The 115,077-nt window shown below is 72.5% G+C and carries 97 protein-coding genes and 4 pseudogenes (1 of these 101 only partly in view); 47 read left to right on the forward strand and 54 right to left on the reverse strand.

Annotation, left to right across the window (positions count from 1 at the left end):
- Window positions 1–38: 38 nt before the first annotated feature.
- From ACL06G_RS07500 to ACL06G_RS07515, 4 genes are all read right to left on the reverse strand, one after another.
- Window positions 39–1,439, reverse strand: coding sequence for a dipeptidase (locus ACL06G_RS07500; protein ID WP_412835612.1), 1,401 nt, complete (start codon window positions 1,437–1,439; stop codon window positions 39–41).
- A gap of 83 nt (window positions 1,440–1,522) precedes the next feature.
- Window positions 1,523–4,792, reverse strand: coding sequence for an ATP-dependent helicase (locus tag ACL06G_RS07505; protein WP_412835613.1), 3,270 nt, complete (start codon window positions 4,790–4,792; stop codon window positions 1,523–1,525).
- Window positions 4,793–4,862: 70 nt separating this feature from the next.
- Window positions 4,863–8,150 (reverse strand): ATP-dependent helicase, encoded by a 3,288-nt coding sequence (locus tag ACL06G_RS07510; protein ID WP_412784512.1) that lies wholly within the window; start codon window positions 8,148–8,150, stop codon window positions 4,863–4,865.
- A gap of 99 nt (window positions 8,151–8,249) precedes the next feature.
- Complete coding sequence (locus ACL06G_RS07515; RefSeq protein WP_412784661.1) at window positions 8,250–8,627, reverse strand: MGMT family protein; 378 nt, start codon at window positions 8,625–8,627, stop codon at window positions 8,250–8,252.
- A gap of 167 nt (window positions 8,628–8,794) precedes the next feature.
- Between ACL06G_RS07515 and ACL06G_RS07520 the strand changes: the two genes are divergently transcribed.
- From ACL06G_RS07520 to ACL06G_RS07545, 6 genes and pseudogenes are all read left to right on the forward strand, one after another.
- Complete coding sequence (locus tag ACL06G_RS07520; protein WP_412784662.1) at window positions 8,795–11,509, forward strand: flippase-like domain-containing protein; 2,715 nt, start codon at window positions 8,795–8,797, stop codon at window positions 11,507–11,509.
- A 172-nt stretch (window positions 11,510–11,681) separates the two neighbouring features.
- Window positions 11,682–12,599, forward strand: a complete 918-nt coding sequence (gene htpX, locus ACL06G_RS07525; protein WP_412784513.1) for a zinc metalloprotease HtpX — start codon at window positions 11,682–11,684, stop codon at window positions 12,597–12,599.
- Window positions 12,600–12,629: 30 nt separating this feature from the next.
- Complete coding sequence (pspAB, locus tag ACL06G_RS07530; RefSeq protein ID WP_412784514.1) at window positions 12,630–13,226, forward strand: PspA-associated protein PspAB; 597 nt, start codon at window positions 12,630–12,632, stop codon at window positions 13,224–13,226.
- 109 nt (window positions 13,227–13,335) lie between these two features.
- Complete coding sequence (locus ACL06G_RS07535; protein ID WP_412784515.1) at window positions 13,336–13,731, forward strand: TOBE domain-containing protein; 396 nt, start codon at window positions 13,336–13,338, stop codon at window positions 13,729–13,731.
- A gap of 7 nt (window positions 13,732–13,738) precedes the next feature.
- Complete coding sequence (gene modA / locus ACL06G_RS07540; RefSeq protein WP_412835614.1) at window positions 13,739–14,512, forward strand: molybdate ABC transporter substrate-binding protein; 774 nt, start codon at window positions 13,739–13,741, stop codon at window positions 14,510–14,512.
- A pseudogene (locus ACL06G_RS07545) lies at window positions 14,509–15,318 on the forward strand (ABC transporter permease); the annotation flags it as partial. The gene modA and the pseudogene ACL06G_RS07545, both read left to right, overlap by 4 nt.
- Window positions 15,319–15,385: 67 nt before the next feature.
- Here the strand turns inward: ACL06G_RS07545 and moeZ are convergent.
- The 8 genes from moeZ to ACL06G_RS07585 form a co-directional block, all read right to left on the reverse strand.
- Window positions 15,386–16,564, reverse strand: coding sequence for an adenylyltransferase/sulfurtransferase MoeZ (gene moeZ / locus ACL06G_RS07550; protein ID WP_412784517.1), 1,179 nt, complete (start codon window positions 16,562–16,564; stop codon window positions 15,386–15,388).
- Window positions 16,565–16,656: 92 nt separating this feature from the next.
- Window positions 16,657–17,409, reverse strand: coding sequence for a spherulation-specific family 4 protein (locus tag ACL06G_RS07555; protein WP_412784518.1), 753 nt, complete (start codon window positions 17,407–17,409; stop codon window positions 16,657–16,659).
- A complete protein-coding gene (locus tag ACL06G_RS07560; RefSeq protein WP_412784519.1) occupies window positions 17,397–18,320 on the reverse strand; it encodes an NAD-dependent epimerase/dehydratase family protein in 924 nt (307 codons plus the stop codon). The genes ACL06G_RS07555 and ACL06G_RS07560 overlap by 13 nt, the downstream gene beginning before the upstream one ends.
- Window positions 18,321–18,486: 166 nt before the next feature.
- Window positions 18,487–20,259, reverse strand: a complete 1,773-nt coding sequence (locus ACL06G_RS07565) for a hypothetical protein (protein WP_412835615.1) — start codon at window positions 20,257–20,259, stop codon at window positions 18,487–18,489.
- The gene (locus ACL06G_RS07570) at window positions 20,259–22,139 is read right to left on the reverse strand and encodes a DUF3492 domain-containing protein (RefSeq protein WP_412835616.1); all 1,881 of its coding nucleotides are present in this window, start codon (window positions 22,137–22,139) and stop codon (window positions 20,259–20,261) included. Before ACL06G_RS07570 ends, ACL06G_RS07565 begins: the two co-directional genes overlap by 1 nt.
- Before the next feature lie 199 nt (window positions 22,140–22,338).
- Window positions 22,339–23,424, reverse strand: a complete 1,086-nt coding sequence (locus ACL06G_RS07575) for a DUF3152 domain-containing protein (protein WP_412835617.1) — start codon at window positions 23,422–23,424, stop codon at window positions 22,339–22,341.
- 377 nt (window positions 23,425–23,801) lie between these two features.
- Complete coding sequence (locus tag ACL06G_RS07580) at window positions 23,802–23,939, reverse strand: hypothetical protein (protein WP_412784523.1); 138 nt, start codon at window positions 23,937–23,939, stop codon at window positions 23,802–23,804.
- Window positions 23,932–24,927: an alpha/beta fold hydrolase gene (locus tag ACL06G_RS07585; RefSeq protein ID WP_412784524.1), complete on the reverse strand. Its 996-nt coding sequence runs from the start codon at window positions 24,925–24,927 to the stop codon at window positions 23,932–23,934. The genes ACL06G_RS07580 and ACL06G_RS07585 overlap by 8 nt, the downstream gene beginning before the upstream one ends.
- Before the next feature lie 155 nt (window positions 24,928–25,082).
- On the opposite strand from ACL06G_RS07585, the gene ACL06G_RS07590 reads away from it, so the two are divergent.
- The 4 genes from ACL06G_RS07590 to ACL06G_RS07605 all read left to right on the forward strand — a co-directional run bounded on the left by ACL06G_RS07590 (window position 25,083) and on the right by ACL06G_RS07605 (window position 26,991).
- Entirely contained in the window at window positions 25,083–25,304 is a 222-nt protein-coding gene (locus ACL06G_RS07590; protein ID WP_412784525.1) for a hypothetical protein, read from the forward strand.
- A 187-nt stretch (window positions 25,305–25,491) separates the two neighbouring features.
- Window positions 25,492–26,112, forward strand: a complete 621-nt coding sequence (locus ACL06G_RS07595; protein ID WP_412784663.1) for a TetR/AcrR family transcriptional regulator — start codon at window positions 25,492–25,494, stop codon at window positions 26,110–26,112.
- Window positions 26,113–26,248: 136 nt separating this feature from the next.
- Window positions 26,249–26,476, forward strand: coding sequence for a DUF3107 domain-containing protein (locus tag ACL06G_RS07600; RefSeq protein ID WP_412784664.1), 228 nt, complete (start codon window positions 26,249–26,251; stop codon window positions 26,474–26,476).
- A gap of 200 nt (window positions 26,477–26,676) precedes the next feature.
- Window positions 26,677–26,991: a hypothetical protein gene (locus ACL06G_RS07605; RefSeq protein ID WP_412784526.1), complete on the forward strand. Its 315-nt coding sequence runs from the start codon at window positions 26,677–26,679 to the stop codon at window positions 26,989–26,991.
- Between the two features lie 14 nt (window positions 26,992–27,005).
- Here the strand turns inward: ACL06G_RS07605 and ACL06G_RS07610 are convergent, their stop codons facing one another.
- The gene (locus ACL06G_RS07610; RefSeq protein ID WP_412835618.1) at window positions 27,006–27,794 is read right to left on the reverse strand and encodes a ferritin-like fold-containing protein; all 789 of its coding nucleotides are present in this window, start codon (window positions 27,792–27,794) and stop codon (window positions 27,006–27,008) included.
- Window positions 27,795–28,180: 386 nt separating this feature from the next.
- Between ACL06G_RS07610 and ACL06G_RS07615 the strand changes: the two are divergent.
- Both ACL06G_RS07615 and ACL06G_RS07620 read left to right on the forward strand, forming a co-directional pair.
- Window positions 28,181–29,901 (forward strand): annotated as a pseudogene (locus ACL06G_RS07615) (DEAD/DEAH box helicase).
- A gap of 139 nt (window positions 29,902–30,040) precedes the next feature.
- Entirely contained in the window at window positions 30,041–30,907 is an 867-nt protein-coding gene (locus ACL06G_RS07620; RefSeq protein WP_412835619.1) for an alpha/beta fold hydrolase, read from the forward strand.
- A gap of 4 nt (window positions 30,908–30,911) precedes the next feature.
- On the opposite strand, the gene ACL06G_RS07625 is transcribed toward ACL06G_RS07620, so the two are convergent.
- The 4 genes from ACL06G_RS07625 to ACL06G_RS07640 all read right to left on the reverse strand — a co-directional run bounded on the left by ACL06G_RS07625 (window position 30,912) and on the right by ACL06G_RS07640 (window position 34,125).
- A complete protein-coding gene (locus ACL06G_RS07625) occupies window positions 30,912–31,511 on the reverse strand; it encodes a MarC family protein (RefSeq protein ID WP_412784529.1) in 600 nt (199 codons plus the stop codon).
- Window positions 31,512–31,785: 274 nt separating this feature from the next.
- Window positions 31,786–32,631: a PHP domain-containing protein gene (locus tag ACL06G_RS07630; RefSeq protein ID WP_412784530.1), complete on the reverse strand. Its 846-nt coding sequence runs from the start codon at window positions 32,629–32,631 to the stop codon at window positions 31,786–31,788.
- Window positions 32,632–32,710: 79 nt separating this feature from the next.
- A complete protein-coding gene (locus ACL06G_RS07635; RefSeq protein ID WP_412784531.1) occupies window positions 32,711–33,373 on the reverse strand; it encodes a DUF6758 family protein in 663 nt (220 codons plus the stop codon).
- Window positions 33,374–33,516: 143 nt separating this feature from the next.
- Window positions 33,517–34,125 carry a suppressor of fused domain protein gene (locus tag ACL06G_RS07640; RefSeq protein WP_412784532.1) on the reverse strand — a complete coding sequence of 203 codons (609 nt, stop codon included), beginning with the start codon at window positions 34,123–34,125 and terminating at the stop codon, window positions 33,517–33,519.
- A gap of 479 nt (window positions 34,126–34,604) precedes the next feature.
- Here ACL06G_RS07640 and ACL06G_RS07645 point away from each other — a divergent pair, with 479 nt between their 5' ends.
- Both ACL06G_RS07645 and ACL06G_RS07650 read left to right on the forward strand, forming a co-directional pair.
- Window positions 34,605–35,729: a magnesium and cobalt transport protein CorA gene (locus ACL06G_RS07645; RefSeq protein ID WP_412784533.1), complete on the forward strand. Its 1,125-nt coding sequence runs from the start codon at window positions 34,605–34,607 to the stop codon at window positions 35,727–35,729.
- Between the two features lie 9 nt (window positions 35,730–35,738).
- Window positions 35,739–36,332: a hypothetical protein gene (locus ACL06G_RS07650; protein ID WP_412784534.1), complete on the forward strand. Its 594-nt coding sequence runs from the start codon at window positions 35,739–35,741 to the stop codon at window positions 36,330–36,332.
- 9 nt (window positions 36,333–36,341) lie between these two features.
- Here ACL06G_RS07650 and ACL06G_RS07655 read toward each other — a convergent pair whose 3' ends face one another.
- Together ACL06G_RS07655 and ACL06G_RS07660 are read right to left on the reverse strand one after the other, a co-directional pair.
- A complete protein-coding gene (locus ACL06G_RS07655) occupies window positions 36,342–37,154 on the reverse strand; it encodes an ANTAR domain-containing protein (protein WP_412835620.1) in 813 nt (270 codons plus the stop codon).
- Between the two features lie 299 nt (window positions 37,155–37,453).
- Window positions 37,454–38,224, reverse strand: coding sequence for a hypothetical protein (locus tag ACL06G_RS07660; RefSeq protein ID WP_412784536.1), 771 nt, complete (start codon window positions 38,222–38,224; stop codon window positions 37,454–37,456).
- Window positions 38,225–38,412: 188 nt separating this feature from the next.
- Between ACL06G_RS07660 and ACL06G_RS07665 the strand changes: the two genes are divergently transcribed.
- The 3 genes from ACL06G_RS07665 to ACL06G_RS07675 are packed head-to-tail and all read left to right on the forward strand — an operon-like array spanning window position 38,413 to window position 41,512.
- Complete coding sequence (locus ACL06G_RS07665; RefSeq protein ID WP_412835621.1) at window positions 38,413–39,732, forward strand: magnesium transporter MgtE N-terminal domain-containing protein; 1,320 nt, start codon at window positions 38,413–38,415, stop codon at window positions 39,730–39,732.
- Window positions 39,725–40,306 (forward strand): DUF1003 domain-containing protein, encoded by a 582-nt coding sequence (locus ACL06G_RS07670; RefSeq protein WP_412784538.1) that lies wholly within the window; start codon window positions 39,725–39,727, stop codon window positions 40,304–40,306. Before ACL06G_RS07665 ends, ACL06G_RS07670 begins: the two co-directional genes overlap by 8 nt.
- Window positions 40,307–40,351: 45 nt before the next feature.
- Window positions 40,352–41,512, forward strand: coding sequence for an Mrp/NBP35 family ATP-binding protein (locus ACL06G_RS07675; protein WP_412784539.1), 1,161 nt, complete (start codon window positions 40,352–40,354; stop codon window positions 41,510–41,512).
- A gap of 85 nt (window positions 41,513–41,597) precedes the next feature.
- Here the strand turns inward: ACL06G_RS07675 and ACL06G_RS07680 are convergent, their stop codons facing one another.
- The 5 genes from ACL06G_RS07680 to sigE all read right to left on the reverse strand — a co-directional run bounded on the left by ACL06G_RS07680 (window position 41,598) and on the right by sigE (window position 46,432).
- Complete coding sequence (locus ACL06G_RS07680) at window positions 41,598–42,281, reverse strand: hypothetical protein (protein ID WP_412784540.1); 684 nt, start codon at window positions 42,279–42,281, stop codon at window positions 41,598–41,600.
- 296 nt (window positions 42,282–42,577) lie between these two features.
- A complete protein-coding gene (locus ACL06G_RS07685; protein ID WP_412784541.1) occupies window positions 42,578–43,054 on the reverse strand; it encodes a sec-independent translocase in 477 nt (158 codons plus the stop codon).
- 132 nt (window positions 43,055–43,186) lie between these two features.
- Window positions 43,187–44,638 carry a S1C family serine protease gene (locus ACL06G_RS07690; RefSeq protein ID WP_412784542.1) on the reverse strand — a complete coding sequence of 484 codons (1,452 nt, stop codon included), beginning with the start codon at window positions 44,636–44,638 and terminating at the stop codon, window positions 43,187–43,189.
- Window positions 44,639–44,781: 143 nt separating this feature from the next.
- A complete protein-coding gene (locus ACL06G_RS07695) occupies window positions 44,782–45,687 on the reverse strand; it encodes a zf-HC2 domain-containing protein (RefSeq protein WP_412784543.1) in 906 nt (301 codons plus the stop codon).
- Entirely contained in the window at window positions 45,674–46,432 is a 759-nt protein-coding gene (gene sigE / locus ACL06G_RS07700; RefSeq protein ID WP_412784544.1) for an RNA polymerase sigma factor SigE, read from the reverse strand. Before sigE ends, ACL06G_RS07695 begins: the two co-directional genes overlap by 14 nt.
- Window positions 46,433–46,788: 356 nt before the next feature.
- On the opposite strand from sigE, the gene ACL06G_RS07705 reads away from it, so the two are divergent.
- Complete coding sequence (locus ACL06G_RS07705; RefSeq protein WP_412784545.1) at window positions 46,789–47,331, forward strand: O-methyltransferase; 543 nt, start codon at window positions 46,789–46,791, stop codon at window positions 47,329–47,331.
- 83 nt (window positions 47,332–47,414) lie between these two features.
- Here the strand turns inward: ACL06G_RS07705 and ACL06G_RS07710 are convergent, their stop codons facing one another.
- Window positions 47,415–47,582 carry a DUF3117 domain-containing protein gene (locus ACL06G_RS07710; RefSeq protein WP_412784546.1) on the reverse strand — a complete coding sequence of 56 codons (168 nt, stop codon included), beginning with the start codon at window positions 47,580–47,582 and terminating at the stop codon, window positions 47,415–47,417.
- Window positions 47,583–47,914: 332 nt separating this feature from the next.
- Between ACL06G_RS07710 and ACL06G_RS07715 the strand changes: the two genes are divergently transcribed.
- Window positions 47,915–48,703 carry an enoyl-CoA hydratase/isomerase family protein gene (locus ACL06G_RS07715; protein WP_412784547.1) on the forward strand — a complete coding sequence of 263 codons (789 nt, stop codon included), beginning with the start codon at window positions 47,915–47,917 and terminating at the stop codon, window positions 48,701–48,703.
- Window positions 48,704–48,757: 54 nt separating this feature from the next.
- Here ACL06G_RS07715 and ACL06G_RS07720 read toward each other — a convergent pair whose 3' ends face one another.
- Together ACL06G_RS07720 and ACL06G_RS07725 are read right to left on the reverse strand one after the other, a co-directional pair.
- On the reverse strand, window positions 48,758–49,348 hold the full coding sequence (locus ACL06G_RS07720) for a DNA-3-methyladenine glycosylase I (protein WP_412784548.1): 591 nt from the start codon (window positions 49,346–49,348) through the stop codon (window positions 48,758–48,760).
- Entirely contained in the window at window positions 49,338–49,709 is a 372-nt protein-coding gene (locus tag ACL06G_RS07725; protein ID WP_412835622.1) for a DivIVA domain-containing protein, read from the reverse strand. Before ACL06G_RS07725 ends, ACL06G_RS07720 begins: the two co-directional genes overlap by 11 nt.
- A 141-nt stretch (window positions 49,710–49,850) precedes the next feature.
- Here ACL06G_RS07725 and folP point away from each other — a divergent pair, with 141 nt between their 5' ends.
- On the forward strand, window positions 49,851–50,717 hold the full coding sequence (gene folP / locus ACL06G_RS07730) for a dihydropteroate synthase (RefSeq protein WP_412835623.1): 867 nt from the start codon (window positions 49,851–49,853) through the stop codon (window positions 50,715–50,717).
- 24 nt (window positions 50,718–50,741) lie between these two features.
- On the opposite strand, the gene ACL06G_RS07735 is transcribed toward folP, so the two are convergent.
- Window positions 50,742–51,491 carry an LOG family protein gene (locus ACL06G_RS07735; RefSeq protein ID WP_412784550.1) on the reverse strand — a complete coding sequence of 250 codons (750 nt, stop codon included), beginning with the start codon at window positions 51,489–51,491 and terminating at the stop codon, window positions 50,742–50,744.
- A 104-nt stretch (window positions 51,492–51,595) separates the two neighbouring features.
- On the reverse strand, window positions 51,596–52,675 hold the full coding sequence (gene dapE / locus ACL06G_RS07740) for a succinyl-diaminopimelate desuccinylase (RefSeq protein WP_412784551.1): 1,080 nt from the start codon (window positions 52,673–52,675) through the stop codon (window positions 51,596–51,598).
- 33 nt (window positions 52,676–52,708) lie between these two features.
- Between dapE and ACL06G_RS07745 the strand changes: the two genes are divergently transcribed.
- Window positions 52,709–53,734, forward strand: coding sequence for a VldE C-terminal domain-containing protein (locus ACL06G_RS07745; RefSeq protein WP_412784552.1), 1,026 nt, complete (start codon window positions 52,709–52,711; stop codon window positions 53,732–53,734).
- A gap of 383 nt (window positions 53,735–54,117) precedes the next feature.
- Entirely contained in the window at window positions 54,118–54,582 is a 465-nt protein-coding gene (locus ACL06G_RS07750; RefSeq protein WP_412784553.1) for an ATP-binding protein, read from the forward strand.
- Window positions 54,583–54,684: 102 nt separating this feature from the next.
- Here ACL06G_RS07750 and dapC read toward each other — a convergent pair whose 3' ends face one another.
- Together dapC and fdxA are read right to left on the reverse strand one after the other, a co-directional pair.
- Window positions 54,685–55,821, reverse strand: coding sequence for a succinyldiaminopimelate transaminase (dapC, locus tag ACL06G_RS07755; RefSeq protein WP_412784554.1), 1,137 nt, complete (start codon window positions 55,819–55,821; stop codon window positions 54,685–54,687).
- A 108-nt stretch (window positions 55,822–55,929) separates the two neighbouring features.
- Window positions 55,930–56,256: a ferredoxin gene (fdxA, locus tag ACL06G_RS07760; protein ID WP_027764481.1), complete on the reverse strand. Its 327-nt coding sequence runs from the start codon at window positions 56,254–56,256 to the stop codon at window positions 55,930–55,932.
- Window positions 56,257–56,395: 139 nt separating this feature from the next.
- On the opposite strand from fdxA, the gene ACL06G_RS07765 reads away from it, so the two are divergent.
- From ACL06G_RS07765 to ACL06G_RS07775, 3 genes are all read left to right on the forward strand, one after another.
- Window positions 56,396–57,415, forward strand: a complete 1,020-nt coding sequence (locus tag ACL06G_RS07765; RefSeq protein ID WP_412784555.1) for a GNAT family N-acetyltransferase — start codon at window positions 56,396–56,398, stop codon at window positions 57,413–57,415.
- Window positions 57,412–58,266 carry a transglutaminase-like domain-containing protein gene (locus tag ACL06G_RS07770; RefSeq protein ID WP_412784556.1) on the forward strand — a complete coding sequence of 285 codons (855 nt, stop codon included), beginning with the start codon at window positions 57,412–57,414 and terminating at the stop codon, window positions 58,264–58,266. Before ACL06G_RS07765 ends, ACL06G_RS07770 begins: the two co-directional genes overlap by 4 nt.
- A 166-nt stretch (window positions 58,267–58,432) precedes the next feature.
- On the forward strand, window positions 58,433–59,263 hold the full coding sequence (locus ACL06G_RS07775; RefSeq protein ID WP_412835624.1) for a hypothetical protein: 831 nt from the start codon (window positions 58,433–58,435) through the stop codon (window positions 59,261–59,263).
- Between the two features lie 43 nt (window positions 59,264–59,306).
- On the opposite strand, the gene ACL06G_RS07780 is transcribed toward ACL06G_RS07775, so the two are convergent.
- From ACL06G_RS07780 to ACL06G_RS07830, 11 genes are all read right to left on the reverse strand, one after another.
- On the reverse strand, window positions 59,307–61,280 hold the full coding sequence (locus ACL06G_RS07780) for a peptidoglycan binding domain-containing protein (RefSeq protein WP_412784558.1): 1,974 nt from the start codon (window positions 61,278–61,280) through the stop codon (window positions 59,307–59,309).
- 139 nt (window positions 61,281–61,419) lie between these two features.
- Window positions 61,420–61,827: a DUF6113 family protein gene (locus tag ACL06G_RS07785; protein ID WP_412784559.1), complete on the reverse strand. Its 408-nt coding sequence runs from the start codon at window positions 61,825–61,827 to the stop codon at window positions 61,420–61,422.
- On the reverse strand, window positions 61,824–62,711 hold the full coding sequence (gene mshB / locus ACL06G_RS07790; protein WP_412784560.1) for an N-acetyl-1-D-myo-inositol-2-amino-2-deoxy-alpha-D-glucopyranoside deacetylase: 888 nt from the start codon (window positions 62,709–62,711) through the stop codon (window positions 61,824–61,826). The genes ACL06G_RS07785 and mshB overlap by 4 nt, the downstream gene beginning before the upstream one ends.
- An 85-nt stretch (window positions 62,712–62,796) precedes the next feature.
- Window positions 62,797–62,991, reverse strand: a complete 195-nt coding sequence (locus ACL06G_RS07795; protein WP_412784561.1) for a hypothetical protein — start codon at window positions 62,989–62,991, stop codon at window positions 62,797–62,799.
- Window positions 62,992–63,464: 473 nt separating this feature from the next.
- The gene (locus ACL06G_RS07800; RefSeq protein WP_412784562.1) at window positions 63,465–64,649 is read right to left on the reverse strand and encodes an ABC transporter ATP-binding protein; all 1,185 of its coding nucleotides are present in this window, start codon (window positions 64,647–64,649) and stop codon (window positions 63,465–63,467) included.
- A 12-nt stretch (window positions 64,650–64,661) separates the two neighbouring features.
- Complete coding sequence (locus ACL06G_RS07805; protein ID WP_412784563.1) at window positions 64,662–65,723, reverse strand: ABC transporter ATP-binding protein; 1,062 nt, start codon at window positions 65,721–65,723, stop codon at window positions 64,662–64,664.
- A gap of 11 nt (window positions 65,724–65,734) precedes the next feature.
- Entirely contained in the window at window positions 65,735–66,712 is a 978-nt protein-coding gene (locus ACL06G_RS07810; RefSeq protein WP_412784564.1) for an ABC transporter permease, read from the reverse strand.
- A gap of 110 nt (window positions 66,713–66,822) precedes the next feature.
- Entirely contained in the window at window positions 66,823–68,610 is a 1,788-nt protein-coding gene (locus ACL06G_RS07815; protein WP_412784565.1) for an ABC transporter substrate-binding protein, read from the reverse strand.
- A gap of 100 nt (window positions 68,611–68,710) precedes the next feature.
- A complete protein-coding gene (locus tag ACL06G_RS07820; protein WP_412784566.1) occupies window positions 68,711–69,742 on the reverse strand; it encodes an ABC transporter permease in 1,032 nt (343 codons plus the stop codon).
- Between the two features lie 521 nt (window positions 69,743–70,263).
- Window positions 70,264–72,135, reverse strand: a complete 1,872-nt coding sequence (gene typA / locus ACL06G_RS07825; RefSeq protein ID WP_412784567.1) for a translational GTPase TypA — start codon at window positions 72,133–72,135, stop codon at window positions 70,264–70,266.
- Between the two features lie 209 nt (window positions 72,136–72,344).
- Complete coding sequence (locus tag ACL06G_RS07830; RefSeq protein ID WP_412784568.1) at window positions 72,345–74,243, reverse strand: ABC transporter family substrate-binding protein; 1,899 nt, start codon at window positions 74,241–74,243, stop codon at window positions 72,345–72,347.
- A 307-nt stretch (window positions 74,244–74,550) separates the two neighbouring features.
- Here ACL06G_RS07830 and ACL06G_RS07835 point away from each other — a divergent pair, with 307 nt between their 5' ends.
- From ACL06G_RS07835 to ACL06G_RS07910, 16 genes are all read left to right on the forward strand, one after another.
- A complete protein-coding gene (locus tag ACL06G_RS07835; protein WP_412784569.1) occupies window positions 74,551–74,982 on the forward strand; it encodes a GNAT family N-acetyltransferase in 432 nt (143 codons plus the stop codon).
- Between the two features lie 228 nt (window positions 74,983–75,210).
- A complete protein-coding gene (locus ACL06G_RS07840) occupies window positions 75,211–75,738 on the forward strand; it encodes a hypothetical protein (protein ID WP_412784570.1) in 528 nt (175 codons plus the stop codon).
- A gap of 196 nt (window positions 75,739–75,934) precedes the next feature.
- On the forward strand, window positions 75,935–76,222 hold the full coding sequence (locus tag ACL06G_RS07845; protein ID WP_412784571.1) for an Rv0250c family protein: 288 nt from the start codon (window positions 75,935–75,937) through the stop codon (window positions 76,220–76,222).
- A 138-nt stretch (window positions 76,223–76,360) separates the two neighbouring features.
- Window positions 76,361–77,218 carry a succinate dehydrogenase subunit SdhC gene (gene sdhC, locus ACL06G_RS07850; protein ID WP_412784572.1) on the forward strand — a complete coding sequence of 286 codons (858 nt, stop codon included), beginning with the start codon at window positions 76,361–76,363 and terminating at the stop codon, window positions 77,216–77,218.
- Between the two features lie 64 nt (window positions 77,219–77,282).
- Complete coding sequence (locus ACL06G_RS07855) at window positions 77,283–79,205, forward strand: fumarate reductase/succinate dehydrogenase flavoprotein subunit (protein WP_412835625.1); 1,923 nt, start codon at window positions 77,283–77,285, stop codon at window positions 79,203–79,205.
- A 110-nt stretch (window positions 79,206–79,315) separates the two neighbouring features.
- On the forward strand, window positions 79,316–80,140 hold the full coding sequence (locus tag ACL06G_RS07860; protein WP_412784666.1) for a succinate dehydrogenase/fumarate reductase iron-sulfur subunit: 825 nt from the start codon (window positions 79,316–79,318) through the stop codon (window positions 80,138–80,140).
- Between the two features lie 166 nt (window positions 80,141–80,306).
- The gene (locus tag ACL06G_RS07865) at window positions 80,307–81,410 is read left to right on the forward strand and encodes a LacI family DNA-binding transcriptional regulator (protein WP_412784574.1); all 1,104 of its coding nucleotides are present in this window, start codon (window positions 80,307–80,309) and stop codon (window positions 81,408–81,410) included.
- Window positions 81,411–81,537: 127 nt separating this feature from the next.
- Window positions 81,538–82,788, forward strand: a complete 1,251-nt coding sequence (locus ACL06G_RS07870) for a sugar ABC transporter substrate-binding protein (protein WP_412784575.1) — start codon at window positions 81,538–81,540, stop codon at window positions 82,786–82,788.
- 4 nt (window positions 82,789–82,792) lie between these two features.
- Window positions 82,793–83,860 carry a carbohydrate ABC transporter permease gene (locus tag ACL06G_RS07875; protein WP_412835626.1) on the forward strand — a complete coding sequence of 356 codons (1,068 nt, stop codon included), beginning with the start codon at window positions 82,793–82,795 and terminating at the stop codon, window positions 83,858–83,860.
- A complete protein-coding gene (locus ACL06G_RS07880) occupies window positions 83,857–84,738 on the forward strand; it encodes a carbohydrate ABC transporter permease (protein ID WP_412784577.1) in 882 nt (293 codons plus the stop codon). Before ACL06G_RS07875 ends, ACL06G_RS07880 begins: the two co-directional genes overlap by 4 nt.
- A gap of 123 nt (window positions 84,739–84,861) precedes the next feature.
- Window positions 84,862–86,709: a GH39 family glycosyl hydrolase gene (locus ACL06G_RS07885; protein ID WP_412835627.1), complete on the forward strand. Its 1,848-nt coding sequence runs from the start codon at window positions 84,862–84,864 to the stop codon at window positions 86,707–86,709.
- A gap of 144 nt (window positions 86,710–86,853) precedes the next feature.
- The gene (locus ACL06G_RS07890; protein ID WP_412784579.1) at window positions 86,854–88,326 is read left to right on the forward strand and encodes a glucoamylase family protein; all 1,473 of its coding nucleotides are present in this window, start codon (window positions 86,854–86,856) and stop codon (window positions 88,324–88,326) included.
- A 76-nt stretch (window positions 88,327–88,402) separates the two neighbouring features.
- Window positions 88,403–89,827, forward strand: coding sequence for a sulfatase family protein (locus ACL06G_RS07895; RefSeq protein ID WP_412784580.1), 1,425 nt, complete (start codon window positions 88,403–88,405; stop codon window positions 89,825–89,827).
- 125 nt (window positions 89,828–89,952) lie between these two features.
- Window positions 89,953–90,906 carry a formylglycine-generating enzyme family protein gene (locus ACL06G_RS07900; RefSeq protein ID WP_412784581.1) on the forward strand — a complete coding sequence of 318 codons (954 nt, stop codon included), beginning with the start codon at window positions 89,953–89,955 and terminating at the stop codon, window positions 90,904–90,906.
- A gap of 162 nt (window positions 90,907–91,068) precedes the next feature.
- Window positions 91,069–93,621, forward strand: coding sequence for a beta-galactosidase (locus ACL06G_RS07905; RefSeq protein WP_412784582.1), 2,553 nt, complete (start codon window positions 91,069–91,071; stop codon window positions 93,619–93,621).
- A gap of 121 nt (window positions 93,622–93,742) precedes the next feature.
- The gene (locus tag ACL06G_RS07910; protein WP_412835628.1) at window positions 93,743–95,545 is read left to right on the forward strand and encodes a serine hydrolase domain-containing protein; all 1,803 of its coding nucleotides are present in this window, start codon (window positions 93,743–93,745) and stop codon (window positions 95,543–95,545) included.
- A gap of 16 nt (window positions 95,546–95,561) precedes the next feature.
- Here the strand turns inward: ACL06G_RS07910 and ACL06G_RS07915 are convergent, their stop codons facing one another.
- The 5 genes from ACL06G_RS07915 to glpX all read right to left on the reverse strand — a co-directional run bounded on the left by ACL06G_RS07915 (window position 95,562) and on the right by glpX (window position 102,556).
- Window positions 95,562–97,409: a SpoIIE family protein phosphatase gene (locus ACL06G_RS07915; RefSeq protein ID WP_412784584.1), complete on the reverse strand. Its 1,848-nt coding sequence runs from the start codon at window positions 97,407–97,409 to the stop codon at window positions 95,562–95,564.
- Between the two features lie 170 nt (window positions 97,410–97,579).
- The gene (locus ACL06G_RS07920; RefSeq protein ID WP_412784585.1) at window positions 97,580–100,174 is read right to left on the reverse strand and encodes a SpoIIE family protein phosphatase; all 2,595 of its coding nucleotides are present in this window, start codon (window positions 100,172–100,174) and stop codon (window positions 97,580–97,582) included.
- Window positions 100,175–100,267: 93 nt separating this feature from the next.
- Window positions 100,268–100,480, reverse strand: coding sequence for an SPOR domain-containing protein (locus ACL06G_RS07925; protein ID WP_412784586.1), 213 nt, complete (start codon window positions 100,478–100,480; stop codon window positions 100,268–100,270).
- Between the two features lie 151 nt (window positions 100,481–100,631).
- A complete protein-coding gene (locus ACL06G_RS07930; RefSeq protein WP_412784587.1) occupies window positions 100,632–101,387 on the reverse strand; it encodes a GntR family transcriptional regulator in 756 nt (251 codons plus the stop codon).
- 134 nt (window positions 101,388–101,521) lie between these two features.
- Window positions 101,522–102,556 (reverse strand): class II fructose-bisphosphatase, encoded by a 1,035-nt coding sequence (gene glpX / locus ACL06G_RS07935; RefSeq protein ID WP_412784588.1) that lies wholly within the window; start codon window positions 102,554–102,556, stop codon window positions 101,522–101,524.
- Window positions 102,557–102,721: 165 nt separating this feature from the next.
- Here glpX and ACL06G_RS07940 point away from each other — a divergent pair, with 165 nt between their 5' ends.
- Window positions 102,722–103,270, forward strand: coding sequence for a DUF4245 domain-containing protein (locus ACL06G_RS07940; protein WP_412784589.1), 549 nt, complete (start codon window positions 102,722–102,724; stop codon window positions 103,268–103,270).
- Between the two features lie 21 nt (window positions 103,271–103,291).
- On the opposite strand, the gene ACL06G_RS07945 is transcribed toward ACL06G_RS07940, so the two are convergent.
- The 3 genes from ACL06G_RS07945 to xseA all read right to left on the reverse strand — a co-directional run bounded on the left by ACL06G_RS07945 (window position 103,292) and on the right by xseA (window position 105,523).
- Complete coding sequence (locus ACL06G_RS07945; protein WP_412784590.1) at window positions 103,292–103,885, reverse strand: malonic semialdehyde reductase; 594 nt, start codon at window positions 103,883–103,885, stop codon at window positions 103,292–103,294.
- A 111-nt stretch (window positions 103,886–103,996) separates the two neighbouring features.
- Entirely contained in the window at window positions 103,997–104,272 is a 276-nt protein-coding gene (locus ACL06G_RS07950; protein WP_412784591.1) for an exodeoxyribonuclease VII small subunit, read from the reverse strand.
- A 9-nt stretch (window positions 104,273–104,281) separates the two neighbouring features.
- On the reverse strand, window positions 104,282–105,523 hold the full coding sequence (xseA, locus tag ACL06G_RS07955) for an exodeoxyribonuclease VII large subunit (protein ID WP_412784592.1): 1,242 nt from the start codon (window positions 105,521–105,523) through the stop codon (window positions 104,282–104,284).
- Between the two features lie 50 nt (window positions 105,524–105,573).
- Between xseA and ACL06G_RS07960 the strand changes: the two genes are divergently transcribed.
- Window positions 105,574–106,557, forward strand: coding sequence for a 4-hydroxy-3-methylbut-2-enyl diphosphate reductase (locus ACL06G_RS07960; RefSeq protein ID WP_412784593.1), 984 nt, complete (start codon window positions 105,574–105,576; stop codon window positions 106,555–106,557).
- Window positions 106,558–106,615: 58 nt separating this feature from the next.
- Here ACL06G_RS07960 and ACL06G_RS07965 read toward each other — a convergent pair whose 3' ends face one another.
- Window positions 106,616–107,197: a DUF6542 domain-containing protein gene (locus ACL06G_RS07965; RefSeq protein ID WP_412835629.1), complete on the reverse strand. Its 582-nt coding sequence runs from the start codon at window positions 107,195–107,197 to the stop codon at window positions 106,616–106,618.
- A 290-nt stretch (window positions 107,198–107,487) separates the two neighbouring features.
- On the opposite strand from ACL06G_RS07965, the gene ychF reads away from it, so the two are divergent.
- The gene (gene ychF, locus ACL06G_RS07970; RefSeq protein WP_412784595.1) at window positions 107,488–108,576 is read left to right on the forward strand and encodes a redox-regulated ATPase YchF; all 1,089 of its coding nucleotides are present in this window, start codon (window positions 107,488–107,490) and stop codon (window positions 108,574–108,576) included.
- 1,081 nt (window positions 108,577–109,657) lie between these two features.
- On the opposite strand, the gene ACL06G_RS07975 is transcribed toward ychF, so the two are convergent.
- On the reverse strand, window positions 109,658–109,825 hold the full coding sequence (locus ACL06G_RS07975; protein WP_412784596.1) for a hypothetical protein: 168 nt from the start codon (window positions 109,823–109,825) through the stop codon (window positions 109,658–109,660).
- A gap of 337 nt (window positions 109,826–110,162) precedes the next feature.
- On the opposite strand from ACL06G_RS07975, the gene ACL06G_RS07980 reads away from it, so the two are divergent.
- The gene (locus tag ACL06G_RS07980) at window positions 110,163–110,993 is read left to right on the forward strand and encodes an alpha/beta fold hydrolase (RefSeq protein WP_412784597.1); all 831 of its coding nucleotides are present in this window, start codon (window positions 110,163–110,165) and stop codon (window positions 110,991–110,993) included.
- A 124-nt stretch (window positions 110,994–111,117) separates the two neighbouring features.
- Here the strand turns inward: ACL06G_RS07980 and ACL06G_RS07985 are convergent, their stop codons facing one another.
- Window positions 111,118–111,381: a type II toxin-antitoxin system RelE family toxin gene (locus tag ACL06G_RS07985; RefSeq protein WP_412784598.1), complete on the reverse strand. Its 264-nt coding sequence runs from the start codon at window positions 111,379–111,381 to the stop codon at window positions 111,118–111,120.
- A pseudogene (locus ACL06G_RS21590) lies at window positions 111,374–111,481 on the reverse strand (type II toxin-antitoxin system Phd/YefM family antitoxin); the annotation flags it as partial. The pseudogene ACL06G_RS21590 and the gene ACL06G_RS07985, both read right to left, overlap by 8 nt.
- A gap of 169 nt (window positions 111,482–111,650) precedes the next feature.
- Here ACL06G_RS21590 and ACL06G_RS07990 point away from each other — a divergent pair.
- Both ACL06G_RS07990 and ACL06G_RS07995 read left to right on the forward strand, forming a co-directional pair.
- A pseudogene (locus tag ACL06G_RS07990) lies at window positions 111,651–112,984 on the forward strand (ATP-binding protein).
- A 143-nt stretch (window positions 112,985–113,127) separates the two neighbouring features.
- Window positions 113,128–115,077: the 5' portion of an AfsR/SARP family transcriptional regulator gene (locus tag ACL06G_RS07995; RefSeq protein WP_412835630.1), read on the forward strand. It continues 933 nt past the right edge of the window; only the first 1,950 of its 2,883 coding nucleotides appear in the window; the start codon lies at window positions 113,128–113,130; its stop codon lies off the right edge, out of view.

The following is a 115,077-nucleotide window of genomic DNA, read 5'->3' on the forward strand; positions in this document are numbered from 1 at the left end:
CGATTCCCCTCGTCGTCAGCGTGCGTCGTGTCTGCCGGTCACCGGTCCGTCCAGTGCTCCGCCAGGTCCTCCCACAGGTACGCGGCCGTCTCCACGCCCTTGTCCAAGAGTCCCAGCTCGACCTTCTCGTCGGGAGAGTGCCAGCCGTCGGACGGAACGGAGATGCCGAGGAACAGCACCGGAACGCCGAGGACGTCCTGCAGGTCGGCGGCGGGCCCGGAGCCTCCCTCCCGGGTGTAGCGGACGGTCGTGCCGAACGCCCGTCCCATCGCCCTGACCAGCGACTGGAGCGCGGGATGGTCGAGCGGGGTGAGGCAGGGGCGGGTCGCGCCCCAGAAGGTGATCTCGTGCCGGATGCCCGCGGGCAGCGACCGCGCGACCCAGTCCCGCACCGCCTGCTGGACCTTCTCCGGATCCTGCCCCGCGACCATCCGGAAGGACAGCTTGAGCTGCGCCGACGCCGGCACGATGGTCTTCCCGCCGGGCCCCTGGTACCCGCCGCCGATGCCGTTGACCTCCGCGGTCGGCCGGGCCCAGAGGCGTTCCAGTGTGGTGTGGCCGGACTCGCCCAGCGCGGCGTGCGAGTGGGCGGTGCGCAGCCAGCGCGCCTCGTTGAAGGGGAGTTCGGCGAACAGGGCACGCTCCCGGTCCGTCAACTCCACCACCCCGTCGTAGAAGCCGGGGACGGCGACCCGCCTGTCGGCGTCGTGCAGCCCCGCCGCGAGCCGAGCCGCCTCGGTCGCCGGGTTGGGCACGGCTCCGCCGAAGGAGCCGGAGTGGATGTCCTGGTCGGGGCCGAAGAGGTCGATCTGGCAGTCGGTGAGTCCGCGCATGCCGGTGCACACCGTCGGGGTGTCCTCGGACCACATCCCGGTGTCGGAGACGATCACCGCGTCGCAGGCCAGTTCCTCCGCGCGCTCCCGGACCAGGTCCGGGAAGTGCGGCGACCCGGACTCCTCCTCGCCCTCGACGAGGAGTTTCAGATCGACCGCCGGCGCGGTGCGGCCGGTGGCGGCGAGATGGGCCCGCACACCCAGGGTGTGCAGGAAGACCTGCCCCTTGTCGTCGGCCGCTCCCCGGGCGTGGATCCGCTCCTCGGTGCGGACCGGCTCGAACGGTTCGGTCCGCCAGCCGTCCTCCCGGTCCGCGGGCTGCACGTCGTGGTGGCCGTAGACCAGCACCGTCGGTGCGTCCGGGTCTCCGGACGGCCAGTGCGCGAACACCGCCGGATGGCCCGGGGTGTCCCACACCTCGACCGTGGTGAACCCGGTGTCGCGCAGTTTCGCCGCGAGCCAGTCCGCGCTGCGCCGCACGTCACCGGCACGGAGCGGGTCCGCCGAGACGGACGGGATGCGGAGCCATTCCTCGAGGTCGTCGAGGAAGGCGCCGCGGTGGGCGTCGACGTAGGCGCGGACCGCACTGTCCGGGGTGCTGCTCATGCACCCGAGCCTATCCGCCCCGCACAGCACCGCGCTGCGCCCGGGAGACAATCCCCGCCGAGCCGCGGAACCGGCGGCCCGCATCAGTCCTGGGGCGCTCCGTGCAGCAGTCGTTCGAGTCCCTCGCGGTCGGGAAGCGGCGACGGGCGGACGATCCGTCCCGTGCGCACGTACAGGAACGCGGCGTCCACCGCGGCGAGCGGCACCCCGCACAGCTCGGCCCAGGCCACGCGGTACACGGCAAGCTGCAACGGGTCCGCGTCCTGGCGGCGTCCCGTCTTCCAGTCCACCACCTCGTACGCCCAGCCCTCGTCGGTGGGCGTACGGTACACGGCGTCGATGCGGCCGCGGATCGTCCGTCCGGCCAGGGCCAGTTGGAAGGGCGCCTCCACGCGGTACGGGGTGCGGCGCGCGTAGGGGGTGTCGCTGAAGGCCTGCTTGAGTTCGGCGAGGTCCCGCTCGTCCTCGATGCCGGCGGGCTCGTCGCCGCCCGGCAGCTCGTCGGGACCGAGCATCGGCAGGGCCAGTTCCTCGAAGCGCGACTCCACCCAGGCATGGAACCGGGTACCGCGCCGGGCCGCGGCGGGCTGCGGCGGCCGCGGCATCGGCCGGGCCAGGTCGCGGGCGAATCCGTCCGGGTCGTCGGCCAGGCGCATCAGTTGCGAGGCCGACAGGGACGCCGGGAGCGGCACCTCGTGCACGGTGGAGCGCGAGCGCCGCAGTTCCTGCGTGAGCGCGTCGAGGTCCTTGTCCCAGGAGTCGACGAGCCGCTGCTCCTCCGGGTCAGGCGGCACCGTCGCCGGGTCGGGGGCGTCGGCGCGGCGGGGCGCGGGCAGTGCGGGACGTTCCAGGTGCGCCCGGACCCGGGCGGCGGCGTCGCGCCGGCGCTCCAGGGCAGTCGGGTCCAGCGGCAGCGGCCAGGCGATGTCCTCCCCGCGGGCGGCGAGGGCCGGGTTCTGCGCGCCCTCCTCCGGCTCCTCCGCCCAGCTCTCGACCTCGCCGTGCCCCGGATGCTCCTCGCAGTGGGCGCGAAGGGCCTCGAGGAAGGCGGACGGCCCGCGGCGGCGCTTCTGGCTGGGGCCCCACCAGTGCCCGGAACCGAGCAGCAGGGAACGGGGGCGGGTGAAGGTGACGTATCCGAGCCGCAGTTCCTCCGTGGCCTGGTGCTCACGCTGCCGGGTCTCGTAGCGCGAGAGCTCCTTGGCGGACCATCCGTCGATGTGCGGCAGGGTGTCGGCGTCCCCGCGCAGGGGGTGCGGCAGCACGCCCGGCCGGGTCAGCCACGACTCCCGGGGGCGCTCGCTGGGGAACTGCTTGGCCACCAGGCCGGGTACGGCCACCACGTCCCACTCCAGGCCCTTCGCCTTGTGGGCGGTCAGCACCTTGACGGTGTCCCCGCTGCCGGGCAGCGAGCCGTCGAGGCCCTTCTCGTACTGGGCGGCGGTGCGCAGGAAACCGAGGAACGCGAGGAGCGTGGCCTCGCCGTCGAGACCGGCGAAGTCGGCGGCGATGTCGAGGAACGCGCTCAGCGTCTCCCGGCGCCGCGCTGCCAGGGCGTGCGGGGACGCGGAGAGTTCGACCTCCAGACCGGTGGCGGCGAGCACTCGGTGCAGCACGTCCGTCAGCGGGTCGCCGAGGGAGCGGCGCAGATCCCGGATCTCCGCGGCGAGCCGGGCGAAGCGGACCCGGGCCTGCGGGGAGAACGGGAGGGCGTCGTCCGGCTCGCCCTCGAGGAAGGTGTCGAGCGCGTCGGCGAGCGAGACGATCTCGGCGGGGTCGACGCCCTCGACGGCAGCGGTGAGCCGACGGTCCGGGTCGTCGTCGGCACCGGGCTCGTCCCTCCGCACCAGATACCGGGCGCGCCGCCCCAGCAGGGCGAGGTCGCGCGGCCCGATGCGCCACCGCGGTCCCGTCAGGAGGCGTACCAGGGGGGCGTTGGCCGTCGGGTCCTGGAGCACCTCGCAGGTCGCCACCAGGTCGGCGATCTCGGGGAGGTGGATCAGGCCGGAGAGTCCGACGACCTCGACGGGGACGTCCCGTTCCACCAGTACGCGCTGGATGGCGGCGAAGTCGCCCGCAGTGCGGCAGAGCACGGCGATTTCGCCGGGCGCCGTTCCGGTCCGGACGAGATGGGCGATCCGGTCGCCCAGCCACCCCAGTTCCTCGTCCTGCGTGGTGTGCAGCGCGCAGCGCACGACGCCGTCCTGCTCGGCTCCCAGGGCGGGGCGGAGTGCCTCGACTCCGTGGTGGCGTGCGCGCAGCGGTGCCGCCAGGCCGTTGGCGAGCCGGAGCAGGCGCCCGCCGCTGCGGCGGTTCTCGCTGAGGGCGTGGCGCCGGGCCGGTTCGCCGTTCCGGTGCGGGAAGTGCTCGGGGAAGTCGTCGAGGTTGGCGACGGAGGCGCCGCGCCAGCCGTAGATGGCCTGGCAGGGGTCGCCGACGGCGGTCACGGGGTGGCCGGTGCCCTGACCGAACAGGCCGGCGAGCAGAATGCGTTGGGCGACGGAGGTGTCCTGGTACTCGTCCAGCAGCACCACGCCGCACTCCTGTCGGAGGAGGCGCCCCACTTCGGGGATGTCGCGCGCCAGGGTGGCCGAGAGCGCGATCTGGTCACCGAAGTCCAGCAGGTCGCGGTCGCGTTTGCGGGTGCGGTACTCCTCGACGAGGCCCAGCAGTTCGGTGCGGGCGACGACGGTGTCGGGGATGCGGCGGAGCGCCTGGTTGGTGAGGGGCGCGTCGGCCAGTTCGGTGCGGAGAGCGGTGTCGTGGGCACGCAGTTGCGCCGGGGTCGCCAGGTGTTCGGAGAGTTCCGCGTCGAGGGCGAGCAGGTCCTGGACGTGGGTGCTCAGACCGTTGCGCAACCCCTCGAACGGGCCGCTCGCGGCAGTGAGCACCCGGGCGGCGAGCTGGAAGCGCGTGGCGTCGGCGAGCAGCCGCGCGCCGGGCTCGATGCCGAGGCGGAGGCCGTGCTCCTTGAGGAGGCGGCCGGCGAACGCGTGGTAGGTGAGGATCTGCGGCTCGCCGGGAGGCTCCTCCTCCGTGCCCGTGCCGGGATCGCCGCCTCCGGGGTCGAAGATCCCGGCGCGGGCGAGCGCAGCCCGTACGCGCTCGGCGAGTTCGCCGGCGGCCTTGTTGGTGAAGGTCAGGCCGAGCACCGCGTCGGGGGCGACGCGGCCGGTGCCGACCAGCCACACCACCCGGGCCGCCATGACGGTGGTCTTGCCGGAACCGGCGCCGGCGACGATCACCTGCGGCGCCAGCGGCGCGGTGATGCAGCGCAGCTGTTCCGGCGTGAACGGGATCCCGAGCAGCTCCTTCAGCTGCTCGGGATCGGTGAGCTCGGGTCGTGCGGACACGGGAGTCGACGCTAGCGGCCGGTACCGACAAGCGGTGCCCGGGGCTGGGGCGCGGCGGTGAAGGGAGGCCTCACTCCACGACGTGCCGGCCCTCCGGCTGCGCCGAGCAGGAGGAGCGGAACGCGCACCGGGTGCAGTGCGTACCGGTGCGGGGCGTGAACCGTTCGTCGAGGACGCGCCCGGCCGCTTCGGCGAGCAGGTCACCGATCCACGCGCCGTCCGGCGGCTTCTGCTGCTGGACGGCGGGCAGGGCGTCGCCGCCCTCGCGGCGCGTGGCACCGAGACGGAGGTGGACCAGTTCCGCGCCGCCGGGCGTGTGCCCCTGCTCGCGCAACGCGAGCTGGTAGACGGCGAGCTGCGGGTGGTGCTCGACCTCGGCGGCGGTCGGCTTGGCCCTGCCCGTCTTGAAGTCGACGACGTAGAGGCGGCCCTGCACGTCCTGTTCGACGCGGTCCATGCTGCCGCGGATGCGTACGGCGTACCGGCCAGCGTCCAGTGTGACGTCGAACTCCTCCTCGCTGCCCACGACGTGGCGGCCGTCGGCGCGCTCCCGGACGTGCCACGCGAGGAAGCGTTCCAGCGCGGCGCGGGCGGAGTCCCGCTCCTGCCGGGACTTCCACGGCGCGTCGAAGGCGAGCCCTTCCCAGACGCCGTCCAGGCGCTCCATGAGCACCGACAGGTCGGCCTCGGTACCGCCGGAGGCCACTTCGTCGGCGAGGACGTGGACGACGTTCCCGAAGCCCTGCGCGGTGCTCGCGGGTGCGTCGGCCTTCACCTCGCGGCCGAGGAACCACTGCAGGGAGCAGGTGGTGGCGAGCTGTTCCAGGGCACTGCCGGACAGCGCGACCGGGCGGTCCCGGTCCCGCAGCGGGGTCTCGGTGTGCGTGGGTTCCCGCAGGCCCCACCAGCGGTGCGGGTCGGCCGCGGGGACGAGGGGGGTGCCCTCCTCGTCGGTGAGGGCGGCGAGCCGTGCGAGCCGCTCGGCGGCCGCTTCGCGCAGCTCCGGGGAGGCAGCGGGATCGACGGTGGTCGCCCGGAGCTCGGCGACCAGGGCCGGGACGGAGAGCGGACGGCGGGGGCGGCCGGCCACCGCACGCGGCTCCACCCCGAGTTCGGTGAGGAAGCGGGAGGGCTGGTCCCCGTCCTCCCCCTGGGCCTGCACGGCGGTGACGACCAGCCGGTCGCGGGCCCGGGTCGCGGCCACGTAGAACAGTCTCCGCTCCTCCGCCAGCAGGGCGCCGGGCGGCAGCGGTTCGGCGAGTCCGTCCCGGCCGATCCGGTCGGCCTCCAGGAGCGAGCCGCGACGGCGGAGGTCCGGCCAGAGCCCCTCCTGCACGCCGGCGACCACCACGGTGTGCCATTCCAGGCCTTTGGCGCGGTGCGCGGTCATCAGCCGTACGGCGTCGGGCCGCACCGCACGTGCGGTGAGGGTGTCGGCGGCGATGTCCTGGGCGTCGATCTCCTCCAGGAAGTTGAGCGCGCCGCGGCCGCCGGTGCGTTCCTCGGCGCGCGCGGCGGCGGCGAACAGCGCGCAGACGGCGTCCAGGTCGCGGTCGGCGTTGCGCCCGGCGGCGCCCCCGCGCAGTGCCGCCCTCTCGAGGCGGCCGGGCCATGAGGTGCCGTTCCACAGCTCCCACAGCGCCTCCTCGGGGGTCCCGCCGTCGGCGAGGACGGTTCGCGCGGTGTGCAGCAGCAGTCCGAGGCGGCGGCCGCCGCGGGCGTAGGACGGGTCGTGCGCGGCGAGCCGCTCGGGTTCGGCGAGGGCCTCTGCGAGCAGGGTGTCCGAAGGGCGGGGCACGGCGTGCCCGGCGGCGCGTTCCTCGTCGCGCAGTGCCCTGCCGAGCCGCCGCAGGTCGGCGGCGTCCATTCCGCCGAGCGGGGAGGACAGCAGGGTGAGCGCCGTCTCGACGTCCGGGCGGGCCTGCCCTCCGGTGTCCGGGCTGCCGCTCTCCGGGGCTGCGTCGGCCACCGCGGCCTGGGCCGCTACCCGCAGCGCCGTCAGCAGGGGAGCGACCGCGGGCTCCTGCCGCAGCGGCACGTCGTCGCCGTCGGTCTCCACGGGCACCCCGGCGGAGGTGAGGACGCGGCGCAGCACGGGGATGCTGCGTCCGCCGGCGCGGACGAGCACGGCCATGTCGCGCCAGGGCACGCCCTCCTCCAGGTGGGCGCGGCGCAGCAGGTCGGCGACGGTGTCGAGCTCGGCGCCCGGGGTGGGGCAGGTCAGGACCTCCACGCGACCGCCGCTGCGCGAGGGGGCGAGGGAGCGGTGGGCCCGGACCGCGTCGGCGGGCAGGCGGTGGAGGGGCATCCGCCGGGTCAGCTCGCGGGTGGCGGCGAGCAGGGCGGCGCCGGAGCGCCGCGAGGTGCCCAGCACGCGGACCGATGCGGGTGTGCCGTCCTGCTGCGGGAAGCCGGCGGGGAAGTCGAGGATGCCGCCGACGTCCGCGCCGCGGAAGGCGTAGATGGACTGGTCGGGGTCGCCGAAGGCGACCACGGTGGGTGCCCCCAGGGCGCGCAGCAGCCGCACCTGGGAGGGGTCGGTGTCCTGGTACTCGTCGACGTAGACGGCGTCGTACCGGGTGCGCAGCTGCGCGGCGATCTCGGGCCGCTCGGCGAGCAGCACGGCCCGGTGGACCAGTTCCGCGTAGTCCAGGACGCCCTGTGCGTCCGCCACGTCCAAGTACTCGGCGAGGAACGCCGAGGCGGCGTCCCAGTCGGGTCGTCCGGTGCGGCGGGCGAAGGCGGCGAGCTGATCCGGGCCCAGGCCCAGTTCACGGCTGCGGGCGAGCACCGCCCGCACCTCGTCGGCGAAGCCCCGGGTCGTGAGGCAGGCGCGCAGTTCGCCGGGCCAGGCGGTGCGGCCGCGACCCTCCGCCTCGAGGTCGAGCTGCCCCTCGAGGAGCTCCCGGATGTACAGGTCCTGTTCGGGTCCGGAGAGCAGTCGCGTCGGCTCGGCGAACAGGTCGGCGTCCTGGTGGGCCCGGACCAGGGCGTAGCAGTGCGAGTGGAAGGTGGTGGCCTGCGGTGCGGCCGCGCCGCCGAGGCGTGCGGCCATCCGGTCGCGGAGCTCGGCGGCTGCCTTGCGGCTGAAGGTGAGGACCAGGATGCGTTCGGGGTCGGTGCCGGCGCGGACGCGCTGCGCGACGGCTTCGACGAGGGTGGTGGTCTTGCCGGTGCCGGGCCCGGCGAGCACCAGGAGCGGTCCGGTGGCATGGTCAACCACAGCGCGCTGTGCCGCGTCCAGAGCAGGGACGGGCGCGGGCGCGGGTGGTGTGCGCAGCAGCCGGTACGCGCCGGCCGCCCGTGGCGCCGCGGGCGGTGCGGCCGGATGTGCGGACGACGGGACGGAGGTGCTCACGTGGATCGCCTTGCGATGGAGGGGTGGTGCGTGGGGCAGACGCTACGCGAGCCGCCGCCCGGGGTGCCGTGTGCCGCCGGCCCGCGGCACCCCGGCTCCTCACCGCGGGCGGGACGCCCCGTCTGCCGCGGGGGCGCCGTCCCAGCGGGCACGGCGCATGTCCAGGCGGGGCACGTGGCCCTCGGCGGACCGTGCGGCCTCCCGCAGGGGCGTGCCCTCCTCCCGGTAGAGCTCCAGGGCACGGAGTTCGGACCCCGGCAGCAGCACGCCGTCGGAGCGCACGACGCGCCACCAGGGGACGGGCCCGCCGTAGAGCGCCATGACGCGGCCGACCTGGCGCGGCCCGCCCTCGTCGAGCCACTCCGCGACATCGCCGTACGTCATCACCCGACCGGGCGGAATCTGCTCCGCGACCTCCAGTACCCGCTCCGCGTAGTCCGGCAGCTCCGGCGGCTCGCTCCCTCGCATGGCGGCCATGATGCCGTACGCCGCGGACACCGCGGGCCGTCGGGAGCGGCGGGCTGCGGTGCGCATCTCGCGCCCCGCGCGTACTCCCTCGTACCCTCGGGCACCATCCCGACGTGTCACCATCTTCGTCCGGGCGGTGACGGGTGAGACGAGACCAGGACGAGACGGCGGCCGACATGCGACGGGGGAACGGGCTCCGGGAGGAGCCACTTCATCGAACGGCGCCCGCTGCCCACGGGCCCTCGCAGAACGGCACGGACATGCGGGACGAGCACGGCGGCCACGACCCCGGCGGGCCCGGGGACGGGCAGGACCGGGGCGGCGGCATCGTCGCCGACGAACCGCTGCTGCCGGCACGGGTCCACCGCCCGTCCGACCTGTTGCGGCTGGGGCTGGGCGTGCTGGGCATCGTGGTGGTGCTCACCGTCGCCGCGTTCGCGCACGGCACCACGACGGGGCTCGAGAGCGACGTCGCCAAGGGGACCGCGCAGGCACCCGCGCTGCTCATCAGCCTCGCGGGGCTGACGGCGAGCGTGGCCGTGCTACTGGTTCCGGTCGCCTTCGCCGTGGAACGGCTGATCAAGCGCGACGGCCTGCGCATCGCCGACGGCGTGCTGGCGGCCGTCCTGGCGCACGGCGCGTCCCTGGCGATCGACCTGTGGGTCACCGGGGCGGCCCCCGCCTCGGTGGAGGACGCCCTTACCAAGCAGCTCGGCGAGGGCGTGGTGAGCACACCGGTCCACAGCTACCTGGCTCCCGTCATCGCGTACATGACCGCCGTGGGGATGGCCCGGCGGCCGCGTTGGCGGGTACTGCTGTGGGCGGTGCTGCTGCTGGACGGCTTCGCCGTCCTGGTCGCCGGCTACTCCACGCCGTTCTCGATCGCCGTCACCGTGCTGGTCGGGTGGAGCGTGGCGTACGGCACGCTGTACGCGGTCGGCTCCCCCAACGTGCGGCCCACCGGCCAGACCCTGCTGGCGGGCCTGAACCGGGTGGGTTTCCGGCCCGGGAGCGTGGCGGCTGTCGAGGAGCTGGCGGAGGAGAACGAGCAGCCCGAGCACGACCGGGGGCGCCGCTACCGGGTGAGGATGGCCGACGGGTCGGCGCTCGGGATCACCGTCGTCGACCGGGAGCAGCAGGCGCACGGCTACTTCTACCGGGTGTGGCGCCGCCTCGCGCTGCGCGGACTGTCCCAGCCGCGCAGCACCCAGTCGCTCCGGCAGGCACTGGAGCAGGAGGCGCTGCTGGCCTACGCGTCCATCGCCGCAGGGGCGAACGCGCCCCGCCTGGTCGCCACCTCCGAGCTCGGACCGGACGCGGTGATGCTGGTCTACGAGCACGTGGAGGGGCGCCGGCTCGCGGCTCTCGCGGACGAGGAGATCACCGACGGCCTGGTGCGGGCGGCCTGGGAGCAGGTGCGGGCGCTGCAGTCGCGGCGCATCGCACACCGCCGCCTGGTCGGCGACGCGCTCCTGGTGGACGACTCGGGCGCGGTGTACGTCACCGACATGCGGGGCGGCGAGATCGCCGCGGGGGATCTGGTGCTGCGGATGGACGTGGCGCAGCTGCTGACCACGTTCGGGCTGCGCGTCGGCGCGGAGCGGTCGGTGGCTGCGGCGGTGGAGGTACTGGGCCCGGACCTGGTCGCGGACAGCCTGCCGCTGCTGCAGCCGATCGCGCTGAGCCGCGGTACCCGGACCACGCTGCGGCGGCTCGCGAAGGAGCGCGCGCAGCGGGAGCGGGAGGCGGTGCTGGAGGCGTCCCGGGCGCGGAAGGAAGCCCGGGAGGCGGCCGAGCGGGAGTTCGCGGTCGCCCACGACCGGAAGGCGCTGAAGGCGGAGAAGCACGCGGAGAAGAAGGCGCTGGACGAGGCGCTGGACGAGGCGCGCGAGGAGGATCTGCTCGCCCAGATCCGCAGCCACGTGCTGCTGGTGCGGCCGCAGGCGCCGGTCGAGCCGGCGCGGCTGGAGCGCATCCGCCCCCGCACGCTGATCAGCTTCATCGCGGGGGCGCTCGCCGCGTACTTCCTGTTCAGCCAGCTCAGCCATGTCGGCATCGGCCAGGCCGTGGTGGGCGCCGACTACAGCTGGGTCGCGATCGCGCTGGGGTTCTCGGCGCTGACGTACCTGGTGGCCGCCGTCGCCCTGCTCGGGTTCGTGCCGGAGCGGGTGCCGTTCGTGCGCACCGTGCTGGCACAGGTCGCCGGGTCGTTCGTGAAGCTGGTCGCTCCGGCGGCGATCGGCGGCGTCGCCCTCAACACCCGCTTCCTGCAGCGTGCGGGGGTCCGGTCCGGGCACGCCGTCGCGAGCGTGGGCGCGTCGCAGCTGTTCGGACTGGGCGCGAACATCCTGCTGCTGCTGGCCTTCGGCTACCTGACCGGTACGGAGCACACGCCGACGCTGTCGCCCTCGCGGGCCGTGATCGCGGGGATGCTCGCAGCGGCCGTGCTCGGCCTGATCGTCACCGCGATTCCGGCGCTGCGGAAGTTCGTCTCGGAGCGCCTGCGGTCGCTCTTCGCGGGCGTGGTGCCGCGCATGCTGGATGTGGTGCAGCGCCCGAAGCTGCTGCTCACGGGTGTGGGCGGCACGCTGGCGCTGCCGTTCGCCTTCATCCTGTGCCTGGACGCCTCGCTGCGGGCGTTCGGCTACGACATGAGCTGGGCGACGCTCGCGGTGGTCTTCCTCGCCGGCAACGCGCTGGGGTCCGCGGCCCCGACGCCGGGCGGGCTGGGGGCCGTGGAGGCGGCCCTGATCGCAGGCCTGATCACCTTCGGGGTGCCGAAGGAGGTCGCGACACCGGCGGTGCTGCTGTTCCGGCTGATGACCTTCTGGCTGCCGGTGCTTCCCGGCTGGCTCGCCTTCACGCAGCTGACGCGGAAGGACGCGCTGTAGGCCTCCCGCCCCGGCTGCCGTGCCCCGCGCGGTCCGCAGGGTCCGCGCGCACGGTCGCCCCACCGGCGCACCGTCCGCCGGCGCAGCAAAGAGGGACAATGGAGGGCAAAGGGGGCCGCGAGTGCCCCGAGGAGACTTCGAGCGGCGTCGCGCGGCGGGCGAGGAGTGCGTGATGGCGACAGCAGGGCGGACCAGATATGTCGCCGACCGGGGTCTGACCGGCCGGATGGTGGCGACGATGTTCTTCATCGGGCTGCTGTACGTGGTCCTGGTCGGTGTGCTCGTCGTGGCACTGGGAAACGCCTGGCCGCTGATCGCTCTGATCGCGGGCGGGCTCTTCGTCGCGCAGTTCTGGTTCAGCGACCGGATCGCGGCGTTCAGCATGGGCGCGCACGAGGTCACCCCGGAGCAGGCGCCGCAGCTGCACGGTGCCGTGGACCGGCTGTGCGCCCTGGCGGACATGCCGAAGCCCAGGGTGGCCGTCGCCGACAGCGACGTGCCCAACGCGTTCGCCACCGGGCGGAACCGGCAGAACTCCATGGTCTGCGTCACCACCGGCCTGCTGCGGAGGCTGGAACCGGACGAGTTGGAGGGCGTGCTGTCCCACGAGTTGTCCCACGTCGCGCACCGCGACGTCGCGGTCATGACCATCGCTTCCTTCCTCGGGGTGCTCGCCGGGCTCATGACCCGCGTCGCACTGTGGGGCGGCCTGAGCCGCATGGGCAACCGGGACAACAGCGGCGTGGGCCTCGCGCTGCTGCTCGTCCCACTGGTCGGCGCCGTCGTCTACATGGTCAGCTTCCTGCTGACGCGGCTGCTGTCCCGCTACCGGGAGTTGTCCGCGGACCGGGCCGGGGCACTCCTCACCGGACGCCCCTCCTCTCTCGCCTCGGCACTCACCCGGATCAGCGGGGACATGGCCCGCATCCCCACCCGTGACCTCCGGCGGGCCGAGGCCTTCAACGCCTTCTTCTTCGTCCCCGCGCTCTCCGGGGAGAGCCTGGCCGGCCTCCTCTCCTCGCACCCGCCGCTCGAGCGCCGCCTCGAACAGCTCAACCGCATCTCCGTCCAGCTCGGCCGCGGCGCCTGAGAGACCGCCGCCACGAAGGGATGGGTCGCCATGGGATTCCTCGACGCGCTCCTCGGCCGCAGCAAGCCCGTCCGTCCGGATCTCGACCGGCTGTTCGCGCTCCCCGCCGCCGCCGTCACGCTGCGGGCGGGGGCCGACCTGCTGCCGACGGGCGTCGGCTCCGTGTGCTTCGCCTCCGTGGAGGGCGGCGGCTTCACGCGCCTGCGGCGCGAGGTGCGCGACCTGCTCGACAGCGACCGCGCACACGGCGAGGACCCGGTCCGGTTCAGCCGGGACCAGTACGGCTACACCTGGCTGCTGGCGCGCCACCCGCCCGAGGACCTGCCGTCGCTCGTGAACGACCTGCACGCCGTGAACACCCTGCTGTCCGAGACGGGCTTCGGACCCCAGCTGCTGTGCTCGCTCGTCGGATTCCGCCCGGTCGAGGATCACACCGGGTCCGGGGCGCACCCGCTCGCTCTGGTCTACCTCTACAAGCGGGGCACCTTCTACCCGTTCGCCCCGCTGCCCGGCGAGAAGCGCGCCACCGCGCTGGAACTGCGCGTGCGCGGACTGCTGGAGGACGACCTCAGCATCGAGCCGGACCTCTCCCGCTGGTTCCCGGTGTGGGGCGCCCCCGGCATCTGAGACACCTCCGTCGCCGACCCCCGACCCCGACTGTGCGGCACCGCATCCACCAGCCTCTGTCCGGTTCTCGCCTTGCAGATGCGCCTTCCTGCAACTTAACGTGCCGCATATGCGCTCCTACTCGATCGGCCGGGCGGCGCGACTGCTCGGCGTCAGCCCGGACACCGTGCGCCGCTGGGCCGACGCCGGCCGGCTGCCCACGCGGCGCGACGAGGGCGGCAAGCGGCAGATCGCCGGCACCGACCTGGCCGCCTTCGCCGTCGCCCTCGCCGCCGAGCCGGACGAGGAGACCGGCGAAGGACGCACCAGTGTCCGCAACGCCTTCCCCGGCATCGTCACGGCCGTCACCGTGGGCGATGTCGTCGCGCAGGTGGAGGTGCAGGCCGGCCCGCACCGCCTGGTCTCGCTCCTGACCCGGGAGGCCGTCGAGGAGCTGGAGCTCGACGTGGGCGTGGAGGCCGTCGCCCGGGTGAAGTCGACCAACGTGCACGTGGACCGGAGGTGACCCGGGGATGCCGTCCCGCCGCACCGCCGCCGCCCTCCTCGCCCTCCTGTTCGGCCCGGCCGCCGTCGGCTGCGGCAGCGTCCTCGCCGACGACGGCGGCGGACGGAGCGGGGGCACGACCACCGTGACCGTCCTCGCGGCCTCCTCCCTCACCGACGCCTTCGGCAGCGCCGAGCACGCCTACGAGGCGGAACACCCCCGCGTCGACCTGCGCATCTCCTACGCGGGCTCGCAGACCCTCGCCGCGCAGGTACGGCAGGGCGCGCCGGCGGACGTGCTGGCGACCGCGGACACCCGGACCATGCGCAGCGTCTCCGCCGAGACCGGAAGGCCCCGGATCGTGGCGACGAACCGCCTCACCGTCGTCACCGCTCCGGGCAACCCGCACGGCATCCGCGACCTGCGCGACCTGGCCGATCCGTCGCTGAAGGTCGTCCTCGCCGCCGAGGAGGTGCCGGTCGGCGGCTACAGCCGCGAGGTGCTGGCGGAGCAGGACGTGCACGTGCGACCGGTGTCGCTGGAGTCGGACGTACGGGCCGTGCTGGGCAAGGTGGAGCTGGGCGAGGCGGACGCCGGCATCGTGTATGAGACCGACGCGCACAGCGGCGGCGACAAGGTCGCGCAGGTACCCGTCCCGGTGGACCGCAACGCGGTGGCCTCCTACCCGGTGGCCGTGCTGAAGGAGTCGGCGCACCCGGAGGGGGCCGCGGCGTTCATCCGCTGGCTCCGCTCCGAGGAGGGTTTCACCCACCTGCGCGAACAGGGATTCCGGCGGCCGTGAGGCGAACGGCGGCACGCGGCCGCATCCCGCGGCGCCCACCGCTGCCGCTGCTGCTGCCCGCCGTGGTGGCGGTGATCTTCCTCGGCATGCCGCTGGTGGGCGTGGTCGCGCGGGCTCCGTGGAACGATCTGTGGGGCCGCTTCACCTCGCCCGCGGTAGTCGACGCGCTGCTGCTGTCCCTCGCGGTCTCCCTGTGGGCGCTGGTGCTGTCGCTGCTGCTCGGCGTCCCGCTCGCCTGGCTGCTGGCCCACGGGCACTTCCGCGGCAAGGCGGTGGTCCGGTCGCTGGTCCTGCTGCCGATGGTGCTGCCGCCGACGGTGGCGGGGGTCGCGCTGCTGCAGGCGTTCGGCAGGCGGGGCGTGCTGGGGGAACCGCTGGCCCGGCTGGGCGTCGGCCTGCCCTTCACCACGGCGGGCGCGGTGGTGGCAGCCACCTTCGTGGCGATGCCGTTCCTCGTCATCAGCCTGGAGGGCGCCCTCGCCGGGGTGCCGCCGCGGTACGAGGAGGCGGCCGCCACGATGGGCGCGAGCCGGCTGCGCACCTTCCGATCGGTCACGCTGCCCATGGTGGCGCCGTCGCTGGTGGCGGGCGGCGCGCTGGCGTGGGCGCGGGCGCTCGGCGAGTTCGGCGCGACGATCACCTTCGCAGGCAACCTGCCCGGCTCCACCCAGACGCTGCCCCTCCAGGTCTACCTCCTGCTGCAGAATGATCCGGGAGGCGCGACGGCGGTGTCGCTGCTGCTGCTTGCGGTGGCCGCCGGAGTGCTGTTCGCACTGCGCGGCCGGTGGCTGGGGCCGGCACGGCGGGCATGACCGACGACACCGCCGCCCCCGCCCGCCGGTGTGCGGGTGGCGGCGGCGGAGCGCGGCTGCCTCAGTAGACGGGCTTCTCCGGCTCGATCTGGTTGACCCAGCCGATGACGCCGCCGCCGACGTGGACGGCGTCGGAGAAACCTGCGTCCTTGAGGACCGCCAGGACTTCCGCGGAGCGGACACCCGTCTTGCAATGCAGGACGATGCGCTTGTCCTGCGGCATGGTGCCGAGCGCGTCACCCATGAGGAACTCGTTCTTCGGCACCAGCTTGGCGCCCGGGATGGAGACGATCTCGTACTCGTTGGGCTCGCGGACATCGATGACCTCGATGCTCTCGCCCTCGTCCATCCACTGCTTCAACTGCTTGGGAGTGATGGTGGAGTCGACCGCGGCCGCCTGCGCCTCGTCGGACACGGCGCCGCAGAAGGCCTCGTAGTCGATGAGCTCGGTGACCGTCGGGTTCTCGCCGCAGACCGCGCAGTCCGGGTCCTTGCGGACCTTGACCTGCCGGTAGGACATCTCCAGGGCGTCGTAGATCATCAGGCGGCCGACCAGCGGGTCCCCGATACCGGCCAGCAGCTTGATGGCCTCGTTGACCTGGATGGAACCGATGGAGGCGCAGAGCACGCCCAGGACGCCGCCCTCGGCGCAGCTCGGCACCATGCCGGGCGGCGGGGGCTCCGGGTACAGGCAGCGGTAGCAGGGGCCGTGCTCGCTCCAGAACACCGACGCCTGACCGTCGAAGCGGTAGATCGAGCCCCAGACGTACGGCTTGTTCAGCAGCACGCAGGCGTCGTTGACCAGGTAGCGCGTGGCGAAGTTGTCCGTGCCGTCCACGATCAGGTCGTAGTCGGCGAAGATCTCCATCACGTTCGAGGAGTCCAGGCGCTCCTCGTGGAGGGTGACCGTGGTGTGCGGGTTGATGCCCAGCACGGTGTCCTTCGCCGACTCGCCCTTCGGACGACCGATGTCGTTCTGGCTGTGGATGATCTGGCGCTGCAGGTTCGACTCGTCGACCTCGTCGAACTCGACGATGCCGAGCGTGCCGACACCGGCAGCGGCAAGGTACATCAGGGCAGGGGAACCGAGACCGCCCGCGCCCACGCACAGGACCTTGGCGTTCTTCAGACGCTTCTGGCCCTCCATCCCGACGTCCGGGATGATCAGGTGGCGGGAGTACCGGCGGACCTCGTCGACGGTGAGCTCGGAGGCCGGTTCGACCAGGGGTGGCAGCGACACGGAGAGACCTCAACAAGTTCGGTGATCGGGACATCCCCCCGGACCTGTGGGCCGGAGGACGTGCGTCTCCGGTAACACTGCCACGCCCGATCTCATTCCGAGACACTCGTCCCGATGTGCGAGACGAATGTGTCCCAGTACCCGGGAAGCGTCTCCCAGGGGCTCACGCCACCGGACGTACCGCGATCGGTGAAGTAGACCGTCCCGGCACCCTGCCACCGCGCGACGCGCAGCGCCTCGACCAGGTGCGTCCCCGGAACGCCGTGGACGAGATGGCAGAAGCGCTCCGGCGGGTGGTCGGCGGTCCACGCCGCCGCCTGCGACCAGCGGTAGTCGGGCCAGGCCCCCCGGAAGGTCACCAACTGGTCCGCGAGGGAGACGTACTCCGGATACGGGTGGGTGCCGTGCTCCAGCACGAGCCTGCCGCCCCCGCTGAGCGCCCGCAGCGTGCGGGTCGTGCGGCGGGTCTCGTACAGGTGGGCCGGGTCGGAGGGGCAGCGCGCGAGGTAGAAGCCGTCCACGCCGTACCAGTCGAGGAAGCGGCGGGCGTCCGCGACCAGCTCCGCGAACGGGCGGAAGCCCTGCCGCATGTCCAGATGTCCGAGCACCCGCACCCGCGACTCCCGGAACCGCGCGGCGGCCGCGAGGCAGTAGGGGTCGGGACGGGCACCGGGGCCGCGGCCCACGTCGAGCACCGTCCAGTGGAGCGCGGCCTCCGCCCGGGGCAGCGCCTGCCATTCGGCGGGAGCGAGCATCGGGTGCGCCCAGCCCGGGACACCGACGCCGATCCGCACATCCTCCGCCCCGGCCGCGGGCCCGGCACCTTCCTCCGTCAGATACGGCATGCCGCCTCCATCCAGATGTCGGCCAGCGACTCCTCCAGGCCGATGCGCGGACGCCAGCCGAGCCGGTCGCGCGCCGTACGGACGTCGGCCTGCTGCCAGGCACCGCAGCCGTCCGGGAACGGGACGGCCGCGGTCAGGCCGTTCGGTCCCACCGCCGGTGGTTCCAGTTCGTGGACGGCTCCCGCGTATCCCGCGACACGTGCCAGTACGGAGGCCGCGTCACGCATCCGCACCGCCCGCCCCGTCCCGATGTTGACCACGCCCTGCGCCGCCGACAGCGATGCCGCATGCACCGCGCGGGCCACGTCCCGCACGTCGACGAAATCCCGCTGGACGCCGAGGGCGGGCAGCTTCAGCTCGCTGTCGCCCTGCTGGAGCGCACGGCGCATGCCCTCCGCGAGACGCCCGAGCGGCGAGCCCGCGGGCGTTCCGGGACCGGCCGGGGAGAAGACCCGGAGTACGACCGCGTCCAGCCCCGACCCCAGCACGAGCTCGGTGGCGGCCAGCTTGCTCACGCCGTAGGGCCCCCCGGGACGCGGTACGGCGTCCTCGGCGGTGGACGACCCCGGCTGGGAGGGGCCGTACTCGGCGGCACAGCCGAGGTGCACCAGCCGGGAGCCGCAGCTGCTGCGGCGCATGGCCTCGCAGACGGTGGCGACGCCGACCGTGTTGTGCCGGGTCAGTTCCCGGGCACCGCCCCGGACGGCACCCGCGCAGTTGATGACGACGCCCGGGTGCACCGCGTCGAGGAACCGCGTGAGGGCGCCCGGGCTGCCGGAGGACAGATCGAAACGGACGTCGGCGTCGTCGTCGCGGCCCAGCGCCGTCAGCTGCACGGCCGGGTCGGCCAGCAGGCGCTCGGCGACGAAGCGCCCGAGGTACCCGTGGGCACCGATCAGCAGCACACGCATGGTGCGGCCTCCTCGTGACGGATCGCTCGACGGGAATTGCGGAGTGTCATGGGTGGTGCTCCTGTCGTGTCTCGTGCACTTCCGTGCGGCGGAGGGAAAGGGAGGAGAGGGAAGGGGAGGAAGCGGTGGGCGGCGCGGCCGCCGCGCCCGGAACGGCTGCCGGTCGTCACCTGACCTGGCGCAGCGGACGGTCGGCCGACGGACCGCCCCGCTGGTGGGCCGAGGCCCCGGCCAGCACGCGCAGCGCATAGCCGAGCAGCGGGAGCGCGGCCAGCGTGCAGGCGACGACGGGGACGACCGCAGGTCCGAGGACGGCCACCGCCGACTCGACCGGCAGGGCGAGCTGCTCCGCCCCGGGGAGGCGGGCCGCCAGCACCGTGCCGAGGGCGGCGGCGACCAGCAGGCAGGCCGAGGCGAGTCCCGCCGAGGCCGCGCGCGGGAATCCGTGGGCGCTCAGCAGCAGCGCCAGGAACAGCAGCGCCCCCAGCGCGGCGGTCGTCGCCGGCGTGCCGTAGGGCGGGAGGGTGCCGGCCACCGCGAGATGGACGGCGTACTGGACAGCCAGCAGTGCCGCGACGAACGAGGCGACGGCGAGCAGCAGCAGTGGCCGCACCCGTGCGGCGAAGTCGCCGAGGCTGCGGCTGCCGCCGAGCCTGCGGCGCGCCCGGGCGGCGAACAACTGTGCGCACCACGCGGCCGGGGCGACGCCGATGCTCATCGCCAGCGGCACGCAGCGGCAGCCGAGCGCCGGTACGGGAAGGCCGGTTCCTTCCCCGACGGAGAGCAGCTGGGCCAGCAACCAGTCGCCGTACAGCGCGTAGCCGAGCAGCCAGCAGGCCCACAGCGCGGCGGTACGGGTCCGCGGCAGGCCGCGGAGCGACAGACCGACGGCAGCCAGCACGGCAAGGCCTCCGAGCACCGCCACCGCGGGCCGGGCGTACGGCGGGGACGCGGGGACCTGCACCAGCCCGGCGAGCGTCGCCGCGCAGAGGGCGCCGGGAAGCAGGTGGCTCAATGCCCGCCCGACAGTGCGGAGGCCGGTGGCGCCGCCCCCTCCGACCGGTGCGTCGGGGGCGGCGGGCGGCGGGTCGTTCTCGGCGCGCGGGACCCGGACGTACAGCTCCTCCGCGAGGGAGAAGACGTCGCGGTGGCGGTAGCGGGCGGCCGTCCGGTCGGTGATGCCGTGCGCCTCCAGCCCGGCTGCGATCTCCAGCGGATCGACGGCGCGCTCGCACAGGGCGCGATGGCGGTGCATGAGCTCACGCACCGGGTCGGCGGAGCCACCGGGGCCCGGTGCCGCGGCGACGGCACCGCGCGCGGCCGGCGGCCGCCCTCCGGCCGGTGCGGCCCGGGGCGTGCGCTCCCGACTCCGGGCGGGAGCCCCCTCGGCGGACGGTTCCCCGTCCGGCGGGCCGTCGGCGGAGGGGGCGCCCTCGGCCCGCTGCGGCGGGTCGGGAAGCCGGGTCCCGGGCGCCGGTGGGGCAGGGGTCGGCGCGGCCGACGGAGTGGCGCGGGCCCGGCGGCGCGGGGGTGCGCCTGCGGTCGGTCCGGGCTGCTCCGCCCCACCGTGTTCCGGGGACGGCCGGGTATCCCGGGGAGGAGGAACCGGAGCTGCGGGGCGGCGGGCCAGCGGCCGCACGGGCCCCGTCGGAGGCTCGGCGAGCGGCACGCCGTCCGCGTCCAGCGCGGGGGCGTCCGCGCGGTCCGCCTCGGGCCACACCACCTCCGGGGCGGGCTCCTCGCGCCGGGACGGCTGCCCGGCGGCGCCGGTCGGTGCGGGGGACTGTGCGCCGGCTGCCGGGCGGGGGCCGGTCACGTCGTCCACGAGGGTCCACGACCGGGTGTCCCAGGCTCCCGGGTTGACGGGGGCGGCCGCCGGGTCCGGGGCGTCCCGGTCCTCGGGCGTGCCGGGTACTCGGGGTTCGGGGCGGGAACTCATCACTGGTCCTCCTGGCCCGGCCGGGCGGCGACGGCCGCGCCGCCGACCGCCGCGTGCCGGGCCCGGCCGGGGCCGTCGGGTGAGGTGGGCTGTGCCGGGAAGCGGGGGCGGCGGCTGCCGGGAGCCGTGCCGGCGGCGAGGGCGGCGGCGGACGGGCGGGCGCTGCTCGCCCAGCGCCCCGGCACGTGGGACTCGGCGGGGTGTGCGAACGGGAGGGGTGTGCCGTCCTCGGCGACGGCGTCCTCACCGGCTCGGTGGGTGTGCGACATCAACTCCAGGTAGATGCCGCGGAAGGCCTCGATGTTCTGCTCGACGGTGAACAGTTCCAGCGCCCGCGCGCGGGCGGCCGCTCCGAGGCGGGTGCGCCGCGCGGGGTCCCGCAGCAGGGCCAGGCAGGCGTCCGCCAGGGCGCTCGGGTTGCGCGGCGGCACGACGAGTCCGGTTCCGCCGATCACCTCGCACACCGCGCCGACGTCGGTCGACACGGTGGCCCGGGCGCAGAACATGGCCTCCACCAGGGAGACCGGGAAGCCCTCCACCACGCTCGACAGGACCGCCACGGAGCCGGACGCGTAGGCGTCGGCGAGACTGGGCGCCGTGGGCCCGCCGATCTCCTCGAACGTGACCGGGCTCCTCCCCACGCTCCGTGCGTCGGCGGCCTCGTCGGGGAACAGGTGTGCGGCGAGGGAGCGCAGGTGTGCGGCGTACCCGGCGGCATCGGGGGCGGCGCCCGGACCGGTCTCGACGATCCGGAGCCGGGCCTCCGGCAGCGAGCGTCTGATTTCGGCGAAGGCGTGCAGCAGGGCGACGAGGTCCTTCGCCGGTTCGACGCGGCCGACCCAGACGAGTGCGGGGTGGGTTCCGCTCGCTGCGTCGGCCCCCGGCGGAACGTCCATGACCGCCTCGCCGACCTCGGTGAACGGTTCGGCGTCCATCCCCGGGTAGACGGTGCGCAGTCGCTCCCGGCTGGCCCCGCAGCGCTCCTGCCAGCGCCGGGCATGCGTGTTGCCCGGCGTGATGAGCTGCGCGCGAGCGTACGCCTCCTGCGCGAGTCGCCCCTGGAAGGCGGCCAGCAGCGCACGGACGGGGGCGCCGGCGGCGCCCGGCGCGACGGCGGCCGTCAGGTAGTGCTCACGCAGCCGCACACCGTACTCGGTGATCAGCAGAGGGGTGCCGGCCGCGCGCGCGGCGAGGAGCCCGGCCAGTGCCGCGGGGCCGCCACCCACCGCGTGGCACAGGTCCACGGACGCGAGCCCCAGGCTGCCCGGGGCTTCGTCGAGCCAGTCGGACGACAGCGGGCGCAGCGCGCGCTCCAACCGGTCGACGACGGCGAGCAGGTCGGAGACCTGGGCGGTCTGCACCGCCCGCAGCGCTCCGGGCGCACGGCAGGCGGACTCCAGCACCCGCACGGCGAGTTCGGACCGGACGGCGGCGGGCAGCCCGCCGTACTCGCGGGCAAGGTCCGCCAGACCGTAGAGGCCGGTGGCGAAGCGCTCGGCCGCCGCGGCCCCGTCGGTCGCCGCGGAACCGGCCTGCACGGCCCCGGTGGTGCCGCCCGGGTCCGCAGGTACGCAGATCGCGGCCGCGAGTTCGGCGAAGCACTCGGCGAACCGCCGCCGTTCCCGCCGCCCGGTGAGGCCGCGCGCACCCGCGCCGTCGACCGGCGGCTGCGCCGCCGGGCCCCACAGTGGCGCGGTGCGCACGTGCCGCACGTTCGGCGGCAGGTCGTACCGGCCGCCGGCTTCCTGCCGGGCGCTGCGGCTGAGCGCGTAGACCTCGAACTCGTGCCCCGACAGGCCGCGCACCAGCCGGTCGCACCACAGCACCGACTCACCCCGTGCGTAGGGGTACCCACCCTCCGTAAGCAGCGCAACGCGCACGAACGCACCCCCGGCCTGTCCTCGTGTGGGTCCGCCGTGCGGAATGCGGCGGACGTGATGCGACAGACCGTAGGCACGCAAGGGGGGTGCGCGGCGGACGGTTGTCCGCCGCACCACCGGAAGGGGTGAAGCGGCGTGACCTCACGGAGGTTCGGACGTTCCCCTCCCGCGCGATGCGACGGCAGGGGGGCGAGGCGGGTCAGTCGCCCCCGTTCCCCGGGTGGGGCCATGCATTCGGGCGGCAGGTGCGCCCGTCGGTGGTGAGCGTCTTGGTCTGCTGCATCATCACCGGCGCGAGGGACCCGTCGGTCCCGCAGTAGCTGTGTCCCTTGCCGAGCCGGTGGCCGACCTCGTGGTTGATCAGCATCTCGCGGTACGCGCGGATACGTCCGTCGCCGAAGGTCTCGGAGCCCCGCGCCCACCGCCACGCGTTGATCATGACCCGCTCGGTGGCGGCCGAGTCGCAGGAGACGTTCTGCTCCGTGGTGTCCAGGCCGGACTTCTCGCACCACTCGCCGGTCGTGCCCGGGCTGGCGAGCGTCACCACGAAGTCGGCGTCCTGCCCGGAGGCGACGCGCCGGAAGCTCCGCGCCCCGTCGTGCGACCAGCTGCGCTCGTCGTTCAGGGTGCGGTGCAGCGCCTCGGCGAACAGTTCGCCGTCGAGCGGCAGCTCGTCCTCCACCTCGACCCGGTAGCGGAACACCTCGCCCCGGCCGGTGCCGTCCTGCCGGCCGCCGACGGCGGTGAAGGTCCCCGGCCCCTGCAGCTCCGGGTCGAAGGGCAGGACCCGGGCGATCTTCTCCTCGTAGGTGAGCGGCTCGGCCGGCTGCGGGTCCGAGGGCCCGGTGACGGGACCGGCGGAGCGGTCGTCACCGCCGGCGGAATCGGCGTCGGCGGACGCCGCCCGATCCGGAACGCCCTGGTCGATACCGGTCACCTGCCCGGCCACCACGACGGCCAGCACGGTGGTCACGGCCGCGGCGAACACGCCGGTGAAGGTGCGCCCCTTGGCCTTCGCACGGCCGGGACGCTTCTCGGCCGGCTCGTCGTCGGGCGGCCCCGCCGGCCCGGCGGGCTCCTGCACACCGCCCGGCGGCACATGCCCGCCGGCGACACCGCCGACCCGGGTCGGCCCCACGACGCGCTCGCCCGGCCGGCGGCTGCGCGGCACCGACGGCGCGGCGTCGGTGGCACCGGACGCACCGGCGGCGAAGACGTCGTCCTCGAACGCGTCGAGGTAGTCCTGGCGCGGTCCGGGCCGCTCCCCGTTCCCGGCCCCCCGCATCGGACCACGACCCCCGGGGCCGCTGCCGGCCGTTCCGCGCGGGCCCGCGGGCCCCGCGGCGAAGCTCCTTCCGGCCGGCTCCCGGTGCTCCGGGTGACCGCCGCGCACCCTGGGCCCGTCTGCCGAGGGCGCGTTCTGCCGGGGGCGCGGGGTGCCGTGGGCGGGAGTCGCGGGACCCCCGGGGCTCGGTGACCCGGGGTAGGGGCGCGGAACCGCGGGCGCACGGACCTGCGCCTCCGGCCCGTGGCCGCCGGATCTCTCCGTCCGATGGGGACGTGCCGGCGGCTGCACCGGCCGGAGCTGCTCCGCTCCGAGCGGCCCGTCGGCGGCTTTCGACGTCTCGGGAGGCAGGTCGCGCCTGCGGCCGTGGCGCCCCATCAGGCGCCGACCGCGTGCGCCGCGCCGGCGCGGTCGTGGCGGCGGAGACGCCCGACGATGCGGCACCGGACCGCTCCGGACCGCTCCGGGGGCGCCCCCGGGCGCCGCCCCGCGTACCGGACGTCCCACTCACTCATCGGTGCTCCCTTCACCTGCTCGCGCCGCACCGGGCGCCTCGGTCACCAGCTCGCGGAAGGCACGCGCGACCACGTCGGGGTACTCCATCATCGCCACGTGCCCTGCCTGCGGCAGAGTCACCAGGCGGGAGCCCCGGAAGGCCTTGTTCGCGCGTCGCGCCGTACGGAAGGAGACCAGCTGATCACGGCCGCCGTAGACGAGAAGCGTCGGGGCGAGCACCCGCTCCGCCTGCCGCCACAGGGAGTGCTGGCCACCGAGAGTGTAGGCGTTCACGACACCGCGGGCCGAGCGGGCCAGCGCGTCCCAGAAGTACGGAAGCTCCACCCGGCGGGCGTACTCCCGCACCGCGATCCGGAAGTCCTCGGGCTCCACCCGGCCCGGATCGCCGTAGCACAGCGCAAGCACCTCACGGGTGCGCCGTTCCGGACTCCACTCCTTCGTGAGCCGCCGGAACAGCGGCGCGGCGCCGGGGAGCGCGAGGAGCGCGGTCGGCAGCGCGGTGCGCTGCGGGCGCAGCTCCGGCAGGGCCGGGGAGACGAGCGTGAGGGACCGCACCAGATCCGGGCGCAGTGCGGCGACGCGGGTGGTGACGGCGCCACCCAGAGAATTGCCGAAGAGGTGCACCGGTCCGCGCGCCGCGGCGTCGAGGTGACGGATCACGGCCCGGGCGTGGGCGGACACGGAGTAGTTCCCGTCGTCCGGCGGCGGGGAGGCTCCGAACCCCGGCAGGTCGAGGGCCTCGCCGTCCACGGTGTCGGCCAGCTCCGCCATCAGCGGCGACCAGTTCTGCGAGGAACCGCCGAGACCGTGCACGTACAGTGCGGGAGGGAGGCCCTGCCGCGACGGCGGCCGGGCACGGACCGTGAGGGTCATGCCCGGCAGCGGGAGCGAGCGGAGCGTCTCTCCGTCGTGGACGTGCGGCACGGTGGATTCGGGGATCGCACCGGGTAGGACGGTGGTCGGATCCGGCTGCTCGGTCGACGACATGGAGCAATGTTACGAGACGATCACACGGGTACCGAGGTGTGTGCCGTCATCGTGGCGGGGACCCGCCTGAACAGCGGCCCGGGCGGGCCGGCCCCGTCGCGGCGCACACGCGAGGACCGGACTGCGGGGCACGCGCCCCGGGAAGGGAGATCCACATGGCACTCGACCCGACCGATCCGGAAACGTTCGAGGACGTCTACGAGGAGGAGCCCGCGGACACCGGAATCGAAGCGCCCGAAGCGGACGCCGCCGAACAGCACGCGGAGCTTCTCCGGCAGCGCAGCGAGCCGATCACCGGGCGCTCGCCCGAGGTCGATGCGGCCGACGCCGCCGAACAGGCGCAGGTGGTGGACGTGGGCGAGGACGAGTACCGCTGAGGCGGCGCCCGCCGTCCCCACCGGCCTCGGCGGAGGCTCCCGGTAGCCTCCGCCGAGGGAGAATGTCGGCCATGACGGGCACGACCGGGGTTACCCGAAAGTACGATGGCTGTCAGGCGCACATCCGCGTCGTGAACGAAACGTCCCCTGGCCCGGCCGGGGAGGCACCAGGGAGGCGAGCGTGACGATCGAGCAGACAGCAGCAGAGGCGCGCCCCCGCGGCACGCGCCTGCCGCGCAGGGCCCGACGCAACCAGCTCCTCGGAGCCGCCCAGGAGGTGTTCGTCGCGCAGGGTTACCACGCGGCGGCCATGGACGACATCGCGGACCGGGCGGGTGTCAGCAAGCCCGTGCTGTACCAGCACTTCCCCGGCAAGCTCGACCTCTACCTGGCGCTGCTGGACCAGCACTGCGAGGCACTGCTCCAGGCGGTGCGCAGCGCGCTGGAGTCCACCCACGACAACAAGCAGCGCGTCGCGGCCACTATGGACGCCTACTTCGGCTTCGTCGAGGACGAGGGCGGCGCGTTCCGGCTCGTGTTCGAGTCGGACCTCACCAACGAGCCCGCGGTGCGCCAGCGCGTGGACCGGGTGAGCCTGGACTGCGCGCAGGCGGTCAGCGAGGTCATCAGCGAGGACACCAAACTGCCCGGCGACCAGGCGATGCTGCTCGCGGTCGGCCTGTGCGGCATGGCGCAGATCACCGCCCGGTACTGGCTGGGCGCCGGCCAGCGGATTCCCCGGGACGCCGCGGCGCGCCTGATCTCGTCGCTGTCCTGGCGCGGGATCGCGGGCTTCCCCCTGCAGTGACGCGCCGCGCGCCGCGGCCATCGGCTGTTCGCTGAGGGCGTGCCGCCGCAGTCGACGGGCAACCGGCGGCGCGGGCTAATCTGTGCAGCGTACGGCGCGGCTGTCCGCGCACCTCGACCGTCGGAGGGACATGGCCGTGGAGGTCAAGATCGGCGTGCAGCACGCGCCCCGCGAGATCGTCATCGAGAGCAGCCAGAGCGCGGACGAGGTCCGGAAGGCCGTGGAGACGGCCCTGGGCGAGACCGGTTCCGTGCTCAACCTCGAGGACGAGCACGGCCGCAAGGTCCTGGTGCCGTCCGACCGGGTGGCCTACGTCGAGATCGGCGAACCGGGCGGCCGCAAGGTCGGCTTCGGGACGCTCTGACGACTCCTCCGGGGCACCACTCGGAACACGCGTGCGGGGTAAGGGAGTTCACTTCCGTACCCCGCACGCGTGGTTGTACCCGGCAGCCCCGCCCGGCTGGGCAGCGCGCCTCGGACGTTCCTCTTCACGGCAGTTTCACACCGCCGCCCGGAGGGGAGGACCGGATCGACCGATTCCGCCTCAACGGCCCGGGAGGTTCCGTGTTCTGGGAAGCATGCGGCTCTGTCCTCGTCGGACTCGCCCTCGCTTGGAGCGCCGCGTTCCGGTTGCCGTCACGTCTCCCCCGCCGCGGGCTGGTCCTGCCGACCGGCGCCGGCGGCGGACTCCTCGGCGGCATGGTCGCCTACGCGGTCATGGGCCCCGGCAACCTGCCGAGTGCCCTCCTGGTGGCGGCGGGGGTCGCCGCGGCCATGCTCTCCCTGCTCCACGTGCGTCCGCCGCGCGGGGCGTCGCGGCCGCACACGGCGGCACCGCGTACGGCCGCACCACGTACCGCCGCATCGCGTTCGCACTGAGCCGGGTCCCGCCGCTATGCGGCGAGACCGATGGCGGCCATCCGCTTCGTGTGCGCCTCGGTGATGCGCGAGAACATCCGGCCGACCTCCGCGAGGTCGAAGCCGTCCGCCATGCCGCCGACGAGCATCGTCGACAGCGCGTCCCGGTCCGCGACGACGCGCTGCGCCTGCGCCAGGGCCTCCCCCATCAGGCGGCGGGCCCACAGCGCGAGGCGGCCGCCGACGCGTTCGTCCGCCTCGATCGCGGCACGCACCTTCTCCACCGCGAAACCGGAGTGGCCGGTGTCGTCGAGCACGGCCAGCACCAGCGCGCGGGTGTCGGTGTCCAGCCGGGCCGCGACCTCGCGGTAGAAGTCGGAGGCGATCGAGTCGCCCACGTACGCCTTGATCAGGCCCTCCAGCCAGTCGGAGGGCGCCGTCAGCCGGTGGAACTCGTCCAGCGGCTCCGCGAAGGGCTCCATCGCGGCGGTGGGGTCGGTGTCGATCTCGGCGAGTCGCTCCCGCAGCCGTTCGAAGTGCTGGAACTCGGCGGACGCCATCGCGGCGAGCTGGGCCTTGTCGGCGAGCGACGGCGCGAGCTTGGCGTCCTCGGCCAGGCGCTCGAAAGCAGCGAGCTCCCCGTACGCCAGTGCGCCGAGCAGGTCCACCACGGCGGCACGGTACTGGGGGTCGCCGGAGGCCTGCTCCCAGCTCCGCGAGGCGATGCCGGTCCCGCCGGCCGCCGCGGCCGGGTCTTCCGCGGCCGGGTCTTCCGCGGCCGGGTCTTCCGCGGCCGCGTCGGTGTGTGTGTCGGGCGTCTCCATGCCGAGCACGATAGCCCTCCCCACCAGGCAGGCGGGCCCGCAGGGCCGGCCCGGTGCCGCCCGTGGCGGACCGGTGTGAACTCGTACACATCCTCCGGCCCGGTACAGGTGCGCGGATCCGGGGTACAGTGCTATGGAGACCCGCCGAAGACGGCAGGTCCGACGCATATGCGGATGCCCGGTCGGTGGCCCGATCGGCTCCGACTGACAAGCCCTTCACGTGGCTGCGTGCTCGCGCACGGGCCACGTTCCATGAGGGACCGCTCGCGCGAGATGAGCGCCAGGGCGATGAGCTAGTGGTCCCGCGCCGGACGGCGGACGGGCCGAAGAGGCCCCGCCGTGCCCGGGTGCGGTACTGACCCGCCTCGCTCCACCGGCCCCGACCGGTGCCGCCTCGGATCGCGTCACACAGAAGAGGCGAAACATCCTGTCCACCACGTTTCGAGAACTCGGGATCCTCTCCGAGTCCGCCGAGGCCCTGGAAGCCGTCGGCATCACGTCCCCCTTCCCGATCCAGGAGCTGACCCTTCCGGTCGCCCTCGCCGGTTCCGACGTCATCGGCCAGGCGAAGACAGGCACCGGCAAGACCCTCGGCTTCGGCCTGCCGCTCCTGGAGTCCGTCACCGTCCCGCTGGACGTCGAGGTGGGCCGGGCCCGGCCCGAGCAGCTCACCGACGCGCCGCAGGCGCTGGTGGTCGTCCCCACCCGTGAGCTCTGCCAGCAGGTCACCAACGACCTGCTGACCGCCGGCAAGGTCCGCAACGTGCGGGTCCTGTCGATCTACGGCGGGCGGGCCTACGAGCCGCAGGTAGAGGCACTGCGCAAGGGCGTCGACGTGGTCGTCGGCACGCCCGGCCGCCTCCTCGACCTGGCCGGCCAGCGGAAGCTGGACCTCTCCAGCATCCGGACGCTCGTGCTCGACGAGGCCGACGAGATGCTCGACCTCGGGTTCCTCCCGGACGTCGAGAAGATCCTGCAGCAGCTGCCCGCCACACGGCAGACGATGCTGTTCTCGGCGACCATGCCGGGTCAGGTCATCTCGCTCGCACGCCGCTACATGAACCAGCCCACGCACATCCGGGCCACCGCTCCGGACGACGAGGGCCAGACGGTCGCCAACACCGAGCAGCACGTCTTCCGCGCCCACTCGATGGACAAGCCCGAGATGGTCGCGCGGATCCTGCAGGCGGAGGGCCGCGGGCTGGCGATGATCTTCTGCCGGACGAAGCGCACCGCCGCCGACATCGCCGACCAGCTCTCACGCCGGGGCTTCGCCGCCGGAGCGGTGCACGGCGACCTGGGCCAGGGCGCCCGGGAGCAGGCGCTGCGGGCCTTCCGCAACGGGAAGGTCGACGTACTGGTGTGCACCGACGTCGCCGCGCGCGGCATCGACGTCGACAACGTCACCCACGTCGTCAACTACCAGACCCCCGAGGACGAGAAGACCTACCTGCACCGGATCGGCCGCACCGGCCGCGCCGGCGCCTCCGGTACCGCCGTCACGCTGGTCGACTGGGACGACATCCCGCGATGGCAGCTGATCAACAAGGCACTGGAGCTGGACTTCCACGACCCCGAGGAGACCTACTCCACCTCGCCGCACCTGTACGAGGCCCTCGGCATTCCCGAGGGGACCAAGGGCATACTGCCGCGCACCGAACGCACGCGGGCGGGACTCGCCGCCGAGGAGATCGAGGATCTCGGCGAGACCGGCGGCCGCGGCGCGAAGAGCGGCCGGGGCGCCCGGCGCGATTCCGGCGACGACCGCCCGCGGCGCACCCGGCCCCGGCAGCGGCGGCGGACCCGCGGCGGCGAGCCGGTGGCGTCGCCGTCGTCCGAGGGCACGTCCTCCGAGGGGACGGGGCCGGCGGCCGACGGAGGCGCCGCGGAGGCGCCCCGCAAGCCGCGGCGCCGGCGCCGCACCCGCTCCGGGAGCGCGGGAGCCGCCAAGGCCCCCCAGACCGCCAAGGCCGCCAACGACGCTGCGCCGAAGCAGGCCCCGGGCGCGTCGGGCTCCGGCGAGGACGGCGCGAGCCGTCCGCCGCGGCGCCGGCGCCGCACCCGCTCCGGTGCTGCCGCGAGGTCGGAGGCCGGCGGCGAGAGCTGAACCGGCGCGGAACGCCCCCACCGGTGCACCGGTGGGGGCGTTCCGCTGTCCGAATCGCGGTCCGGGCGGTGACCGTTCGACGCTCCTCGTGCGCGCTGCGTTCTCGCCCCCGACACCCGCGGCGCGGTAGCGTCCAGGCATGAGCCGACCGCCCGTCCTCGACCTGCCCCCCGGAGCCCGTGCGCACCGACTCGCCACGGAACGGGGCCCGTTCGCCGTGCACGACATGGGCGATCCCACGCGCGGCACCGCCCTGCTGATCCCCGGTTTCACCGGCAGCAAGGAGGACTTCCTCGGTCTTCTCGAACCGCTCTCCCGCGACGGGTTCCGCGTGATCGCGGTGGACGGGCGGGGCCAGTACGAGAGCGGTGGGCCGCTGGACGAGGCCGCCTACGCGCAGGAGGAGCTCGCCGCCGACGTCCTGGCGCTCTCCCGGGTGTGTGGCGGTGACGGTCCGCTGCACCTGGTCGGCCATTCCCTCGGCGGCCTGGTCTCCCGCGCGGCGGTGCTGACCGACCGCGAGCCCTTCGCCTCGCTCACGCTGCTCAGCAGCGGTCCGGGAGCGGTCTGCCCGGCCCAGCAGTCGCGGCTGAAGATGCTGCTCGGCGCGCTGCCCGTCATGGAGATGGAGGACATCTGGCGCGCCATGCGGGAGCTGGACCCGCCGGAGGCCGCGGACGAGGTGACCCCGCCGGCGGTGGCCGAGTTCCTGCACCACCGCTGGCTGGCGAACGTCCCCGAGCAGCTGGCTGCGACCGCCCGGCAGTTGCTGGCCGAACCCGACCGGACGGCGGAGCTGGCCGCACTCACCGGGGCCGGCATGCCGGTGCACGTGGTGAGCGGGGAGAGCGACTACGTCTGGCCGGTGGCGGAGATGGGCGCGATGGCCTCGGCGATCGGTGCCCGCCGTACGGTGGTCGTGGGGGCCGACCACTCGCCGAACGCCGAGCAGCCGCAGCAGACCGCTCGCGCCCTGATCGCCGGCTGGGCCACCGCGGTGAGCTGAACGCTCAGGAGACGAACCGCATCACGCCGTTCGCGATCTGCTGGACGGCGATGGCGGAGAGAAGCATCCCGGACAGCCGCGTCACCAGCACCACTCCGCCGTCCTTGATGACGCGGATGACGAACAGCGAGTACCGCATCACGAGCCAGAGCACGACGTGGATGGCGAGGATCGCCGTCCACACCGACAGCTGACCGCCCCAGCCGTCCGCACGCTGCACGGCGAGGATCACCGACACGATGGCGCCGGGCCCCGCGAGCAGCGGCATGCCGAGCGGCACCAGCGCGACGTTGACGTCCTTGGTCTGGGAGGGCTCGTCGGCCTTTCCGGTGAGCAGGTCGAGCGCGACGAGCAGCAGGAGCAGACCTCCCGCGACCATCAGGGCGGGCACGGAGACGTGCAGGTAGTCGAGGATCTGCCGGCCGCAGACTCCGAAGACGGCGATCACACCGAAGGCCACCGCGGTGGCCTGCAGGGCCATGCGGCGCTGGGTGCGCGCGGGCCGGCCGGAGGTCAGCCCCAGGAACACCGGGGTGATCCCGGGAGGGTCCATGATCACGAAAAGGGTGACGAAAACGGATCCGAAGAGAGCGGCATCGAACACGGCGGGACCTCGGTGCGGGTGGGGAGTGGAACGGATGGAGGAGGACGCGGGGGACGAACGCGTCGGACGGAGCGCGGGCCGCACGACTCCGGGGGAGCGGAGCCGGGCCGGACGGAACGTCCGGACGGGGGCGACCGCGGGCGGCGCACGGCACCGGCACCGTAGCCGGTCGGGGCCGGGCGGACGACGGCGGACCGCATACCGGACCCCGCACGGGTGCGCCGGGCGGGAGCCGGGGCAGGAACCGGGAAGGAAAAGCGGCGTGGGGCCCGGGTCAGCCGGTGACGGGCTTGGCGCCCGTGGCGCGTTCGACGATCTGTGCGTACGCGTCCGGGTGGGTGGTGTGCTCACCGAGCACGCAGGTCTTGCGGCTGCCGTGGTAGTCGCTCGACCCGGTGGCGAAGAGTCCGAGCTCGGCGGCCATGCCGTGCAGGCGGGTGCGGGTGGCCAGGTCGTGGTCCATGTGGTCCGCCTCCAGGCCGTCGAGTCCCGCCCGGGCCAGCTCGCCGATGGCGGACTCGGGGAGGCATTCGCCGCGCTTCACCGCGAGGGGATGGGCGAAGACCGCGACTCCCCCGGCGCTCTTGATCAGCCGGACGGCATCGAACGGGTTGAGCTCGTGCTTGTCGACGTAGGCGCGCCCGTCGTTGGCGATCCAGTCGGAGGTGAACGCGTCGGTGACGGTTTCGACGACGCCGAGTTCGACCATGGCGCTGGCGATGTGCGGCCTGCCGACGGCGCCGTCGCCCGCGATCTCGGCGACGCGCTCCCAGGTGACCGGCACCCCGAGGTCGCGCAGCTTCCCGACCATCGCCTTCGCCCGGGGCACCCGGTCGTCCCGTACCAGCTCGCGCTCGCGCGCCAGCTCCGGTTCCTCCGGGTCGAAGAGGTAGCCGAGCATGTGCAGCGGGATGCCGTCGAGCCGGCAGGACAGCTCGATGCCGGTGACCAGGGTCAGACCGGACGGGAGCGCCGCGAGTGCCTCGTCGTGCCCGGCGACGGTGTCGTGGTCGGTGAGGGCCACCGCGTCCAGCCCGGCCGCAGCGGCGTTGCGCACCAGCTCGGCGGGCGTGTCGGTACCGTCCGACGCGGCAGAGTGGGTGTGCAGGTCGATGCGCACGGGGCGTGCTCCAACTACGGTTCGGGCGGGCTGCTGGCGGCACCACTCTACCGGCAGCGGATCCTGGCCCCGGCCGGGGTCAGCGTTGCTCGGGGAGCTCGTGGGTATGCAGGAGCCGCGGCGACAGGGCGCCGACCGGCAGCAGGTCCACCTCGGCCCCGGCCTCCCGGAGGTCGGCGAGGACGAGTTCGTCGTAGAGCAGGAACCCGGACTGCTCCGGCCAGACGATCGCCCACAGCCACATCCCGCACGCCTCGCCCGCGAAGACGGCACGGTCCGAGGGGGCGCCGTGCAGGAGCCACAGCGGGGTGGGGCGGCCGGCCGCCAGGACCTTGCCGTCCGGCGGCTTCTCCACGTGGAGGTACGGCGCGGGGTCGGGGCCTTCGACGCCGGCGTAGCGGGCTCCCAGCCCGACGCCGAGTTCCTCCGCCACCAGGAGCAGCTCGCCGGGCCCGCCGAGTGGGCCGGGGCCGGAGCAGGCCACGACGGTCGCGCGGTCACCGCTGCGGTCGTCCCCCGCGCCGGCAGCGCCGGTGAAGAGCCATCCGACCGGCAGCGGCCACGGCATCCACACCGGGACCCGGGCCCGGCCGACGACCACGTTGAGGGCGTCGACGCTGGGCGGCACCACCGGCTGCAGCGGATACACGCTGCCGTGCAGGTCGCACTGCCAGGTGTCCGCGAAGAGACCGGGCGCCCGGACCCGGCCACCGCATTTCGGGCAACTGGGTTCGCCCCTCATGGAGCACCACGGTCCTCCCCCGCAGGGCCGCCGTCAAGAACGGTCACCCGGCCGTGAACATGCATGTACTCCACAACTGTCTCGTTCCGCAGACGGTCCCGACCGCCCCGCCGGACCGTCCTGCCGATAGCCGGGAGGGCGCCTCACCCCTCCAGCGGAACCGCAGACCGCAGCGGGTCGCGGAGATCCGTGCCGTGCGCCAGCCACCTCTCCTCGAGCGCCGCGGCGCCCCGTACGCGCTTCCAGGCCGCCTCGTTCGGCGTCATGGGCAGCAGCGGCAGGAAGCGCACGGGATCGCGGGGAGGGTCGACGTCCAGGTCCTCGACCAGCCCCCCGCCCTCGGCCACCAGCACCGAGGTGAACGGAGCCCCGGGCCACAGGGGACCCCCCACGTCCAGCGAGGCTCCGGGCGCCACCACGACGCCCTCCACCTGCGGAGAGGCGGCCAGCACCGCCAACGGCCGCAGGACCTTGTCCGTGTCGGCCGTGCCGGGTGCGACGGCCCTCAGCGACAGCAGCAGCTCCGCGCGGGGACCGCGCTCGGGGTCGGCGACGGCGGCCGTCGGATCCGTCATCGGGGTGGCGGACATCCCCAGCGTGGCGTACCGCACCACCGCGCGGCCGCCCTCGGTGTCACGGAAGCGCAGCACCTCGATGCGCTCGGCGCCCAGGAAGGTCACCGACGCCCGCGCATCGGGCTCGCCCAACGCAGATCGGAGCCGGGCCTCGACGAGTTGAAGAACGTCCACCATGCGCGCGAGCATAGGCGCGGCGAGGAGCCCGGAACGCAACCGCCCGGCACGGGCTCCTTTCGGCCGGGACGGTCGGGAACGCCTGGTGCGGAGTGCTACCGTGGGGCGCTGGTCACGGCATGTTTCCAACATCCCCCACGGGGGACCGGCCGGAGGAGGTGGGACGTCATGGATCCGAGTCGACCGTGCAGTACCAACCGCTCTTCCGCCCGGCACCCGCGTTCCCGCGCCTGAGGCCTCCTCCCCCACCGCACCGCGGTGAAACCTTCCCGGAGCCCTGCAGGTCGTCGGTCCGCACGGCGGAGGAGCGTGTGCACGCCCCTCTCGACCCTCGACCGTCAGCGCACGCCGTACGGCCCCGCGCGGTACCCGCTTTGCGGACCTCCCTCTCCGGCCCACCGCAGTGCCGGACCACGTAGGTCCCCATTCCGGGTGGCGTTGCGCACGCCGGACGGCACGGCACCCCTGAGGAGCCCAGCATGTCCATGATCCGCGACCTGCGCGCAGCCGTCCGCCCCTCCCTCAAGCAGGGCGACGCCGCCAGCAACGCCTACGACGGCCCGCGTGCCGCCCGCACCGCCGTCGTCGACTGCGCCGTCTACCGCGAGGGCCACCGCATCACGACCCGCGTCGAACCGGCCGAGGCGCTGCGCACCGTCCGCCGCGGCGAGCCCGGGGACTTCGTGTGGATCGGCCTGCACGAGCCGACCGAGGAGGAGTTCTCCGGCATCGCGGGGGACTACGGACTCCACCCGCTGGCGGTGGAGGACGCCGTGCACGCGCACCAGCGGCCGAAGTTGGAGCGGTACGACGACTCGCTGTTCACGGTGTTCAAGACCATCCACTACGTCGAGCACGCCGAACTCACCGCGAGCAGCCAGGTGGTGGAGACCGGCGAGGTCATGTGCTTCACCGGGCAGGACTACATCATCACCGTCCGGCACGGCGGCCAGGGTTCGCTCCGGGCACTGCGCCACCGCATGCAGGAGGACCCCGAACTCCTCGCCAAGGGACCCTCATCGGTCCTGCACGCCATCGCCGACCAGACCGTGGACGGCTACCTCGCGGTCGCGGACGCCGTCCAGGACGACATCGACGAGGTGGAGATCGCGGTGTTCTCCGAGACGACGGCCCACTCCTCCGGCACCGGCAGGAGCCGCGGCGGCGACGCCGGGCGCATCTACCAACTGAAGCGCGAGGTACTGGAGTTCAAGCGTGCCGTGTCGCCCCTGCTGCGGCCGATGCAGCAGCTCGGCGAACGCCCCATGCGCCTGGTCGACCCGGAGGTGCAGAAGTATTTCCGGGACGTCGCCGACCACGTGGCCCGCGTGAACGAGCAGGTGCTGGGCTTCGACGACCTCCTGAACTCGATCCTCCAGGCCAACCTGGCCCAGGCCACCGTCGCCCAGAACGAGGACATGCGGAAGATCACCTCGTGGGCGGCGATCTTCGCCGTCCCCACCATGATCGCCGGCATCTACGGCATGAACTTCGAGTACATGCCGGAACTGCACTGGCGGTACGCGTACCCGACCGTGCTGCTGGCGACGGTCGGCCTCTGCGCCGTCATCCACCGCGGCTTCCGGCGCAACGGCTGGTTGTAGCCTGCCGTCATGAGCGCAGCCGCCGACGACGCCTCCGCGGGGACCGAGGACCTGGACCGCGCCCTGATCGAGGAGACCGCCAAGAAGTCCGCCCTGCTGTGGGTGCGCGGACCCGAAGGACCGGCACGGCCGCTGTGGCACGTGTGGCACGAAGGGGCGGTCTGCCTGGTCGGCCGGAGCTCGGACGCACCCGGACCGGACCGTGACCCGGGCCGCACGGAACAGCCGCTGGCCGGTCTCGGCCTGACGGACGGCGGCACCGCCACGGTCACCGCCCGCAGCAAGGACAAGGGCGGCCGCCTGATCTCCTGGCCCGCCCGGGTCGTGGAGCCGGCGCCCGGGTCGCCGGAGTGGTCCGAGACCGTCGCGCGGCTGCGGCCCAAGCGGCTCAACGCCCCGGACGCGGACGCGGTTGCCGAGCGGTGGGCCCGCGAGTGCCGGGTGCTGCGTCTGGAGCCGGCCGGGGCGTGCTCGCAGCGGCCCGGCCGCATGCCGGACGCCGCGCACACGGCCGCCCCGCTCCCCACCCCGGCGACGACCCGGCGCAGGGCACCCGCCGGCCTGCCGAAACTGCTGCTGCGCCGGCGGCGCAGCAGCAGGTAGCCGCCCGGCTCAGGGCAGTAGCGGCCGGTCCGGCCCGGCAGCGCGGGCCACGAGCGCGCGAGCCACGTCGCGCAGCTTCACGTTGGACTCCTGCGAGAGGGTGACCAGGCGACGGAAGGCCTCCTCGGGGGTCCCGGTGTGCTCCGCGAGCGCTATGCCGATGGCCTGGTCGATCGCCGCCCGGGACTCGAGTGCCCGGCGCAGCTGGGCGTTCTCCTGCTGCACCTGCTGCATGCGGTGCGCCCCGTCCAGCAGCGCCGACACACCGGCGGCCGGGGCGGTCCCGACCGGAGCGTCGTCGTCCGCGGACTCCTCGTCCGGATCCCGCAACGCCTCCAGCACGCCTGCCAGGTGGTGGTGGACCGCCGTGACGTCCTGCGCCTGCAGCAGCACCCCGGCGGGCTCGTCCCCGCCGCACGGCATCGGGCTGCCGACCACGCTCCAGTACCGCTCGGCGAAACGGCCCGGGGCCCGGGGCAGTGCGAGGTCGTAGCGCAGCAGGGGGAGGCGCTCCACTCCGCTGCCGGAGAGGACGTGCCGCAGGCAGGCTTCGAGGGCGGCGCCCCCGTCGGGGGCGTCCGGGTTGCTCGGGAAGGCAGTGAACAGGTGCTGTCCCGCGAGGTCTTCCCACGTCCGGCCGACGGCAGCGAGGCAAGCCGGGTTCGCACCGCGAACGATCAGGTGGCGGTCGAGGACGACGGAGGGTGCGGTCACTGCGGCGAACGCCGCGGCGGGTCCCAGCACGACGTCCCCGTCGGAGTGCCCCGCCGCCGGTCCGGCGGTACTCCGGGGCTCGCCCGTTCCTCGTAGGGACCGCGTCATCGTGAGAGGCTCCTCCCGGCCTGGTGCGGACACGACGGTCGCGGGAGGGCAGCAGAGCACACCCAGGGGCGGATACCACCGTCCCGCGGATGTGCCTGCAGGTCTCAAGCACGTGAGGACGTCATTTTTCCACACCGCGGGTGTCCGTCCGACTGCCCGGTGCCCGCACCGCGCCGTCCCGTGGTCCCGCTACGGGAGTTCCGGCGTCGAGCGGCACCGTCGCACCTCCGTCCAGCCGCTTCGCACGATAGCGGCGGCCGCGGACGCCCGCACTCCGGCGGGCCGGGCCCCGGACGCTCTCAGGCGTCGTCGGAGTCGTCGGCGATTTCCTTGCCGTAGTCGACGATGTCGTCGTCCTTGGGAGCGTGGACGGCGAAGCCCTCGTTCCACTCGTCCAGTTGGACGGTTCCGGCGCCTCCCGCCCGTTCCAGGCGCAACGGGAACGGCTCTCCCTCGAGCGACACGTCTATGGAGCCGCCCTTCCCCCCGGAGGCGAGCACCTTGACGGTGCGCGTCCCCCCGACCTCCTCGCGCCCGCCCTTGGTCCGCTCGCCGCTGAGCACGAGCATCCCGTCGAGCAGCACGTCCATCTGAGTGAACCCGTTGAGCCGGTCGTAGGCCGGGTCGCCGCTGGGCACCTTGACGTACTTGCCCTCGAGTTTCTGCGCGGCCGAGAGGTCCGCCTTGGACGGTTCCTTCTTGTCACCGGACTCCTGGGCGATCCAGAAGTCGGACCCGGCCTTGATGTAGAGAGTCTTCTCCACGCGCAGCAGCGAGAAGGTCTCGCCGCCCTTGGTCGCCACCTCTCCGATGGCCCCGGCGTCCTTGAGCCGCATTTCCAGGCGGTAGGTGTGGCCCTTGGTCACCAGCGTGCCGGAGAGCCGCACCGAGTCGGCTCCGTCGACCATCGCGCGCGCCTTCTTCTCGATCTTCGCTGCGGGAAGGTCCTGGACGTGGTTGGTGCCCTTGTCCGGGTTCTCGCTTCCGCACGCGGTGAGGGACGTGGACAGTCCCACGCAGATGGCCGCGGCAAGCACGGTGCTCCGTCGACTGCGGACCCGTCGCGTCACGTCGGCTTCCTCCGGAAGGGCGGGAGAGTTGGGGCAGTGCCGCAGCCTATCGGGGTGCCCGGCGGGACGGTGAGGCAACCGTACGGACCACCTCGTGCGGCGCCCGTGACGCCGGACACGCTAGTGTGAAGCGGGCGAAACACCCGGTCGTCACACGGTGCAGGGCCGGGGGAAGGGAGGCGCGTCGGATGGCCGGTCCGTCCCGTGTCTTCGTCTCGCACCTGTCGGGCGTCGCCGTGTTCGATCCGAACGGCGACCGCGTGGGGCGCGTCCGCGACGTCGTCACCCAGCTGCGTCCGGGAGGGGATCCGCCCGGAGTGCTCGGGCTGGTCGTGGAGGTGGTGAGCCGGCGCCGGGTGTTCCTGCCGATGACCCGGGTGACGGGAGTGGAGTCGGGTCAGGTCATCACCACCGGCGTGCTCAACATGCGCCGCTTCGAGCAGCGGACGACCGAGACCCTGGTGCTCGGCGAGCTCCTCGACCGCCGGGTCACCCTGGTCGGAACGGGTGAGGAGGTCACCGTGCTGGACGTGGGGCTGGCCCAGGTTCCCGCCCGGAGGGACTGGCAGATCGACAAGGTCTTCGTGCGTCGGGGGCGCGGGCGTTCCGGCGCCCTGCGACGGCGGGGGGAGACGTTGACGGTCGAGTGGTCGGCGGTCAGCGGTTTCGCCCTGGAGGAGACGGACCAGGGCGCGGCGAACCTGCTCGCCACGTTCGAGCAGTTGCGGGCGCCCGATCTGGCGAACGTGCTCCACCACCTGTCGTCCAAGCGGCGTGCCGAGGTCGCCGCGGCGCTGCACGACGACCGGCTGGCGGACGTGCTGGAGGAGCTGCCGGAGGACGACCAGGTCGAGATCCTGGGCAAGCTGAAGGACGAGCGGGCCGCCGACGTACTGGAGGCCATGGATCCGGACGACGCCGCCGACCTGCTGTCGGAGCTTCCCGAGGACGAGAAGGAACGTCTCCTCACCCTGATGCGGCCGCAGGACGCTGCTCCGGTACGACGGCTGCTGGCGTATCAGGAGGACACCGCCGGCGGCATGATGACCAGCGAACCCATCATTCTGAGGCCGGACGCGACGGTCGCGGACGCGCTGGCGCGGGTGCGCGAGGCCGACCTGCCCGCTCCGCTCGCGGCCCAGGTGTACGTGGTGAGGCCGCCGGACGAGACGCCGACCGGGATGTACCTCGGCGTGGTGCACTTCCAGCGCCTGCTGCGGGACCCGCCGTTCACCCTGGTGGGCTCGATCGTCGACCGGGACCTGCGCCCGCTGCCCCCGGACACCGGCCTCTCCGCGCTCACCAGCTACCTGGCGACCTACAACATCGTGGCCGCACCGGTCGTCGACGAGGGGGGCCATCTGCTGGGTGCGGTCACCGTGGACGACGTGCTGGACCACCTGCTGCCCTCCGACTGGCGCGAGTCCCCGGCGAGTACGCTGCCGGACCTGGCAGGTGGCGGGGCGGGGACCGCCGCCGGGCGGATCCGCGAGGGGTCCGATGACTGAGCGGGACGAGCGCGCGCCGCGCCCCGCGAGCACGGCCGGGGGCCGTGCTCGGCTCGACCAGCCGCGGGTGCCGCGGCGCAGTCTGCTGCCGGAGTACGACCCGGACGCCTTCGGGCGGCTGTCCGAGAAGATCGCCCGGTTCCTGGGCACCGGGCGCTTCATCGTGTGGATGACGGCCGTGGTGATCCTCTGGATCGGCTGGAACGTGTCCGTACCGCCGGCGCTGCGCTTCGACCCCTACCCGTTCATCCTGCTGACACTGGCGCTGTCGCTGCAGGCCTCCTACGCGGCGCCGCTGATCCTGCTGGCGCAGAACAGGCAGGACGACCGGGACCGGGTGAATCTGGAGCAGGACCGCAAGCAGAACGAGCGCAGCATCGCCGACACGGAATTCCTCACGCGCGAGGTGGCGTCGCTGCGCATGGGGCTGGGCGAGGTGGCCACCCGCGACTGGATCCGCTCGGAGCTGCAGGAGTTGGCGAAGGAGCTGGACCACCACTACGGGCAGGGCCCGGCGGACTCGCCGGAGCGGGAGGCGTCCGCCGCCCGGGGCCGGCGTGACCAGGACCGCTGACCACACCCTTTCGGCACCGGCTCCGCGGGCCCTTACCATTTCTGCATGGCTACCGAACCGTACGAGACCACTCCCACCGAGGACGCGGTGCGCGCCGCTCTGGCAACGGTGAACGACCCGGAGATCCACCGGCCGATCACCGACCTGGGCATGGTCAAATCCGTCGACATCGCGCCGGAGGGCTCGGTCGCGGTCGGCATCTACCTGACGGTGTCGGGCTGCCCGCTCCGCGAAACGATCACCTCGAACGTCACCGAGGCCGTGCAGCGGGTTCCGGGCGTGACGGACGTGAGCGTCGAGCTGGACGTCATGAGCGACGAGCAGCGGCGTGAGCTCCGGGACTCGCTGCGCGGCGGCAAGGCCGAGCGCGAGGTGCCGTTCGCCCAGCCGGGCTCGCTGACCCGGGTGTACTGCGTGGCGTCCGGCAAGGGCGGCGTCGGCAAGTCCTCGGTGACGGTCAACCTCGCTGCCGCGATGGCTGCGGACGGCTTGAAGGTCGGCGTGGTCGACGCCGACATCTACGGCCACTCGGTGCCGCGGATGCTGGGCACGGACGAGGCCCGGCCGACACAGGTCGAGGACATGATCATGCCGCCGTCGGCGCACGGCGTGAAGGTCATCTCGATCGGCATGTTCACGCCGGGCAATGCGCCGGTGGTGTGGCGGGGTCCCATGCTGCACCGTGCGCTTCAGCAGTTCCTGGCGGACGTCTACTGGGGCGATCTGGACGTGCTGCTGCTCGACCTGCCGCCCGGCACGGGTGACATCGCCATCTCGGTGGCGCAGCTGATCCCGAACGCGGAGATCCTCGTGGTCACCACCCCGCAGCAGGCGGCGGCCGAGGTGGCGGAGCGGGCCGGCTCGATCGCGGTGCAGACGCACCAGAAGATCGTCGGGGTCATCGAGAACATGTCGGGCCTGCCCTGCCCGCACTGCGACGAGATGGTCGACGTGTTCGGCACCGGCGGCGGTCAGCGCGTCGCCGAGGGGCTCACCCGGACCACGGGGGCGCACGTGCCGGTGCTCGGCTCGGTCCCGATCGACGTCCGGCTCCGCGAGGGCGGGGACGACGGGAGGCCGGTCGTGCTGACCGATCCCGACTCGCCCGCGGGTGCCGCGATCCGTTCGGTCGCGGGCAAGATCGGCGGCCGCGAGCGCGGGCTGTCGGGGATGTCCCTGGGACTGACGCCGAGCAACAAGTTCTGACGGCGCCGGGAGCCGGCGGCCGAACGCCGCGGTGGCGGGGTGCAGGAGGTTCTGCACCCCGCCACCGCGGCGCGTTCGGTCCCGCTCAGTCCCGGGCGGCGTAGCGGGTGATGTCTCCGACCACGGAGAACCCGAGCCCGTACGCGCTCATGCCGCGGCCGTAGGCACCGATGTGGACGCCTTCCTGCGCCGGTCCGGCGAGCACCCAGCCGTACTCGGACTCGCGGTAGTGGAACTCGGACGGCGCACCGTCCACCGGCAGCGTCAGCGTCGACCAGCCGGGGCCGCGCAGGTCGTCGGCGAGTTCCCAGGCGAGGGCGGTCTGCTGGTCCAGCCAGTCCTGCCGGAGTGACCGCTCCATGCCGATCGGCCAGGTGCATGACAGGAGGCCGGAGCCCGCCAACCATGCGGCCGTCGACACCGAGGTCGCCTCCAGCACGCCCGTACCGTCACCGCTGTGCCGCACCGGCCGGCCGGCGACAGACACCACGACGGCGAAGCGTCTGCTCTCCGGACCGGCGTCCCCCTTCCACGAGGGTGTCTCGCCGTGGCCGGTGGACCCGTGCTCGACGGTTCCGTCCGCCGCCGCCCCGACCTGCATGAGCCAGCGGGGCCCGGTGAACGCCTCGTCCAGGCCGTACCACGGGAAATCGGCCCTCAAATACCCGTCGACGGCCCGCGGAGGCGCGTCGCGGACGGCGAGCACCTCTTCGTCGGCCGACGTACCGCCGGACACTGCCTGCGGTTCCACCCGACTCGTCGTCTCCATCTGTGCGACGCCTCCTCACAGCCTTCCTCGGTCGCCCGGCCCTCCCCTGGGCGCCGATCGCGGATACAGGGAGGATAGCCACCCGGACCGGCCGTGTCGGGCATGCCTGACGTTACGCGCCCCCCGACTGCCTCGCGCGCCGAAGGGCATATGTCGTCCGAAGAACGCAGAGGGGGCCGAAACACATGTGTTCGCACGAGGCAGGAGTGCCAGGAGCGAGGGAAGTGTGCTCCGGTGGGAGCGGCGGCGACCGGTCCCCGGACCTCTCGGACGGCGCGCCACGGCGCCGAGCGGCGTCAGGTCGCGTCCGCGTCGTAGGGCGGTGCGACCGGGAGGTCCTTGGCGGCTGCCGCGTCCTTCTCCATGCGGACCTTGCCGGTGCTCCCGCCCGCCGGCTCCGAGGCGCCGGCGGCCGTGCCGTTCACGGGAGCCGTGCCGGGGACGTCCTCACGGCCGTTGACGGCGTCCGTGACCTCGGCGAGGTCCTTGCGCAGGTCGAAGCCGTTGCGGATCTCCTTGATGCCCAACTCGTCGTTCTCGAGGAGATGCTTGCGGGCGAAGGTCTTCGGGTTGAGGTCCTGGAACTCGAAGTCCTTGAACTCCGGCCCCAGCTCGGTACGGATGTCGTCGCGGGCGCTGTCGGAGAACTCCCTGACCTTGCGGATGAACCGCGAGGTGTCCTGGATCAGCTTGGGCAGCTTCTCCGGGCCGAAGACGAAGATCGCGAGGACGACGAGCGCGACCAGCTCGAGGGGTCCTATGTCGAAGAACACCGTCCACTCCCTCAGCAGTCGTCCACGATCCGGCGTGTGCGGGCCCGGACCGCCGTACGGCGGTCCGGCCGTCCCGACGGTCACGGTACCGCAGCAGAGCCCCGCCGAGGACGCCGCCGGTAGGCGCCGGCGTCATCCGCCGTCGGAGGACGCCAGCACCAGTCTCACGCGCCGCGCGTCGCCCCCGCGCTCCACCCTGAACGTGACGCGGTCGCCGGGACGGTGACTGCGGATGCGGACGATCAGCGCCTCGGCACCCTCCACCCGCACACCGTCCATCGCCGTGACGACATCACCGGGGCGGATGCCTGCCTCGTGCGCGGGCCCGCCGGGCACGACCGCCTCGTCCGGGGGCGCTTCGGTGGACACCCGGGCGCCCTGCCCCTCGTACGAGGGGTCGAGCCGGGCACCGATCACCGGATGGACCGCCCTGCCGTCGTTGATCAACTCCTCGGCGACGCGCCGTGCCTGGTCGGCAGGGATGGCGAACCCCAGTCCCACGCTGCCGCCTCCCGAATCGTCGGGGAACCCGAACGGATCGCCGTCCCCGGACCGCAGGGCACTGTTGACACCGATGACCCTGCCGGCCGCGTCGACCAGCGGACCGCCGGAGTTCCCCGGGTTCACCGAGGCGTCGGTCTGCAGCGCGTCCACGTAGGCTGCGTCGCCCTGCGCGCCGCCCGTCACCACGGGGCGGTTCTTCGCGCTGACGATGCCGGTGGTGACGGTTCCCGCGAGATCGTACGGCGCGCCGAACGCGATGACCGGGTCGCCGACCCGCACCGCGTCGGAATCGCCCAGTACCAGGGGCCGCAGTCCCGAGACTCCCTGCACCCTGAGCACCGCCAGGTCGTAGCCGCTGTCCCCACCGACCAGGTGTGCCTCGACCGTCCTGCCGCCCCGGAACACCGCCTGCACCTCACCGGCGTCCCCGGCCGGTGCGATCACGTGCTGGTTGGTGAGGATGTGGCCGCGCTCGTCCAGCACGAAACCGGTGCCGATACTCTGCCCGCCGCTGCCGCTGACGTGCAGTGTCACCACCCCGGGGAGGACGGCACGGGCGACCGCGGCGACGCCGCCCGCGGACCGTGGCCCGCCCTGTCCGGCGGGCGGGGCCGGAAGCGTCACGGTGCTGAAGGTCCCGTGACGTTCCGCGTACACCCCGACGGCGCCCCCGGCGAACCCCGCCACCAGAGCCACGAGCAGCACGACGGCCACCGCCGCCGCGCGGCGGCGTGCGGCCGCTGCGGAGCCGGACGGAGCCGGAGCGGGGCGCGCGGCCCACGGGTCGTAGCGCCCGGCAGCCGGAGCCGGCGGCACGGCCGGCAGCGCACGGAGCACCGGCAGTGGTGCGGGCGTGGGGAGCGAGGCTCCGGGCATCGGCGTACCGAGGGGCGGAGTACCGACCCCGGGAGCGTGCGCACCGACCGGCGGGGCGGGCGCCCAGGGGCCGGGGCCGCCGTACGGCGGCGTGCGGTACGGGTCCGCCCGATGCGCCGGCTCCGTCGCATCCGCCCGCTCGGGCTCCGCCGCGGCGCCCCGCACCCCCGCCGGCTCGGATCGGGCCGGTTTCCCCTCGTTCATGCGCTCCCCATCGCTCGCCCCACGCGGTCGTCCGCCCCGCGCGTCGACGGCGATTCAACCAGGGTCGGGGCGGCGGCGGGGCGATTCGGGCGATCCGGGCAGCGGACTGCCCGCCGGGGCGGCGGGCAGTCGGAGAGCTTCCGTCAGGGACGTGCGCCGGCCATCGGCAGCCCCGAGGGCGGCGGCGCGGGGGCGGCACTTGCTGCCGGCGTGCGGCCGGCACCGCCGGGAAGGGCCGGGGGCAGCACTCTCGGCGGCCGCAGCGGGGGCGGTGCGACGACCGAGAACGCGGCGAGCGGCGACGGTGCACGGGCGGCTGCGACCAGGCCGATCGGTTGCTGCCTCAGAGAGACCGTCGACGCCGGAGCCGGAGCGGTGCCGCGACCGGAGCGCCGCTCCTCCGTGAAACCGGAGCGGCGACGGGACTCCCGCTCACTCGCCGCCATGGCCGTGGCGGCCGGACGCGCCTGCCCCGCCGCGGCACCACCACGCTCCCCCGCCGCGACCGGTGCCCCGCCGCCGGCGGAACCGGCACCCACCGTGCCGGTCAACGCGAGTGCGGCCAGGGAGAAGGCGCCCGCTGCGGCGAAGGCGAAGCGGCGGCTGCGGGAGGACGACCGCTCGAGGTCGTCGGCGCGGTGGGAACGCACCCCGCGGCCCGGGGTGAGAAGGCTCGGTCCGTCCCCACCGGCGAGGGGGACGAGCTGCAGCGGCAGGCGGCCGCCGCCGAGCGCGTCGGACGGCAGGGGCCGCGCCCCGGCGCCGGGCGGCACGAGCGGCGGACGGCCGCCGGGGAGGGCGTCACCGCCGGCGGGAAGCCCCTGCAGACGCGCCAGCAGACCGTCCGACGGGGCGGGCGGAGCGGTGTCGGCGAAGACGCTCTTCACCCTGCGCTGCGCGTCGGCCTCGGCCTTGCAGTTCCAGCACGTCGCGAGGTGGGCCAGCACACGCTCGCGCGCGTCGTGGCCCAGTTCGCCGTCGATCAGCGCAGCGAGGCGGTCGCCCAGGTGCTGTTCGACCGGAGTGGAACGGTTGTCATCGGAATTCACCGCGACCGACCTCCTGAGTCGTACCACCCGCCACGGCGGCCACGGCCGGACGCGCGGCGTCCTGCTCCTCCTGCGCCGGGATCACGGCCTCCGCACCGCCCCGGCGCCCCGCACCCACCGGCTGCCGGTGCTTCAGGGCCTTCCGCAGGTGGGAGCGGCCGCGGTGGATACGGCTCCGCACCGTGCCCAGCTTCACGCCGAGGGTGGCGGCGATCTCCTCGTAGGAGAGGCCCTCGATGTCGCACAGCACCACCGCGGCGCGGAACTCCGGCGCGAGGGTGTCGAGCGCCTGCTGCACGTCCGCATCGAAGTGCGTGTCGTTGAAGTGCTGCTGCGGGGTGGGTTCCCGGCTGGGCAGGCGCTCGGCGGCGTCGTCCGCCAGGGCGTCGAAGCGGATGCGCTGCTTGCGCCGCACGGTGTCCAGGAACAGGTTCGTGGTGATCCGGTGGAGCCAGCCCTCGAAGGTGCCCGGGGTGTAGGTCGACAGCGAGCGGAAGACCCGCACGAAGACCTCCTGCGTGAGGTCCTCGGCGTCGTGCTGGTTGCCGGTCAGACGGTAGGCGAGGCGGTACACCCGTGCGCTGTGCGTGCTGACGATCTCCTCCCAGGAAGGAGGCGTCCAGGCCGGCGCGCCCGCGTCGGTGTCGAAGGTGACGGTCTCGGCGGAGTCGGCGGTGTGGACGCGGTCAGCTGTGTCGGTCACGGATTTCGGCTCGCCCGCAGACCGACGGAGGCGCCTGAGCACTCCGCGGCTCCCGGCCGCAGCCGCACCTCCCCTGTCGGCTCTGGTGGTGTCCAGTGGAGTGCCAACCATAGCCACCTCACCCGTTAGCTCCGGATAAGCAGAATTGACCGGCTTTCGGTCCTCTGCTCGCTGCTTCGGTCCTCCTTCCCCAACGCCCGGTCCCATCAGCGGGTTCCCGGGGCAACGGATACAGTCACGTTTGCGTCGTCCACGGGGACAGGGAGAGGGCCATTACCGGCAACCGGCAGACGAGCTGGGCGTTCGCCGACGCGTACGGCTCCGAGCTCGCCGAGAACGCGGAGAGCGCAGCACTCGGCTGGGCTCGCGACCGCGCTCGGGACGGCGGTGTCGGCGCGGTGTCCCAGGCCACCGGGGCGGCGCTGCGGCTACTGGCGGCCACCGCCGACGCGAAGGCGGTGGCCGAGATCGGCACCGGGACCGGCGTCTCGGGCATCCACCTCCTGCGGGGGATGCGGCCCGACGGGGTGCTCACCACGGTCGACATCGAGCCGGAGCGACAGGGATTCGCCCGGGAGGCCTTCCGGGCCGCCGGGTTCGCCGGGAACCGCGCCCGCTTCATCCCCGGCAACGCGCTGGAGGTGCTGCCGCGCCTCGCCGACGGCGGCTACGACCTGGTGTTCTGCGACGGCGACCGTCAGGAGTACCCCGCCTACCTGGCCGAGTCGCTGCGCCTGCTGCGGCCCGGAGGGCTGGCGTGCTTCGAGGGGGTCTTCGCCCACGGCAGCACCGTGGACTCCACGGACCGGAGCGACGAGGTCGAGTGCCTGCGGGACCTGCTCCGGACGGTGCGGGAGAGCAGGTCCCTGGTGCCGTCGCTGCTCCCGGTGGGCGACGGGCTGCTCTGCGCGGTCAAGCGGTCGCAGCCGGAGGACCGGTGACCGGGATGCCGCACCCGGACGCACGTCTGCCCCGACTCCCCGCCATGGCGCGGGCCTGCCGGGGCAGACAGCGGAGGACTGTGTCAGCCGCAGACCTTCTTGAGCTCCTCGTCGAGCGCCGCCGCTTCGTCGGGGGTCAGCTCGACGACGAGTCGACCGCCGCCTTCGAGCGGAACGCGCATGACGATGCCCCGCCCCTCCTTGGTCACCTCGAGCGGGCCGTCGCCCGTCCGCGGCTTCATGGCCGCCATGCTCGTTCCCCTTCCTGAAACCAGCTCATCTCAGCCGACGGCCCCTGCACAGGCGCGTGTCACCGGCATCGAACACATTGCTTCTCCACCATTATCCCGCATGCCCGGACCCGATGACCAACTGCGCTCCGCGGGCGTTCGGCGACGCGCGGCCGCAAAACCACCCAATCCGGCGATCGTCCGGCCGGGAGCCGTGGGGTGTCCCGCCGCATGACGACCCTTTCACCCCGGCATCCACCGGTTCGCGTTTGACGCACGTCACACCGGCCGGTGCGCGGGGTGGGAGCGGGGCACCTGTCGGACGGCCGGTCGTCTGGGGGATGCTGGGACGCATGGCCGACACCGTTCTGTACGACGTGACCGAGGGACTCGCCACCGTCACCCTCAACCGCCCCGACGCGATGAACGCGCTCGACGACGCGACCAAGAACGCGCTGCGGGACAGCCTCCGGCAGGCCGCCGACGACCCCGGGGTACGCGCCGTGCTCCTGACCGGGAACGGGCGCGCGTTCTGCGTCGGCCAGGACCTCAAGGAACACGTGACCGCGCTGCGCGAGCGGGGCGGTCGCGCGCTGACGACGGTGCACGACCACTACAACCCGATCACCCTCGCCATCGCGAGCATGCCGAAGCCCGTGGTCGCGGGTGTCAACGGCGTCGCCGCCGGGGCCGGAGCGGGCTTCGCGTTCGCCGCGGACCACCGCATCGTGGCGGACACCGCCTCCTTCAACACGGCGTTCGCGGGGATCGCGCTCACGGCCGACTCGGGGATGTCCTGGTCGCTGCCCCGGCTCGTGGGCCCGAGCAGGGCCCAGGAGCTGCTGCTCTTCCCCCGTTCGGTGAAGGCCCCGGAGGCCCTGGAGCTGGGGCTCGCGAACCGGGTGGTGCCGGCGGACGAACTGGCCGACGAGGCGCGTGCGGTGGCCCGCACTCTGGCGGAGGGACCGACGGCGGCCTACGCGGCGCTCAAAGAGTCCCTGTCCTACGGCGCCTCGCGGTCGCTCGCCGAGACGCTGGAGAAGGAGGCGGAGCTGCAGGTCCGCGCCGGCTCCTCCGAGGACCACGCGATCGCGGTGGAGGCGTTCGTCGCGAAGGAGAAGCCTCGCTACACCGGACGGTGAACCGTCCGGCCCCGTCCGGACGGAGCGCGGGAGCACATCCGTCCGGGCCCCGGGTCAGCGCGTGCGGCGGAAGGCGCAGGCGGCCAGGTGGTCGTCGACCAGGCCGCAGGCCTGCATGAGGGCGTAGGCCGTGGTGGGTCCCACGAAACGGATACCGCGTCGCTTCAGTTCCTTCGCCAGGGCCGTCGACGCGTCCGTGACCGCCGGCACGTCGGTGTGCACCTCGGGAGCCCGGCCGGGCACGTCCGGGGCGAAGGACCACACCAGGGCGTCGAGCGCGCCGGGCTTCCACTCCCCCAGCACCCGCGCGTTGGACAGCGCGGCCCGGATCTTCGCGCGGTTGCGGATGATGCCGGTGTCGCCGAGCAGCCGTGCCTCGTCGTCCTCGCCGAACCGGGCGACCCGTGCGATGCGGAAGTCGGCGAAGGCCGCGCGGAATCCCTCACGGCGCCGCAGGATCGTCAACCACGACAGCCCGGACTGGAACGCCTCCAGGGTCAGCCGCTCGTACAGCGCGTCGTCGCCGTGCACGGGACGGCCCCACTCGGTGTCGTGGTACGCCGTGTAGTCCTCGGCGGACAGACCCCACGGGCACCGCAGCAGTCCGTCCGGGCCGGGGCGGGCCGCGCCGTCGTCAGTGGTCATCGACGTCCTCCGGGGCGTCGCCCGCCGTCCGGGACGGCCGCGCACCGGTCAGCGCGGATTCGAGCTCCGCGATGCGCGCGTCGCGTTCGGCCAGCTCGGCCGCGAGACGGTCCAGGAGGTCGTCCACCTCCTGCATGCGGTAGCCACGCGCGCCGGTCGGCAACCGCAGCGCATCCACGTCCTCCCGGCTCACCGCCCGGGAGGCGGGCAGCGGTTCGTGCAGGCGGTCGGGCGGAGCGTCGGCGAGGCCGCCGCGCGCGGCACCGTTCCTGCCGTCCCCGTCGATGCTTCCCACCACGGCAAGCGTGATCACGCCGACCACCACGACCATCGAGATCAGCAGGAACCAGAACACGGCCATCTCCCCGAAGTACGTCGGTCCGCAGGCTCGGCGGCGGTTCCGCCGAGTCGGATGGCTCCGATCGTCCCACGACCGGTCGAAGGCTACTCTCGGCGGCGGGCGCCTGAGCGGTGACCTGCGACGAGACGAGAGGATGGCGGGATGCTGCGCCTGGGGACACGCGAGTTCGGCGAACACGAGCCGGTGGTCATGGCGATCGTGAACCGGACGCCCGACTCGTTCTACGACCGGGGCGCCACCTTTCGCGACGAGCCCGCCCTGGCCCGGGTCGACCGGGCCGTGGCCGAGGGGGCCGCGATCATCGACATCGGCGGGGTGAAAGCGGGGCCGGGAGAGGACGTCTCCGTCGAGGAGGAGGTGCGGCGGACCGTCGGCTTCGTCGCCGAAGTGCGGCGCCGCCATCCGGACGTGGTGATCAGCGTCGACACCTGGCGGCACGAGGTGGGCGACGCGGTGTGCGCGGCGGGCGCGGACCTGCTCAACGACGCCTGGGGAGGCGTCGATCCGGACCTCGCCGCGGTGGCCGCACGGCACCGGGTAGGGCTGGTGTGCACGCACGCGGGCGGGGCCCGGCCGCGGACCCGTCCGCACCGGGTCTCCTACCCCGACGGCGACGTGATGGCCGACATCCTGCGGGTGACGCTGGGGCTGGCCGAACGGGCCGCCGGGCTGGGCGTGCCCCGCGACGGCATCCTCATCGATCCGGGGCACGACTTCGGAAAGTCGACCCGCCACTCGCTGGAGGCCACGCGGCGGCTGGGCGAGATGACGGACACCGGGTGGCCGGTGCTGGTGTCCCTGTCGAACAAGGACTTCGTCGGAGAGACGCTGGACCGGCCGCTGAAGGAACGGCTGACCGGAACACTGGCGACGACGGCGGTCTCCGCATGGCTGGGGGCGCGCGTGTACCGGGTGCACGAGGTCGCCGAGACGCGGCAGGTGGTGGACATGGTGGCCGCCCTCGCTGGTCATCGACCGCCGGCGGTGGCCCGGCGCGGCCTCGCCTGACGCCGGGCTCCCCGCCACCGGCGGCTACGTGCCGGCCTCCTTCGTCACCAGGGCGACCGCCTCGTCGATGTCGTCCGTCAGGTGGAAGAGGTCCAGGTCGTGCGGCGAGGCCCTGCCCGTGGCGATCACGTGGTCACGGACCCAGGCGACCAGTCCGCCCCAGTACGCGGACCCGTACAGCACGATCGGGAACCGGGTGACCTTGCGGGTCTGGACCAGGGTGAGCGACTCGAATAGCTCGTCCAGGGTGCCGAGGCCACCCGGCAGCGCCACGAACCCCTGCGCGTACTTCACGAACATCGTCTTGCGCACGAAGAAGTAGCGGAAGTTGACGCCGATGTCGACGTACGGGTTGAGCCCCTGCTCGAAGGGCAGCTCGATCCCGAGGCCCACCGAGGCCCCGCCGGCCTCCAGAGCGCCCTTGTTGGCCGCCTCCATCACCCCGGGGCCGCCGCCGGTGATCACCGCGAAGCCCGCTTCGGCGAGACCGCGGCCGAGCCGTACGGCGGCGTCGTACTCCGGAGCGTCGACCGGTGTCCTCGCGGAACCGAAGACGCTGACTGCAGGACCGAGTTCGGCGAGGGCCCCGAACCCCTCGACGAACTCGGACTGGATCCGCATGACCCGCCAGGGGTCCTTGTGGATGAAGTCGGAATCGCCGACGGTGTCCAGCAGGCGCTGGTCGGTGGTGCCGGACTGGATCTGGCCGCGACGGCGGACCACCGGCCCGAGGTACTGCTCCTGCGGCTGCCGGCCATGCTCCGACCTGCCCATGTCGTGCTCCCTCCGCCTGCGGTGTTCCGCGCTCAGGGTACGCAGCCGGAGGTGACGCGCGGTGTCATTCCGGGTGACCCGCCGGAGAAGCCGTCCGCGGCAGGTCAGTCGGTCAGCCAGGCACGCAGTCGCTCCTCGCACCGGTGCACCAGGCGGGTGTCCACCCGCTCGTCCCGCTTGTGCGCGAGGTTGGGGTCGCCGGGACCGTAGTTGACCGCGGGGACGCCGAGGCCGCTGAAGCGGGACACGTCGGTCCACCCGAACTTTGGCCGGGGCTCACCGCCGACCGCCGCGACGAAGTCCGCAGCGGCCGGGTGGGAGAGGCCGGGGAGCGCGGCGCCCGAGTGGTCGTCCACCGTCAGCTCGGCCACCTCGCACCCCGCGAACACCTCGCGCACGTGCGCCAGTGCCTGTTCCTGCGAAAGGTCGGGGGCGTAACGGTAGTTGACGGTGACCTGGCAGGCGTCGGGGATGACGTTCCCCGCGACCCCGCCCTCGATCGCCACGGCGTTGAGGCCTTCGCGGTACTCGAGTCCGTCGATGACGACGCGACGCGGGCGGTAGTCGGCGAGGCGCTGGAGCACGGGTGCTGCGGTGTGGACGGCGTTGTCGCCCAGCCAGCTGCGCGCGGAGTGCGCCCGCTCGCCCGTGGTGCGGAGCACCACCCGCAGTGTGCCCTGGCAACCGCCCTCCACCTGCCCGTTGGTGCCCTCGAGGAGCACCGCGAAGTCAGCGGCGAGCCAGTCGGGATGGGCTTCGGCGATGTGTCCGAGGCCGTTGAGGTGGGCGGCGACCTCCTCGTTGTCGTAGAAGACGAACGTCAGGTCGCGGTTCGGCTCCGGGACCGTCGCCGCGATGCGCAGCTGCACGGCCACGCCACCCTTCATGTCGCTGGTGCCGCACCCCCACAGCAAGCCGTCCTCGTCCAGCCGGGAGGGAACGTTGTCCGCGATGGGCACGGTGTCGAGATGACCGGCCAGCACCACCCGCTCCGACCGCCCGAGCCGGGTGCGGGCCACGATGTTGTTGCCGTGGCGGTCCACCGTCAGGTGCGGCAGGGCACGGAGCGCGGTCTCGACCTCGTCGGCGAGCGGCTTCTCGCTGCCGCTCTCGGACGGGAAGTCGACGAGCTGCGCGGTGAGGCGCGCGGCGTCCTGACGGAGGTCCAGTGCGGTGGGCGACATGCCCACATCCTAATCGGGGCAGGTGCCGGTACCTTGGTCCGCGTGTCCGAGAAAGTCGAGTCCTCCGCTCCCTCCGGACGGTCCCGCGGAAAGCGCGGCAGACTTCTGAGAGGCATCGCCGCATGCCTGGTGCTGGCCGGTGTCGCCGGATATGTGGTGACGCAGTACGTCATCTCCGGCTCGGGGCCCGCACGCTGCACCGTGCTCCCCTCGGGGGGCAGTGGCGGCAGCGCGTACCGCATCCACCCGGAACAGGCCGCGAACGCGGCGACGATCGCAGCGGTGGCGTCCTCGCGCGGCCTCCCCGATCGGGCGGTGACGATAGCGCTGGCGACGGCGATGCAGGAGTCGGGGCTCCGCAACATCGAGCACGGCGACCGGGACTCGCTCGGCCTGTTCCAGCAGCGCCCCTCCCAGGGTTGGGGGGAGAAGCGCCAGATCATGGACCCGGTCTACTCCGCGGGCAAGTTCTACGAGCACCTCGTCGAGGTGCCGGGCTACTCGCGGCTGCCGCTCACCGTCGCGGCGCAGGAGGTGCAGCGCAGCGGCTTTCCGCAGGCGTACGCGAAGCACGAGGTGAACGCGACACTGCTGACGGCTGCACTCACGGGCCGCCGCGCGGCCGCGCTCAACTGCACGGTGGGGCCCGGTGCCGGCTCCTCGGCGCCGGGCGATCCGGAGCAGGTGCGGGAGCGACTGGCGCGGGAGTTCGGCCCCGGAGTCCTGGGCGCCGGGGGCAAGCACGAGGGAGCGGTCGCCGGGAAGAACGGCGGAAGCGGCGGGGCACGCGGCGCGGAGAGCGTGTTCGCCGCACCTACCGGCCCTGGGGCCTCGCGCGGCGCCGGGCTGGTCCTGCCTGCCGACACACCCGAACGGGGCTGGGAGTTGGCCCACTGGGCGGTGGCCCAGGCCGGGGAGCTGCGCATCGCCGTCATCGCCTACGACGGGCGGGTGTGGAGCGCGGAACGCTCCGAGGAGGGATGGCGCCCGGCGGAGGCGGGAACGGACGAGGCGCGTCGCCCCGGTGCCGTGGTGCTGAACGTCGGCCCGGGCGACTGACCGGCCTCGGCCGGAGGGCCGTTCCGTTGCCGGAAGTCCGGCAGAACCGCCGGGGGCGGTGGGGGCACGGTCGTTCGCCGGTACGCCCGCGAGAGGGAGAGCAGCGGCCCCTGCGACGGCCGGCCGGAGGCGGACCGGCCCGGCCCGGGGAAGCTTCCGTCCCTTGCGGGACAAGGGATCCGGCACGTTCCGGGCGGACGGGAACCGCATCCGGTATGGCCCTTTTCATCCGATACGGAAAACCCGGTGCGTTACCAATCCTTTACCTGCGTCGGCCGCAACCTTCCCCCCGCCCGACGCGATAGGCACTGCGTCCGGCCGGGCACCACGTCCCGTCCCGACCGCAGTTGTAGAAGCAGCATCTTCTCCGTCAAAGGAGCATCATGTCCCTCCCCCTCACGCGCCGGATCGCCCAGGCCGCCCTTCTGACGGCAGCCGGCGCCGCATCGGTCGTCGGCGCGGCCGGTTCCTCCAGCGCCCTCGACCTGCAGCAGGCCACCGACCTGGGCGGGCTGAGCAGCCTGGACACCGCGGGCGCCACCGACACCGCCGGTGACGCCGCCGGGTCCGTCACCCGGCTGGCCGGCGAAGCGGGTGGCCAGGCCCTGCAGAGCGGCATGCCCACCGGCGAGCTGCTGACCGACGCCGGGCAGCGCGTGACGCCGCTCGCCGAGGGTGCTGTGGACGAGGCCGTGGGCACCGCCAACGGCAAGCTGGGCGACACGGTGATGCAGACCACCTACGGCACGCTCGCGATGGGCGACCTCCAGTCCGGCAACCTGCCCACCGACAGCCTGACCGGTCAGCTGCCCGTCGACAGCCTGCCCACCGGCAGCCTGCTGGCCTGACCCCCGCTCCGCGGACTCCGCACTCCGGCGAGGGCCCCGGAAGCCACCGTTCGTGGCTTCCGGGGCCCTCGCCGTCGGTGCGCGCCGCCTCCGCGCGGCCGGTCAGCCCCGCAGACGGGCCGCGGCGGCCCGGACGCGTTCGTCGGTGGCGGTGAACGCCACCCGCACGAAGCGGTCCCCCGCGGGACCGTAGAACTCCCCGGGTGCCACCAGGATCCCGCGCTCCGCCAGAGCGCCGACCGTCTCCCAGCACGGCTCGTCACGGGTCGCCCACAGGTACAGCGAGGCCTCGCTGTGCTCGATGCGGAACCCGGTCGCCTCCAGCGCACCGCGCAGCACCGCCCGCCGGGCGGCGTAGCGCTCCCGCTGCTCCGCCACGTGAGCGTCGTCCCGCAGCGCGGCCGCGGCGGCGGCCTGTACCGGGGCAGGCGTCATCATCCCGCCGTGCTTGCGGATCTGCAGCAGTTCCCGCAGCACGTCAGCGTCGCCCGCCAGGAAGGCGGCCCGGTAGCCGGCCATGTTGGACCGCTTGGACAGCGAGTGGACGGCGACGATTCCGTCGTACGTGCCACCGCACACGTCCGGGTGCAGTACGGAGACCGGTTCGGAGTCCCAGCCGAGCTCCAGGTAGCACTCGTCGCTGACGAGCAGCACACCGTTCTCCCGCGCCCAGGCCACCGCCGTCCGCAGCTCCCCGGCGGAGAGCACCTTGCCGGTGGGGTTGGACGGCGAGTTGAGCCACAGCAGACGCACCGCCGCCGGGTCGAGGTCGGCGGGCCGGTCGTCGTGCACCACCGGCTCCGCTCCGGCCAGCCGGGCACCGACCTCGTAGGTCGGGTAGGCCAGACGCGGATGGGCCACGCGGTCGCCCGCCCCCAGCCCGAGCTGCGTGGGCAGCCACGCCACCAGCTCCTTCGACCCCACGACGGGCAGCACGTTCCGCTCACCGAGCCCGCGGGCGCCGAGCCGTCGCCCGCACCAGTCCGTCAGCGCCTCGCGCAGTGCGGTGGTGCCCCACACCGTGGGGTAGCCGGGACTGTCGGCCGCGTCGGTCAACGCGCGCCGCACCACCGGCGGCACCGGATCGACCGGTGTGCCGACGGAGAGGTCCACGATCCCGTCGGGATGCGCGGCGGCCGTCCCCTTGTACGGCTCGAGACGGTCCCACGGGAAGACGGGCAGCCGCGCCGACACCGCGGCGCCGGAGGCGGGAGGGGAAGCGGAGGACTCGGTCGTCACGGGTGGGCACTCGCTCTCGGACGTGGGGGTCGAACGGCCCGGTCCCGCACGGCGGAGCCGTGCGGGACCGGGAAAGCGCTGGGTGCTGTCGTCACACCCTCCGCGTCGTCACTCGTCGTGGCTCTGCGGGGGGAGTGCGGCGATGACGGGGTGGTCACGCTCGATGAGGCCGAGCTTCGAGGCACCACCCGGCGAACCGAGCTCGTCGAAGAACTCGACGTTCGCCTTGTAGTAGTCCTTCCACTCCTCGGGAGTGTCGTCCTCGTAGAAGATCGCCTCGACCGGGCAGACCGGCTCGCAGGCCCCGCAGTCGACGCATTCGTCCGGGTGGATGTACAAGGACCGCTGGCCCTCGTAGATGCAGTCGACGGGGCACTCCTCGATGCAGGCCTTGTCCTTCAGGTCGACACAAGGCTCCGCGATGACGTAGGTCACGCTGTGGTTCCTCCTCGGTATGGCTGGCGGCCCGTGCTACGGCTCCGCCGCAGGGCGCGCGGGAGCGCGGCGTCGTCGATGCCCACCCCTAGTATCTCCGTTCCGGGGCACGAGACGAACAGGAGGGGCCGGAAGAGCTGTGGAGTTCACCACGGGCGGACGCCTGGAGGTCCGCATCACTCCCGCTGACGTGGGGAAACGTGTATCGGTGCGCAGTTTGACCGATGGATCGCCCGGCGAGGCGCGGTTCACCGACACGGTCGGCGTTCTCACCTCGTGGACAGGCGGTGTGTTGAGGATCACACGGAAGGCCGGCGAGTCGGTCGAACTGGCGGAGACAGCGCTGGTGGCCGGCAAACCGGTACCCGCCGCCCCCGCGCGTCGTCGCGGGGTGCCCGCCGCCGACGCGCGCGAGGTGCATCGGGTCGCCGCGCGCGGATGGCCGCCGCTGGAGACGGAGCAGCTCGGCGACTGGACGCTGCGCGCCGCGGCGGGCTTCACCCGGCGGGCGAACTCGGTGCTGCCGCTGGGCGACCCCGGGATCGGGACGGAGCAGGCACTGGAACGGGTGGTCGCCTGGTACGCGGCCCGCGAGCTGACGCCGTACGTGCAGGTCTCCACCGGCTCCGCCCGGCAGGACCGTACCCTGGACAGCGCGCTCGAGGATCTGGGCTGGCAGGCGGAGGGCCACGCCCTGCTGTGTGTCGGCGCGCTCGCCCCGCTGTCGGACCGTGCCGAGGACCGCAGGGTGCGGGTGCACCGCACGCCGGAGGCGGAGTGGCTCCGCGCCTACGGCCGGGCGGGAGAGGCCCCGGGGGACGCGGCCCTGCGCGTACTGGCCGGCGGGCCGTCGGTGTGGTTCGCCACGGTGCCGTCCGAGGAGGCCGGCGCCGGAGCATCCGCGATCGGACGTGTGGTCGTGGACGGCAGATGGGCCGGTTTCGCCGCCGTCGAGGTCGCACCGGCACACCGGCGCCGAGGACTCGGCACGGCGGTGATGGCCGAGCTGGCCCGGAAGGCGCTGCAGGAAGGGGCATCGGCCGCCCACCTCCAGGTCGAGCAGGACAACCGTGCCGCCCGGGCCCTGTACGCCCGGCTGGGTTTCCAGGACAGCCACGCCTACCACTACCGGCGGCCTGCCGGGCCGAGCGCGACATGAGTGCCGACGACAATCTCCGGGAACGCTTCCGAGCCGCCGCGTCCGAGGAGCGCGTCGACCTGGCACTGCTCTGCCTGCTGATCGGCACGATGCTGGATCCCGAGGGCGGCGGGAGCACGGTGGACGAGGCGCAGCGGGAGCTCGACCGACTCGCCGGCGAGCTGCCCGCCGACCTTCCCGGGCGCGGCGGCGGACCGTCCGCCCCGCACGCCTGGGCGGAGGCGCTGCGGGAACTGCTCGGGGAACGGCACGGCTTCCACGGCAGGCAGGACGACTACCGGCGGCTGGACTCGTCGCTGCTGCAGGTGGTGCTGCGGCGGCGCCGCGGACTGCCGATCCTGCTCTCCGTGGTCTGGATGGAAGTGGCACGGCGGGCCGGCGGGCGGGTGCACGGGGTGGCGCTGCCGGGGCACTTCGTGGTGGGCTTCGGCGACCCCGCGGGCCGCCACGTACTGGCCGATCCGTTCACCGGCGGCACCCTGCTGACGGAACGTGACGCCGCGGGCCTGGTCGCCCGCGCGACCGGCTCCCGCGCACCGGCGGCCGTCACACCGAGGGCGGCGGGGCCGCTGGACATCGTGCTGCGGGTGCTCAACAACATTCGCGCCTGGGCGGCGGCACGCCCGGAGCAGTCGGCCGTCGCGCTCCGGGCACTGGACCTCTCGCTGCTGCTGCCGCACCACCCGGCGCGGTTGCGTCTGGAACGGGCCCGGCTGCTCGTCGAGCGCGGCGCGTTCACGGCAGGAGCCCGGGCCCTCGAGGAGTACGCGGAGATCGTCGCCGGGGTCGAGCCCCGGACGGCGGAGACGGTGCGCAACGAGGCGCGCGCCGCACGGGCCCGGCTCAACTGAGGATCCACGCGCCCGCTCGGCACCCGTTCGCGTCGGCGGCTCCCTCCGACGCCCGCCCCGCGTTGCCGGCGCTCAGCGGCCCCTCTAGCGTCCTGGGCGACGGAGCGTAGCGAGTCGAGGACGCACGACGGTTGTGCCGGACTGCGCCCGGGATGTGGAGAAGAGCATGCGCAGTGCACGTCTGACGACCGCGATGCTCGCGGGCTCGGTCTGCCTCGCCGCCCTCGCACCGACCGCGGCAGCAGCGGCGCCCGGTGAGCCGGTCGCCGAGGTCGCCCCGCAGCGGGCCCGGCCGGGAGAGTCCGTCACGGTCACCGTCGCCTGCCCGGAGAGCAAGAAGGCGCGACAGTCGATCACGGCCCGCTCGGAGGCGTTCGTCGGCGGCAGGGCCGAACTGCGACTGCTTCCCCGCGGCGGGCACGGCGGGAAGGGCCCGGAGTACCGCGGACAGGCCCGCATCGCCCCGGAGGACCGGAAGACCGGCGGCCCCCGGCAGCCGGGAGAGTACGGCAAGGGGGCGTACGCCCCGGACAGTGCGGACGCGTGGGACGAGCCGGGCGAACTGTGGGACGAGGAGGACTCCGACGCCCTCTCCCGGCCGGACGAAGCGTACGGCGACGCCGGGTACGGCACGGACGATCCGTACCCCTCACCGAGCGCCGACGGCTCCTGGGCCGGCGAGGAGCAGGACGACGACTCCTGGGAGCAGGACGCTCCCTGGGGGCAGGAGACCGGAGGCACGGACCCGTACGGCGACCGGGACCACGGGGACGCGGACCGGGGAACCCACTACCGGGTGACGGGCACCTGCCCGGACGGCTCCGGCTTCACCACGGGCGTGACGGTCGTGCGCAAGCCGCACGGCGGCGCGGACGCAGGACTGGGCGGCAGCCGGCGTCCGGCCGGCACGACGACGGTGGCCGCCGGCGGTGCCCTGGTGGCCGCCTGCGTCGGACTCGGCATCCACCTGCTGCGGCGCCGCCGCGCGGAGTCCTGAGTCCGACCCGGCGGCGGCGCTGCTCCGTCCTGCAGCCGTGCGCTCAGCGGCTCCGCGAGGCGGTGACCTCGGCCACCCGCTTGTCCGGCAGCTCCGGGGCGGGTTCCCGGAGCGCCTGGACCATCGCCGCGGCGATGTGCTTCGGCTGGACCGGCACCGTACCGGCGCCGCCGTCGATCACGACGCCCTCGAACGACGAGCCGTAGGCCGCCGCAAGCTTGTCGAGGTCGATATGGGGCTGCAGCGAACTCTCCGCGGGCCGAATCGTCAGGAACGTGCCGATCGTCTTCTCGCTGAAGGGGAGTTCGACGTCCCCCGCCTGCACCCAGACCCAGCCGGACATCGCCGTGCTGCCGAACTCGTCGGCCGCGGCCTGCAGCTGCTTCTCACCGAACTTCGGCTTCTGCTCGGAGACCGGCAGCGTCACGGGAGCTCCACTGCCCGAGGCGGCCCGTTCGCGGAAGGCGTCCTCGATGAGCCCGACGGCCCTGTCGACGTCGACCGACCGGTGGGGCTCGCCGGGAACGACCTTCGGCGTCCCACCGGTGAACACCACCATGCCGTCCTTGGCCGCCCCGCCCGGGAGCGCCTCCCGGGAGAGGCCGTCGACCGCGGCACGCAGCTTGTCGTCGTCGACCTGCACCTGCGCGGGCACCTCCCGGGTGCCGCCGAAGAGCGAGCCGATCACGGACACCGGGTTGTAGTCCCGTCCGGCGGCCTGCCGGACGGTTTCGTCGATGTCGATGGTCAGACCGAGGACCTCCGGAGTGACCTGCTGCTTCTTCCCGTCGATCACGAGGGTGAGCGGATCGGTCATCCGGCTGTCGAGCGCGGCGTCGAGGGTGTTCGACGCGTCCTGCTCGGAGGTGCCGCCGATCTCGACGCCCAGCACCGTGGTGCCCTTCGGCACGTCCGAATGGTCGAGCAGAAGGCCCGTGCCGTACGCGACGGCCAGCACACCGACGAGACCGGCCGCGGCCAGGACCAGCTTGGAGCGGCTCTTGCGCTCGTACCCGTCGTCCCGGTCACCGCGGTCGCCGCGACCGTCCTCGGAGGGCGCGTCGAGGCGGTCGTCGTCGAAGAGGCCGTGCCCCGTCGGCCGGGGCGCGGGCGCGTCCGGGGGGAACACACTGTCGACGGACGGCACCCGGGGCACACCACTGACCAGCGTGTCGCTGGTGATGCGCCCGTCGCCCGGGGTTCCCGGCCCCTGCTCGTAGAGCGAGGAGCCCGAGGGGGACTTCGGAGAGTCGGAGGGCATGGGCCGTCCGAACGGGTCGTAGCCGGCGCCCGGCCCGGGCGGCGGACCGGCGGGCCCGTCCCCGAAGCCGCTGCCGCTGCGCGACGGCGGGGACATGTCCCCGGTCTGCGGCCCGGTCGTCGCGTCGAGCGGCGGCCCGGTGGGAGCACCGCCCGGCGGGACGTCCGAGGAGGACGGGCGGGGGGACGAGCCGTCCAGCGGGTCCGAGCCGCCACGGGGGGCACTGTCGCGGGCGGTGCCCCCGAGGGACGGGAAGTCGTCCGGAGGCGCGGCGGCGCGCGGGCGCCCCGGTTCCTGCTCGGGCTCCGGCTCGGGAGCCGTGCGCGGCGGCTTCCGCGGAGCGAACCAGTCGCTCGTCGGCCGGGGAGAGTCGCCACTGCTGCCGGGAGCCGCGCCACCGACCGGTGTGTCGCTCTCCGGGGAGGCGGCGCCGCCTCCCGCGCCGGAGGCGGTGCCGCGCCCGGGGCCCGCGTCGTCCGGGGAGTCCTCCTCCACCTCCGGGCCGGCCTCCTCGCCGACCGGCTCGCGCATCACGAGCGGCGGGATCGGACGCGATCCGGGGATGTTGATCCGGACCCGGGTGGTCATCGTGGTCTCGGTCTTGGGTTCGTCCTCGGGGGCCTCAGCGTCGGCACCGGCTGCCGGACGCTCGAAGGGCTCTCCCGCACCGGTTCCGTAGGGCTCGGTGCCCGGCGCGTAGCCAGGGCCGCCGTGCCCCTGGGGCCCGGAGGACGAACTGTCGGTTTCACGGCTCAAAGCAGGTTCTCTCCCGGTTGGACTCGCCGCCCTGTCAGACGTCGACCGAGGTCGACACGCGGCTCGCCGGCGCCCCCACTTTACTTGGGCCGGGCGGCCTGAAACCCGTGCCCACCGAATCGGCACATCCGCCGGGTCGTCAGGTCGCTCGGTCACCGTTCCGGGACATCGCCCGGACAGGAGGCGCGGGCAGCGAGATGGTGGCACACAACAGCGCGACGAGCATCCCGCCGAACAGATAGGCGTACGCGCTGAATCCGGCGTCGAACAGGAAATCGCCCTCCGGACGCGAGGCCGTGAGCAGCATCACGGCCACCAGCCAGCCCGCGGCCGGGGCCAGGGCGCCGGCCTTCGCCCGCGCGAGCTTGGCACCACCACCGAACGCCCCGGCCGCCCCGGCCAGAGCCAGCATCAGGCCGCCGGGGAACCAGCCGGCACGCACCAGAGCACCGGCGACGCCGACGAGCGCGCCGAGCAGGAACAGGGCGGCGTACAGCGCGAAGCGGCCCGGCCCGGGAGCCTGCCGCAGGACGGGTGAGGCCGTCACAGGACCACTCCGGCGAACAGGTCGTCACCGGGGGGCCCGTCGGAGGTCCGGCCGTCGGCGGGGCGGTAGCACTCGGTGCCGAACAGCGGCTGCCAGAGGTCGTTGGAGAGGGCGAAGAACGGTCCGTCGACGGAGATCTGGGTGGCGTGCGCGCGCATCGCGGCCCGTTTGGCGGCCGTGAACCTTTCCCCGCCCTCGATGCGCACCGCCACCTCGGAGTCGTCCACCACGCCGGGCACGTCGTCCACCGACGCGATGCCGGCGAACGGGATCTCCTCGCCCTTCTCGCGCAGCCGCGCGAACCCGGCCTCGACCGAGGAACGGGCCACGCAGTTCCAGTAGATGCGGCCGATGCGGTGCGGGGCGGTGCCGGGCAGGAAGTCCTCCCGCGCGGCGAGTTCGGCGGCCCGCATGGCGACCCGGTGGGCCTTGATGTGGTCGGGGTGCCCGTACCCGCCGTCAGGGTCGTAGGTGACCATGACCTGGGGGCGCACCTCGCGGACGACCTCGACCAGAGGAGCGGCGGCCTCGTCGAGGGGGGCCTGCCAGAAGGAGTCGGGACGCTCGTTCTGTTCGAGTCCTCTCATGCCGGAGTCCCGGTACCGCCCGGCACCGCCGAGGAAGCGGTGGTCGGTCACCCCGAGCTCCCGCATGGCGGCGGCGAGTTCGCCGATCCGATGGGGGCCGAGAGTGTCGTCCCGGTCCGGCGCGAGGTGTGCCAGTTCCGGGACCACCACCTCGCCCTCCTCGCCCAGGGTGCAGGTCACCAGGGTCACCCGGGCGCCCTCGGCGGCGTACCGGGCCATGGTGGCGCCGTTGTTGATCGACTCGTCGTCCGGGTGCGCGTGCACCAGCAGCAGTCGGCGCGATGAGGCATCGGTCATGTCCGAGAGCCTACGTCGCCCGCCGGGGCGACGGCGTGAGCGCCCCCGGCCGAAACGCCGGGGACGGCCCGAGGTCCTGGGGGACTCAGAAGTTGATGTTCCCGAGCATTCCGGCGACGTTGGTGGTGACCTGCTTGATGGTCGGCGCGATCGAGGAGCTGGACAGGTAGAAGCCCAACAGCATGCAGACCACCGCGTGGCCGGCCTTCAGGCCGGATTTCTTGACGAGCAGGACCACGATGATCGCCAGCAGCACCACCGCCGAAATCGAGAGTGCCACGGCGGGTTCACCTCCCAAGGGACGCGCGTCGGATACGGATGCACGGGCTACATACCCCGCCACCGGTCATGCGCAACGGATCATAACTATGGGTGCGGTGGTCATGGCTCGTCGCACGGGTGCAAGTCAGGGGCGCATATGCGGTTTCGGCCAGCACCCGCCCGGCACCGTCCGAGGGGCCTCCCCCGGTGGTGTCGCTCCGTTCCACGACGTGTGCACCCGACGCCCGGGATGCCCTTCGCTCCAGGGCGTCCCGGCGGCAGCGTCACGACGCCCACAGCGGACAAACCCGCCGCCCCCGCGCCCCGACGAGGCGCCGCGCGAAGAGCAAGGTATGGCTTGATCCCTTCGCCGGGACGCCGGCACCACCACGGCAAGGGGTACCGACACGACGGTGCCGCCGCGGCCGTCCGGCCGCGGCGGCACCGTACGGGGTACCGGACTCCGGGGTCCCGGAGCCACGGATCCTCGCGTCAGGGCATCTTCTTGGGCGTCTCCGAGAAGGCCGCCTCCTGCTCGACGAGGGCGTGCTCCTCCTCGGGAGTGACCTCCTCGTTGCTCCGGACCACCTTGCCGTCCGCCGTCACCAGGACGTCCTCGCCGTGGGCGACGGTGGTGGGCTCCTCCGGGAAGTGACAGGCCGTCAGGTGGCCGTCCGCGTTGCCGGAGATCTGCACCAGCGGCGGCTCCTCCGTCGCGCACTTGTCCTGCGCTTTCCAGCAGCGGGTGCGGAACCGGCAGCCGGACGGCGGGTCGATCGGGGACGGCACGTCGCCGACGAGGCGGATGCGCTCACGCTGCTCATCCTCGTCCTCGTCCAGCCGCGCCTCCGGCACGGCCGAGAGCAGGGCGTGGGTGTACGGGTGCCGCGGCCGGTTGTAGATCGACTCCCGGTCGCCCACCTCCACGATCTTGCCGAGGTACATGACGGCCAGCTTCTGGGAGAAGTGCCGGACCACGGCCAGGTCGTGCGCGATGAACAGGAAGGCGATGCCCATCTCCCGCTGCACCTTCTGCAGCAGGTTGACCACCTGGGCCTGGATGGAGACGTCCAGCGCGGAGACCGGCTCGTCCGCCACGATCAGCTTGGGCTCGAGGGCCAGCGCACGGGCGACGCCGATGCGCTGCCGCTGGCCGCCGGAGAACTCGTGGGGGAAGCGCTGGTAGTGCTCGGGGTTGAGACCGACCGTCTCCAGCAGCTCCCGGACCCGCTTCTCACGACCGCCGGGCGGGTTGATGCCGTTGACCTCCATCGGGCCGCCGATGATCGTGCCCACCGTGTGGCGCGGGTTCAGCGACGACTGCGGGTCCTGGAAGATCATCTGGATTTCGGACCGGATGGGGGCCATCTGACGCCGCGAGTAGTTCGCGATGTCGGTGCCTCGGTAGCGGATCTCACCGCTGGTGGAGTCGATCAGCCGGGTCAGCAGCCGGCCGGTGGTGGACTTGCCGCAGCCCGACTCCCCCACGAGGCCGAAACTCTCGCCCTCGTGGACGGTCAGGTCCACGCCGTCGACGGCCTGGACGTGGCCGACGGTGCGCCGGATCGGGAAGCCTCCCTTGACCGGGAAGTACTTCGTGAGGTTCTTGACCTCCAGCAGTGGCGCGCCGGACGCGGCGGCCCCTCCGCCCGGCTCTGTCAGGGTGTCCTCGCTCATGTTCCGTTCTCCCTAGACCAGCCGCGGCTTGATCTGCTCGACGAAGAAAGTCCGCTTCTGCTCCGGCGTGAGGTGGCAGGCGGCGCCGCGCCCCTCGGGCAACTCCGGCCGGTCGGCGGTGCAGGAGGCACCGGAGACCTGGTGCGTGAAGTCGCACCGGGGGTTGAAATGACAGCCCGACGGCGGGTTGAGCAGGCTCGGCGGTGTCCCCTCGATAGGGACCAGCTGCTCGCTCACGTCGGAGGTGATCCGCGGCATGGAGCTCAGCAGGCCCCAGGTGTAGGGGTGCTGCGGTGCCCGCAGCACCTCGGCGGTGCTGCCCCGCTCGACGGCCCGGCCGCCGTACATCACCATGATGTCGTCCGCGACGTTCGCGATGACGCCGAGGTCGTGGGTGATGAAGACGATCGCCGACCCGAACTCCTCCTGCAGCTCGTTGAGCAGGTCGAGGATCTGGGCCTGGACGGTCACGTCGAGCGCGGTGGTGGGCTCGTCCGCGATCAGCAGGTCGGGGTTGCACACCAGGGCCATCGCGATCATGGCCCGCTGGCGCATGCCCCCGCTGAACTGGTGCGGGTAGTCGTCGACCCGGACCTTCGGGTTCGGGATGCCGACCCTGTGGAGCATCTCGATCGCCCGCTCGCGGGCCTCCTTCTTGGAGGCGCCCATGTGCTTGCGGTAGGGCTCCATGATTTGCCGGCCGACCGTGTAGTACGGCGAGAGCGCCGTCAGCGGGTCCTGGAAGATCATGGCCATCTTGTTGCCGCGGAGCGTCTCCAGCGTCTTCTCGCGCGCAGTGGTCAGCTCCTGGCCGTCGAGCCGGATCTCGCCGCTGATCTCGGTGGACTCCGGGTTGTGCAGGCCGAGCACCGCGAGGTTGGTCACCGATTTGCCGGAGCCCGACTCGCCCACGATGCCGAGGGTCTTGCCCCGCTCGAGGTCGAAGGAGAGCCCGTCCACGGCCTTGACGATGCCGCCCTCGGTGCTGAATCGGATGCGCAGGTCGCGGACCGAGAGGAAGGCGTCGTCCCCGGTCCGGGATGCGGCGTCCTCGGGTTTGGTCAGAGTGGTCACGGGTCGATCTCCTAGGCCAGACGCACGCGCGGGTCGATGAACCCGTACACGAAGTCCACGAGGATGTTGAGCAGCAGGATGAAGGCGGAGGCGAACAGCATGACGCCCATGGTCATCGGCAGGTCCTTGTTGTTCACCGAGTCCACCACGAGACGGCCGAGGCCGGCGAGGCTGAAGGTCGTCTCCGTCACGATGGCGCCGCCGAGGAGCGCGCCGAGGTCGATGCCCAGGATCGTGACGATGGGGGTGAGCGATCCGCGCCAGGCGTAGCGGAAGAACACGTACTTGGCGGACATGCCCTTGGCCCGGGCGGTCCGGACGTGGTCCTCCTGGAGCTGCTCGATCAGGGTGGAGCGCGACATACGTGTGTAGTTCGCGGTGAAGATGAGCGACATCACGAACCACGGGATCAGCAGGCCGATGAACCAGCCGCCCGGATCATTGGTCAGCGGCACGTAGGAGGGCGCCGGGAGCCAGCCGAGGGTGTACACGAGCAGGCCGGCGACGATGGGGCCGATGAAGTAGATCTGCAGGGAGCTCAGCACCAGCGAGGCGGAGCTGAACGACTTGTCGATCAGGGTGCCCTTCTTGCGGGCGGCGATCATGCCGGCACCGATGCCGAGGACGAGGAAGACCACCATGCCGCCGAGTGTCAGTGACACGGTCAGCGGGAGCCGGTCGATGATCGTGTCCCAGACCATCCGGTCGTCGTTGAAGGAGATCCCGAAGCACGGGGCGTCGCAGTGGCCCACGTCGAAACTGCGTCCGGCGACGATGCCCTTCATGAATTCCCCGAACTGCACCAGAACGGGTTTGTCGAGTCCCATCTGGGCCTCGATCAGGGCGACGTTGTCGGGCGTGCAGTTCTTGCCGCACGCCAGCAGCGCGGGATTCTGCGGGATCGCGAAGAAGATGAAGAACGTGAACGCACTGATGAGGAAGAGGATCACGATGCCGCCGACCGATCGGCGGAGGAAGAATTTAAGCATGGTGGTGGTTCGCTGCTCTCGGCACGGCGGCTACGGCGGGGAAGTAGAGCTGGAACACCCAGGCGGGTTCCCGGAGGCCGGAGCCCCCGGGAACCCGTGGAGGGGTGCCGTTACTTCTTGACGTACACCTGGTTGAGGTCGATGTAGCTCTTGACGGTGCTGAACTTCGCGCCGCCGATCTTCGAGCCGAACATCTGGATCGTCTTGGTGTAGTACAGCGGAACGACCGGGTTGACCTTCTCCATCATGTAGTGGTGGGTCTTCACCCACTCCTTGTTGGCCTTCTCCGGGTCCTGCATCTTCAGGATCCGGTCGATGTCCTTGTTCACCTTCGGGTCGTCGACGTGCGAGTAGTTCGACGCACCGTTGGCGATCGCGTCACCGTCGTAGACCGGCGGGATGACGGTCGAGGGCGACGGCCAGTCCTGGCCCCAGCCGGTCATGTAGACGTCCAGGCCGTTGTCGACCTTGCCGACCTGCTCGTACCAGGTCTGCGAGTTGACGGCCTTCTTCTGGACGTCGAAGCCGGCCTCCTCAAGCGCGGTGGAGATGACGACGGCCTGCTTCTGGCGCACATCGGTGTTGGCGTAGGCGTAGGTGAGCTTCATGCCCTCCTTGCCGGCTTCCTTCAGAAGCTTCTTCGCCTTCTCCGGCTGGCCGTTCGGGTGGTCGAGGCGGTCGTACGGGTCGTACTTGGCCTCGTGGCCCGGCAGGGTCGGGGCGAACAGGTTCGGCGCGACCGCGCCCGCGTAGTCGCCGCCCTCGGGGCCGTAGACCGACGGCCCCGGCATCGCGTAGGCGATCGCGTCGCGGACCTTCTTGTCCTTGAGGCGGTCCATGTTCATGTTCAGCTGCCAGACGTACGGCTGGTAGCCGGCGACCGTGCGGTCCTTGGCGTTGGTGACGACGTCGCGGATCATCTCCGCGGCGACGGCGCCGCTGAACTGGATGGCGCGCTGGGCCTCGCCCTTGTCCGCGAGGATGCGGCGGGTCTGGTCGGCGTCGTCGTGGTTGAACGTGATCTTGTACTTGTCCGGGTAGGCGCGGCGGACCGGGTCGGTCTCCGGGTCCCAGTTCTCGTTCCGCACCAGCGTCATCGACTTGCCGGCGTTGTAGTTCTGGATCTTGTACGGACCAGTGGTCTTCGGGTCCTGGTCGTACTTCTTCTTGGTGTCGTCCTCCTTCGGCACCACCGTGTAGCCGGGCATGGCGAGCGCCTGCGGCAGGTCCGGCTGCGGCTTGTCGAAGTGGAAGACGACCGTCTTGTCGTCCGGGGTCTCCAGGACGCTGTCCGGCAGGTGGTCGCCGTCGTAGTCGCCGTTGGGGAGCTGCTTGCGGTAGTCGTCGCCCGACAGCCACTTCTGGATGAAGGAGGGGCCGTCGAAGATGACCTCGGAGTACAGGCGCTCGAAGGTGTGGCGGATGTCCTCGGACGTGATGGCGTCGCCGTCCTCGTCCTTGACGCCGTCCTTGAGGGTGTAGGTCCAGGTCTTGCCGCCGTCGGACATCTCGCCGGAGTTGGTGGCGAGGTCGCCGACGATGACCTTGGAGCCGTCGTCCTTCTCATCGACCATGGTCAGACCGCGGTGGATGAGGATGGCGAGCTGGCCGGCATCGCTGACGTAGATCTGGCCCGGGTCCAGGTGGGAGAAGCCCGTCTGCTGGTAGACGCGGACGGTGCCGCCCTTGGTGGCGCCCTCGACATCGTCGGCGGGACCCATCGACGCGTCGGCGTCGCCGTAGGTGATCGGCTGCGACTGGGCCGAGCTGTCACCGAAGTCGGTGTCCTCGCCCTTCTTGCCGGCGGAGCTGCCGCTGCTGCAACCGGTGAGAATCAGTGAGCCGGCGGCGAGGGCCACCGCGGCACCGCGCAGTCTGCGCGATCGGAAGATACTCATGATGCCGAATACACCTGCCTGTCGGGTTGGGATCCATCTGCTGCCGTGGGCGCCGCCGATCGCTCGGCCGCAGGGGTGACAGCCCCCCGGTGGACGTCCGTCAACGTCCGGACTTGGGGTCGAAGGCGTCCCGCACGGAGTCGCCGAGGAGGTTGAACGCCACGACGAAGATCACCATGGCGATGCCGGGGAAGAACATGTAGGTCGGGTCGTACTGGTAGACGTTCGCCGCAGAGGCGAACATCCGGCCCCAGTCGGGGGTCGGCTCGATGTACCCGACGCCGATGAAGGAGAGGAACGCCACGGTGAGGATCGCCGCAGGGAGCATGTAGGTCGCCTGCACCAGGACCGGCGTGAGCAGGTTCGGCAGCAGCTCCTTGCGGATGATGCGCCAGGGCGAGGCCCCGGAGACCTTCGCCGCCTCGACGAACTCCCGTTCACGCAGCGTCAGGGCCGAGCTGCGCACCAGACGCGCCATGCCCATCCAGCCCAGCAGCCACAGCACCACGACGGTGGCAGTGAACTGGATGTACACCGGGGTCTCCTCGGTGGGCGACACGAAGAAGGCGATCACCACCGGCATGGTGGCGATCAGGGTGAGCTGGGCCGGCAGCGCCATCATGAAGTCGGTGACCCGGCCGAGCCAGTAGTCGACCTTGCCGCCGAAGTAGCCGCCGACCAGGCCGACCAGCACGCCCATCAGCACCATCGGGATGGTGCACGCGATGGCGGTGTAGAGCGAGGTGCGCATGCCGTAGATGAGCTGTGTGAAGACATCGCGGCCCAGCACCGGCTCGATGCCGAACCAGAACTCGCCCGACATCCCGCCGTTCGGTCCCGCCGGATACCCGAAGGAGTCGAGCAGGGTCGGGTCCACCCGGGTGCCGTACAGCGTGTACGGGTCCTTGCCGTACAGCATGGAGATGACCGGCGCCAGCGCGGCGATCACGAAGAACGCGATCACGACGAAGGCGGAGATCACGCCGGTGCGGTCGCGCTTGAAGCGGCGCCACATCAGCTGGCCGGGAGACAGGCTCTGCTCACCCTTGCCGGCTTCATCCTTGCTCAGGCTCGTGCTGCCGGGGCCGGGGTCGTCGGCCTCGACAGTGGGTGCCTGGGTGGGACTCGTCATCGCGTGTTTGCCCTCGCGGTTCGTGGTACGTCGCTTGCCCGTTCTCGATGGCACCGGGTGTGCCCTGGGGTTGAGCGACTTTTGCAAGTGAACAAGTGCTCAGTCAAGAGGTGTCGAAGGCGCCGTATCGCCTTCGAGTGCATCTTGAGCGAACATTGCGCAGATCGACGTCCCCACGTGCTTGACATGTGAAAAGTGAATTGGACATATGCGTACAATACGGCAGTAAACGCGTTCACCATCTCGCAACGCGGTCGTCTCCACGCCGATATACGAACGTCATGGGCTGAACTCCGTACGAACCTCAGGCCGGCCACCGCCGCTCTCCCCCGTCCCACCTGCGTCCCACCCGCATTCGGCAACGACGGTCCACGCGGGTAGACGGCCGGCCGGAGACTGGCACCGTGTGCACCTGCGCAGACCGCCGGCCGGCCGACCGGTCCCGCCGCACGACGACGGCCCGGGAACCGGTCACTCACTGGTGCCGGTCCCCGGGCCGTCGCGGGGTGGAGAGGCGCGCGTCAGCGCTTGGCACGGGCCGCCGAGCGGGCGCGCTCCTTCTGGTCGAGGACGACCTTGCGGATGCGCACGGTCTCCGGAGTCACCTCGATGCACTCGTCCTCGCGGCAGAACTCCAGCGACTGCTCCAGGGACAGCTTCCGCGGCGGCACCAGGTTCTCGGTGGTGTCCGCCGAGGCCGCACGCATGTTGGTGAGCTTCTTCTCCTTGGTGATGTTGACGTCCATGTCGTCGGCGCGCGAGTTCTCGCCGACAAGCATGCCCTCGTACACCTCGGTGCCCGGCTCGATGAAGATGGTGCCCCGCTCCTGGAGGTTCATCATCGCGAACGGCGTCGCCTTGCCGGCGCGGTCGGCGACCAGCGAGCCGCTGCTGCGGGTGCGGAGGTCGCCGAACCACGGCTCGTGGCCCTCGGAGATCGAGTGCGCGATACCGGTGCCACGGGTCTCCGTCAGGAACTCCGTCCGGAATCCGATCAGACCACGGGCCGGGACGACGAACTCCATCCGGATCCAGCCGGAACCGTGGTTCGTCATGGTCTCCATCCGACCCTTGCGGGCGGCCATCACCTGGGTGATGGCACCCAGGTGCTCCTCGGGCGCGTCGATGGTCAGCCGCTCGATCGGCTCGTGGAGCTTGCCGTCGATCTCCCGGGTGACCACTTCGGGCTTGCCGACCGTGAGCTCGAAGCCCTCGCGGCGCATCGTCTCCACCAGGATGGCCAGCGCCAGCTCGCCGCGCCCCTGCACCTCCCAGGCGTCGGGCCGCTCGGTGGGCAGCACGCGGAGCGAGACGTTGCCGATCAGCTCCTTGTCGAGGCGGTCCTTCACGAGTCGGGCGGTGACCTTGTGGCCCTTGCCGCCCTTGCCGACCAGTGGGGAGGTGTTGGTGCCGATCGTCATGGAGATCGCCGGCTCGTCCACGGTGATCAGCGGCAGCGCCACCGGGTTCTCGGCATCCGCGAGCGTCTCGCCGATCATGATGTCCGGAATGCCGGCCACCGCGCAGATGTCGCCCGGGCCCGCCACCTCGGCCGGCTTGCGGGTCAGCGCGTCCGTCATCAGCAACTCGGTGATGCGCACGTTCTGCACCGTGCCGTCGCGCTTCATCCAGGCCGCGGTGCGGCCCTTCCGGAGTTCGCCGTTCTTCACCCGGCACAGCGCGATACGGCCGAGGAAGTTGTCGGCGTCGATGTTGGTGACGTGCGCCTGGAGCGGGGCGTCCTCCTCGAAGGTCGGCGCCGGCACCGTCTCGAGCAGGGTGGTGAAGAACGGCTCCAGGTCGGTGCTGTCCTGCGGCGGGGTGCCGTCCTCCGGCTGGGTGAGGGAGGCGACGCCGTCGCGGGCGCAGGCGTACACGATCGGGAACTCGATCTGGTCCTCGTCCGCGTCGAGGTCCAGAAAGAGGTCGTAGGTCTCGTCGACCACCTCGGCGATCCGCGCGTCGGACCGGTCGGTCTTGTTGATGCACAGGATGACCGGGAGCCGCGCCTGCAGTGCCTTGCGCAGCACGAAACGGGTCTGCGGCAGGGGGCCCTCGGAGGCGTCGACGAGCAGGACCACCGCGTCGACCATCGACAGGCCGCGCTCCACCTCACCGCCGAAGTCGGCGTGGCCGGGAGTGTCGATGATGTTGATGACGACCGGCTCCCCACCCCCCTTGGGGTGGTACTTCACAGCGGTGTTCTTGGCGAGAATGGTGATGCCCTTCTCGCGCTCCAGATCGTTGGAGTCCATCACCCGGTCGTCGACCGACTCCAGCTGGTGCGCCGCGAAAGCGCCCGCCTGCTTGAGCATGGCGTCGACCAGGGTCGTCTTTCCGTGGTCGACGTGGGCGACGATGGCGACGTTACGGATGTCGTGGCGGGTGGGCATGCGTGGGCGCTTCTCCCGGAGTCGTGGATGACGGCGCGACCGGTCCGGTCCGCGCGGTCGCCGGGGCTCGTCACGTGTGTCGTGGCGCCGCGGCCTGTCACGCCCCATCCTACGGGGCCGCCCGCACAAGGACGGCCCCGGGTGTCGACCTGAGCGCCGGGGTGTGCTAGTCCGCCCGGGCCCACCGTCCCGGGCGGAGCACCGGTGCCCTACCGCGTCCAGCCGATGTCCGCGTAGCGCGGCGTCTGGAAGCCGAAGGCTCCGACGTTCGCCAGGCCCTCCCGCACCGCGACCAGCTGTGGCCGCTGGTAGAGCGGCACCGAACCGGCGGCGGCCCAGATCCGGGCGTCCGCGTGCCGGAGCAGCTCCTCCCGCTTGCCCGCGTCGAGCTCGCCCGCCGCCTCGGTGAACAGCTGGTCGATGCGGTCGGTGCCGACCCGGGTGTAGTTCTGCCGCACGGCGAGCGAGCCGTTGGCGGCGGGCATCGGCTTGGCGAAGATCGGCCCGGCGTCGGTGGCGGGGAACGCTCCCGCCGGCCAGGAGTAGAGGGCCAGATCGAAGTCGCCGGCGGTGACGCGCTCCCGGAACCGGTCGGCGTCCGCCACCTGCTCGATACGGGTGCGGGCCCCCACGGCGCGGAACTGGTCGGCGACGTCCGCGGCCGTGCGGCGGACCACCTCGGTACCGGGCCCGGACGGGACGAGCAGGCGCAGCGTGAGCGCCTCCCCCTTCTTCGTCAGCACGGAACCGGTCCGACCGGTGTTTTTGCCGTCCCCTCCGCTCTTGGCGTCCTTCCTGCCCTTCGCTTCGTTCGCGTCGGCCTCGGCCTCCTCGTCCCGGCCGCCCACCGGCTCGTTGCGCCAGCCGGCATCGGCCAGCAGAGCCTGCGCGGACTCCACGTCCCGCTCCCCGAGGGCACCGCTGTTGTCGCTGTACCCCGCCTGGTCGCGCATCCGCAGGTGACTGCCGAGGGCCTTCGCCGGCAGGCCGAGACCGGTCAGGGCACGGTCCGCGAGCGCGTCGCGGTCCAGCACGCGGGCGAGCGCCCGCCGCACCCGTTCGTCGGCGAGCGGACCGGATCCGCCGTTCAGGGCGAGCTGGGTGTACGACGGCGCCAGGGCGCGCCGCACGTCGTAGGTGCCGAGGTCGCCGTTCTTGCCGGCGGCGCCCTTCGCTCCCTTCGCGTCCTTCCGGGAGGTGCCGCGGCCCTGCTTGGCGTCCGTGGTGGGCACGCCGTCGATCCGGCGGGCGAGCTTGGCCGACACGTCGGCGAGGTCGACCTTCCCCGCCGCGAGCGCCCGGGCCCGCCGGCCGGGCGGCACGACGGTCAGCGCGATTCGCTCCAGCTTGGCCCGCTCCCCCCACCAGGACCGGTTGCGCACCAGGGTGACCGCGTCCTCCTCGTCGGAGGCGACGGGCTGCACCCGGAACGGTCCGGCGGCCGCCGGGAGCTTCGTCCGCGCCTCTTCGTTGAAGGCGTGCGGCGAGCCCATCACCGACTTGGGGTAGAGCGGGGTGAACAGCGCCTGCCAGTCGGCGTACGGCTCCTTGAAGGTCACCTCGACCTGCCGGGGCTCCTCGCCCCTGACGACCTCGGCGATCCGGTCGTACCCGGCGTTCCGGGCGCTCCAGTACGCGCTGTTCCGTCCGTTGAGCGCACGCCACTGTGCCCGGAAGTCGGCGACCGAGACGGGACGGCCGTCGCTCCACTCGGCGTCCTCGGCGAGGGTGTAGACGACGGTCTGCCGGGGCTCGGTCGCGGTGACCTCGGCCGAGGCGAGGTAGTCGTGGTCCGCCTGCGGCCTGCCGCGGCTGTCCAGGGTGAACAGCATGGGCAGGGTGGCCTCGGCGATCCGCTCGGTCGCGCCGGTGGCACCGGGCTGGTAGACGTTCAGCGTCGTCGGCATCGCGTCCACCGCCCACCGGACGGTGCCGCCGCGGGAAACCTCCTCGCGGGGGGCGACCCGCAGGTCGCGGGCCGCGCCGCTGGTGCCTTCGGGCGAGTCGTCGCCCGAGCTGCACGCCGCGAGCGGCAGCAGCAGGCCGCCGGCGGCGAGTACGACCGCGCAGCGCCGCGCGGCGGTGTCGAGAAGGGGTGCGGCTGACATCGCGGGGACCTCCGGGGGCGCACCGCCGACCGCGGGTCGGATCGGGCGGTCTCGCATCTACGGCTCGATACGACCACTGAAGGGGACCGCACGGCGCGGGGCACCCCGACACGTCCATCCGTGCCGCCGTACCACCCGGCCGGAGGAGGCTGCAGCGGCCGTTTCCCATCCGTGCCGCTCCGGGACCGAGAGGTGTGCCGGGGCGTGGCCGCCCTGCCCTACCCGTTCTTGACGCGGCGTGGGAAACCGCCTCGGATACAACGGCAGGCCGGCGAAGCGCGCCGGCTCCGTCCAGGCGGGAGTTGCCGTGCACATAACCGAAGCGGACACCTTCGACCCGGAAGAGATGCAGGCGCTGTACGAGTCGGTCGGCTGGGGCGGGTACGCCGGGGACGTCGGGAGACTCTGCCGGAGCCTGAAGAACTCCCATCTGGTGCTCACCGCGCGCGACGGCTCCGGCGCCCTCCTGGGACTGGCCCGGACCCTCTCCGACGACGAGACCGTCTGCTGGGTGCAGGATCTGCTCGTCCACCCGGGGCACCAGCGCCGCGGGATCGGCCGTGCGCTCGTCCAGCAGCTGACCGAGCGCTACGCCCACTGCCGGTTCTTCCTGCTGGCGACGGACCACGAGTCCACACCGGAGGGCCCGCGCAACCACGCGTTCTACCGCAGACTGGGCTTCCTCTCCTTCGAGGAGAAGCTCATGAGCGGGTTCGGCCTGCCGCGCCCGCGGCACTGACCGCGGACCCGTGACGGCTCCCCGGGGTGCGCCGGCGCCGGTCCCGCACCGGAGGGGCGCACACCTCTGCGCCCGCGCCCCGCTATGCACCCTTTGCACCGCAACCCCTGCTCCGCCCGGTCTGTCCAACCCTGTGACCGTGCCGGCCCCGCCGCACCCCCGGGTGCGGGGAGGGGCGCGGTCCGACCACCGGACCAACACACGACCGAAGCAAGGGGGAACACCTCGATGCGTACGAGAATGACCGCCGTCGCCGCGGTGGCGGGCGCACTGGCACTGCTTCCGGCAGCCTCGGCCTTCGCGGGCTCCGGACCGCACCCCGCTCCCGAACGGCGACAGGCGGCCGGTGCCGCCGCGGCGCCCTCGGCCGCGGGCAACCCGCAGTCCGCGCGAGCCCGTGCCGCGGGCGTCTGCTCCGACGCCTACGAGATCGGCAGCCGCGGAGTGATCCACCGCAAGGGCGAGAAGATCGGCTCGGTCAAGCAGTTCTACTCGCCGGCCTGCGACGAGAACTACGGCTACCTGTGGGTGTGGCAGAGCTTCCACGACACCCATTCCGGCTACGACGTCAGCATCGGCGTCTTCAGCTACGACCGCGGCACCGTGGTCGGCAGGCGCAGCTGGTCGGGCACCAACGGCCAGGAGTTCTGGTCGAACGGGGCGACCACGGTCTCCGAGTGCACCTCCGCACTGGGAACGGTGCGCGCCGCGCCGGACCCGATCGCGAGCAACGCCTGGAGCACCGAACGCTGCTGACGGCACCCACGGCCCGGGGCGCTCGACGCCCCGGGCCCACCGGCCCCATGGGGCCCTCCCGCACCACCCGTTCGAGCCACTCGCACACTCGGTCGGGGGAATCCCGGTCCGCGCCCTTCACAACGGGAGTGTGACGCGGAACACTCTCTGGCGCACCAGCCGAGCCCACCCGCAACGAAGCGGAGGTGCCGCAGACATGACCCTGCAGGACGACATGGCCGGGGTCCAGCGCTGTCTGGACGAACTGAACCACTGTGTGAGCCGACTCGAGCAACAGATCGGCGGCGGCCTGGAGATGAGGCGGGTGCGCAGCGACACGGAGCACCTGCGGGAGTCCTTCGCGCTGCTCCGCGCCGCGAGCCCCCAGACCTCGCCGCCGCCGCGCCCGGAGATGGTCACCATCCCCGACACGCCGTACGACTCGGCCCTGTGGACCGACGCCGAGGACGAGGGGCTCGGGGCCCGGGACCGGCACGCCCCTTAGGGGTCCGGCGGCCGGCGCAGCACCCGGGGACCGCGCGCGTTGACGCGGGCGTGACCCGGGCGCCGCGTCGGCCGTTGCACTCCCGCCGGCTCTCCGCGCCCGCCGACCACCGCCCTTCCCTCCTCGACGGAGTCACCCTTGGCCACCGGAACCACTCACCCCACCGAGCCCGCAGGCCCGGACAGCTCCGGGCGCGGTCTCGCGCCCGAGGGCGTCGGCGCCCCGGGACGCGCCGCGATCCCCCGACGCCACCTCCGCGTGGACCGGTGGTGGCTGCCGCCCGCCGCGACCGCCGCGGGCCTGCTCGCGTTCATCGTGTACTCGACGTGGCGTGCCTTCGCCAACGCCGACTACTACGCCGCGCCGTACGTCTCGCCGTTCTACTCGCCCTGTCTCGCGGAGAACTGCGAAACGATGAAGGGCGGGCCCAACTGGGAACTCTTCGGCAGCTGGTGGGGCCTCTCACCGGCACTGCTGATCCTGATCTTCCCGTTGGGCTTCCGCCTGACCTGCTACTACTACCGGAAGGCCTACTACCGGGGGTTCTGGGCCTCTCCCCCGGCCTGCGCCGTCGCCGAACCGCACGCGAAGTACACCGGCGAGACGCGCTTCCCGCTCGTCCTGCAGAACCTGCACCGCTACTTCTTCTACGCGGCGCTACTGGTCGCGCTGGTCCTCACCTACGACACGGCGCTCGCCTTCCGCGACGAGAACTACGCCTGGGGCCACATGGGCCTGGGCACGCTGGTGTTCCTGGCCAACATCGCACTCATCTGGCTGTACACCCTCTCCTGCCATTCCTGCCGGCACATCGTGGGCGGGCGGCTGCGCCACTTCTCCAAGCACCCGGTGCGGTACCGCATGTGGGGTCTCGTCGGGAAGCTCAACGAGCGGCACATGCTGCTGGCCTGGGCCTCGCTGATCAGCGTCGCCCTGGCCGACCTGTACGTGTACCTGCTGGCCACCGGGGTGTTCGAGGACCCGCGGTTCTTCTGAGCCGCACGCCCGCCGCAGCGGGCGACCGGACCACCGAGAGTTTCGAGAGGGAACGCAGACAACTATGACGCAAGTCGAGCACCAGCAGTGGGACGTGGTGATCGTCGGGGCCGGCGGCGCCGGGCTGCGCGCCGCCATCGAGGCGCGCGAGCAGGGCATGCGGACGGCGGTGATCTGCAAGTCGCTGTTCGGCAAGGCCCACACGGTGATGGCCGAGGGCGGGATCGCGGCCAGCATGGGCAACGTCAACGAGGGCGACAACTGGCAGGTCCACTTCCGCGACACCATGCGGGGCGGGAAGTTCCTCAACCAGTGGCGGATGGCGGAACTGCACGCCAGGGAGGCTCCCGACCGGGTCTGGGAGCTGGAGACCTGGGGTGCGCTCTTCGACCGCACCAAGGAAGGGAAGATCTCGCAGCGGAACTTCGGCGGTCACGAGTACCCGCGCCTCGCGCACGTCGGGGACCGCACCGGCCTGGAACTCATCCGCACCCTGCAGCAGAAGATCGTCTCGCTCCAGCAGGAGGACTTCCGGGAGACCGGTGACCACGAGTCCCGGCTGAAGGTCTTCCAGGAGTGCACGGTCACCCAGGTGCTCAAGGACGACACCGCGGGCGGCCGGGTGTCCGGCACCTTCTGCTACGAGCGCGAGTCCGGCCGGTTCTTCGTGCTGGAGGCACCGGCGGTGGTGCTGGCCACGGGCGGCATCGGCAAGTCCTTCAAGGTGACCTCCAACTCCTGGGAGTACACCGGTGACGGGCACGCCCTGGCCCTGCTCGCCGGGGCCTCGCTGATCAACATGGAGTTCGTGCAGTTCCATCCCACCGGAATGGTCTGGCCGCCGTCCGTGAAGGGCATCCTGGTCACCGAGTCGGTCCGCGGCGACGGCGGCGTGCTGCGCAACTCCGAGGGCGAGCGCTTCATGTTCCGGTACGTACCGGAGGTCTTCAAGGACAAGTACGCCACCACCGAGGAGGAGGCGGACGGCTGGTACAAGGACCCGGACACCAACCGGCGTCCGCCCGAGCTGCTGCCGCGCGACGAGGTGGCGCGCGCCATCAACTCCGAGGTGAAGGCCGGGCGCGGCACGCCGCACGGCGGGGTGTACCTGGACGTCTCCACCCGTATGCCGGCCGAGGAGATCACCCGTCGGCTGCCCTCGATGCACCACCAGTTCAAGGAGCTGGCGGATGTCGACATCACCGCGCAGCCGATGGAGGTCGGCCCGACCTGCCACTACGTGATGGGCGGCATCGACGTCGAGCCGGACACCGGTGCGGCGGTCGGCGTGCCCGGACTGTTCGCGGCCGGGGAGGTCTCGGGCGGCATGCACGGCTCGAACCGGCTCGGCGGCAACTCGCTGTCGGACCTCCTGGTGTTCGGACGCCGCGCCGGCCTGTACGCGGCGGAGCACGCGAAGGACCTGGCGGGCGACGCCCGGCCGTCGGTGGACGCGGCACAGGTCGACGCGGCGGCGGCCGAGGCCCTGGCGCCCTTCGGTGCGGCCGGTGAGGGGGCCGCGACGGGGGAGAACCCGTACACGCTCCACGCCGAGCTCCAACAGTCGATGAACGACCTGGTCGGCATCATCCGGCGCGGCGAGGAGATGTCCCGGGCCCTGGAACGCCTCGGCGAGCTGGGGCAGCGGGCCCGGCGTGCCGGGGTGGAGGGCCACCGGCAGTTCAACCCCGGCTGGCACCTGGCCCTCGACCTGCGGAACATGCTGCTGGTGAGCGAATGCGTGGCGCGGGCCGCGCGGGAACGCACCGAGTCCCGCGGTGGCCACACCCGCGACGACTACCCGGACATGGACCGGGAGTGGCGGCGGACGAACCTCGTCTGCTCACTGGCGGAGGACACCGGCGGGCCGGACCGGATCGCGCTGCGCCGCAGGGACATGCCGCCGATCCGCGCGGACCTGCTGGGGCTCTTCGAGAAGGAGGAGCTGATCAAGTACCTGACGGACGAGGAGCTGACCGACCAGTGAGCAGCACGAGCGACACCCGCGGGACGGCGGGGAGCGCCGACGACCCCGACCGCGAGGACGACGCAGCGCAGCGGATCCGTGCCGACGCCCCGGGCGCCGGCGGCGGCCCCGTGTCCGCGGAGCAGGCCGACGGACGGCGCGAGGAGGCCGGCGGGGACGCAGCCGGGGGAAGCAGCTACCAGGCGCACTTCCGGGTCTGGCGCGGGGACGCGGAGGACGGCGGCCTCGAGGACTTCACGGTGGAGGTCAACGAGGGCGAGGTCGTGCTGGACATCATCCACCGCCTCCAGGCGACGCAGGCCCCGGACCTGGCGGTGCGCTGGAACTGCAAGGCGGGCAAGTGCGGCTCGTGCAGCGCCGAGGTCAACGGACGCCCCCGCCTGATGTGCATGACCCGGATGTCCGTCTTCGACCGGGAGGACACCGTCACCGTCACGCCGATGCGTGCCTTCCCGGTGGTCCGCGACCTGGTCACCGATGTCTCGTTCAACTACACCAAGGCGCGGGAAGTGCCGTCGTTCGTGCCGCCGGAGGGCCTGGCACCGGGCGAGTACCGGATGCAGCAGGAGGACGTGCAGCGCTCGCAGGAGTTCCGCAAGTGCATCGAGTGCTTCCTGTGCCAGGACACCTGCCACGTGGTCCGGGACCACGAGGAGAACAAGGAGGCCTTCGCCGGGCCGCGCTTCCTCATGCGGATCGCCGAGTTGGACATGCACCCGCTGGACGCGGCGCAGGAGAACGGCCTCGACCGGCGGACCGGCGCGCAGGACGACCACGGGCTCGGCTACTGCAACATCACGAAGTGCTGCACGGAGGTCTGCCCTGAGGGGATCAAGATCACCGACAACGCACTCATCCCGATGAAGGAACGGGCCGCCGACCGCAAGTACGACCCGCTGGTCTGGCTCGGCAACAAGATCCGCCGACGCCGCTGACCCGCTCCCGGCCCTGCCGGCCCGGAGCGTCCGGCGCCGCCCGCGCCGCCGCTGCGCCGTCCTCGCGACGGCCGGCGGCGGCGCGGGCGCTGCTTGCCCGGACCTGGGGCAGGACGTAGCCTGAGCGCGCTTTTCCCATCACTGCTGCAAAGGGAGCGTCGGTCGGGTGAATGCTCCCACGGTGTACGACGTCGCCGCCGAGGCGGGCGTGTCGATCGCGACGGTCTCGCGCGTCTACCGCAATCCGGATTCGGTCCGGGCCGGGACGCGCGACAGGGTGATGACCGCGGCTCGCACCCTGGGCTACGTGCCCAGCGGGAGCGCGCGCGGCCTGGCCAGTCGCAGTACCCGTGTGCTGGGGCTCTGTTTCCCCGACTACGCCGACCCGGACGCCGAGGACCCGGAGAGCGATCACGACGACGGCCACGACGACGCGGATCGGATGCTCTACTCCGACGAGGTCATCCGCGGCATGGAGCGCGCGGCGCGCCGCCGCGGCTATGCACTGCTGATCGCCGCTTCTCTCGCGGAGGGCCCGCAGAGCCTGGTCGCGGAGGTGGCGGGCCGGGTGGACGGTTTCGCCGTCATGGCGCGGACGGTGCCGACGCGGGAGCTGGAGGTCATCTCGCGGCGGCTGCCGGTGGTGATGCTCGCGGGTCCGCGTGAGGACGCCGCGCTCGATCACCTGGATCACGTCGAGGTCGCGAACTTCGACGGTGAGCTGGCGCTGGCACGGCACCTCATCGGGGATCACGGGCTGCGGCGCCTCGCCTTCGTGGGCGGCGCCCCGGACTCTCCCGACGGCGAGGCGCGGTTCCGCGGCTTCCAGGCGGCGCACCTGGAGGCGGGCCTCCCGGTGCCGGAGGAGCCGCACATCAGACGCGAGCTGCTGACGCAGGCGGAGGGGCGCAGCGCGGTCGCCGAGCTGCTGGCGGAACGCTCCACGGAGGGGCTGCCGCAAGGACTGCTGTTCGCCAACGACCAGATGGCCGTGGGGGCGCTCGCGGAGCTGCGGCGCCGCGGAGTGCGGGTTCCCGAGGACATGGCGGTGGCGGGTTTCGACGGCATTCCCCTCGGGCGCATGGTCGCTCCGGGGCTGACGACCGTGCGACAGCCGATGCGCTCTCTCGGGGAGAAGGCGGTGGAGCTGCTGGTCGCGCGGCTGGAGGACCGCTCACGCGAGCCGGTTTCCACGGTGCTGCCGGTGTCCGTCGTGCGGCGAAGAAGTTGCGGTTGCGGAGACGGAAAAGGCGCCGTTACGCATTCGTAATCCCTGGGGGGCTTGTGGGGGCCGTGGCGCGCAGCGTTGTGTATGCGCTTACAAGAGCGCTCGCCCCACCGACGCGTGCAGGTCCCGCTGCCACGCTCCCCGCTCCAGCACACCCGAGGAGGAGCCCGTGAAGCTCATCCCCCGTTTCGCCGTCGCCACGGCGGTCACCACCACGACCGCTCTGCTGCTGTCCGCCTGCGGCGGCAGCGGAGCCGCCGAGCAGAAATCCGCGGACGACAAGCAGACGCTGACCGTCTGGGGCATGGGCGAGGAAGGCAAGCACCTCCAGACGCTCGGTGACGAGTTCGAGAAGCAGCACCCGAACATCACCGTCGAGGTCACCCCGGTCGGCTGGGACGTGGTGCACCAGAAGCTGGTGTCCGCCGTCGCCGCCGACGAGCTCCCGGACATGGCCCAGATGGGCAGCACCATGATGGGCGAGTTCATCGCACTCGACGCCCTGGAACCCGTGGACGCCAAGACCTTCGACAAGGCCGACTTCTTCCCGGCCGCCTGGGAGGGCAACGTCTCCGACGGCGAGACCTACGGGGTGCCCTGGTACGTGGACACCCGCGTGCTCTACTACCGCACCGACCTGGCGAAGAAGGCCGGCGTCGACGAAGCGCCGAAGACCTGGAAGGACATGCACGGGCTCGCCGAGGCCTACCGCAACAAGGCGGACACCGCGCGGGGCGCCTACCTGCAGCCGTCCGACCTCGGCACCTGGCAGACGTGGGTGCCGTTCCTGTACTCGGCGGGCGGCAGGCTCCTGGACGACGAGGGCAGGCCCGCGCTGAACTCGCCCGAGGCGGTCGAGGCCCTGGAGGCCTACGGCAGCTACTTCGACACCGGCCTGTCGCAGAAGAGCTCGCCGCCCGGATACGACGTCGTCAAGGACTTCGGCTCCGGCCGGGCCCCCATGTTCATCTCCGGCCCCTGGGTGGTGCGCAACATCAGCGACCAGCAGCCGCAGATCGACGGCAAGTGGTCGGTCGCCGCGCTGCCCGCGGGGAAGTCCAGCACGTCCTTCGTCGGAGGCTCCAGCCTCGTCACCTTCTCCAGCAGCGCGCACAAGGCGGCGGCGGAGAAGTTCACCGCCTTCCTGACCGGGGCGGAGAAGCAGGCGGACTGGTACACGATGTCCCGCTCCCTGCCCGCCAACAAGGCGGCGTGGGACAAGCCGGCGATGGCGAAGGCCCCCTACCGCGAGGTGTTCGAGAAGCAGCTCCAGGGCTCGCTCCCGGTGCCGCCGCTCGAGAAGTGGGAGGAGTTCGCGGCGAAGATCGACGAAGGGGTCGCGAAGGTGACGCAGAAGGGCGCCGACCCCAAGGAGACCGCCGACTGGATGCAGCAGCAGACCGAGGGCCTGGTGGGCTGACTCGATGGCCGCCACCACCGCTTCCTCCGGCAGCTCCGGAGGACCGGGAACGTCCGGGGCCGTGGCCGGTACCCCCACGCCGGCCACGGCCCCGGACGGGCGCCGCAAGGACCTGCCGGACGGACCGTCCCAGGACGGCGGCCGCCCGTCCGGCAGGGGCACCGGCGGGCGCAGGGCGCGCCGCGGCGACCGCCTCAGCCGTCAGACGGGGTCCGGCTGGCTGTTCTCCGCACCGTTCCTGGCCCTGTTCGCCACCTTCATGGCGTTCCCGATCCTCGCGACGCTCACCATGAGCTTCACCGACTTCGGGCTGCGCAACGTCACCGACCCCCTCTCGGCCGAGTTCGTGGGACTCGCGAACTACACGGAGCTGTTCGGGGACGAGAAGTTCCTCACCTCGCTGTTCAACACCATCTACTTCGTCGCGCTCGGCGTGCCGCTCACCGTCGGGACCGGCCTCGGCGCCGCGGTGCTGCTCAACTCCGGCATCGACCGGATGCGGACCTTCTTCCGCGTCGGCTTCTACGCACCGGTGGTCACCTCCATCGTGGCCGTCGCCGTGGTGTGGCGGTTCGTGCTGGACCCCGTGGACGGACTGATCGCCGGCCTGGCGGAGGAGATCGGGCTGCAGGGCCCGGACTTCCTCGGCTCCAGCACCCTGGCGATGCCGTCCCTGATCGTGATGGCGGCCTGGCGCAACATGGGTACGGCGATGGTGCTGTTCCTGGCGGGACTCCAGTCCATCCCGATCGAGGTGCGGGAGGCCTCCCGCATCGACGGCGCCGGGCTCTGGCAGGAGTTCCGGCGCATCACGGTACCGCTGCTGCGCCCCACCATGCTCTACGTCTCGGTGATGACGACGATCAGCTTCCTCAACGTCTTCGAGGAGCCCTTCGTCATGACCCAGGGCGGTCCGAACGACAGCACGCTGACGGTCTCCCTCCACATGTACAAGGAGGGCTTCAACTTCTTCCACATGGGCTATGCGAGCTCAATGGCGTACGTGCTGTTCACGGTGATCCTCGCCGTGACGCTGCTCCAGCTCCGTCTGCTGAAGGACAGGACGACATGACCGCCCCCGCAACGGAACGCACCGCGACCGACGCGCTCCGGCGCACCCGCAGGGCGTCGCGGGCGCGGAAGACCCTCACCCTCGGCGTGCTGTGGGTGGGCATGGCCGCCATGGCGGCACCCTTCGCGTGGATGGGGCTGTCCGCCTTCAAGACCGAGCGGGAACTGGGCGCCAGCCCCACCGTGTGGATTCCGCACGAGTGGACGCTGGAGCACTTCCGGGAGCTGCTCGCGCTGCTCGACATGGGGCAGCACTTCCTCAACTCCACTCTGGTCGCCACCGTGGTCACGGCATGCAACCTGGTGTTCTGCTCGATGCTGGGCTACGCCCTGGCGAAGCTGAACTTCGCGGGGAAGCGCGGCGTCTTCGGCGTGGTGCTCGGCGCACTGATGGTGCCGGGCAACCTGATGCTGATGCCGATGTTCGTGATGATGAGCAAGATGGAGCTGATCGACTCCTACGCGGGGCTGATCCTCCCGTTCGCGGCACAGGCCTTCGGCGTCTTTCTCATGCGGCAGTTCATGCTCGGCGTCCCCGACGAGCTGCTGGAGGCCGCCCGGATCGACGGCGCCCGGGAGTGGTACATCTTCTGGCGGATCGCGATGCCGCTGGTGAAGCCGGCACTCGCGACGCTGGCGATCTTCACCTTCCTGGGCTCGTGGAACAACTTCCTCTGGCCGCTGGTCGCCACCAACGACCCGGGGAAGTACACCCTGCCGGTGGCGCTGGCGGTGTTCGCGATCGACCCGACGCAGGCCGACGGCTCGAACGGGGTGCTGATGGCCGGTGCGTTCCTGGTCGTGCTGCCGGTGCTGCTGGTCTTCATCGTCCTGCAGCGCTACTTCACCCAGGGCATCGCCACCGCCGGACTCAAGTGACCCCCACGCCCCGGCGCGCCGCGGAACGCGCCCCGCACTGACCGCATCCCGGGCGGCCGATCCCGTCCGTACGACGACCTTTCCCGGATGCCGGGTAAGCGCATACATGGAGGTAACCCCCACATGACCGTGAACGCACGACTCGACTGGGAACAGCGCATCGGCCTCCCCAGCGACCGGCCGCTGACCGGCACCGCCGATCTGCCCGCCCCGGAGGGGCTGCGCTCCCGGGACGGGACGGGGCACGTACTGCTGGAGTGGCGTCCGGTGGAGGGGGCCCTGGGCTATCTCGTGCACCGCGCCGACTCGGTGCACGGCCCCTTCGAGCCGCTGGACCACCTCGGCGGCGACGTCCTCGCCGTCCCGCACCCGCCGTACGCCGACACCCGCGCCGAACCGGGACGGGGTTACTGGTACAAGGTGTCGTCCTGGACGGATGCCGGCCCCGGGCCGATGACCGAGGACGCCGTCTCCGGTTGCGCCGTGGCGCCCGGCTCCTCCCCCGCCGGCGTGACCGTGACCGCTGACGCGGCCGCCCCCACCGCGCCCCTCCCCCGCGTCTGGAACCGGATGATCGGCGCCGAGCACCTGTCGATGCTCACCTGGTCCGAGGGCCCGGGGCCGGGCGGTTCCGACGTGGCCGCCGAGTACGAGGCGGCACTGGGCATCGTCCGCGACGAGCTCGGGGTGCGTACGGTGCGCGCCCACGGCACGTTCCTGCCGGAGTGCGTCGCGGTGCGCGCGGACGGCACCTTCGACTTCACCGGTCTCGACGCGGTCTACGACCGCTTCCTCGCCACCGGGCTCAAGCCGGTCGTCGAACTCTCCTTCATGCCGGCGGAGCTGGCGGCCGATCCCGCGTACACGGTCTTCGAGTACAAGGGCATCGTGTCCGTGCCGCAGGACTGGGAACGCTGGGGCGACCTGTGCCGCGAACTCACCGTCCACCTGCGCGAGCGGTACGGCGCCGACGAGGTGGCGACCTGGGAGTTCGAGGTCTGGAACGAGGCCAACCTCGAGGTCTTCTGGAACGGCACGCAGGAGCAGTACCACCGGCTGTACGAGACCGCCGCCCGCGCCGTGAAGGGCGTCGATCCGCGGATCCCGGTGGGCGGCCCCGGTTCCGCCGCGGCAGGCTGGGTGGGCCCGCTGCTGGAGCACTGCCGCGAGCACGACGTCCCGATCGACTTCGTCTCCACCCACACCTACGGCAACGCGCCGCTCGACTTCCGGCCGCAGACCCGGTCGTTCGCCCAGGCCACGGGCAAGCCGGAGCCGGAGATCCTGTGGACCGAGTGGGGCGTGACGCCGACCCACTTCCACCGGGTCAGCGACTCGGTGTTCGCCGCCCCGTTCGTGCTGCGCGGCATGAAGAGCGCACTGGCGTCCACCGACTGCCTGGCCTACTGGGTGGCCTCCGACCACTTCGAGGAGCTCGGCCGTCCGCCGAAGCTGTTCCACGGCGGATTCGGCCTGCTCACGGTGGGCAACCTGCGCAAGCCGCGGTTCTGGGCGCTCGACATGCTCGACGGCATGGCTGGCGGCCGCATGCCGGTCACCACCGAGGGGGACGGCGCCGACGGGCTGACGGAGGCGCTGGCCACCCGGGCGGACGACGGTTCGACGCTCGACGTCCTGGTGTGGAACGGCACCCTGGACCAGTCGAAGATCGACGGCGCGCCCGCGCTGGACCGCACCACCACCCTCCGCGTGACCGGGCTGACACCGGGCACCTCCTACCGGGCCGAGGTGCGGCGGGTGGACGCCGAGCACGGCAACATCCAGGCCGTCTGGGACGAACTGGGCGGCGGCGACTGGCCCGACGCGGGCCAGTGGGAGCAACTGCGGGCCGCAGACGTGCTGCCGCCCGAGCCGCTGGTCCCCGTCACGGCGGACGCCGAGGGCACCGCCGAACTGTCCCTCGATCTCCCCATGCCCGGCATCCGGGCGCTGCGTCTGACCCGCACCTGACCACCACCGGGGGCATCCGTCGGGCGGCTGCTCCCGGCCCCGCACGCCGCGGCCCCTGCCGCTCCGTGCCCCTCCGCACGAGAACGACCCGGCCCGGGGGACGTCCCCGGGCCCGGGGAAACGAGCACAGGAAAGGGGAAGTTCATGCACCGACGTACTCTCCTCGGCGCGGCGGCCGGGGCTTCGGCCGCGCTCGCCCTCGGCGCGACCGGCGCCGCGGCGCGGACCGCCGGCGCCGCCTCCGGCGGGGTCGAGGCCGTTCTGCGCGGCTGGTTCGCCGACACCTACCGCTCCCTGGAAGCGATGGTGTCGCCCGAGACGGGCCTGCCGGCCGACAACATCGCGCTGGGCGACGGCGCTCCGCAGCTCAGCGAGAACACCTCGTCCACCAACATCGGCGCCTGGCTGTGGGCGACGGTCGCGGCCGCAGGGCTGGGTGTCATCGACGGGGCGGAGATGCACCGCCGCCTCGATCGTGCCGTCGCGACGATCGAACGCATGCAGCGGGTCCACGGCTTCTGGCTCAACTGGTACGAGACGCACACCGGCGAGGTGCTGGAGGAGTGGCCCGGCAGCGGCAGCCCCGTCACCAAGCTGCTGTCGACCGTCGACAACGGCTGGCTGGACGTGGGCCTGCGCATCGCCGAGGATGCCGACCCGCTGGTGGCCGGACGGATCCGGCGGATGCGCAGGGACATCGACTGGTCGTTCTTCTACGCCCCCTACGACGCGGACGACCCGGAGACCCACCCGGGCCACATGCACACCGGGTTCTGGGTGGACGACGACGCCCTCACGCCGTACTTCTACGGTGCCCTGTGCTCCGAGACGCGGATCTCCGGCTACCTCGGGCTCGGTGACGGCACGGTGCCCGGCGACCACTACTGGCGCATGCTGCGCACGCTGCCGCCGGACCGCGAGGACCAGGAGATGCCCCCGGAGGGCCGCTGGGTGACGCAGGACGGCGTCCGCCGCTGGGCGGGGCACTACACCTACCGCGGACGCAAGCACGTACCCGGCTGGGGCGGCTCGATGTTCGAGGCGCTGATGCCGGAGCTGTTCGTGCCGTCGGCCCGCTGGTCGCCCGGCTCGTGGGGTGTCAGCCTCCGGAACCACGTGCTGGGGCAGCGCGACCACGGGCTGCACGACGCCGAGTACGGCTACTGGGGCTTCTCTCCCTCCAATGTCCCGGAGGGCGGCTACCAGGAGTACGGCGTGCAGTACTTCGGGATCTCCAACAGCGGCTACTGCTCCAACACCGACCGCACCTACGTACCGTACGGCTCCCCGTCGCCCGAGCCGTCGGAGTACACCAACGGCGTGGTCACCCCGCACGCGGCGATGCTGGCGATGCTGATGGCCCCGCGGGACGCGATGACCAACCTCCGCCGTCTGGAACGGGACTTCGACGTGTACGAGGAGGGGTACGGCTTCTACGACTCCGTCAACGTCCGCACCGGAACGGTCAGTGACCGCATGCTCTCCCTCGACCAGGGCATGGTGGCCGCCGCCCTCGCCCAGATGCTCAGTCCGGGGCTCCTCCAGCGCCCCTTCCGGCAGGGTGCGTTCGCCCGCAACCTGAGGCCGCTGATCTCCCGCGAGGACTTCGGCGTCTGATCCCGCAGCCGTGCCGCCGGGCCGCCCCTCCTGACGGGGGCGGCCCGGCGGCGCCCCTTCGAGGAAGGACCTCCGCATGCCCGGCGACCGCCCGAACATCGTGCTCTTCATGACCGACGACCACGCCGCCCCCGCGATCGGCGCCTACGGCAGCGTCATCAACCGCACCCCGGCCGTGGACCGGCTGGCGGCGGAGGGCATGCGGTTCGACAACACCTTCTGTACGAACGCCATCTGCTCACCGGCCCGGGCCACGCTGCTGACCGGTACCTACAGCCATGTGCACGGCATGACGTCGCTGGAGGGGCCGGACCACACCTTCGACGCAACACAGCCCTCCTTCCCCGAGATGCTCCGGGAGGCCGGCTATCAGACGGCCCTGATCGGCAAGTGGCACCTGGGCCACGGCGGGGACAGCGATCCGCGCGGCTTCGACCACTGGGAGATCCTGCCCGAGCACGGCGTCTACCACGACCCGACGTTCGTGAGCCCCGACGGCGAGCACCCCCACCGGGGCTACGTCACGGACATCATCACCGACCTGGCGCTGGGCTGGCTCGACGAACGGGACCCCGACCGGCCGTTCGCCCTGTTGATCCAGCACAAGGCCCCGCACCGGGCGTTCGAGCCGGCCGACCGCCACCGCCACCTCTACGAGCACGACGAGATCCCCGCGCCGTCCACCCTCCACGACGACCTTTCCGGACGCGCACCGGCCGCGGCGGAGGCCCGCATGCGGATGGCGGACCTGGAACCGCACGACCTGAAGCAGCCGGTGCCGGAGGGGCTCTCGCCGCACGAGGAACGCGAGTGGCGCTACCAGCGCTACATCAAGGAGTACCTGCGGGTCGTCGCGGCGCTCGACGAGAACGTGGGGCGGGTGCTGCACTACCTCGACATCACGGCGCTGGCGGACAGCACCGCCGTGGCCTACACCTCCGACCACGGCTTCTTCCTCGGCGAGCACGGCTGGTTCGACAAGCGGTTCATGTACGAGCCGTCGTTGCGCATCCCGCTGGTGGTCCGGTGGCCCGGAGAGGTGGAGCCGGGCTCGGTCAACGACGACATCGTGGTGAACACCGACTTCGCGCCGACCCTCCTGGACCTGGCCGGGGTTCCGGCACATCCGCGCATGCAGGGGCGGAGCCTGCTGCCGCTGCTGCGGGGCGGCACCCCGCCGGACTGGCGGCAGTCGATGTACTACCGCTACTACATGCATCTGGACGTCTGCCACGGTGTGCAGGCCTGCTACGGGGTGCGGACCCGCACCCACAAGCTCATCCGGTACCCCGGGCACGGTTCCGGGGCCTCGGGCGCCGACCCGTCGCCGAGGGAACCCGCGTGGGAGCTCTTCGATCTGGCGGCCGACCCGGAGGAGCTGCGGAACGTGTACGACGATCCGGGGTACGCGGCGGTGCGGGACGAGCTGGAGGCCGAACTGGCGAGGCTGCAGGCGGAACTCGGGGACACCCCGGAGGGCGTCCTCCCCGCTGCGGGCTGAGGACGCCGGTCCTCCGCCGCGGCTGCGGAGCGGCGCCGATTTGGTCCGGGCCCCCGGCGCACGGAGCATGGGTTCCGGTCCCGCCGGGGCCGGGCGGTCGAGGTCGACGGGAAGAGGGAACGACGGTGGACGAGGACGCACCCCGCGCATGTTGCGCGCCCTCCCGCGGGGGCGGGCCTCCGGCCGCACCGCCCGCCGTGCCGGGGCACGAGCAGGAAGCGGCGCGTACGCCGGAGCCGCACCGCGGGTGGCGCGACCTCGACGGCGGGGCCTTCCTCATGGGTTCCGCGGACGGCCCGTACCCGGCCGACGGCGAGGGCCCGGTGCGGCGGGTCGCGCTCTCCCCCTTCGGTATCGCGGCCACCGCCGTGACCGTCGCCGAGTTCGCGGAGTTCACCGCGGCGACCGGCCACGTCACGGACGCGGAGCGGTTCGGCTGGTCCTTCGTCTTCGCCGGCTTCCTGCCCGCCGGGGCTCCGCCCACCCGGGGGGCCGCGGCCGCACCCTGGTGGCGGCAGGTGTTCGGTGCCGACTGGCGCCGCCCCGAGGGCCCGGGGTCGGACACCGCCGGGCGTGCGGACCACCCCGTGGTGCACGTGAGCCACGCAGACGCCCTGGCGTACTGCGCGTGGGCGGGTGTGCGGCTGCCCACGGAGGCGGAGTGGGAGTACGCGGCCCGGGGAGGTCTGGAGCAGCAGCCCTTCCCCTGGGGCGAGGAGCGCGATCCGGGTGGCACCTACCGGATGAACATCTGGCGCGGTTCCTTCCCGGACCGCAACACCGCGGCCGACGGCTTCGCCGGAACCTGCCCCGTGGACGCCTTCGAGCCCAACGGTTTCGGGCTGTTCAACACCACGGGCAACGTGTGGGAGTGGTGTGCGGACCGCTTCTCGCCGGGGTTCCACAAGCGGGGGCCGCGGCAGGATCCGGCGGGGCCGCCGACCGGGGACACGCGGGTGCTGCGGGGCGGCTCGCACCTGTGTCACGCCTCGTACTGCCTGCGCTACCGCACCTCTGCGCGGATGGGGAACACGCCGGACAGCTCCAGCGGCAACACGGGTTTCCGCGTGGCGCGCTGACGTTCCGCCGGGGCACCCGCGTGACGGGGCCGGCGGCGGTCTCCACTGCTCGCGCCCTCGTCGGGGAAAGGTGCTGCACCACTCTTGTATGCGCTTTCTGAAAGCGCATACAGTCCTTCGGCACCGACGTCCCCACCCGCCCCGAAGCCCGGGAGACCCGTCATGCCCCACCACGACAACGCTGTGCGCCGCCGGACCGTCCTCGGCGGCACCGCCGCCACCGCGGCCGCCGCCGCTGCGGGCGGCCTGCACGCTCCGGCCGCGGCCGCCGCCCCCCGCACCCCCGCGGAGGGGGCGGCGGCCGACGGGCCGGCGGCAACCGTCGGATACGCCGACAAGACCCTGCTCATCGACGGCGAACCGGTGCTGGTGCTGGCCGGCGAGATCCACTACTTCCGCCTGAAGCGCGACGAGTGGCAGTCCCGTCTGGACCGGGCCAAGGAGGCCGGACTCAACACCATCACCAGCTACGTACCGTGGCTGTGGCACGAACTCCCCGACGGCACCCTGGACGTGACGGGCCGCACCCGCCCGGAACGCGACCTCGGGGCCTTCATCGACCTCTGCCTGGAGAACGGCTTCCACTTCATCCCCCGGCCGGGCCCGTTCAACATGGCCGAACTGAAGGGGCAGGGCGTGCCGCAGCGGGTGCGGGACGAGCACCCGGAGATCGTGCCCACCGGCTGGATGGGCAAGGAGGCCCCGACCGAGACGGTCGACTACCTGGCTCCCGCCTTCCTCGACGAGGCACGGCGCTGGTACGACGCGGTGATCCCGGTGATCGCACGCCGCCGCCACCGCAAGGGCCGCCCCGGCGTGATCGCCTGCCAACTGGACAACGAGATCGGCATGCTCGCCTGGGTGAGCAACTCCCCCGATCTCACGGACGGCCTGCTGAAGGACTTCAACGGCTGGCTGGACCGCACCTACGGCGCGGACCTCGGCGGCCGCTATCCGTTCGCCGGCAAGCCCGCCGACGAGCGCGACGCCGCGATCCGCACTCCGCGGAACGGCTACGCCCAGGCCCTGATGCACGACCTGGGCACCTTCATGCGCGGACGCTTCTCCCGGTACGTCGAAGCGCTCCGGGACGCCGCGGAGCGGAACGGACTGAAGGGGCTGCCGTTCCTCGTCAACATTCACGGCACCGGCGGCGGACGCGCCAAGAACTTCCCCATCGGCATCAGCCAGTTGATGGAGACCTACGCGGGCAAGCCCGGAATGATCTCCGGCGCCGACTTCTACCTCGGCAGCCTGAACATCGGCAACGTGGTCGACCTGTACCTGGTCAACGCCTTCATGGACGCCGTCCACGACACCGACCAGCCGCTGACCACCGCCGAGTTCGACGCCGGTCACGCCGACTACGGCAACGACCTCAGCAACCAGTCGGACGCGGAGGCGAGCGGCCTGAAGTCGCGGCTCTGCCTCGCACAGGGCGTCAAGATGATCAACTACTACCTGTTCGCCGGAGGCAGGAACCCCAAGCTGGACGAACCCGTCGGCGACGGCAACGACCGCATCGGGATCACGGGGGAACGGCACGGATTCGCCGCGCCCGTCGACCCCGAAGGACGCCGCAACCTGGGATTCGCGCCGCTCAAGGAGTGCGTGCACGCGGTCAACGGCCTGGCGTCCGCGCTCGCACCGATGCGCCAGGAGTACGACGGCCTCGCGCTCGGCTTCGTGCCGGACCACTACCTCACCGAATACCGGCCGCCGGAGAGCGACGCCGTGACCGACACCGTGCGGGATCTGGAGAACAACCGCGGTTTCGGACCGCGCGACGCGCTCTCCCGCGCCCTCCTCCTCGGCGGCTTCCGCTACCGGGCTCTCGACCTGCAGGCCCGCGACGTCGACCCGTCCCGTACTCCCGTGCTGGGGCTGGCCACCGGGGAGCACCTCGACCGCGCCCTGCAGCAGCGGCTGGTGCGGTACCTCCGCGCGGGAGGGAAACTGCTGCTGTCGGGCCGGGTACCGGTGGCCGACATGGCGGGCGAGGACTGCACCGTCCTCGCCGAGGCACTCGGCCTGACAGTGGGCCGAACCCTCACGGACGCCGACCGCTTCTGGCTCTCGGCGACGTCGCACGGCTGGGCGGCGCCCCGTGCGGAGATCCGGGTCCCGAAGGCCCAGTTGTGCACCCCCTCGCGCGGCGACACCGTGCTGCGCGAGGTCTCGACGGGGAAGGGGTGCGGCTTCGACATCCCCGTGGGTGCCGGCCGCGCCGTGGTCGTGACCTGCGACTACCGGTGCGACCTGGACTTCTGGATGAAGGCGGTCCGGGCACTGGGCACCGCGCCGACGCTCACCCACACCGGCAACGTCCCGGGCGTCTTCCTGCTGACGACCGAGAACGGCGACCGCGGCCGGCTGCTGCACGCCTTCAACGTCAGCTCGGGAGTCCCGGAGTCCTTCACGGTCGCGGAGAAGGGCAAGCCTCTCTTCGGCGGGGAGACGCTGCACCTGCCGGGCCGCAGCGCCGTCATGCTGCCGCTGGACCTGGCGGCGGGCGGCATGCGGATCGCCTACGCGACCGCCGAGATCACCCGCATCCGCGACGGTGCGGTGGACTTCCGCACCGACGCCGGAGAAGCGGTCGTCGCGGTCGAGGGCCGGGCACGCTGCGCGGACGCCAAGGCCACGTACGAGGGCGGCAGGACCGTGCTCCGGGTGCGCGGCCGCTCCGCCTTCACCGTCCGCCGCGCCGGATGAACCCCGGCGCGGCGTCAATGGTCGCGCCAACGGCGACGGCGCAGGACCGGTCACAACCGGCCCTGCGCCGTCTACGCTGACGCTTCGTCGGTGCCGTGTCCGCAGGCGTGAGAGGTGTGGGATGAGACGACGTCGGTTCATCGGGGCGATGGGCGGCCTGGCCGTTCTGCCCGGCAGTCTTCCCCTCGCGGGCCCGTCGGCCGCCGCACCGGGGCTTCCCGCGGCGCCGGACGCGCCGGGCGCTCCCACGGTCACGCCCGAGGACCTGACGTTCCGGCCGCGCACCCTCCGGCCGGGCAGTCCGCGGCGTGCCGGGCTGCTGGCGGAGCACGTGGCCCGGATCGTGCCCACCGCCGCCTCCTTCATGGAGCCCGGCCCGGGGCGCAGTCACCCCTCCCACCCGGGATTCGTGGTGCTCGCCGCCCGGAACGGGGTGATCGTGGAGCACGCGGCCCGCGGGTACGCCCTGCGGTACGCGAGCTGGGACGCCGAGGCGGGCGCCCCCGTGGAGCTGCCGCGCGAGGAATGGGTGGCCGCCCGGCCCGACACGCTCTACGACATGGCCTCGGTCTCCAAGCTGTTCACGTCCGTGGTGCTGACGATCCTCGCCGAACGCGGGGACCTCGCGCTCACGGCACCCGTGGCCCACTACCTGCCGGACTTCGACGGAACGGACGCGGACAAGTCCTCCATCGTCGTGGAGCAGCTGCTGACGCACACCTCCGGCATGAAGGCATGGATCAGCCTCGCGGGCCACGACAGCGACGCCGCCCGGATGCAGGCGATCTACGACCAGCCGCTGACCTTCGCGCCCGGCACCGACTACACCTACTCCGACCTCAACCTCATCACCGCGGGCAAGGTGGCCGAGGCGATCACCGGCAAGGGGCTGGACACTCTGGTGGCGGAGCTGGTCACGGGGCCGCTGGGGCTGCGCGACACCGGCTACAACCCTTCCGCGGCCGAGCTGGAGCGGATCGCGGCGACGGAGTACCAGCCCTGGACGGAACGCGGCATGGTCCGCGGCAGCGTCCACGACGAGAACGCCTACTACTTCGGCGGCGTCGCCGGCCACGCCGGCATCTTCTCCACCGCGGGCGACATGGCGATCTTCGGGCAGATGGTGCTCAACGGCGGCACGTACGGCGGCACGCGGCTGCTGCGCGAGGAGACCGTGCGCTCCCTGCTCACCAACCGCAACCCGCAGTTCGGCGGCGGGGCGGCCCGCGGCCTGGGGTGGCAGCTGAACCAGCGCTGGTACATGGACGGCCTGACCTCGCCGGTCGCGTTCGGACACACCGGCTACACCGGCACCTGCCTCGTCGGCGATCCGCTGTCCGGCACGGTGTACGTGCTCCTCACCAACCGGGTGCACCCGACCCGCGAGTGGGGCACCTCCAGCGACTACCGGCGCCGTCCCGCACGGCATCTGGGGCGCGCGCTGCCCGTGGCGCCCGCGGTCGGACGGACGGCGTGGTTCTCCGGCCAGGAGGACGCCACCACGGCGACGCTGCGGGCGCCCTTCCGCCGCCCCGCCGAGCGCCCGGCGTCCCTGGACTTCCGGCTCTGGTACGACACCGAGTCCACCGACGTGTGCACCGTGGAGGCTGCGACGGTGCACAACCCGGGCGAGGAGGACTGGAGTCCGGTGCCGCTCCGACTGCGAGCCGGCCGGCACGACTGGCGGACCGACGGTTCGGTCTCGGGCTTCTCCGAACGCCAATGGCTGCATGCCGCAGGGCAGTTGCCGACCGGCACGACGGCGGTGCGCTGGCGGTACGCCGCGGACTCCGTCTACCAGGGCCGCGGCGTCTACGTGGACGGCATCCGCGTGCGGGAGGGACGGGTACCGCTGTTCCTCTCCGAGCGCCGCAGCGACGACGGGCGGATGGTGGCCCGGGGCTGGGTCCGCTCGGCGGACTGAGGGCCGCCGACCGCGCTCACCGGGACGCTCCGACCTCCTCCCCGAACAGGTCGAGCAGCGCCTCGGTGGGGTCCTGCGACGTGGTGCGCCCGTCGGGCAGGTCCATCTCGAACCACACCGTCTTGCCGTGCGGTGTCTTCCTGCTCCCCCATGCCTGGCTGAGCAGTTGCACCAGTTGGAGTCCGCGCCCGCCCTCGTCGGTCACCCGGGCGCGGCGGCGGCGCGGCTGCACCAGACCGGAGTCCCAGACCTCGCAGACCAGGGTGCGGTCGAGCAGCAGGCGGAGGCGTATCTCGCCCTCGCCGTGGCGGAGGGCGTTGGTGACGAGTTCGCTCACCAGCAGTTCGGTGGTGTCGGCCAGGGCGCCCAGCTCCCACGCGGCCAGTTGCTCGACGGCGAGGTCGCGGGCGCGTGCCACGGACTGCGGTGCGGGTTCGAGCCACCAGTCACCGACGGACTCGGCGGGCATCCCCTCGACCCGTGCGACGAGCAGCGCGATGTCGTCCTCGCCGTGGTGCACGTCGAGGTCGCCCAACACGCGGTCGGCGACGTCCTCCAGGGCCTTCGGCGGCCGCGAGAGCGCCCTGCGCAACGCGTTGAGCCCCTCGTCCAGCGGGTGGTCGCGGGACTCCACGAGACCGTCGGTGTAGAGGGCGAAGAGGGCACCGTCCGGCAGTTCCACCTCGATCTGCTCGAACGGTTCTCCACCGACGCCGAGCGGCACTCCCTTGGGAACCTCGAGCAGCAGGCCGCCGCCGTCCGGGCGTTCGGCGTCCTCGGGGTCGAGCAGCACGGGCGGCAGGTGGCCGGCGTTGGCGAAGGTGCAGCGCCGGGTGACGGGGTCGTAGACGGCGTAGGCGCAGGTGGCGAGATAGACCTCGGCCAGGTCCTCGGTCCCGTCGGGCTGACGGCGCGTCCGCCGGCGGCTGTCCGCCGGGGCGCCGAGCCCCTGGGCGATCTCGTCGAGGGCACCGAGCACCTCGGCGGGCTCGGTGTCCAGCAGCGCCAGGGTCCTGACGGCGGTGCGCAGTTCGCCCATCGCGACCGCGGCGCGCAGACCCCGGCCCATCACGTCGCCGACGACGAGAGCCGTGCGGTGGCCGGGCAGGTCGATGACGTCGAACCAGTCGCCGCCGACCTCCGTGGCGGGGTTCCCGGGGAGGTAGCGGCAGGCGATGTCCAGACCGGCCGCTTCGGGGTTGCCGGGTGGCAGCAGGCTGCGCTGCAGGATGAGCGCCCGCTCGTGCTCGCGGCGGTAAAGCCGCGCGTTGTCGAGGAACACCGCCGCGCGTGCGGCGAGTTCGGCGGCAAGAGCGGCGTCCCGCTCTCCGAAGGCGCCGCTGCCCTTCACACGGGAGAAGTGCGCCAGGCCCAGCACCCGTTCCCTGGCGACCATGGGAACGGCCAGTGTGGACTGCACGACCACGCCGAACTGCGCGGGCACGGTGCCCTCTCTCCCGTTGACGCGCCGCACGCGGGCGGTGCGCAGCGCCTCGGCGCCGATGGAGGAGGCGGGGTAGCGGTGGCTGGATCCCACGGACACCGGTGTGCCGCCGCGCCCCTCGGCGTCCGAGGGCAGCGGCAGCGGTGCGTCGGAGACCGCGCTGGCGAAGGCGACGCGGCGGAGCGCGCCACTGCCCTCCGTGGCTCCGGCGGCCGGAGGTTCGTCGCCGGCGAGCACGGCCTCGTAGAGGTCGACGGATGCGAGGTCGCAGAACTGCGGCACCGCGACGTCCAGCAGCTCACGGGCCGTGGCGTCCAGGTCGAGCGTGTTCCCGATGCGCGCTCCGGCCGCGTTCAGCAGCGCCAGCGCCCGGCGCACGTCGTCCGGCTTGCCCGCCGCCTCGACTGGGATATCGCTCAACGCTTTCCCTTCCCGTCACAGGTGTCCGCCGATCGGAGCATTGTCGCAGGCCCGGGCCGGGAGCAACACGCCCTTGCCGACTCCGGGAAACCGGCACCGCTTCCGCCGCCCGGCGGCAGGGCGACGTTGCCCGCGCGCCCCGCGGCTTCTCCGGAGCCTCCACCGGTCTCCTATCCGAGCAGAGGCAGCTCGAACCAGACGGTCTTCCCGATCGGACCGTGACGGGTACCCCACCGGCGGGACTCGCGGGCAACCATCTGGATGCCGCGTCCACCCTCGTCCTCCTCGGTCGCGGTACGGGGCTGGGGAGGAGCGGGCAGCGGATCGGACACCTCGACGAGCAGGGAACCGCCGCGAACCATGCGCAGCCCGATCGGACCGTGCGCGTAGCGCAGCGAGTTGGTGACCAGTTCGCTCACCAGCAACTCGGTGGTGTCGACGAGTTCGGGCAGTTCCCATTCGAGGAGCGTGTCGCGGACGACGGAGCGCGCCCTGCGCACCGCGTAGCTCTCGGCGGAGAACGTCCAGGAGGCGGCGCTCCCTTCGGGGAGTCCGCCGAGTTGCGCCATCAGCAGCGCGGCGTCGTCGGCCGGCACCGACGGGCTGACGACCGAGCGTTCGGGGTCCTTGCGGCTGCGGCCGCTGGCGGCGCGGGTGGCGATGACGGCGTCGCAGGCGTCGTCGAGCGTCGGCGCGGGCGTGCGGGCGCACAGCAGTTCGCGGAGCCGCTCGATGCCGTCGGTGATGTCCTCGCCGCGGCTCTCGATCAGCCCGTCGGTGTAGAGCACCAGGACGGCGCCCTCCTCCACGTCGAGTTCCACCGTCTCGAACTGGACGCCGCTCACCCCCAGCGGCGCACCGCTGGGCAGGTCGAGGATGCGGGAGCGCCAGCCGCCCTCCGGCCCGGGCAGCAGGAGCAGCGGTGGCACATGCCCTGCCTTGGCGAGGTGGCACCGCCTGGTGGACGGGTCGTAGACGGCGTAGAGGGCGGTGGCGAGCAGCGGGTCGTCCGGGCCCGCCGCGAGGTCGTCGGCGAGTTCGTTGACGCGGCGCAGGAGTTCGTCGGGCGGCAGGTCGAGCCCGGCCAGGGTGCGGACGGCCGTCCGGATCCGGCCCATCGTGGCCGCGGCGCGCAGGCCGTGCCCGGTCACGTCGCCGACGACGAGGGCGACGCGGCCGCCGGCGAGCGGGATGACGTCGAACCAGTCGCCGCCGACCTCCGTGCCGCTGCTGCCGGGCACGTAGCGGTAGGCGACCTGGACCCCCGGCGGGGACGGGACCGACTGCGGCAGCAGGGCGCGCTGGAGCATCAGTGCGCCCTCGCGTTCGCGGGCGTACAGACGTGCGTTGTCCAGAGAGGTGCCGGCCCGGTCGGCGACCTCCATGGCGAGGGCGAGGTCGTCGTGGTCGAAGGGGTCGCTCTCGGCGGCGCGGCTGATCACCAGCAGACCGAGGACGATGCCGCGGGCCCGGAGCGGGACGACCATGAGGGAGTGGATGCCCAGGTCGAGAGCGGCGAGCACCTTCGGGTCGTCGGGGTAGGTGGCCTCGGTGAGTTCCTGCTGCGAGGTGATCAGGTAGGGGGAGCCGGTGGTGAGGGTGCGGCCGAAGTAGGAGCCGGTCTCGAAGGCGATGTCCTGCCCGACGCGGAGCATGCGGCGCACCGAAGGGCCCCGGTCCTTCGCGGCGACCCCGAGCTGGAGGAGCGGGGTGCCGGCGAGGGGGCTGCGCCGGGGGAGGTCGCCGCCGTGCACGAGGTTGCTCACGAGCATGACGCCCGCGTAGTCGGCGAACCGGGGCACCAGGGAGGTGGCGAGTGCCTGGGAGATGTTGCGGACGTCGAGGAAGTCTCCGAGGGCGACGCCGACATGGTCGAGGAGGGCGAGCCGCTGCCGGGCCTTCTCGATCTTGTCCAGTGCCGCCCGGCGTTCGGAGACGTCCATGACGGAGCAGCTCAGGCCGAGGACCTGGCCGCGGTCGTCGGTGAGCCGGCTGTAGGACACCGAGCGGGCACCGACGCCGTCGGGGGCGTTGGTCACCAGGTCGATGACGGGCCTTCCGGTGTGCAGCACGGAGTGCTGGATCCGGCTGACCTGGTCGGCGAGTGCGGGAGGCAGCACCTCGTGGACGGTCCGGCCGAGGTGGTCCTCGACGGGCACGCCGTTGAGCCGGGCGAGGGATTCGTTGACCCGCACGTAGCGCAGCTCGGTGTCGAAGAGGCCGAACCCGAGGGGGGAGGAGCCGAAGAGGGCGTTGAGTGCGGCGAGGTCGTGGTCGATGGCGCGGAGCTGGCCCACGTCCGCGAGGCTCAGCGCGACGTAGGGCGCGCCGTCGCCGTCGGACATCAGGAAGGCCCGGCTCTCGACGGTGAGCGGGTGGCCGTCGGCGTGGTGCACGCGGAGGATGCCGCGCCAGCGGCGGTCGCGGCGGAGCGCTGCGAAGATCTCGGCCGACTGCTGCTCGGGGCTGATATCCCCCACGGGGCGGAGGAAGGCGTCGATCGGATGGCCCACGAGGTGTCCCGGGTTCCAGCCCAGGATCTCCTCGGCCGATCCGCTCCACAGCATCACCCGGCCGCGGGTGTCCAGGATGATGACGCCCAGCCGGATCGTGTCCAGCAGGGAGGACATGGCTTCGTTGGGCGAGAGGCCGGCAGAGCGCCCGGTGTCCGTCCGGGGTTCGTCGCCCCCGTCGTCGGGTGCGACGCGGGTTCCCTCACCGGCCGGTTCGCTGCTCGCGCCCCTCGGTCCCGCGGTCTCTGCCACACCGCCCACGTCCCTGATCGGGTATCCATTCGGCCGAACAACCCGGCCGAACGAGACTAATGGCTACATACCCGATTCTGCACGTGCTCAGCCTCACCCACCGCTCGCGCGGTCACGCGCCTCCACCAGATAGCCGTCGCCCGGGGCCCGGGAGGCGGGCGGCGCCTGCGCGGCGAGCCGGTCCGCCATCTGCTGGGCCTCGGCGCGGGTGGCGTAGCTGCCGACGCGGTAGCGGTTGCCGGATGCGTCCTGACGCACCAGGAGCCAGGGCAGAACAGGGCCGTGGTCACCGCTCACCTTCCGCATGAGCGGGAGCTTAGCCCCCGGGTCTCACCCTGCGCAGTCGTTCCGGGGCAACGGGTGCACGAAGATCGGTCACGTGTTCGCCTGACTGCGGGCCCGTCGGTGGCGTCGGCGGGCGGAGCACGCCGACGCAAGGTGGGGGTGCGGCGGTGGGCTATCCGACGGGAAGCCGGTAGGTCAGCCGGAACCTGCCGGAGGGCACCACGACGTCGGCCGTCTCGACGGGGCGCCCGCCGGCGTGGAAGGTGCGCTCGACGACCAGCGCGAGCCGCCCCGGCACCTCCCCCAGGGCGACCGCCTCGTCCGCCAGGAAGGGCCGGGCACCGACCTCTTCGGCGACGTTGTCCACCACCAGCTCTACGGCCGCCATGCGCTCGACGACGCCGCGGCCGCCGAGCGGGCCCTCCTCGGGGAGCATCACGGGAGTGCGGCCGGTGATCTCCAGCGGCTCCCAGGAGGTGGAGAGCATCACCGGCTCGCCCTCCTCGCGGAAGACGTAGCGGGTCCGCATGACCGGGGCGCCCGGCTCGAGGTGGAGCCGCTCCGCGACGGCGGGGGCCGCCTCCTCCTGCTCGCTGTACGCCTCCCAGGTGCCCTTCGCGGCCTCGTCCCCCTGCTCCTGGCGGAAGGTGCCGGGCTCCTCGCCCGGCACCCGGTAGCCGGTGCGGACCACGCGACGCGGCACCGGGTGCTCCCGCACGTAGGTGCCGGAGCCGGAGCGGCCCTCGACCAGCCCCTCGGCCATGAGCACCTTGCGGGCCTCCAGCGCCACCGTGTCGGAGACGCCGTACTGCGCGCGGATTCTCGCCTGGGAGGGCAGACGGGTGTGCGGGGGCAGGCTGCCGTCGACGATCTGCCTCCGCAGATCACCGGCGACACGCAGGTACGCGGGCTGCTCACCGAATGGCACGTGCCCTCCCGGGGGTTCGACCGTGCGCAACAGCTTGGCAACCCTCGGTCGCGACCCGCAATACACGGCCAAGGAATCACTCGATGTGATGATGGCCTGTTCAGGCGGCTCGGCCCGGGGCGAGGGCGACCGGGTCAGCGGGCGCGGTCGAAGTCGACAGCGCTGTAGGCCCGCAGCTTCGACAGCCGGTGCGTGGATTCGATCTGGCGGATCGTGCCGGACTTCGACCGCATCACCAGCGACTGCGTGTAAGCCGTCTCGGCGCGGTACCGCACACCGCGCAGCAGGTCGCCGTCGGTGATGCCGGTGGCGACGAAGAACACGTTCTCGCCCCCCACCAGGTCGTCGGTCTGCAGGACCCGGTCGAGGTCGTGCCCTGCGTCCAGGGCCCGCTGCCGCTCGGCGTCGTCCTTGGGCCACAGCTTGCCCTGTATGGTCCCGCTCAGGCACTTGATCGCGCAGGCGGCGATGATGCCCTCCGGCGTGCCGCCGACCCCCAGGAGCATGTCGACGCCGGTGCCCTCCCGGACCGCCATGATGGCGCCGGCCACGTCGCCGTCGGAGATGAACTTGATGCGGGCACCGGCCTCGCGGATCTCCTTGACGATGCCCTGGTGCCGGGGACGGTCGAGCACCACCACGGTGACGTCCTCGATCGCGAGCCCCTTGGCCTTGGCCACCCGGCGCACGTTGACCGAGGCGGGCGCGTCGATGTCGACGAACTCCGCCGCCTCCGGGCCCGTCACCAGCTTGTCCATGTAGAACACCGCGGACGGGTCGAACATCTCTCCCCGCTCGGCGACCGCGAGGACGGAGACCGCGTTGCCCATCCCCTTCGCGGTGAGCGTGGTGCCGTCGACCGGGTCCACCGCGACGTCGCACTCCGCACCGTGTCCGTCGCCGACCCGCTCGCCGTTGAACAGCATCGGGGCCTCGTCCTTCTCGCCCTCGCCGATGACGACCACACCGTTCATCGCGACGGTGGAGACGAGCGTCCGCATGGCCTTGACCGCAGCGCCGTCGGCGCCGTTCTTGTCGCCGCGCCCGACCCAGCGCCCGGAGGCCATGGCACCGGCCTCGGTGACCCGGACCAGTTCGAGGGCGAGGTTGCGGTCCGGCGCCTCCGGCCCGGGCTCCAGCTGGGACGGCAGATAATGGTTCTCGGTCATCGGAGCGCACCTTTCTGTACGGCGACGGCCGTGGGTGAGGGTTACCCCCGACTCTATACAGCCGTGGAAATGTGAGCAGCAGTGCCCACGTTTGAGCGCTTCCCCGTCTCTCCGCCACGACACCCCGGGCATCTCGGCAGGAAGGGGGTACGAGACGATGGGCGGGTGGCAGCAGAGAAGAAGAGCGGCATCCGCATGATCCGGGACATGGTGTTCTCGGTGACCGTGGTGGCCCTCGCGGCCGGCGTGATCTACCTGTTCGTCCCGCACGACACGGACCGGGACCCGGTGCGGCCGGTGTCCTACCGGGTCGAGCTGAGAACGGCGTCCCGGGCGGCCCCCTACCCCGTGGCCGCCCCGGAGGGGCTGCCGGGGAACTGGCGCGCCACCTCCGTGACGTACGAGGGCGCCGGTCCCGACGGCGCCGCCTGGCACCTCGGCTTCGTCACCCCGGACGAGGAGTACGCGGCGCTGGAGCAGAGCGACGCCGAGCAGGAGTCCTTCGTCGAGGACGTGACCTACGGCGCGCGGCGGACCGGCGCCACGGTGCGCATCGGCGGGGAGACCTGGGCCCGGTACGCGGGGCACAAGTACGACGCCCTGGTGCGCAGCGGCCCGGAGGTGACCACGGTCGTCACGGGCACGGCCTCGCCCGCGCAGCTGGAGCGGCTGGCCGCCGCGCTCGAACCTGCCGCGCAGGACGCGCGGGGCTGAGCCGGCGGCCGGACCGGCCGCTCAGAGCGTGGTGATCGCCTCGTCCGCGGAGAGGCGCGGGCCCCGCGGCTTGTAGGCGCCCTCGCCGGGGCGGCCGATGTTCACGACCATGAGTGACTTCTGACGGCCGTCGCCGAAGAACTCCTTGTCCACACCCGCCTTGTCGAAGCCGGTCATCGGGCCGGCCGCGAGGCCGGCGGCGCGGATGCCGAGCAGGAAGTAGCCGGCCTGGAGAGCCGCGTTGAAGGTGCCGGCGCTCTCCCGTGCCGCCTCCTCGGCGAACACGCCGTCCTTGAGCCCCGGGACGGCGGGGAAGAGCTCCGGGAGCCGCTCGTGGAAGTCCAGGTCGACGGAGAGGACGGCCGTCAGCGGCGCCGTCGCCGTCTTGGGCCGGTTGCCCTCAGCCATGTGCGCGACCAGCCGCTCCCTGGCTTCGGGGCTGCGCACCAGGGTGATCCGCATCGGCGACTGGTTGAAGGCGGTGGGAGCCAGCTTCACGAGGTCGTAGACGGCGGCGATCTGCTCCTCGGTCACCGGTTCGTCGGTGAAGGTGCCGGCCGTGTGGGCCTCGCGGAAGAGCAGGTCCTGGGCCGCGGTGTCGAGGACGAGGGTCATGGCGGGCTGCCTTCCGTGGACGGGGCGCCGGCTGCTCACCGGCCGATCTGCGGCGCCACCCTAGAGACCTCTTGAAGCTTCAATCAACCACGGGGCCCTCCGCCTCCGGCGTCACCCCTCCCCGTCGGCGTCCTCGGCGGACTCGGCGTCCTCGATGTCGTCGGCCCCCTCGACCCCCTCGGCCCCCTCGGCTTCGAGGACCGCGTCGAGCCGGGCGCGGGCACCCTCCAGCCATTCCCGGCAGACCCGCGCCAGCTCCTCGCCCCTCTCCCACAGGGCCAGCGACTCCTCGAGCGTCGAGCCGCCCGCCTCCAGGCGCTGCACCACCTCGACCAGTTCGCCGCGCGCCTGCTCGTAGCTCAGCGGGGACTCCTCCGTCTGCGTCATGCCCCCAGGCTAGGCGCCGCCGCCGACACCGTCGCCCAGGGCCGCGCCGTCCACCGTGACGCCGAAACCGCCCTCCGCGACTCGGGCGTGCAGCTCCTCCCCCGGGGCCACGTCGGCGGCCCGGCGCACCACTTTGCCGTCCGCGCGCTGCAGCACGGCGTACCCCCGCTCCAGCGTCGCCGCGGGGGACAGCGCGAGGACCCGGGCGCGCGTGTGCGCCAGGGAGTCCTCCGCCCGGTCCAGCAGGTGCCCGAAACACCGCCGTGCCCGCCCGGCGAGCATCGCGACGTCCTCCTCGCGGTCCTCCAGCAGGACGTGGGGGTCCGCCATGACCGGCCGGCTCCGCACCGCGGCGAGGCCGCGCTCCTCACGCTCGATCACGGCCGCCATCACCCGGCGGGACCGCTCCAGCACCGCACGGACACGCTCGTGCTCCTCCTCCACGTCCGGCACCGTCCGCTTCGCGGCATCGGTCGGGGTGGACGCCCGCAGATCGGCCACCAGGTCGAGCAGGGGTGCGTCGCGCTCGTGACCGATCGCCGACACCACCGGGGTACGGCAGGCCGCGACCGCACGCACCAGACTCTCGTCGGAGAACGGCAGCAGGTCCTCCAGGCTCCCGCCACCTCGCGCCACGATGATCAGATCGACGCCGGGCTCGGCATCCAGCGCCCGCACCGCCTCCGTCACCTGCGGCACGGCGTGCACGCCCTGCACCGCCACCTGCCGCACGTCGAAGCGGACCGCGGGCCAGCGCAGCGCGGCGTTCCGCAGCACGTCGCGCTCGGCGTCCGAGGCCCGGCCGGTCACCAGCCCGATGCACCGGGGCAGGAAGGGCAACGGGCGCTTGCGGTCCGCGTCGAACAGGCCCTCGGCACCCAGCGCGCGCTTCAGGCGCTCCAGCCGCACCAGCAGCTCCCCGACCCCCACCGGCCGTATGTCGGCGGCACGCAGCGAGAGCGTGCCCCGCGGCGCGTACCAGGACGGCTTGCCGTGCACCACCACGCGCGCGCCCTGGGTGACCGTGTCCGCGACCCGGTCGAAGACGTCGGGCGGGCACACCACCGACAGCGAGACCTCCTGCGAGGGGTCACGCAGCGTCAGGTACACCCAGCTCTGCCGCGAACGGCGGTTGAGCTGCGTGATCTGGCCCTCCACCCATACCGCGCCGAGCCGGTGGACCCACTGCCCGATGAGCTGCGAGATCCTCCCGACCGTCACCGGGGCCTCGGCCGTCGTCTGCAAAGCCATGCGGACGAGGCTACGAGGTGGCGCCGACAACCCGCCCGTACGATGGGGCCATGACTGCAACGCCTGCCCGCAACCGCCGCGTCCTGCTCGCCGCCCCCCGTGGGTACTGCGCCGGTGTGGACCGCGCCGTCATCGCCGTCGAGAAGGCCCTGGAGCAGTACGGGGCACCGATCTACGTACGCCACGAGATCGTCCACAACAAGTACGTCGTGCAGACGCTCGAGAAGAAGGGCGCGATCTTCGTCGAGGAGACCGAAGAGGTGCCGGAGGGCGAGATCGTGATCTTCTCGGCCCACGGTGTCGCGCCGGAGGTCCACCGCGAGGCCGAGCGCGGCAAGCTCGCCACCATCGACGCCACCTGCCCCCTGGTCACCAAGGTGCACAAGGAGGCCGTCCGGTACGCCGAACAGGACTACGACATCCTCCTCATCGGGCACGAGGGCCACGAGGAGGTCATCGGCACCAGCGGAGAGGCGCCGGAGCACATCACGCTGGTGGACGGGCCCGAGGACGTCGGCAACGTCGAGGTGCGCGACCCCGACAAGGTCGTCTGGCTGTCGCAGACCACCCTCTCGGTGGACGAGACGATGGAGACGGTCGACGCACTCCAGGGCCGCTACCCCAACCTGCTGAGCCCGCCCAGCGACGACATCTGCTACGCCACGCAGAACCGCCAGACCGCCATCAAGAAGGTGGCCGCCGAGTCCGACCTCGTGCTGATCGTCGGTTCGAAGAACTCCTCCAACTCGGTACGGCTGGTGGAGACCGCGCTCGCCCACGGCGCGAAGGACGGGCACCTCGTGGACAACGCGGACGAGATCGACGAGGCCTGGCTGGACGGTGTCACCACGGTGGGCCTCTCCTCCGGCGCCTCGGTGCCGGACGTCCTCGTGGACGGCGTCCTGGAGTGGCTGCGGGAACGCGGCTGGGAGGACGTCGAACTGGTGCAGCCGGTCGAGGAGCACATGCAGTTCTCGCTCCCCAAGGAGCTGCGCAGGGACCTGCGGAGCGAGGCGGCCGGCCGGGCCGGCTGAGCCTCTTCCGTCGCCGCCCGGGCAGGGCGGGCCGTGCCGGAGCAGTACGTGCGGTGCGTCAGCCGGTCCGGGCGCGGCGGACACCGCTCCGGTCGGGCGCCCTCCCGGCCCCGGCGGCGCCCCTGCCGCCCGCACCGGCCGTGCGTGCCGTGCGGCCGGCCCGGCGGCGGCGCAGGACGTGGCACACCCGCCGCGCCAGCACGATCAGGCCGGCGAGCAGGGTGCCGCCGTACAGCCAGGCGGCCTGCAGCGACAGGCCCGTGAACAGGCCCATCAGCAGACCCGTGAAGCCGCCCGAGCCCGGGCTGACGAACAGCAGTCCCGCGGTGAACGCGGGCGGGGCGGCGACGGGCGCCGCGTAGAGGTCCTGCTGCCGCACCCAGCAGGCCATCGCCGTGCTGACCATCACGAAGCAGATGCCGTAGCTCGCGCGGTGGGCGTCGAGCAGCAGGGCGTCCAGTGCCCCCAGCAGCATCATCAGCAGCGCCGCGAGCACCCCGACCCCCAAGGCCGTGAGGCGGGGCCTGGGCAGCCGGGCGGCGAACCGGGCGAGTTCCGACCGGGCCGGGCGCGCGGGGCCGGGTCCGTACGGCCTGCCGGTTCCTCGCGGGGCGGCGGGGCCGTCTCCCCCGCCCCGCACGTCTCGTCCCCCTGCCGTCGCTGCCGGACGGAAGGGCCACGGCCGCCTCACGGCGGGCCTGCGCGCACTCTGCTGCTCCACTGCACCAACGTAGGCCGCCGCGGGCCGGAAAACCCGGCATGAACACGCACGGGTACGACTTCGTCACCCCGTTCGACGATCGAGTGACGGTGCCGTGGACGCGGAGGCACGGACGGCGTCCGTGGGGGCGGAGCGGCGCCCGTAGACTGGTGGACCGGCCCGCACGCCGCCGGGCCGCACCACCAGCCACCGCTACGGGAAGTCGCCACGTGTCGCTCACGATCGGAATCGTCGGCCTGCCGAACGTCGGCAAGTCGACCCTGTTCAACGCCCTGACCAAGAACGACGTCCTGGCGGCCAACTACCCGTTCGCCACCATCGACCCGCACGTCGGTGTCGTGGGCCTCCCCGACGCGCGGCTGGACAGGCTGGCCGAGCTGTTCTCCTCGCAGAAGGTCATTCCGGCCAACGTCGACTTCGTCGACATCGCGGGCATCGTCCGCGGCGCGAGCAAGGGCGAGGGGCTGGGCAACCAGTTCCTGCACAACATCCGTGAGTCCGACGCGATCTGCCAGGTCATCCGCGCCTTCGAGGACGAGAACGTGGTCCACGTGGACGGCAAGGTGGCACCCGGCGACGACATCGAGACGATCAACACCGAGCTGATCCTCGCGGACCTGCAGACCATCGAGAAGGTGCTGCCGCGGCTGGAGAAGGAAGCCCGGGTCAAGAAGGACAAGCAGCCGCTGGTCAAGGCCGTCAAGGAGGCGCAGGAGATCCTGGAGGACGGGCGCACCCTGTTCTCCGCCGGGATCCGCCAGGGCACCGAGGCGGCAGAGGCGCTGCACGAGCTGCACCTGCTGACGACGAAGCCGTTCATCTACGTCTTCAACGTCGACGAGGACGAGCTGACCGACGAGGCGTTCAAGGAGGAGCAGCGCGCGCTGGTCGCCCCGGCCGAGGCGGTCTTCCTCAACGCCAAGCTGGAGGCGGAGCTCGCCGAGCTCGACGACGAGGACGCGCTCGAACTGCTGCAGTCCGTCGGCCAGGAGGAGCCGGGACTCGCCACGCTGGCGCGGGTCGGCTTCGACACGCTGGGCCTGCAGACCTACCTGACGGCCGGACCGAAGGAGTCCCGGGCCTGGACGGTGAAGAAGGGCGCCACCGCTCCCGAGGCGGCCGGTGTGATCCACACCGACTTCCAGAAGGGCTTCATCAAGGCCGAGGTCATCTCCTTCGAGGAGCTGGTGGAGGCCGGCTCCGTCGCCGAGGCCCGCGCCAAGGGCCGGGCCCGCATGGAGGGCAAGGACTACGTCATGCAGGACGGCGACGTGGTGGAGTTCCGCTTCAACGTGTGAGCGGCGCGTGCAGGGCGACCTGACCCGCGGCGGGCGGCTGCACGGCTTGCGCCCGCAGGGAGTCTGCAAAGGTGGTGTGGGCATGGATGTTGAGCGTCGTGGCCGCGTTGGTGTGCCACCCTGCGGCCCCGTGACGAGCCGCCCCTCCTGCCCGGCCACAGGGAAATCTTCCAGGTGGGCGTTCACTGCGTCGACCGCCGTTCCCGGCAGCGGAGCCGTGCGGTGGGGACCGACAATCTTCGGCGGACGGACGTACTCCCCGTATCCAACCGTGTGCTGAGCCTGCTGCTCGACTGAGACGGCGGCGTGGAGCCCACCGAGGACCTGCATGCGATGTGCCGCCCTGCGTGCGCCAGGTTCAGGTCCGGCTTCCACCATGGAGCGGAGAAGGAAACGTGCATCTTCTACGAACTCGCGCTGCACCGGTGGCTGTGGCCCTCGGGACGGGCCTGCTGCTCGACCTGGTGGGCCCGGCCGCCGAAAAGGCATCTACGCGATAAATGCAAGCAGCCCACACACGACGGCTACGACGGCACTCAGATCAGCTACCCAAGAAAGAGTCACGCGACGCTCTACACCTGCAGCGCCACGACTCCTACTCCTGCCACGCTTCACAGCCGCATTGACTTCCTCCACAGCTCGCCCTGAAGATCCGATAAAGTGATCCAATACAGAGCCGCCGAAAGCAGTAGCTGTCAGCTCGACGGAAGCAGCCGTTGTCACCTTGAGCGTACCGGTTCCATCTAGCTCAACTCGACGAACGCAGGCATACGGAACAACATAGGTCATGAGTGGGTTGGCGATTTTGATAGCCGCTCCCTGGAGGAGAATGTGCGATCGAGATATTCGCCACACGAGAGCCATTCCAGCCGAGCAAGCGCCTGCTACAGATAGTGCATCACCGTCCAAGCCTTGCGTCAAACGAACAATAGCAGCGACAACGAAGCCCACTAGCGGAAGTCCGCAAAGCCAGGCAAGAATAAGGGAGGACTTCCTCCTGAGAATCTTTGTCTTAGCTTTCCCCTTTGCCATTCACACACCTCGCTCTCGGCGCCGAAGAAGATGCACATATTAGCAGCCTCTAGAATAGCCGAACATGGCGCCAGCTCTTGCCCCACCAGCGCCGCAGAAGCAACTGCTGCACCGACAGCGATGCAGGTCCCGACTGAGACAACGACACAGGCGAAAAAGCCCCAATTGTCAGACCGGTCTTCATGTTTTCCCAGTTATCGACCTTGTCGTAGGTCATCGGCAACCGTGTCGAGCTCCGGTTCGTCCAGCGACGCCGTCCGCGTCCGGAAAACGGCCCCATCGGGCCGGGCGACATAGATCAGGCCGCCGCCGTTCGAGCCGATGACCAGGCCTTGGGCCGGTGCCTCAACCGCCGCCGCACTGTCGACGAATGGGGCGCGGAGGCTCGGTACGTGTTCGGCGTGCGGCACCTCCCCTGCGTCCTTACCGTGGCAGGAAGGACACCATGTCGCTGCGTGTCCGTCGGGCGGGAGCCCGGAGAGAACGAGCGGACTCGCCGACGTCGGGGGCGGTTGCGCGGCGGACTGCTCGCACTCTCGGCGGAGGTAAGCATCATGCGAACGGTGACCACTCCTGACGGCACGCGCCTCTTCTACAAGGACTGGGGTCCGCGGGAGGCGACTCCGCTCGTCTTCCATCACGGTTGGCCGCTGAGCGCGGACGACTGGGACACCCAGATGCTGTACTTCCTCTCCTACGGCTACCGCGTGATCGCACACGACCGCCGGGGCCACGGACGGTCCGACCAGGCGTCGACCGGGCACGACATGGACACCTACGCCGACGACATGGCCGCCCTGGCCAGTGCCCTGGACCTGCGGGACGCCGTGCACATCGGGCATTCGACGGGCGGCGGCGAGGTCACCCGCTACGTGGCGCGGGCGGAGCCCGGGCGGGTGGCCAAGGCCGTCCTGATCAGCGCCGTGCCTCCGGTCATGGTGAAGAAGGACAGCAATCCCGAGGGCCTGCCCCGCGAGGTGTTCGACGGACTCCGGACGGCGCTGGCCGCCAACCGTGCGCAGTTCTACCTCGAGGTGCCCTCCGGGCCGTTCTACAACTTCGACCGCCCGGGAGTGGAGACGGTGCAGGGGCTGATCGACAACTGGTGGCGGCAGGGCATGATGGGCGCCGCCAACGCCCACTACGAGTGCATCGAGGCCTTCTCGGAGACCGACTTCACCGAGGACCTGAAGAAGATCGACATCCCGGTCCTCGTGATGCACGGCACCGAGGACCAGGTCGTGCCCTACGCGGACGCGGGCCCGAAGTCGGCCGAGCTGCTGCGCAACGGCACCCTCAAGACGTACGAGGGGTACCCCCACGGCATGCACTCGGCCCACGCGGACGTCCTCAACCCGGACCTGCTCGCCTTCCTGAAGTCCTGACCCTGCTGCGGAGCACCGCTCGGCGGGTCGGCGGGTCGGCGGAAGGTTCGGACGGCGACCTGCTCCGGCTGGGGGCGGTGCCACCCGGGCGTGGATTCCGACCACCTCCGATTCTCGCGCAGGATCAGGTGTCGCAGACGGTGGAACCACGCCCGACCTGCACGACCCGCACCACCAGTGCGCCTTTGTCGACCGTGCAGATGACGCGGTAGTCACCCACGCGCAGGCGACGGCATTCGGGACGGGACACGAGTGCCGTGGTGCGGAAACCGAGCGGATCACTCTCCAGCTCGGTCGGCTTCACCAGGATGCGGAGCGCCATGTCGCGGGGGATCCTGCGAAGCTCGTCCTGAGCCTCGGGGCGGGAGACGGTGCGGTACTCACTCACTGCGTTCCAGCGTCTCCCTCATGACCTCCTCGCATCGCGCGGAACGTCGGGGCGCCGGATCGGCCATGCGTTCATCGATGATCCGGTGGATCTCGCGCTCTCCATCAAAGGTAGATTCAATCTACGTAAGATGGGACCTACGTTTGTCCGGCAACGGAGGTTCGCAGGTAAGCGATTTCAAGGGCAGGACGCTGGACCTGGAACGTCTGGAGCACCGGTTCGATCCGGTGAAGAACGGCACGGTGAGCACGCGTGGCCAGGCAGTGATCATGACGGGGCGGCGACGCGTGGGGAAGTCCCGGCTCGCTCAGGAGTTCTGCGACCGGTCGGAGGTGCCGTACACGGTTTTCCAGGCCACCCGGGGACGCAACCCCGTGGCCGAGCGGTCGGACTTCTCCGCCGCACTGGCCCAGTCCTCGCTCCCCGGAGCCGATCTGGTGGCCGGACTGCATACGGGCGACTGGAACCAGGCGCTGCGGTCCCTGGCTCTCGCGCTGCCCGACGACGCCCCGAGCATCGCGGTGATCGACGAAGTGCCGTGGCTGGTGGAGCAGGACCGCGAGTTCGAGGGCGCACTGCAGACGGTTTGGGACCGGCACCTGTCGGCCAAGCCGGTGCTGCTGATCCTGGTCGGCAGTGACATCTCGGTGAGGGAGGCGCTGCAGACCCATGATCGCCCGTTCTTCGGGAGGGCGGCGAAGTTGACCGTCGATCCATTGCACCTGGGGGATGTGCAGGCTGCCACGCGCCTGGGGCTGCGGAAGCGATGGACGCCCTACTGATCACCGGGGGGTTTCCGGAGATCGTCCAGTCGTGGCGGCCCGGGACGAGCCGCAGGGAGTTCCTGGCCGAGTCCATGAAGCATCCCCTTTCGCCCCTGCTGGTGACCGGTGAGCTGTCGCTGCTGGGCGAGTTCCCCGAGGCCTCGCATGCCCGGGCCGTGCTCGAGGCCGTGGGCGCCGGCGAGCGAACCTTCTCCACCATCGCCGCCCGGGCAGGCGGTGCAGGCGCACTGCCCTCCGGGATACTGACCCCACTGCTGAACATGCTTCTGGCCAAACGGGTGCTGGCCGCCGACCTCCCCCTGTCCACCAAGTCCGATCGCAAGAACAGGCGCTACCGCATCGCCGACCCGTACCTGCGGTTCTGGCTGGCCTTTCTGCACCGTGGGCTGCCGCTGATCGAGCGCGGCCGGGGCGACGTGGCGCTGGAACGCATCGAGCGCGGCTGGACCAGTTGGCGCGGGCGCGCGGTGGAACCGATCGTCCGGGAGGCGCTGCTTCGTTTGCTCCCCAACGAGAGGTGGCCGGACACAGAGGCGGTCGGCGGCTGGTGGAACCGGCAGAACAACCCGGAGATCGACCTGGTCGGCGCCGACCGGGAACCGGTGGCCGGAGGGGTGCACTTCCTCGGTTCCGTCAAGTGGCTCCAGGACCAGCCCTTCCACCGCCACGACTACGAGGCTCTGGTGCGCAACCTGCTCGCCGTCCCGGGCGCGGCGGAGGAGACTCCGCTCGTCGCGGTCTCCCGCAGCGGGCTCGCCGACGATGTGCCGCTGGCGGCCCGCTGGGGGCCGGAAGACCTCGTACGGGCCTGGCAGTGACCCGGACGGACGCCCCCAGGACCCCAACTCCCCTTCAAGGACTGCGATGCGGCCCCTGCGGGATTCCCGGCGAACCCCTGTGCGGTTCCGCGGCCCGCCATTAGGCTGACCGCCGACCACCGAGTTGCCGCGGAGGCACACACATGGGGGAGTCTGCGTTCGGTGTGCTGGGACCGCTCCGGGTGCGGTCGGCGGGGGAAACGGTCCCCGTCGGCGGCCCCAAGCCCCGGGCGGTGCTGGCCACTCTGCTGCTGCAGCCGGGCGGGTTCGTCTCGCTCGACGTGCTGACCGAGGTCCTGTGGCCCGGCGGGGCTCCGCGTTCGGCGGTCGCCAATGTCCGGACCTACGTGCGTGCCCTGCGACGGTCCCTGGCCGCTGCGGGGGTGCCCACCGACGGGCTGTGCACCCGGCCGTCGGGGTACACGCTCGACGTGCCGCCGGAGGAGCTGGACATGCTGCTCTTCGAGCAGCGTCTGGCGCGGGCCCGCGCGGACCGGGACGCCGGGGACGACACGGCCGCGTTGCGCGGATACGAGTCGGCTCTCGCCCTGTGGCGCGGCAGTGTGCTGCAGGACGTGCCCTCCAGCGTGGTGTGGGACCCGGTGATCACCACCGTGGAGGAGCTGCGGTCCGCCGCCGTCGACGAGTGCCTCCAATTACGCCTGCAGCTGGGGGACTACGCACCCGTCGTCGCCGAGCTGCGCAGCCGGCTGGCCGAGGATCCGCTCCGTGAGGACCTGTGGCAGATGCTGGTGCGGGCGCTGCACGGCTCCGGCCGGAACGCGGAGGCCCGGTCGGCGTACGCCAGGGCCGAGCAGGTCCTCGCGGCGGAACTCGGTGTGGAGCCGGGCGCTGCGCTGCGGGCCACCGGCGAGGAGGTGAACGGGTACGTGCGGCGGCGGGCCCGCAAGCTCGGGCCGGTGTGCCAACTGCCTATGGACGTACCGGATTTCACGGGCCGCACCGAGGAGATCGCGGGCCTGGAGCGGTTGTTGTCGACCGCGGGACGGCAGCCGGTCGTCGCGGTGCTGTCCGGTGCGCCGGGTTCCGGCAAGTCCACCCTGGCGGTGCACGTGGCGCACCGGGTGCGGGAGGCCTTCCCCGACGGGCAGCTCTTCGTCGATCTCGGCGGCATGAGCGACCGGCCGCGCGACCCGTCCGACGTGCTGGCCGAGATGCTCCGCGGCCTGGGTGTCATCGACAGCTCCGTGCCCGCCGAACTGAGCGAGCGGGCCGCGCTGTTCCGTTCCCGGCTGGCGCAGCGGCGCCTCCTCATCGTCCTCGACGACGCTGCGGGGGCGGCGCAGGTCCGGCCGCTGCTGCCGGGAACGGGCGGTTCGGCGGTGCTGGTGAGCTCGCGCCGTCGTGTCCCGGGGCTGCCCGCGCACGCCCACCCGCTGGGGGTGATGAAACGGGACGAGGCGCGCGCGCTCTTCGCCGCGATCGTGGGCCCGGAGCGGCTGCGGGGCGAGGAGGTCGACTCCGATCGGGTGCTGACGGCCTGCGGCTCGCTGCCTCTGGCGGTGAGGATCGCCGGCGCGCGCATGGCGAACCGGCCGGGGTGGACCGCCGGGGCTCTGGCGGACTTCCTGCACGACGAGCGCGGGCGCCTCGACCAGCTGCAGGCGGGCGAGATGGAGGTGCGGGCGAGCGCGGAGCTGAGCTACCGCCATCTTCCGGAGGCCGCGGCGGCGGCGTTCCGTGCGTTCGGGCGGCTCGCGGACGAGCCGGTGTCCGGCTGGCTCCTGGCCGTGGCGATGGGCCGGGCGGAGGAGGCCGCCGCCGGGTTGGAGGTGCTCCTGGACGAGCATCTGGTGGAGGTGGTGGGGGCCGACCGGCTCGGCGGGCGCTACCGGATGCACGACCTGCTGCGCTGCTACGCCCGGGAACGCGGCGAGGCGGACGGGGACGAGGCGCACCGCCGGCGGCAGGTGCAGGTGGTCGACAGTCTGATCGCGCTCGCCCGGCGCGCCAATGCCGCGATGCCCACGCGGTTCCTGGGTGTGCTGGGCGAGGAGGCGCCGGTGACGGGACCGGCGGCGGCCGTCGCGCCGGCGGTGGCCGAGAGGCCGGTGGAGTGGTTCGAGAGCGAG

The organism is Streptomyces callyspongiae, from assembly GCF_047200695.1.
Lineage (GTDB): Bacteria > Actinomycetota > Actinomycetes > Streptomycetales > Streptomycetaceae > Streptomyces.

Coding starts and splice junctions, on each gene's coding strand:
- ACL06G_RS07500 (WP_412835612.1), bottom strand. CDS start 1,439: ATGAGCAGCACCCCGGACAGTGCGGTCCGCGCCTACGTCGACGCCCAC.
- ACL06G_RS07515 (WP_412784661.1), bottom strand. CDS start 8,627: ATGGCCGCCATGCGAGGGAGCGAGCCGCCGGAGCTGCCGGACTACGCG.
- ACL06G_RS07520 (WP_412784662.1), top strand. CDS start 8,795: ATGCGACGGGGGAACGGGCTCCGGGAGGAGCCACTTCATCGAACGGCG.
- htpX (WP_412784513.1), top strand. CDS start 11,682: ATGGCGACAGCAGGGCGGACCAGATATGTCGCCGACCGGGGTCTGACC.
- pspAB (WP_412784514.1), top strand. CDS start 12,630: ATGGGATTCCTCGACGCGCTCCTCGGCCGCAGCAAGCCCGTCCGTCCG.
- ACL06G_RS07535 (WP_412784515.1), top strand. CDS start 13,336: ATGCGCTCCTACTCGATCGGCCGGGCGGCGCGACTGCTCGGCGTCAGC.
- modA (WP_412835614.1), top strand. CDS start 13,739: ATGCCGTCCCGCCGCACCGCCGCCGCCCTCCTCGCCCTCCTGTTCGGC.
- ACL06G_RS07555 (WP_412784518.1), bottom strand. CDS start 17,409: ATGCCGTATCTGACGGAGGAAGGTGCCGGGCCCGCGGCCGGGGCGGAG.
- ACL06G_RS07560 (WP_412784519.1), bottom strand. CDS start 18,320: ATGCGTGTGCTGCTGATCGGTGCCCACGGGTACCTCGGGCGCTTCGTC.
- ACL06G_RS07565 (WP_412835615.1), bottom strand. CDS start 20,259: ATGAGTTCCCGCCCCGAACCCCGAGTACCCGGCACGCCCGAGGACCGG.
- ACL06G_RS07575 (WP_412835617.1), bottom strand. CDS start 23,424: ATGCGGGGGGCCGGGAACGGGGAGCGGCCCGGACCGCGCCAGGACTAC.
- ACL06G_RS07580 (WP_412784523.1), bottom strand. CDS start 23,939: ATGAGTGAGTGGGACGTCCGGTACGCGGGGCGGCGCCCGGGGGCGCCC.
- ACL06G_RS07585 (WP_412784524.1), bottom strand. CDS start 24,927: ATGTCGTCGACCGAGCAGCCGGATCCGACCACCGTCCTACCCGGTGCG.
- ACL06G_RS07590 (WP_412784525.1), top strand. CDS start 25,083: ATGGCACTCGACCCGACCGATCCGGAAACGTTCGAGGACGTCTACGAG.
- ACL06G_RS07610 (WP_412835618.1), bottom strand. CDS start 27,794: ATGGAGACGCCCGACACACACACCGACGCGGCCGCGGAAGACCCGGCC.
- ACL06G_RS07620 (WP_412835619.1), top strand. CDS start 30,041: ATGAGCCGACCGCCCGTCCTCGACCTGCCCCCCGGAGCCCGTGCGCAC.
- ACL06G_RS07635 (WP_412784531.1), bottom strand. CDS start 33,373: ATGAGGGGCGAACCCAGTTGCCCGAAATGCGGTGGCCGGGTCCGGGCG.
- ACL06G_RS07640 (WP_412784532.1), bottom strand. CDS start 34,125: ATGGTGGACGTTCTTCAACTCGTCGAGGCCCGGCTCCGATCTGCGTTG.
- ACL06G_RS07645 (WP_412784533.1), top strand. CDS start 34,605: ATGTCCATGATCCGCGACCTGCGCGCAGCCGTCCGCCCCTCCCTCAAG.
- ACL06G_RS07650 (WP_412784534.1), top strand. CDS start 35,739: ATGAGCGCAGCCGCCGACGACGCCTCCGCGGGGACCGAGGACCTGGAC.
- ACL06G_RS07655 (WP_412835620.1), bottom strand. CDS start 37,154: ATGACGCGGTCCCTACGAGGAACGGGCGAGCCCCGGAGTACCGCCGGA.
- ACL06G_RS07665 (WP_412835621.1), top strand. CDS start 38,413: ATGGCCGGTCCGTCCCGTGTCTTCGTCTCGCACCTGTCGGGCGTCGCC.
- ACL06G_RS07670 (WP_412784538.1), top strand. CDS start 39,725: ATGACTGAGCGGGACGAGCGCGCGCCGCGCCCCGCGAGCACGGCCGGG.
- ACL06G_RS07675 (WP_412784539.1), top strand. CDS start 40,352: ATGGCTACCGAACCGTACGAGACCACTCCCACCGAGGACGCGGTGCGC.
- ACL06G_RS07680 (WP_412784540.1), bottom strand. CDS start 42,281: ATGGAGACGACGAGTCGGGTGGAACCGCAGGCAGTGTCCGGCGGTACG.
- ACL06G_RS07690 (WP_412784542.1), bottom strand. CDS start 44,638: ATGAACGAGGGGAAACCGGCCCGATCCGAGCCGGCGGGGGTGCGGGGC.
- ACL06G_RS07710 (WP_412784546.1), bottom strand. CDS start 47,582: ATGGCGGCCATGAAGCCGCGGACGGGCGACGGCCCGCTCGAGGTGACC.
- ACL06G_RS07715 (WP_412784547.1), top strand. CDS start 47,915: ATGGCCGACACCGTTCTGTACGACGTGACCGAGGGACTCGCCACCGTC.
- ACL06G_RS07720 (WP_412784548.1), bottom strand. CDS start 49,348: ATGACCACTGACGACGGCGCGGCCCGCCCCGGCCCGGACGGACTGCTG.
- ACL06G_RS07725 (WP_412835622.1), bottom strand. CDS start 49,709: ATGGCCGTGTTCTGGTTCCTGCTGATCTCGATGGTCGTGGTGGTCGGC.
- folP (WP_412835623.1), top strand. CDS start 49,851: ATGCTGCGCCTGGGGACACGCGAGTTCGGCGAACACGAGCCGGTGGTC.
- ACL06G_RS07735 (WP_412784550.1), bottom strand. CDS start 51,491: ATGGGCAGGTCGGAGCATGGCCGGCAGCCGCAGGAGCAGTACCTCGGG.
- dapE (WP_412784551.1), bottom strand. CDS start 52,675: ATGTCGCCCACCGCACTGGACCTCCGTCAGGACGCCGCGCGCCTCACC.
- ACL06G_RS07750 (WP_412784553.1), top strand. CDS start 54,118: ATGTCCCTCCCCCTCACGCGCCGGATCGCCCAGGCCGCCCTTCTGACG.
- ACL06G_RS07770 (WP_412784556.1), top strand. CDS start 57,412: ATGAGTGCCGACGACAATCTCCGGGAACGCTTCCGAGCCGCCGCGTCC.
- ACL06G_RS07775 (WP_412835624.1), top strand. CDS start 58,433: ATGCGCAGTGCACGTCTGACGACCGCGATGCTCGCGGGCTCGGTCTGC.
- mshB (WP_412784560.1), bottom strand. CDS start 62,711: ATGACCGATGCCTCATCGCGCCGACTGCTGCTGGTGCACGCGCACCCG.
- ACL06G_RS07800 (WP_412784562.1), bottom strand. CDS start 64,649: ATGAGCGAGGACACCCTGACAGAGCCGGGCGGAGGGGCCGCCGCGTCC.
- ACL06G_RS07810 (WP_412784564.1), bottom strand. CDS start 66,712: ATGCTTAAATTCTTCCTCCGCCGATCGGTCGGCGGCATCGTGATCCTC.
- ACL06G_RS07815 (WP_412784565.1), bottom strand. CDS start 68,610: ATGAGTATCTTCCGATCGCGCAGACTGCGCGGTGCCGCGGTGGCCCTC.
- ACL06G_RS07820 (WP_412784566.1), bottom strand. CDS start 69,742: ATGACGAGTCCCACCCAGGCACCCACTGTCGAGGCCGACGACCCCGGC.
- typA (WP_412784567.1), bottom strand. CDS start 72,135: ATGCCCACCCGCCACGACATCCGTAACGTCGCCATCGTCGCCCACGTC.
- ACL06G_RS07830 (WP_412784568.1), bottom strand. CDS start 74,243: ATGTCAGCCGCACCCCTTCTCGACACCGCCGCGCGGCGCTGCGCGGTC.
- ACL06G_RS07840 (WP_412784570.1), top strand. CDS start 75,211: ATGCGTACGAGAATGACCGCCGTCGCCGCGGTGGCGGGCGCACTGGCA.
- ACL06G_RS07845 (WP_412784571.1), top strand. CDS start 75,935: ATGACCCTGCAGGACGACATGGCCGGGGTCCAGCGCTGTCTGGACGAA.
- ACL06G_RS07855 (WP_412835625.1), top strand. CDS start 77,283: ATGACGCAAGTCGAGCACCAGCAGTGGGACGTGGTGATCGTCGGGGCC.
- ACL06G_RS07875 (WP_412835626.1), top strand. CDS start 82,793: ATGGCCGCCACCACCGCTTCCTCCGGCAGCTCCGGAGGACCGGGAACG.
- ACL06G_RS07880 (WP_412784577.1), top strand. CDS start 83,857: ATGACCGCCCCCGCAACGGAACGCACCGCGACCGACGCGCTCCGGCGC.
- ACL06G_RS07885 (WP_412835627.1), top strand. CDS start 84,862: ATGACCGTGAACGCACGACTCGACTGGGAACAGCGCATCGGCCTCCCC.
- ACL06G_RS07890 (WP_412784579.1), top strand. CDS start 86,854: ATGCACCGACGTACTCTCCTCGGCGCGGCGGCCGGGGCTTCGGCCGCG.
- ACL06G_RS07895 (WP_412784580.1), top strand. CDS start 88,403: ATGCCCGGCGACCGCCCGAACATCGTGCTCTTCATGACCGACGACCAC.
- ACL06G_RS07905 (WP_412784582.1), top strand. CDS start 91,069: ATGCCCCACCACGACAACGCTGTGCGCCGCCGGACCGTCCTCGGCGGC.
- ACL06G_RS07910 (WP_412835628.1), top strand. CDS start 93,743: ATGAGACGACGTCGGTTCATCGGGGCGATGGGCGGCCTGGCCGTTCTG.
- ACL06G_RS07925 (WP_412784586.1), bottom strand. CDS start 100,480: ATGCGGAAGGTGAGCGGTGACCACGGCCCTGTTCTGCCCTGGCTCCTG.
- glpX (WP_412784588.1), bottom strand. CDS start 102,556: ATGACCGAGAACCATTATCTGCCGTCCCAGCTGGAGCCCGGGCCGGAG.
- ACL06G_RS07945 (WP_412784590.1), bottom strand. CDS start 103,885: ATGACCCTCGTCCTCGACACCGCGGCCCAGGACCTGCTCTTCCGCGAG.
- ACL06G_RS07950 (WP_412784591.1), bottom strand. CDS start 104,272: ATGACGCAGACGGAGGAGTCCCCGCTGAGCTACGAGCAGGCGCGCGGC.
- xseA (WP_412784592.1), bottom strand. CDS start 105,523: ATGGCTTTGCAGACGACGGCCGAGGCCCCGGTGACGGTCGGGAGGATC.
- ACL06G_RS07960 (WP_412784593.1), top strand. CDS start 105,574: ATGACTGCAACGCCTGCCCGCAACCGCCGCGTCCTGCTCGCCGCCCCC.
- ACL06G_RS07975 (WP_412784596.1), bottom strand. CDS start 109,825: ATGACCTACGACAAGGTCGATAACTGGGAAAACATGAAGACCGGTCTG.
- ACL06G_RS07980 (WP_412784597.1), top strand. CDS start 110,163: ATGCGAACGGTGACCACTCCTGACGGCACGCGCCTCTTCTACAAGGAC.